Below are 115,343 nucleotides of genomic sequence, written 5' to 3'. Positions count from 1 at the left end.
TATTATCAAAAAAGTGTTAAAATAGCAATTAATTATATTAGTTTTTGCATAACTATATCAGCTTGGTTGCTTCATTGTTTGTTTCTTTTCTTTCAAACTCGAATAGATATTTTATAACGTCTTAATGCTAACTCCACCGACATATAAATTTGCGTGGCTTTTTCCAGTATTAAGCAATACAAGTCCAATATTGTCAACACTAGAGCGTAGTTCTCCTACTTCTTCATTATGTTCATTGATTACTTTAGTGCCAATATTTGGAAGTGCATTTTTTCCCTCAACAAGGTAAAGTTTCCTTCTGAATTTTTCTTGTCTGCTCATTCGATTTACAACTTCCTGACCTATATAGCACCCTTTATTAAAACTTATACCATTTATCTTATCGATTAAATATTGCAGCGGAAATGATGAATTTTGCACCATATCTTTTGCTCCATCTGGGACAAGGTTTGTAATTCTAACTTTTTCATACTGAATAAAATCTCCAACCGGTTCTTTTATTTCATCTTTATGTATGATCCTCATTCCTAGCAACTTGTGCCTTGGATCTTGAAAAATAACTTGTGACTTACTACTACACTCCGCCAACTTAGCATCAAACAAAACTCCAACCTTATATAGTGCACTAATGTCTTTAATTTTCACTCTCAAATAAGTTTTAAGTAAATATAGTTTCTCGATAATTTGCTGTAAGTGCACATTTTCGCACTCTAAGAAAATATATCCACCATATTCAATGAGAAAAAAATCGTACAGATATTTTCCCTGAGGGTTGAGTAATAAAGAGTAAATTGCCTGCTGGCTACTTAGTTTATTAATATCATTTGTTATAACACCCTGAAGAAAATCTCTCGTATCTGGTCCGTATAAAGATATTAGACTACGGTTTGCTAGCGGTATGTAACCCATAAAACTTCTGTTCAAATCTTAATTATACACTTTTACTAACTCCAGCCCTTGAAATGTAACCTTTAGATGACTACATAGAATTGTAGGTTAATCTATTAATGAGGAAACATAAATGTCAAGTGTAAATTTGAATGTATTAGATGATAATGTGCTAATAAAGCCTATTACTGAAGAAAAACAAGGTGGAATTGTACTACCATCAAGTGCTGAAAAGAAGCCTACTAAAGGTGAAGTTATAGCAATTGGTGGTGGTTCACGCAACTCAAGCGGAGAGCGCATAGCTTTAACTGTAAAAACTGGTGATAAGGTTTTCTACAGGCAGTGGGCTGGAACAGAAGTAGAACATGATAATGAAAAGTATGTCGTGATGAAGGAGTCAGACCTACTTGCTGTTATCAAGTAGGTAATTCCTATTTTACTAAACTAATGCGCTATATAGTGCATTATGTATTTTAAATTTTTTATTAATTTAAGGAGTGATAAAAATGGCTAACATAGTAGTATCAGGCGAACAGTTGCAAGAAGCCTTTCGTGAAGTTGCAGCAATGGTTGACTCAACGGTGGGAGCAACTGCAGGGCCTAGGGGAAATACAATAGGAATTAGCAAGCCATATGGTGGACCAGAGGTCACAAAGGATGGCTATAAGGTAATGAAAGGTATAAAGCCTGAAAAACCATTACACTCTGCGATAGTAAGCACCATTGCTCAAAGTGCTTCTCAGTGTAATGACAAAGTTGGTGATGGTACCACAACATGCTCAATACTGACTAGCAATATGATAATGGAAGCTTCAAAGTCAATTGCAGCTGGAAATGATCGTATTTGTATCAAAAATGGAATACAGAAGGCAAAAGATGTGATATTAAAGGAAATTACATCAATGTCTCGCACAATTTCTTTAGAGAAAATGGATGAAGTTGCACAAGTTGCAATAATTTCTGCAAATGGTGATAAAGATATTGGTAATAGCATTGCTGATGCTGTTAAAAAGGTTGGAAAAGAAGGAGTCATCACTGTTGAAGAGAGTAAGGGTTCAAAAGAATTAGAAGTTGAACTTACAACTGGTATGCAGTTTGATCGTGGTTATCTCTCTCCATACTTTGTTACAAATAATGAAAAGATGAGCGTGGAGCTTGATGATCCATATCTGCTGATTACAGAAAAAAAACTTAATATTATTCAACCTTTACTTCCTATTCTTGAGGCTATTTTTAAGTCTGGTAAACCTTTGTTTATCATTGCAGAAGATGTTGAAGGTGAAGCATTAAGCACTTTAGTGATCAACAAATTACGTGGTCTAAAAGTTGCTGCAGTAAAAGCTCCAGGTTTTGGTGATAGGAGAAAGGAGATGCTCGAAGATATAGCAGCTTTAACAGGTGCTAAGTATGTCATAAAAGATGAGCTTGGAATCAAGATGGAAGATTTGACTCTTGAAGATCTTGGTACTGCTAAAAATGTTAAAATCACTAAAGACAATACCACAATTGTTAGTGAAGACAGCGACTGTGACAAACAAAACAGAGTAAATGCTAGAATTAACCAGATTAAATCTCAGATTGAAACTTCAACCTCTGATTATGACAAAGAAAAGCTAAGAGAGCGTTTAGCAAAATTATCAGGCGGTGTTGCTGTACTCAAAGTTGGTGGAGCAACTGAAGTAGAGGTAAAAGAACGTAGAGATAGAGTAGAAGATGCACTTCATGCAACAAGAGCTGCAATTGAAGAAGGGATAGTTCCAGGTGGAGGAGTTGCACTTCTTTACGCTGCATCTGCTCTTGATAAGCTAAAAGCTTCAAGCGATGAAGAGCAAATAGGTATCAACATTGTCAAAAAAGTTCTCAGTGCTCCAATCAAAAGATTGGTTAAAAATGCTGGTCTTGAATCTGCTGTTATAATTGACTATTTGATTAAGCAGAATGATAAAGAGCTTATATACAACGTTGAGGCTATGAACTACGCTAATGCATCAACAGCTGGTGTAATTGATCCGGCAAAAGTAGTTCGTATTGCTTTTGAAACAGCAGTGTCTGTAGCAAGCGCACTTATTACTACTGAATCTATGATAGTTGATCTACCAAACAAAGAAGAAAATGCTTCATCACCTATGGGTGCAGGAGCAATGGGCGGAATGGGCGGATTCTAAGTAAACAAGAGCCTTGGAGCAAGTTGCTCCAAGGTATCTTTCTAGTTCTAAAAAGTCTTACATTTATAAAGGAAATAAATTTGTGGTTTTCTATGCAAAGCCACTACTATTTATATTTGTTACGTCTCTTTAATATTATAACTGCTTAAAAATAAAAAAATAATATATGAAAGTTATAATTGCTACTATATTTGTATTAGCATAATATTATATTAACAAATGATTTATATAATATTTTTATTATAATAGATAGAACTTAAATTATTTTCTTCATAAATAGAGTATTTATGAAAATACGTATATACTCAATCCTACTTTTACTTTTTTCTTGCACTCAATTGTGCGCTGAAGAAGAAGTTGCAAAATTTGATCTGCTCATTGGTAAGGTAAATAAAGCAAACCTCACCATTGAAGGCGCAATAAAGGTTACAATAAAACCAGGTTGGCATATATATTACAAAGACCCTGGAGATTTCGGCCTTCCTACTTCCTTTGACTGTCAGGGTAACATATCAAATATAGATATTCATTGGCCTACTCCCAAGGAACATGAAGATAAAGTTGGGGAAGTTACATTTGTTAGTAACATATATGAAGATATGGTGTTATTTCCCTTTAAAACTAATATCATTCCAAATCAGGAATACGCTGATATTAACTTTCATATAAAGTACGCAATATGTAAAGATAGGTGTATCCATAAAAATGCCGAGATAAAAACCAGTCAACCACTAAAGGATTTTATGGATTCTGATATCAATAAACTCATAAATGAGTGGTACAAGAAGTAAGGTTAAAAAGCAAGAGCTTAACAACTATAGTTGAGAAAGAGCTTTAAAAGCCTTATGTGTAATTAAAATCATTAATTATTTACTATATTATGTTAATATAGTAATATTAATTTTTTGATATACAATCATGACTCATCAATGTAAACACATAATAAATGAAACTGCTAATCAAAAAAAAGAAGAAGGAATAGAAGGTGTGATTATTACTACAGCACACGCTTCAGATGATATGCACAACTGCGTAAAACGTGCAAATTATTCTACTCTTACTAAGCACATTTGTCAACCTGGTTGGTTTATAAAGGACCTATTGGAGGAATTTTTTCCTGAATTAATACACAATGAAAACATCATGCATTATACTAACCCAAACCCTGTTAAGGAATACTATGCAGCAAATTTTGCTATAACATTTGAATGTAAGGAAGATGCAAAGTGTGGAAATGCAATAGATTATACAAACTTTTTACCTAGCGGTATATGGTGTAGTGGAAAAGGTAAAACGAATACTAGCGGTAAGGGTTATCCTTACAATGAGCTCTCTGCTGATAATAACAATAAAAGTGCATGTTATCACAGTAAAGATTTTAATAAAAATGCACTTCATAACAAAAATTTCTTCTGGAATACAACGTGTCCTAATCTAGTATTAGATCGTAGCGTAGAAGAGCTAAAAGAATGTGCAGGTAAAACTATAGTTGCAAAATTGGTATCACCTTTAATAATTGTTGATAAGAGTAATATGATAATAGATAAAGATGGCAACAATACTAAAATACCCTATCTTCACTTAGAGCACTTCTTAACTTTTGACGGTAAGCTTAAAGATGATCCTAAAAACAACTGTGCAATTTATAAGAACCTCACTAAGAAACCCACTGAATTAATTGAATTAAAAGATAAAGTTTTATGGACTTCCGACAAAGAAGTAAAGTTGATAATTCCTGACACTGGTAATATGAGATGTTTAGGTTCTCCTAGTAAAAGTGAGAGCGTAATTCAAAAGAGTGATGAGATAACTACTGATAACGAAGAGCTCCCTAGCTATAACTACAGTAATGATTATGTGCTATAATTTTCTTGAATGTACGCTCAAGAAAAGGTTTATTGCTACAATTTTCATGATACAAAAATAAGCTTAGGTATTTTAATTTTTTTATAAGGTTTGATACCTACTCTCTTTCCTTTCAGCTATAAACATACAATATAGATATTCATTGGTCTACTCCCAAGGAACATGAAGATAAAGTTGGGGAAGTTACATTTGTTAGTAACATATATGAAGATATGGTATTATTTCCCTTTAAAACTAATATCATTCCAAATCAGGAATACGCTGATATTAACTTTCATATAAAGTACGCAATATGTAAAGATAGGTGTATCCCTAAAAATGCCGAGATAAAAACCAGTCAACCACTAAAGGATTTTATGGATTCCGATATCAATAAACTCATAAATGAGTGGTATGAAAAATAGAGCTCCCAGCGAGCAAGTGATAGTTATACGATAGCTTAAAAATGTTATTCCTGTCCCTGAATTTTCCAATAAAGATCTTTCCAAAAATTTCGATCATGAAGCCTTTTGGGGACCAAAAGGCTTCATTTCAATCAATAACGAAAATTATAACTTTGAAAGAGCTGCTTGCTTATTAACTCCTGTAGTGATTTGTATACTTTCCACACTTGTTGAAGGATAAAATCCTTTTATTACTTCAGAGCCTTCTCGCTTTAAATATGACAATGCTTCATATAAAGGCTTCGCTTCATATTGTCTTCCTACTTTTACTTCTTTATGTGCAGCTAATTGCTCCCAAGTAACACCATTGCTTTCAATAAACTCTACAGAACCATTATCGCTAATGCTAATTTTCATTTTACACTCTTTCCCCTCAACATACCAATTTAAAGTCATATAATACGAGCCGTTAGCTACTTCATAAATTCTTGTTCCATTCTCATCAACTCTGCAGCGTATTCCCCTTGTTTCACACTTGCTTTTACTAGGCAGCAATAATGTAATTCCATCTACACCATATTTTCTGCATATATCAATATTTAAAACATCAACCACATTTATTGATTTTGTAGAATCGCCAAGCATAATTCTGAGTGCAGGCTTAATCTTACCTTTCTTTCTACTCTCTTTTATTCCTACATATTCTAAAGTATTGTCTTTTATACTCTCATTTAAATTTTGTGCAATTTTGTTAGCAATTTTGCCTACAATATTTTTGCTATCATACTTATTGGCATGTTTGTATTCATATCTGCCATTGACCTCATATCTATACTTTTCCTGCCCTTCTTCATTAGGAAGCACGGTAGAAAAGTGTTTAAACCACTTTTCATCATCATCAATACTAACTTCTTCGTTCTTCTCTTCAGAATCGATAGTTATTTTACTATCTGGATTCACATTTTGAAAAAAATTATCTTTTAAGCGCAAATAAAAACGATTACTTTTATCAAAATAATCCTGATTATTAACTGCTTTTGGATTATCTGGCATATATACCTCCACACACTAACACCATATAGAGGTATACTAGTATTGACTAGAATGTCAACACTCAGGTCTAAAATTTTTATAGAATAGGAGCTATAACTTACTCTTGCTAAAGACTGTGCTTGTGCTCCATCTACACTTGTTGAAGGTTGCTTCCAATATGTGTGATTTAGATATTCTCGTGCTTCATCACTATATTTAATGCTCTTGTAGCTTAAACTTCTTATCAACACCTTGCCTAAATGAAAAATATTCCTCTTTCTTGGAAAAATTTGTTATATTTACCTTGGTTACTGACTCTCATTTTTTATGATATATTTATCCTTAAGCGGTTAAATGGCTATTTTATAATGAATTTTGTCAGTAACTGCCAGTTCTTTTCTCTTGAGTGATGCAACAAAGCCATCCCAGTGTCAAGCACTGGAATGACACCCATTTCTTTCTAGTGTCCCCTTTCTTGTCATTCAAGTATCCTTTTCTTATCATCCGAGTAGCTAAAACTAGGATCCATTGTTCATTTTCTGGATTCCAGTCTGGAATGACATTGTTTTAACATTGTACCATATTACAATGTTCATACAGTTGTGATTGGTATGACAAGATAAGAGGTGCTAGAATAATGGAACCGAAGTCATACATAGAAAATAGGTTAGGTATTTTTCAACTTTTGCTATATACTCAAGTAAAAATCTCTCTTTTACAGATGGATACAGTAAAGTTTGTTTTATTACTGCCAACAATACTACTCATACTAGTTGCTGGTGTTTACCTATCGGTCAAACTAAAATGGTTACAGGTGTTTAGACTACCGTATGCCGTTTCACTTATTGGAGCTAAAAGAGGAGAAAATAAATTTTCTTCTATAGCTGCTCTGTTTACAATCTTAGGGGGAAATTTAGGAGTAGGAAATATTTCAGGAACTGCTGTTGCTCTAAAAACCGGAGGACCGGGATCCATTTTATGGATGGCAATCATTATTGTTGTTACTTCTGTGATAAAATATGTTACTTGTTACCTAAGTATAAAAACCAGAAAAGAAAAAAATGGACGGTTTATAGGTGGACCTGTAGCCTACATGACTGATTCATTTAATTCTAGAAAAGCTACAGTTGTGTTTCTAGTTATTATGATGATGGTTTCAATAACAGTTGGTAACCTTGTTCAGGTAAATTCTCTATCAATACCACTCAGCATGGTAGATATACCTGTAGTCATTGGCGGCATTGTAATGGCCATAATATTTTTTGTTGTTGCAGCTCTCAGCTTAAAAAAAATTAAAATTTTTATATCGGCTATGATACCGATAATGACGGTAAGTTACCTCACACTTTGCGGTATCATATTATTTAAGTTTAGTGAAAATATTCTTCCTTCTCTAAAACTAATAACAAGCAATTTTTTTACAACTAGTAGCTTTAACTCTGGCTTATCTTTAGGTTTAATTTTAGAAATGTTGACTATTATTCAAGTAGGGACTCTGCGAGGTATTTTTGCAACAGATATAGGACTTGGCCTCGAAGGAATTGTACACTCCTCGATTACTCCTAAAAAAAATAACAATAAATTTATCATTGAACAGAGTCTAATCACAATAATATCTCCTTTTATAGTTGCACTCATAGTGTTCATTACAGCAATGGTACTGCTTGTCACAGATTCTTGTATTACTGATTTAGAGAGCACTAACATGTGCATTTTTGCTTTTAGAAAAGCTATGAATTGGCCCTATACTGACTATTTAATTATGGCTATAATGTTTTGTTTTGCCTTTACTACTATCTTTACTTGGTTTTTTTGTTCAAAACAAACAATACGCTATGTATCTATGGATAATAAATACACTAAAATCTGGACTGTAGTTTTTACCTTAATCATTCCATTTGGTGCAATCGGTGGAGTTAAGTTACTCTGGGATATCGCTGATATTTCAATTGCTGCTTTGCTGCTCATAAACATACTTGCTATACTCAAGCTCACTTCTCAAGATCCAGAAGTATTTACTATGAGTAACAAATATTTGAAGTTGTAAAAACAGAGCTAAAGCAATATTTTAAGTTATCATCCCAGTCTGGAATCCAGCCTTTCATGAACTTCATCAAAAATGTTATGTTTTAACATAATAATTTTATGCTCACTAACTGAGTGCGACTGGATCCCAGTGTCAGCTACTCAAATGACATACTTTTTGGTGAAAATTACTCTTATATTATAACGTTTGTAGTTATGAATTTGACTATAGGATCAAGTCTAGAAAAATCTAGATTCCAGACTGGAATGACAACTTAAATTGCTTGATGTGAACATAAAATAGCTCATGTCATCACGTTAGCAATACAACTTCTTTAATAAAAACTAAATCAATTCCCGTAATAATTGTACTAGCTAAGGCTAAAAGGCAGAGGGTTATTAGTGAGGGAAAATATGAATACTCAAAGCACACAACAATATCATGAATTCATTCGAGGATTTTTTACTTTATTCGATGAAATAAAAAAGGAAGACGACCCAATTTATAATTCCAGAGTTGGTTTTAATGCAGTAAAGTTTCTAATAGAGCACTCCGTCTGGAATTTGGAGACAGATGAAGACAAAAATAAAGCTTATGAAGTTATTCTTCCAGAGCAGAACAAGATAAAGAAAGCCGAACAAAAGCTTGAAAGTGAAGTTAAAGCAAGGTTAAAAGAGTATGTTGATGATATCGCAGGAGTTTCAATATATGGCGATCACGCAAGTATTACACTGGGAGATGACAAAAAAGAGTTTAAAATCAGCGAATTTTTAAATAGTGACTTTTGTCAGAAGAAAGGAATTTCGGGATTTTCAACGCTGCATAGTGATGGAAAGAGCGGAATGCACGGTTTTGTTGCCGAAGAAGGAGAGAAAAGAATAAGGCATTATGTTGTAACAGATGGTTCATATGAAATGACTTTGAATTGGCATGACAAAAATGGAAAAAAATGTACTATCAAAATCAAGATTGATAAAGATGGTGTAGATCTAACTGAACGTAATGGTGTTACTGAGGAACAATTAAAAGCAAACACAGATGTAAAAATAGGTGGCTTATTTCTATATCAAATACAATTCAAGGAGAAAGGACAAGAACAAGAGAAACAACAATCATCTGAAACTTTCATAGAAAGTGATATTAGTAAAGGTATTGGCGTTCAAGCTAATCAAGATCAAGAAGTTGAGTTTAAGCATGTAACGACTAGCACTACAAATTCTAATAACGCATCTGCTAAAAAGATTCCACCATCACTGCCACCTAGAACTAGTTCATTACCTAATAATCAGAAAAAAGATGAGTATCAGCCAATACGGATTAATAGTAGAAATAACTACAATTCTCCATATTCGGATGCTTCTTCAAGCAGTACTATTTTCACCAAGTCTGTAATGTACAATCAAGATAATACACAAGAGGATGAACGGTATGACAATCCTACATTTGCTACATTTGGACATGCTGTACCTGGAAGCCGAAAATCAGATGAAAGTGAGAAAATATCTAATAATCGGCAAAAAGGTGCAATTTTTGATCCTACAACTACTGAAAGCGCTGCACCAGTACAAGACGTTGCATTCAAAAAAGTTAAAGATGCATTTAAGTATGAAAACGCTAAAGAATCACGCAATACTGGAAATAAGCAACCACTAAATGATGTAGCTTCGATTCTTGCATGGAAAGCAAAAAATGAGTTATTACGTAGTGAAAGTGAGTATGATGAAGAATTTTCTGACTTCGAAGATGGTTGGAGCGATAACGAAGATGAGTATATAACGCTTTCAAAGCGTCAATCAGATTATAAACAAGAAAAAGATTATCTTAGCACTAAGGAAAACGAAGAAAGAGGAAACGATAAACAAAAAGAAACCGAAGATAAATTACAAGAAAATGAATCTCTAGAATACAGCTCAACAGACATAAAAACAAACGATTCGGGCTATTCATCCCCAACTCACTCTAATCATGAAAAATCTCGAGTAAATTCTGGACAGTTAAAAGCGAGCCTAATGAATGTTGAACAAAGAGATGATAACCTACTTACGGAATTTACCAGTAAGTTGGATAAAGAAACTCAGAAATTCCTGCTAAAACCAGTAAATCAAAAGAAAATGAGTGGGCAAACAAAAGAACATTTATTAGCAGCTGGATTGCTAAAAGACAATGCAGTGGAGAAAGAAATAAACGACTCAGGTTACTCATCTCCAACTTACACTAGCCACTATAATTTTCAGGTCAATTCTGAGCAATTAGAGAAGAGATTAGAAACCATTGAACCAAAAGATACATTGGAAAAATTGAATAAAGGATTGAGAGACCAGGCTACTAAAGATTTATTCTCAGAAAGTATGTTGAAAGAAGTAAAAGAAGGTAAAAAATATGACCCTGTACGTAAGTTATTAGAAAGAAAAGTGGCAGAACAAGAAAATGATAATACTGATCTGACTATAGACAAAAATAGCGAACTATATAAATTGCTAGAAAAAGATGCAGCACAACTGAAAGCTGGAATAGTAGAAGAGGAAAGAAAAGATACTTTAACAGAATGCAATGATAGTCCTGATCGCAATAGAATTGCATTAGCAAATAGAAATAGAATCTGGGCTAAACTTATTGCTGAAGAAAAACAAAAAAAGGACAATGTTATTAGTATAGGTTAAAGTAATTACTTAGCAAGCAATGGGTTTCATGTAATGGTAACCCTATTACAGAAGAGTATGAGCCACGTAAAAATAATACAAACATTCCTGCAAGACCTTGTATGTTGCACCCCCCTGCCCTGTTTTTCCACTCTTCTGATGCTAAATAATATTTAATTTCTTGTTCGCTGAGACGCTTAAATTTCACTATTGTAACTACAGTCCTAATATGCTGTTTAGATTGATCAGGAGTTAATAAACACACACTGGTGTATACTCTATGCCTTCTTCCTGATAACAAGCGAACGCATTTTTCTGCTTGCTCAACGTTTTCAGCTTTGAGCAGTATCCTTCTACCACAAGCAACAACTGTATCAACACCAAGCACAAAGTAATTTGGATTTGCACTTTGTATTTTCTCGGCTTTACTTTTTGCCATACGGATTGAGTAATCTTTTGGCAGCTCTTTCTTCAAAGGCGATTCATCTGTATCTGCTGGCAAAACCAAACCTGGCTTAATATTTATTTGTTTTAGTAAGGCTACTCGCCTTTCTGATGATGAAGCAAGAATAAGATTATCTAGAGATTGTTCTATCACTTGAGCCTTTTTATTATCCTACCCTTTCTTGCATTCCTATCATAAATACTCATCTCAACTAACACTCTATCGCCTATAATAATACGTATTTTACTTCTTCTCACTCTTCCTGATACATGACAGATAATCTCATGTTCATTGTCCAGCTTCACTCTAAATTCTGCTGCAGGTAATAAAGCAGTTACTGCCCCTTCCACTTCAAAAATTGTTTTTGACTTATCTTCTCTTATCATCCTCGTATTATAATTTAATAATCTTTTTCAGTCTACTATAGATTTTAAATTATTATCAATACAAGAGATTTTTATACTCTACGTGAGTATTCCTCTTGCAACTTATCTCCATATAATACAAGAGGAAAGCAAGTTACCTACGTTTCTACTCTCTGCCACCTTCTCAACAGAACTTATAGAACTTATGTTAGAAGATAAATCATTATCACAATTTTCCTCATCGCTATCAAGTCCACTATCAAGGCTTGGAGATTTGTGCAATGTTGTCTTTTCTTTCAGTGGAACATCAGACTCATTATCAGGTTCACTAAAAACTTCTCCCATTAGACTATAATATTGTTTTGCATAACCACTTATGGTCTTGCTAATTTTTTGTTTATCAGTAACTTGATCTTGTTGATCCTCTAAGTATTTAACTTGATTATTTAAGTTTTCTATTTTTTCTTTCATTTCTTCAATTGTCTGAATTTGATCTGCAATGATGTCGCTGTAGTTCTCTTGCAATTCATCAATACTATCTTCGTCTTCAATGAGTTCAAGTATATCTTCTGGAAATTCCTCGTACTCGATTTCTGGATCTTCGATGTCGAACTTTACTTCTTCTTCAAGTTCATCTTTTAAATCGCTATCATGCCTCTCTAACTTTACAATTGTTTCTGCTTCTATTTCTTGCTTCAATTCAGTAGCTCCTTTTTTCAAGCTTGACATTTCTTGCTTTAATTCGACATTTTCTTTAGACGATATTTGATTATCTGGAATCAATTCATCCATTCGTTGTGAGTTAGTTTCCTCTTGAGTTCGGATTTGTTGTGAAACAACTTCTGGCTGAGTTTTAGTGTGCTGTAAATTGACTTCCAATGCATTACTATTAATAGAAGGAGAAGAAGGAAGGCTATTACCAGCATCAACTTTATGATCTAATTTCTCCTCTAGTTCCTTATCTTGATAGGCCACTATAGATTCATTGTAAAAATTAATAGGAGTAGCCCTATTCTCTTCTAGTGATTCCATTACAGCATCGTATAAGGAGAGATCTTGAATATATAATTCATCATTTTGCTTTATTAATTCTAGAATTTCCTCTGATAGCACAAAATCTTCACCATTGAATTTTAGTATTTCAGTTATTCCATCACTACTCACATTCATAATCATGGTACACATTTCGGATCCATCTTTTGCAGGCCAAGTGCTTGTCATTTCATAATATGCACCTTCTTTAAATTCATAATATCTTTTCTTATCTTTTTGATGAGCATGTATTTCATGTTTTTTATTGCAATAGATATTCAGTTCTTTAATATTTTTCTCTTGCTGTAAAACGTCACTAATCTTTGTTGGCTCATTTTTATCGTAATGAGTAAGGTTAACATTCAAAACTCTATGAGCGTTACCGGTTTCTGTGTAATAAGCTTGAAGCTCTACGTCTTTCCTCTCAAAATATTTACTTGCAGCTTTTTTTCCCTGTTCTGCCAATTCTATGCATTTATTTATATCTTCCTTAAAGCTCTCATTAGCAGACTCTGTTACTGCTTTGTCTATGTACGTTTGTTTAAAATCTCTATCGTTTATTAGGTCATAAAAACTCCACTCATTCCCAAAAGCCCTCTGCACGCAAGTGAAATTATTTTTCTCCTTTAGTTTTCTTAAGAACCACACCTTCTCCTTCAGATTTTTCAGTTGAAAGCTTATCCTTGCCTTTACACTAGAGTTTTCTACGGGGATACTAACTTCTTCTAATTCTTTAAATAATTTATTATCTTTTATAATTGAGTAGCAAAACTTCACAATAGCAGAATTTGCAAACGAAGGATCTTTTTTTATACCTTCATCAAGAATTTCTTTAAAATGTGCAAATTGAGGTAGAACATAAAAATTTATTATTTCTTTTTCTGATCTCGTTTTATTAGCATGAGAGATATTATCTAATTGTGAATATAACTCTTTGAATGTATGGTAGATAAGCGTAGAGTAATAAACTTCCCTATTCAGTGAAGTTGGTCCTATACAAAAATGCTTTTCAAATTGATCACCTATTTTTCCTGCATCTACTGCTTTATCTCCCTTAGTCAAACCTGCAATCATAATACGCCTCCTTTAACTATGTTTATATTATAATAATCAACATATATTTAAGAAAAATCACACTGCTCACTATACGTTTACACTTCTACTTTGCATAATAGATTGCTTGAAGCCACACAAGTATCGTTTTTTATTAGATAAAAGTTAACAAGACGTTTTCATAGATTTTTAAGCTTAATAACATCCTCTCTATTGGGACTAGTTGAAATTAGATGAATTGGTACACCTATTAATTCTTCTATTTTTCTCACATATTTCATCAAATTTGCAGGTAATTCCTTAACTGACCTTTTGCCTTGAGTTTTCTCTTTCCAACCAGGAAATTCTTCATATATTGGCTCTAATTCTTTTTGTATTGAATGTGATGCGGGTAAATAATCATACATTTTTCCGCCATACTTATAACCAGTGCCTATTTTAATAGTATCAAAAGAATCAAGAATATCTAATTTGGTTAATACAATGCTTGAAACTCCAGAGAGTTGTACGGCCTGGCGCACTAAAACTGCGTCAAACCATCCGCAGCGCCTTCTTCTATTGCTTACTGTTCCAAGTTCCTTACCTATAGAAAATAAGCTGTCTCCAATCTCGTTATTTTGTTCAGTAGGAAATGGACCATTACCCACTCTTGTTGTATACGCTTTTGCTACACCAATAATGTGAGCATTGTAGGATAATCCTGAGCCTGTTATCGCTTGCGATGCTACGGTATTACTTGAAGTAACAAAAGGGTAAGTTCCGTGGTCGATATCTAAAAATGCGCCTTGAGCGCCTTCAAATATTATTTTCTTACCTTCTTTCATAAAATCATTTAATATCTTCCACACAGGTTTTTTATATAAAAGAATTTTTTCTGAAATCTCTTGAATTTCCTTTAATATTTCTTCTTTTTTAACTACCTGGTAGTTAAGTCCTTTTCTGATAGCATTATGGTAACTCAGGAGAGCATACACTCTTTGATTGAGCTCATCTGTGTTTTCTAAGTCACAAAGGCGTATAGCTCTCCTGCCAACTTTATCTTCATAACATGGCCCTATCCCTTTGTTTGTTGTACCAATTTTGTGATTTTCGTTTAAATCTTCAAATAGCTTTTCCTTGTCCTTATGTACGCTAAGTATTAATGGACAGCTCTCGGATACCATCAAGTTGTTATAGTTTACGTCCACTCCTTTAACTTTCAATGACTCTATTTCTGAGACTAGAGCATGTGAATCAAGAGCAACACCGTTTCCTATAATAGATATTTTGTCCGCTCTCAAAACAGCAGAGGGCAGTAAATTTAATTTATAAACCTCATCATCTATTACTATAGTGTGCCCTGCATTATTTCCTCCCTGAAATCTCACAACTACATCTGCATTCTCAGAAAGATAATCTACTATTTTACCCTTGCCTTCGTCACCCCATTGCAGACCAACAATTACAATATTATTCATCACTATTTTCTAGATTAATACGTAAATATTAATACAGCATGCTACAAATGAAAAGAGAAATCTACGCCTTTCCTATATCTCTAAAATAAAGAAATATACTATCGATTTTCTTAATATATTATCAAATTATTCATCATTATATGTTACAACTTACAGCATACTTATAGTAAGGTGTTGATTATGAAAGAGGCAAAGAAGAGTCCAGTAGTTATATTAAAGGCCACAGCTAAAGAATTCAATTTTAGTAAATTAAGAGCAAATCAAGATAATAAATTAGCGAATTCCGGTGAAACAATGTTCTTAGATTTTCAAAGAATGAATTTTATTATTAACGAAAAAGAAATAGATAAAAATTTTATCATTGCATTTAAGGAAGGAGCTAAAGATTATAAAAATGAGATTTTTAACCGTGATAATTTTGATAATCTCTCTGAAGAAGGTAAAGCTTTTATGGAACTAGTGCTTAAGGAGCTTGATCAAGATAGACTATCTGAAGTTTGGGAAAATCATTGTAATAGCCCTACAATTGCTGATGAGAAAAAAATTGATGAATATAGAAAGGAATTTGAGAGATTTTATAACGCAGGGAGAAGCTCTTATCATCTATTCTCCAAAAAAGATTACCGTGCATTAGCAAAGGAAATTTTCAAGGAAATGTTCAGGTACGCTGGGACAGAAGTTCCAAGTAATGCTATTTTAGAAGAGTTAGTCACCAATTGTAATCAAGCAGGGTATGGGGCTGGTATATTTAATGAATCTCATGCCGCACTCAGTAGTTGTAATTTAACTCCACACAGTCCTAAAAAAGCGCTAAACATTTACTGCGCCGACCACAACCGCATAAAAGTGACGTCTGATATGGCAATGCCTATAACCACGATTGACAATCCGGAAGAGAAAATGTGTGACCTATCCAGCTCATTAGAATTCACAATTGAATCTCAAGATGGTAAAAATAGTATAACATATAAAGAAGGTAAATTATCACTTACTATTCCTGAAGAATTGAAAGACTATAAAGACAATGACAAGACCTTGTTTGACATGATTAAAGAATGTTTTCAGAAATTCTGTGCAAAATTAGGATTTAAACCTGAGACAAAAATACAAATAGAGCATAGCTTAGGTACTCAAATCAAAATAAACAACTATTTAGATGGTACAATATCTACTACAGGATCGGATGCAAATGAAGAGTTTATCAATCTTTTAAGCGAAAATCTCAGAGATAGGTTGTCGAGATCAGGCTCTGCTCTAGAAGATATTAATGATTTTGTTGCAATCAAGGTGTCTACCGCTATGGATCTATTGAGTGATTATGCTAAATTGGAAGATAATAAAGAAAACAGAGAGTTATTAATAAGTGAAGTAGCAGATAATTTAGGGCTTTCCTTTCAAGGTAAAATAGCGTCAGAAGTATTGGTGGAATTAAACTCTTTACCTTCTTTGATAAAAGGTCAGGTTAATCATAATCAAGTGCAGTCTGTTGTAAATATTTTTAGCAATTTAATTATCGAAGGAAAAAGCGAAATATACGAAAAAAAAGGTGCGATTAATTCAATTGATGCAGTTCATCAGAAGATAGATAAGGCAATTGTTGAGCAAGAAGAAAAAGCAACTAACAAACAAGATATAGAAAATGATAAATGGACAGATAGAATAAAAAAACAGAGATTATCTGTGGAATCACATGAACACTTACATTAAAGACACTGGTATGCTCTTTAAATATCTTAGAGTTTAATCTATTTTTTTTATTCAATCTACTTAATCAAAAATATTAACTTTGGAGCCAGAAACTACAACCTATTATAAGCTATGATTTCAATTAAAAAGGGATAAGACATCAAATGGTTGAATTACATTCCTGATTCCTGGGTTATTCACTAAACAGTTAGAAATTAAGGAAGCTAGAACCTGCATAAAACCGAGACTTTTTGACCTACATTCCTAAAAGCATCCCTAGTAACTACATACTTAAAGTTAGCTAATATGGCTGATTTTACCATTCCTAAAACTCTTATATATTATATATATAATAACAATAGTAATAAATAAAATAAATATATAAACTACAAATAAATAAAACTTATCAAAAAGAAGGAAGATCAAAAAGACCACCGAAAAACATTATTTAGATTTAATGAAAAAAATACAATTTAGAGACAATTGCGGTTAGTACGATTTTAAAGGGATTTTACGACTTCAGGGTACCCCAATTTATCACTTAGACCTAAGTTGCTCGTGTAGGATAGCTTAAAACTCAATTACGAGGCATTTCTTTTGCTTTAAACTTTAATCTTTGTAAAAGATAACCCTTGCCTAGCTTATCACGTTTTTTATTCGTTGTAAAATATCTTTTCAAAATAATAAACCAGATGAACGGCAAAGAACAGAAGCGACTGTGAAATGGAAAGCTTTGTTTTCCTTTTCTACCTTACTATAAACTACTGATTGAAGGTACAAAAATAAAAAGAAACAAATACAGTATTTTAAAGCATTTTATGAGTTTAGGTTTTTGTTTCTATCTTAATACTAAAGAGCCTCTATAATAGCGCTAAAAATGCGAATAGAAGGCATACAAATTCTATATGAATGTAACCCTTAATACAGATGAAGATAAGAGTTTAAGCTAGAGTTTTAACCTCATGCTGCATAACTGTACACTGATTCAGGGAAAGCTGAGCATAAACTTTTGCAAGTAATTTAGCATCAATGAGTGCTCCGTGTGAGGTTCTATCATTCAGCGATATATCGAAGCGCTCGCATAATTTATCTAAAGATGCGGATGAACCTGGAAACTTTTTTCTCGCAAGTGGTAATGTGTCTAACACTCTGTCTGAAGAGATTAATTCGGCATTCAATTTACCAAGTTCCATATTAAGGAATTCTACATCGAACTTAGCATTGTGAATTACCAAAATATCATTAGATATGAATTTAAGGAATTCAGGTGCAATCTCTGAAAATAATGGTTTATCTTTTAAGAATTCTTCACTGATGCCGTGAACCTTAAATGCCCCTTTGTCTATATGCCGTTCTGGATTGATGTACCAGTGGGATACTTTGCCTGTTGGAATACGGTTCCACACACCCTATTTCAATAATACGGTGACCAGACTTGACACTAAGACCAGTAGTTTCAGTATCAAGCACTATTTCACGTAGCCCATCTTGTTTGACACTTAACTTGCTGCCGGTAGCTTGTATCGTTTTTTTTCTTCTGGCTACTTGTGTAGCACCTTCACCGCTCTCTACTCCAGAGCATTTAGGTACTTCGGTATTTTGTCTTGTCGCGTTCTTAAGGATAACTCCTTTATCATCTAAAAATTTTTTACCATTGCCTTCTACATAAAGTGAAGTAAGATTTGTGAAACGTTTGCTGCCAATTAAAAATGCAAAACCTCTGTCGCCAATATTATTATTACTTATTTCAAGCGAAGTGAGATTTGTTAAATTGCCTAAACCTATATATCCTGCACCTTCAAAACCAAGTTTATTATTCCTTAGAGTAAGCAAAGTAAGATGTGTAAGTTTAGCTAACTCTTTTATATCTTTACTATCAATCTCTACATTTATTAAACTAACCTCGTTAATGCTTTTTTTATTCTGTAGAAAGTTTGCTAGCTCTCTTACATCAATTTTAGCACTTATATCTGATATTGTTAAAACTTTATCATGTACATATTCGCTAAAGCTCACCTTACCCCCCATTAACATACTATGTGAATATTGTAGCTGATATTTTAGTAAATGTCAATTCTAGACTGGCTTTTTTACTACAGATGTTTGAATTTATAGATTATTGACATTTGTGCTCTTTTTTACTTTCAATCGATAATTAGCGTTAGCAGCACTCAAAGAAAGTATAAAAGGATTGAGACGATAACCATGTTCCTTGCAAGAATATCCTGGCCAGCCAATGTTTTCAATAACGTCGTTACAATCTGTACTAAGCTCTTTGGATAAAATTTCTTTTATTGCTTTAATCATTCTATTTAGTGGCCTTCTAATCTTATACTCTAAATTGTGAATTTCTGAATTAAAACAAAACTCTCTCCCTAGTTGGGTTAATATTAATGAGGAAAAAGTTCTCAAACATTGAAGCAGTGTATTTTGAAGAAGTGAGAAGACATCTAGGAACTGATGCAGCACATTGCTACGGCGGTTTTCTGGCTGTTCTCTCTGCTTGGTGTGAAGAACATCATGTGCCATACAAAGGTGTTAATGTTAAAACTATAAAACGCTTTATAGCAGGCAAAGGGAATGCAAGTAAGAGTGAAGTTATTGAAGCGATACGTGAAAAAAGTTTTTCACCTAGAGATGATAATGAGGGGGATGCTTTGGCTTTGATGTTCTACGTTAGTAAAGATTCTAACACACTAAAAATACCATAAAAGTGGGTCCTTTCGGCCATAATGGCGGGTTTGGTGGGTCAGACCTCAGGCCTTTTCTAGTGTTAGACATATTTTGAATATTAACTTTTAATTATTAAGAATTTAAATTATATGAATTTAACAATCCACTACTATCCTACTCGAAATCTAGTCGAATATGAGCGTAATCCACGTAAAAATGATGACGTAGTAAATAGAATGTGTGCTTCAATCAGGGAATTCGGCTTTCGTATACCAATAGTTGCAAAAAGCGATGGAACTGTAGTTGATGGTCATTTAAGACTTAAAGCAGCAAGAAAACTTGGTATGGAAAGTATTCCAGTGGTCTTAAGTGATAATTTAAATGAACCACAAACTAAAGCTTTTCGATTACTCGCAAATCAATCAGCTAATTGGGCAAAGTGGGATGATGAGCTTTTGAAGGTGGAAATTCAAGAGTTAGAAGATCTGCAGTTTGATCTTAAAATGACTGGATTTGAGCTAGAAAAAGTTCAACATTTCCTTGATGACTTAGATGGTGAAAAAGAAGATTTTTCTGACTTGGTTGGTGATGAAAAAAGGGTAGAAATAACAAAATCAGGTGATTTATGGATTTTAGGTGATCATCGAATCTATTGTGGTGATAGCTCTGTAGTTGAATGTGACCTTACCCAGAAAAAGTAGACAGAAAGTTAAAACGTTTTTTCAAAGAGGTGTGGTATGACAAAAAGAAAAGAATATACAGCAGAATTCAAAATTGAAGCTATAAGACTAGTAAAAGAAACAGGTCAATCATCAGCAAAAATAGCAAGAGATTTGGGTATTAGCGGTAAGCAGATGGGTAAAAACATACAATGATAGAATGTCTGGAGTAGATGCGTTTCCAGAAAAGGGGAAAGTAGCTCATTGTGACAAAGAAAAGTTTGATTTAAAGAAAGAGCTGGCAAGAGTAACGAGGGAAAGAGACATTTTAAAAAAAGCCCTGGGATATTTTGCAAACCAAAAAGAGTAAAATATTCTTTTATAAAAGAACATGAAAACTGCTATAAAATACGGGAATTATGCAGATTTTTGAACGTATCTGCTTGTGGTTATTATAAATGGATTACTAAGGAAAAAAACAACAAAAAATCAATAAGAGAAGAGCTCATACAAGATATTCAGAAGGTATATCGATCATCACAATGCAGATACGGAGCTCCTAAAATTCACGCTGAATTAAAGGCTTTAGGTAAAAATTATAACATCAAAACAGTGCAAAATGTTATGCAGAAAAATGGCATTCAAGCTAAGCTTAGACGAAAGTTTAAAAGTAAAAAACCACAAATAGACAATAGAGTTATAACTCCTAACATATTAAATCAGAATTTCATTGCTGATCAACCTAACAAGATATGGGTAACTGATATTACGTACATAAAAACTAATGAAGGATGGTTATATTTGGCAGCAATAATAGATTTATATTCACGCATGGTGATTGGCTGGTAAATGAGTAATGCAGTAAATAGGCAATTAGTTATAGATGCGTTATTCATGGCTATTGGTAGGCGCAAATCTGCTAAAAATCTACTATTTCATAGCGATCAAGGATCGCAATACACCTCTAAAAATTATCAATTTTTACTAAGTACAAAAAATATTACTTCTAGTATGAGTCACAAAGGTTGTTGTTATGATAATGCTGTTTCAGAGAGCTTTTTTTAGTTCACTTAAGAGAGAGTTACTCATTGATACTTCACAACACTCTGCACAACAAGCTAAAACCGCAATATTTGAATATATAGAAATTTTTTATAATAAACAGCGTAGACATTCTACTATTAACTATTGCATTCCTGAGCTTTTTGATTCATCATTCTCATAGCAAAAACGTCTTAACTTTCTGTCTACTTTTTCTGGGTAAGGTCAGAGTTTTACAGCAGCGTTACCATCAAGAGCTCTGAATTGCAAATTAAACTTAGGGATTGGGAAGAGTATTATAATAAACACCGCCCTCATAGCGCTCTTCAAGGAAAAACTCCTTGGGAAAAATATAAGGAACTGGAAAATACGATTCCTTGCTTAAGTGAAAAACTATATCTTATCAAAAGAGTCGTTTGTCATGCAAAATTATAAACACAATCAGAAACTACAATCACTTCAAAAATCCAAATCTCTTAACAAGCCAACTAGTTCAGACTCAATCTGACAAGTCAATTGTAATAACCTCTATGAATCACACACATAAAGTTTGCATTTTTTGGCAATTTAAACTTAAGCTAAGCAACACTAACCTTGCTAGCGAATTTTCTCTATCTTCTGTTGTACAATAGGAAATAAAGATATATTTTCTAATGAAGAACTTACACGGTATATGGAATCTACTTCCTTAAGCCTTTTAAAATATCCCTGCTTAATAGCGTCGTAGACAGAAGAACCACCAAGCAAGCAGTTATCACCTAACTCTTCTTTTTTATAATTTTTAAACTTTTCCAATATTTCCTCCTTGTTACTCACTTCTACTATAATTTTTTCTTCATCTTGCACATCAGAATACAATCTAGCATCTACTTCTCCCAAATAAGTATCAAAAGTCAGTACTATATTACCTATAAGGTCAGTATAATTTCTTACCCCACCTTCCGTTAAAATTTCTATCTCGCTTTCACCGATTGCTATCACGTCTCTTCGAAATTCTGTGCTTTCATCTGTTCCATTTGTGATTTTTGCAACCTCGATTTTGCTACTCTTTGAGTATTTCCAGTAAAAAGTTAGGTTATCCATTTTTGCTTCTTTTACCTTACCAGTAGTTGCGTTTTTTGCAGCTTCCAAGAGCCTTAGAGAATAATGTATATAGCTTTTACGTGCTTCTTTCAGATTAGCTTTGTGGTCTTTAAACTTCTCTAGTTTATCAATTACAATTATACTACTTAGAGTTTCAAGTACTGCACCTCTTTTTACCAAATTACATACTATGCGACTAGCAACTTCTATGTCCCTTTTAACTTGAAAAATCTTTAATTCACTAATTCTTTTTATTACATAATCTGTAAAATTATACTTATTCTCATAAGTATTTTCATATATATTTCCCTCACAAGTAAGATTGAACCTTACCCCAGATTCTATAGCTTCATTCACAACCTGTTCTAGCTGATTTATGTCTTGAACTTCATCTAATTCACGCAAATATTTATCTGGATTTTGCCCATCTAGCAGAAAATCCTCCCCCCATAGATTTGCACTTTTGCACAAATACTTTTTTCCATTATAGTCAGTTTGTGTTTTTTTACGAAAAGTTCCATAAATAATGTCATCAGTTAAAAAGTACTCTTTAATATTAAGGTTGGGATTATTAACTGCAAATTCTATTGGGGTTTTACCTTTTTTATCCTTTATATCAAGATTAGCTCCTTTCCTTAGAAGCAATTTGATAATTGTATCACAATGACCAAAACGAGTAGCATAATGCAAAGGCGTTCTTCCTATTTCATCCTGTGCATTAGGATCAGCACCTGAATTCAATAGTAAATCCAGGAATTCTTCTGAACTACTACATTCTATACTTGATAGAATATGCAGTATTGTCAGTTTAAATTCCCCTCTTTTAAGGTTGAGGATGGTTTTTAGATCTTGATTACTTTTATGATCTAGTAAAAATTTTTTAATTTTTTCAACATCGTTCTTATAATCCTTATAGATAACATGTGGAAAATCTTTAAAAATGCTTAAAAATTTTTTATTCAACTCTTTCTGGCTTTCTGTTAAGTTGGACATATCAGCAAGCCAAGTAGATATCACCTTACTAAATGCGCTTCTTTCAACAACATCAGTTAAAGAGCAGTCATTGCGAAGTAGCAATGAGTATTTAATCAATTCATATTCATCCTCCTCTTGTTGCTGTGTTTTTTCTGCTTTCTTAGAGTGCTTAAAATCATTTTTTATTAATTCAACCAAGAGCTTTAATGTGTAAAAACTCTTATGTCCCAATAAAGGATCTGCTTTGTTTTCAAGTAGAATTCTTGCTACTTCTGAATAGCCATTTCTAATAGCCCAGCATAACGGAGTACGCCCGTATTCATCCGCTATGTTAACATTAGCTTCCTTCTTTTCTATGAGTTTTTTTACTATTTCCGTTTTGCAGTTTTCAGCAGAAACAGCATGATGTAATACAGTACCCCCAGCGCAACCTACTGAATCAACATTAGCCCCCTTGTTTAACAGGAGTTCTACTATTTCTTCATGTCCATTGCGAGTAGCATAATGCAAAGGAGTCAAAGGAGTATGTCCATCTTGACCTGCTGCATCAACATTAGCCCCCTTGTCTAACAGGAGTTCTACTATCTCTTTATGTTCACTGTGAGTAGCACAATGCAAAGGAGTATGCCCATCTTGATCTTTTGCATCAACATTAATCCCTTTTTTTATTAAAAGCTCTGCTATATTTACAAGATCATTTCTAGCAGCTATATGTAACAATGTACTTTGATCATCGAATGTATAATTTATGTTAAATAAACTATCTTCCCACTCTTCATATGTGTCTAAGTCTTTTTTTTCTAACTTCTCTTTTATTTTTTCAATTATATTGTTTTCATTTAAATCACTATTAGCATTTACTGTCCTTAATATTTTTAACAACTGTTCATTTTCCATAGTTCTACCTCAAACTATTTGTTTTTGTACTATAGCTAAAAAAAATTATTGATCCATAATAAAATAACTAATGCCAGAGTAAGTGGTTTGCTGCTAACATATTTAAAAATATTATGAACTTAATAAGAGAAAAAAATACCCCTGTAATGGAGCAATATTTGAACCTGAAAGCTCAATACAAGGATCATCTATTGTTTTATAGACTGGGCGATTTTTATGAATTGTTTTTCGATGATGCTATTAAAGCTGCGAAATTGCTGAATATAGTTCTAACCAAGAGGGGCAATTCAAATGGACAAGAAATACCAATGTGTGGAGTGCCAGCACACAGTAGCGAATCTTACCTACACAAGCTAATAGATTTAGGATTCAAAGTAGCAATCTGTGACCAATTAGAAACTGCTGATGAAGCAAAAAAGAGGGGCTATAAATCCATAGTAAAACGTGATGTAGTGCGAATTGTCACTCCAGGCACAATTATCGAAGATTCACTACTGGAGGATAAAAGCAATAATTATCTCGCATCCATAGTTGAACAAAATGACGAATATGCTATTAGTTGGCTTGAATTATCGACGGGAAAATTTTTTCACACTTTAACGAGTTTGAAGGCTCTAGATAGTGATTTATTGCGTATATCACCAAGAGAATTATTAATTTCTGAAAAATTCATTGAGGACGAAAAAATTAGATCGATTTTAAAAAATTATAAAATATCAATTACACAACACGCACAGAGTTTTTTTGAGTATAGTAAATCTCACAGAACGTTATGCGAGTTTTATAAAATCAGGGAACTTGGGAGTATAGGAAATTTCAGCAAAGTAGAAATCATGGCGTGTGGTGCACTGCTTGAATATGTCAGAGTAACACAAAGGGGCTCCATTCCAAGGCTTGAATTCCCAAAAACCTATAAGCAACAAAATTTCATGCTTATTGATGCTTCAGCAAGGAGAAACCTTGAGTTGTTTTCAACTCAATTTGGTGAAAAGAAAGGTTCACTAATTTCAGTTATTGATCACACAGTAACAGCCTCTGGTGGACGCCTGCTCAAACAAATGCTCGCTTCACCCCTTGCTTGCTCTAAGGCAATTAATTTGAGGCTCAGCACCGCTCAATTTTTTGTAAATAATCATGAGCCACGCAGAAAAATACGAGAGATATTATCTAACATTCCAGATATTGAGAGGTCTTTATCGCGCTTAATACTAGAGCGTGGTTCACCAAAGGATATGAACCTATTAAAAATAGGCCTAGGAAAAACTTTAGAGTTATCTGAGTTTCTGTCTACCTTGCATAATTATTGTTTAAGTGAAAAACCAGCAATTAACTCTCAGATATCATTCCAGTGCTTAACCAGAGAAAAGGAACCAGTGTTTACTACTCAGGTGATAAGTAGTGAAGAGAGTGAACTAAGCACAATACATAAAAGTCTTGGTAATCATAAAGATCTATTCGAGCTTCTAAACAGCGCTATACTTGATAACAACCTCAGTTCCGTAAAAGAAGGAGGATTTATCAATCCAAAATACAACTCAGAATTATCTGAGTTATCTTATATATTGAACAACAGTAACAAGTTGGTAACTAAGCTCCGTGAGTCTTATCGTGACCTAACTGGCATTGCTGCACTCAAAATATTACACAACAATATACTTGGTTATTACATTGAAGTGTCAGCAAATCACAAAATAACTTCGGACATATTTATTCATAGGCAAAGCTTAGCAAATAGCATGCGCTACACTACTAATGAATTGAAAGAACTAGAAAATAAAATTCTTATGGCACGTGATGCTGTAATCGGCTTAGAAGTGAAAATTTTTAATGAACTGTGTAGTGAGGTCGCTAAAGAATCTGAAAAAATTGCTCTTGCTGCAAATGCTTTGGCAAAACTTGATATTAGAACCGCATTTGCAGATCTTGCAGTGCAAAATAATTACGTAAAACCCATTATTGATGACAGCAAAGAGTTCAATATCTGTAGCGGAAGACATCCAGTGGTTGAAGTTAAAGATAAATTCATTGCAAATAGCATCAATTTAGCTGGTATACATCTAATTACTGGTCCTAATATGGCTGGAAAAAGCACTTTCTTGAGGCAAAACGCTCTCATTGCAATTTTAGCTCACATGGGGTCATTTGTGCCAGCAGAAAGTGCGCATATAGGAGTGATTGACAAGATATTTAGCAGAGTTGGTGCAACAGATAATATAACAGCTGGTTATTCTACCTTCATGGTAGAGATGATCGAAACAGCAACGATAGTAAATCAGGCAACTGATCATTCTTTGGTGATACTTGATGAAATTGGTAGGGGCACAGGGGTATATGATGGATTATCTATTGCACAGGCGGTAATTGAACACATTCACAACATAAATAAGTGCCGCGCCATTTTTGCAACTCATTATCATGAATTGACTAAAGTAAGCAAATACTTGAAAAACGTGAAATGTTTTTGTGTAAAAATAAGAGAGTGGAACGGAGAGGTTATCTTTCTGCATGAAGTAATTGAAGGCATTGCAGATGAGTCATATGGAATACATGTAGCAAAACTTGCTGGTTTTCCTGATTCTGTTTTAAATAGAGCAAGAGAAGTATTTGAGGAGCTAAAGGCTTGAGGAGAGTAACATTATATTACTCCACAATTATGGAGTTGGGAGTGTTAAATAAACCATACGCGTCAAGTTAAGGAACTGTGGTAATAAACTTAGTGTAAGGAAGAGAAAAAAAAGATATAAGTTCTCTTAAATCTAACAAAGAAAACGGAGAACTTATACAATGAAAAGAATAGTTTGCATTTCAAAAAAGCTCAAAGAATTTTTTAATGAAAAAGCAGATAAAATCTCAGCTACAACAGGGTTCATAAAAGCCATCGTTTTGGGTAATATAGGGGTTGATAATTGTAGTATAGAGACAGTGTGTCAATTATTGAATGAAGACTCGATAAATATAACAAAACAAGGTCTGGACTTTAGATTTACCAAGGAAGCAGTGGAATTTATGAAAAGAATGTATAATGAATCTTTAACGTTACTTAAAAATACCTTACAAGTTGATTGCAGAATCTTGAAGCACTTTGGAGGTGTTAAATTATTAGACAGCAGCTACATTAGCTTACCTAACAGTATGAAAGACATGTATAAAGGATATGGCACAAGCTACAGTGGTTATGAAAGCAATACTAAGTCTGGAATAAAGTTACAATTAGTTTTTTACTACCTAAACCAGACATTAGACCAGCTTAATATAACTGAAGGAATAAGGTCAGATCAGGGTTATAGAAGCCATTTAAGCAATATATCGAACAACGATTTACTAATATCTGATTTGGGTTATTTTGTGCCAAGTTCTTTTAAACAAATCAATGAAATAGGAGCTTATTTCATAAGTCGTTATAAATCCGATACTAACATATATGATATAGAGACAGGTCAAAAAATAGATTTACTAGAACATTTGGGAGATCGATCTTTTCTAGAACAGGAGGTATTGTTAGGAAAAGAGACAAGGGTTAAAGTAAGAATTATATTTAAAAAACTAACTGAAGAACAAGCTATGGCTAGAAGAAGAAAGGCTAATAGGTTAGCAAGATCACATGGATACACATCTTCTCAAAGGAACCAAAAGTTACTAAATTGGTCGATATTTATAACTAATGTTCCAAAAAGTAAGATTAATGCTGAGCAAATACTAGTAGTTTACCGAATAAGATGGCAAATTGAATTATTGTTCAAATTATATAAGAGTAATATAAGGCTTGATAAGCTGAGAGGAAAGCCATACAGAGTATTATGTGAGCTATATGCCAAATTGTGTGCAATTCTTATATTTCATGGAATAGTTGGTTGCACAGAACTGAAAAAAAATACGGAGCTTAGCTTAACAAAGGCATTTATTGAGCTAAAAAGACGGATTAGAGAGTTATTTTTAGCACTAAATAATAAAATTAAAGGCTTAAATATTTTTCTCAAAAAGCTTACCATAACTTGGTCGCAGTTTTCATTAAAAGACAAGTACAGAAAAACTAGGGTATCCACCTTAACTTCTCTAAATTTGATCACAATCTCTTAACTTGACGCGTATGGTTTATTTAATACTCCCTATTTGCTTGACTTATTTCTTTACATAGCTTCTAATTTAAATTCTGCTGTCTATTCTCTTTCATTCATAACCTTTTGCAAAACGTTTTTGCTTTCTTCTCTGCTGGTCACTATTGCTTATATAAAGCAAGTACAGTACTGAATGATGTTGCAAGCACTCAGTTCGGCAATATTATCGATTTAAGACGAAGTTAAGATTTCGATTTTTTATTCAAACTCTTCTGAAAGTTTTTATACATATTGAAGACATCTTGATAATTTAGGTGAGTGTAAACTTGAGTAGTTTCAAGGCTTGAGTGGCCAAGCAGCTGTTGTATTGATCTTATGTCAATATCTTCCTGAAGCAAATGAGTAGCAAAACTATGGCGAAATGCATGTGGAGATAAAATTTCTGGTAAGTTTAAAAATCTTCTTATTTTTTGCAAACGATTAGCAACATAAGTTCTTCCCAATTTTTTTCCTCTTACCCCCACAAAAAGATGTCCCGCTTCGTCAAAGTGGGGACAAGCTTTTATATATTTTTGTATACACTTTTTTACTACTGGAAGAATGAATACCTGTCTTTGTTTATCTCCCTTACCTGTTACTATTAAACTTTCATTGCTAATATCACTAACCTTAAGATTCAATGCTTCAGTGATTCTTAAGCCCGTACCATATAGCAGAACGACAATTGCAATTTCTCTTTTTACCACCCAAGGCTCACCTAGATCAGGCAATTTCATTTTTTTCAATAGAGTTTCTATGTTAGATATTGAAAGTGCTTTAGGTAGAGTTCTTCTCTGAATTGGCCTTGATAAAGAAAATACCGCTTCATTATTTATTTCATAATTGTTTTTTATATATTTGAAAAAATTTCTGATTACTGATAATGCGCGAGTGTTAGATCTCGCATTTACACCTCTTGCATAACGAGAGGTAAACCAACTTCTCAGTTCAGGTATGCTTAATTTTTCCAAAGAGCCAACATTTACTTCTTCACCAATGTGAGTATTTAGGAAACTTATAAGATCCTTGAGGTCCCTCATGTATGACTCCAAAGTGTTTGGTGAGTAAGACCTGTTGTACTTTAGCCAATCATACCATTTTTCAATGATTGAACCGAGGTCCACAGTTACTTTTTAAAGAAAGCATCGATGCACGCATCCCTAAAGGCTTCATTTATATCAGGATGAGAGTGACGAATTCTGTATATATCCTCTGCTGCTGCACCATATGCCATTGCAACTGCTGCTTCGTTGATTAATGTATCAGCATATGTTCCTATGATATGCACACCGAGTATTGTATCTGCTTTACTACAAGTCAGAACTTTCACGAATCCCTCAGCATCGTCAGTGACTTTTGCTCTACCGTTTGCAGCAAATTGACATTTACCAACTTTATACTTTCGACCAGCACTTTTTAGTTCTTCTTCAGTTTTACCGATTGAAGAAACTGCAGGGTGGGTATAAATGACTGACGGTATGATTTCATAATCAACGTGAGGCAATTGCCTTGCTAGTATCTCTGCAACTGCCACCCCTTCTTCCTCAGCTTTGTGAGCAAGCATTGCTCCGCCAATGACGTCACCAATAGCAAATATTCCTTTTACATTGGTTTCATACCTACTATTGACTTGAATAAAGCCACGACTGTCCTTTTCTATTTTTTCAAGACCCTCAGAGCATGGTTTACGTCCTACTGCAACCAATACCTTATCCACTTCTATAGTATTTGTTTGGTTATCTTTTACAGAACAAACTTTCACATTCAAAGAGTTACTATTTTGTTTTATCTCTTCAACTTTAGTGCTGAGTAAAAATTTTATTCCCTGCTTTTGTAGACTAGAAAGCAGAGACTTGCTTAATTCTCCGTCCATTGCTGCAGCGATTCTATCGAGAAATTCTACTACGGTAACTTCAGACCCTAACCTGCTCCATACAGAAGACATTTCAAGCCCTATTGCTCCAGCTCCAATTACGACAAGTTTTTTTGGCACTTCAGTAAGAAATAATGCACCAGTTGACGAAATGATATTTTTCTCATCGATATCAATTCCTGGTAGAGAACTAACGTCAGAACCAGTTGCAATTACTATATTTTTTGCCTTCAGTACCTTACCTTCAACCGAGACTTCAAGATTACCTTCGTCAAAAGAAGTAATTTTTCCAAGGCCATTGATTTTAGTGATTTTATAAAGGTTAAACAGATATTCTATGCCTTTTCCAAGTTCCTGAACTCTAGCGTCTTTATAGCCTAGCATTTCTTTTAGATCGAAACTTACATCCTTAATTTTTATGCCAAGCTTTGACAGATCGTTTTTCGTGTGAGCATACTGATAAGAGGAGTGGAGTAACGCTTTGGAGGGTATACATCCAACTCGCAAACAGGTACCACCAAAAATGCTATTTTTGTCTATACAAGCAACTTTAAGTCCAAGTTTTGCAGCAGCAATAGCGCATTTGTAACCACCTGGGCCACCACCTATAACAATCAGATCATAATCAATCATAAAGAACAAACCTATTTTCTAAAGAATAAACACCATTTCCCTCAGTTGTTACATATATTTTATCGTGAGTAAACACTGGAGTGTGAAACACATTACCAGGTAGTTTGACTATCCTTCCTGTACTTTCAGATCCAGGAAAAGCAAATATTGAACCTTTATTATTTGTTACCCAAAGCGTATGGGCATACATAATTGGAGCAAACAATTGCACATTCTCTATAAAATCAGATGTCCAAACTGTTTTTCCACTTTGTATGTCGATGCCAATTACCTTATTATCTTTAGTCACCATGAAAATTCTTCCGCCCTCTTTTTGTTTCTCTGCAGGAATAAGAGGGCTATAATATGACTCAATGTTTGATATACTTTTTACTTGTAGTGGCCTTGACCATAAAATATTTCCTGAGTTTACGTCAATGCTATAAATATAAGAGTTGCTCGTAGCTATTAAGATATTATCGTGTACTCTAGGTGTAGTAGTTACATCTGTAAGCTGTGTGTCTAAAAGATTTGTAGCTAATTTTTGGCTCCATAGTTTTTTACCTTCTTCATTAAAAGCTATTAACTCGCCATTTGAAAATGGTGCCATTATTTTATCATTAGAGACTGCTGGTGAGATGGAATATAAACCTCGAACCTCATTTATACCATTTTGATAAGCCCAAATGGGGCTGCCATCTTTTATATCAAATACATGTAGATAGTTATCAATAGTCAATACTACCAACTTATTGTTTATTACTATTGCTTTCCCTCTTGCCGGAGCTCTTAATTCTTTTTTCCATTGAATCTCCCCTGTTTTAGCATCTATTGTGTGTAGAATGTTATCCACTACAAAGAAAACATTTTCTTTGTAGCTCGATAAACTCATATTACCAATTTTTTTCCTACTTGAGAGGTATAATTTCCAATTTATAACTCTTGGGTTATCGATATCAAAGGAATATAAGGTACCGTGCTTGTCTGGTAAAATAACGCTATTTTCTGTAAGTATTGGAGCTACATATCCTTGAGATAATTTTTTATCTACTAAACTTATTCGTTCGCTTGCCATTGTATAGTTACTATACAATAACATTATCATGACAATTATTATTTTCATTATTTAGTGAAAACAAGATTCATTAATATACATACTAGAAACGTAAATCACAACGAAAATGTTCTTAATTGTGGATCAAAAGCATTAACGTAATGTCATGCCATTATGTAAAGATTCTCTTACTGTAATAATTTTTATCAAGTATTGATTAAAACACATTTCGATAGCCCAGACTAACGCTGTCAGTAATATTACCATAATATGAAATGGAAATGGACTCAGCATTTTCACGATGAAAGATATTGTTGTAATGTCATTCATTTAAACTATGCATATCAATTTGAAAAATGTACATTGTCTTATGCTATAGTACCTAAAAGTAAATGCTCAACATACAAAATAACGCTTCACTTTGCAGGCAATGGATATTCTTGGCAGTACTTGCTCTTGCTTGTTCTGGACTGCTGTCAATAATTGTTATTTTTCTACGATTGCCTTTTATTTCTTCTCTCATTCCTTCTGCACAATATATCTTTGATAATGCATTGGTGATACACGTAAATTTGTCAATTTTGGTATGGATGTGCTCTATAATATCTCTGCTCTTCATCATAAACTTAAAAAACACCAATCATTGGTTTAACTTCTCATGGACTCTCTCAATCCTTTCCATGCTGCTAATGTTTATATCTGCATTTGTTCAAAATACTGAAGTTATCAAAAGTAACTATATACCTGTATTACAAAACAAATTATTTTTACTTGGACTCAGTCTTTTCATTACCAGCATATTAATAAATACAGCTCTAGCCTACATCTCAAATAAACAAGACTCATATCTTTCAATCGGACAAATCGGCCTGGTCACTATACTTGTTTCATCATTTCTTTGTGTTGTTTTAGCACATAAAAATATGCCTCCAGGTCTATATCACTCAGACAAGAATTTATTTTATGAATATCTCTTTTGGGGAGGCGGACATTTACTGCAGTTTGCCTTTGCTCAAGCAATGTTTTTAGTTTATTTGATCATACTGAATGCTCGCTATATTAGTCTAAATAAAATTACCATTTTACCACTATTTATCAACACAGTTTTAGCGGTAGGAGCACCATTTTCATATTTTGTTTATTCAGTGGATAGTGCTGAATTGATACAGTTTTTTACCTGGCATATGAGGATTGCTGGAGCAGTTTTGCCATGTTTTTTGATAATATTAGTGTGCTGCAACATCAGAACTTTTATTAATGATAAAAGTAACTATTTATTACATTCATTTTTGTTGTTCACTTATGGAGGTATGCTTGGAGTGCTAACTATTGAAGGAAATGTTACCATTCCTGCGCATTATCACGGCTCTGTAGTTGGTATCACTATAGCTTTTATGAATTTTGTCTACTGGCTGTTACCAAAATTGGGCTGTAAAGAAATAAAAAGCTCTATAGTAAAATTACAGATTTACTCCTACAGTTTAGGGCATTTTCTCCATATTAATGGCCTTGTTTGGCTCGGTGGATATGGCGCTTTAAGGAAAGTTGCAAACTTGCCAAGCATTTCATCAATGTTAGCTCGTACTTGTTTCATTGTAGGTGGCGCTATATCAGTTATTGGTGGAATGTTGTTCGTAATAATTGTGCTTTCACATCTGTTAAAAGGCAAAGCGCGTACCAACTGAACCACAGAAACAAAACTAAAAATTTTAGTGTAAAATTACCATACTTACTTTGTACTATGGTTTAAATAACTTGCTTCAAATATGAGAAGATAGATGTCAAGTTATTGAACTCTCATTTGCTACTCCTTGTGGTTCTTGTGTTCCATTTACTTGAGAGCTAGGTTTCATTATTAAACTACCAGCTAAGAATGCAGATACTGTTGCTATAACAACGATTAACCACATGTCCAATTTAGTTGTATGTTCAAGTGTAATATACACTACTAACCCAACAGCAAGACCAGTACTAGCAGTAGCGATGTATGTTGCTTTTTTTCTTAGTTGTTCAATTGCTTCATTTTTGGCTTCTAATATTTTCTTTTCTTGCTGTAATTGAGTATTTAGTTTATTTGTCTCAGCTTTTAATTTTGTATTTTCCTTCTTAGCTATATTACTCTTATATTCTAAGGTTTTATTTAACCATTCAGCGTGACCCTTTTTAGTTTGTAAGTCTTTATTTTTCTCATCTAGCTGCTCAAGTTTATTTATTTTTTGTTTCATTTCACTTCTCATTCCATTTTTTAGTTCATCTCTTATTTTATTTTTCAATATAGCTATTCCCTCCTCTAGGCTTTTTTTACCTTCTAGTTCCAACACGTCCTCAAGCAATTCTGCTAGTTTTATTTTTTCGTTGGAGGGCAGATAGTATGGATCATATAGAGCATTAACAAGATCTTGTAAATCAGAAAATTTAAAATCAGGCATAATAAACCTCAATACTAAAAATTTATCGTGTAATACATAAAAAACTAAAATCAAGAAATTTTGTATTATAAACTAAAATGTCAGACATTAAAATTGCTGTATTTGCTCAATTGTGCTAATTTAAAGCTTAAAACTGAAAAATATTTATGTTGGAAGAAAAATACAGCTTTAGAGAAGTTGAAGACAAATACAATGTATTATTGGAAGGAAGTAAAGTTTATAAATGGAGTAGTGAAAAGGGTAACACTTTCACTATAGATACGCCCCCACCAACGATATCAGGAAAGTTGCATATTGGCCATATATTCAGCTATTGCCACACAGACTTTATTGCAAGGTTTCAGCGTATGCTGGGAAAAGATGTATTTTATCCAATTGGGTTTGATGGTAATGGCCTTCCGACTGAAAGGTTAGTTGAGCAAACCTATAAAACCCGCGCAAAAGAAGTTGGCAGAGAAAAATTTATAGAGATGTGCAATGAGGTTATTGAAAAATCAAAGCAAGAATTCAAGGAATTGTTTAAATCAGTTGGCATTAGCTATGACTGGGATTTGGAATACCACACGATCAGCAAGGAAACTGTGGCACTTTCTCAAATGTCATTTGTTGATTTATATAATAAGGGATATGCATACAGAAAAATGCAACCTATTCTTTGGGACCCAATTGATAAAACCGCAATTGCGCAAGCGGAAATAGAAGATAAAGTCTTTGAGTCATCTTTGAACACGATAGTTTTTTCCACTGAAGAAAATGAGCAGATTCATATTGCAACTACACGACCTGAATTGCTACCAGCATGCGTTGCAGTTTTTTATCATCCAGAGGATGCACGATATGCCCATCTGATTGGAAAAATAGCCATAGTGGCAATTACAGGGGAAAAAGTTCCAATAATAGCTGATGATAAGGTAAAAATAGATAAAGGTACTGGGCTTGTTATGTGCTGTACATTTGGTGATGAGCTTGACATATATTGGCAGAAAAAACATAACTTGCCGATGAAAATTATTATTGATCAGGATGGGAGGATGAACCTCTGTGACGGTGTCATCCGAGTAGCTGACACTGGGATCCATGGACTAAAAGTTAAAGAAGCAAGAAAGAGGATGATTGAAATCTTGAGTGGAAAGGGCCTTTTGATAGAAAGCACTAACATTTCTCATTCTGTTAAGTGTGCGGAAAGATCTGGTGCGCCACTCGAGATATTACCTACTTATCAGTGGTTTATCAAGACTTTAAAACAAAAAGCTCAAGTGTTAGATAAAGTGAGAGAATGTAGATGGCATCCAGAATCTATGCGTAAACGTATGGAGATATGGATAGAAGGGCTAAATTGGGACTGGTGCATTTCAAGACAGCGTTATTTTGGTGTGCCATTTCCAGTGTGGTATTCAAAGCGTGAAGGAGAAGAAGGCAAAATTATTTTAGCTGAAGTAAAAGATTTACCTATAGATCCACTTAAAGATTTGCCAAAAGGATATAGTAAAGAAGAGGTTGTTCCAGATCAAGATGTGATGGATACTTGGGCCACAAGTGCGATCACTCCTCAACTAAGTGCACTAGCAGTAAACAGTGAGATCGGTTTACCAAACCATCGGTATGAGAAGATATTTCCTGCAGATCTACGCAGTCAAAGCCATGAGATAATAAGAACTTGGGCTTTTTATACGATTTTGAAGGCGCATTATCATGCAGATTCACTGCCGTGGAAAAATATCATGATCAGCGGTTGGTGTTTGTCTGATGATAAAAAAAAGATGAGTAAATCAAAAGGTAACATCATCACTCCTCATGTAATACTTGAAACTTATGGAGCTGATGTAGTACGCTATTGGGCAGCGAATTCAAGGCTGGGAGTTGATACAGTCTACTCTGAAAATATATTCAAAATTGGCAAGCGCCTAGTTACGAAACTTTGGAATGCTAGCAAATTTGTTTCCATGTTTATGGAAAAACATCAAGCATTGAGCATAAATTCTGCTCACGAGACAATGGATAAGTGGATATTGTCTAAGTTATACAAAGTTATAGAAAGAGCAACAAATAACCTATTACAGTTTGAATACTGCGAAGCTTTGGAGGCAGTAGAGGAGTTTTTCTGGAAGGATTTTTGTGATAATTATTTGGAACTAGTAAAGAAACGTGCGTATGGAAATGATTCAAGTGCGAAACAAAGTTTAGCATATGTATTGAACATTGTTTTGCGGTTATTTGCACCATTTTTGCCATACATTACAGAGGAAATATATCATCAGTTGTATAGTTATAATTCCGTTCACAATAAAAGTAATTGGCCTAACAAGGAAGAACTTATCTATGATAAGTATTCTGAGGAAATGGGAGATAATTTCGTGCAGATATTAAACCTTGTGAGAAAAATAAAAGCAGATAATAACGTATCAGTTAAGCATCTTATACAAAAGTTGATGATAAAAGCGAGTGTAAAAGAGGATGAGTTAAATTATTCTGCTCATCATGATTTGCAGTCAGTTTGCAATGCTGAAGTGATAGAATGGGTTGAGAGTACAGAAGCAGAGCTTATAACTGAGAATGGAAAATTTACTGTAAAGTTTATTGATTGATGTAACTTAGCATTCGTATTACTATACTAATTATTTAGTTGTGAGGTAATAATGATTGATAATACATATGATAATAAAATTGAAGAACAAAAAGATGATTATCATGACTTCATTCAAAGGTTTTTGTTTTTGCTCGGTAAGATAAAAGAAAAGAATAAATCAATTCACACTGCTGTAGCTAGTTTTCACATACTATCTTTTTTAATAAAATACAATGCCAATTTTAATGAAGATGAAGTGTATAAAGCCGTTATCCAAGATTTCAATAATGTAAAGGAGGCGAGACTAGAGCTTCAAGATAAGGCTAAAAAAGTATTGAATGGGTATATTGAAAGTGGTGTTGAAACAGTGTCAATATATGGTAGTTGTGCAGAAGTTAAATTGGGAGCTAATAAAAACAAATTCAAAGTCAGTGAGTTTTTGAATAGTAATTTCTGTCAAGATAATGGAATTATAGGGTTTTCAACTCTGCATAGCAATGGAGAAAATGGAATGCACGGTTTTGTTTCTGAAGAAGGAATAAGGCACTATGTTGTAACTGATGGTGCATACGAAATGACTCTGAATTGGTGTGATGAGGGCGGAAAAAAGTGCACTATTATAATTAATATTGATGCTAATGGTATAGAACTTATCGAGCGTAATCGTGTTACTGATGATCAATTGAAAGCAAATAAAGATGTAAAAATAGGTAACTTATTCTTGTATCAAATAAAATTTAGAAATAAGGAGAAAGGCAATCATAAATCATCTGAGATTGTGATAGAAAATGGTAATAGAAATATTAACATTAAAACAACTCAAGAAATTGAGCGTGGCAGCAAAGAAGCTCAAATAGGCAGTACTAAAATGCAAGACAAAAGTGCACAAGTTGTAGATGAAAGCTTAAACGAAAGAATTAATAAATTGGAAAAAGAAAATACAAGATTGACTGAAGATAAAGAAACTATGTCAGAACAATTGCAGCAGAAAGTGAGAGAGATAGAGGAGTTAAATGGAAAGGTAAGGCAATTAAATGAGGTTTTAGCTGAAATAACACAAAAATTCGGGCAGCTAAGTGATTCGGTAGAGAGTGAATTTGAGGAGAAAAGAATAGAGAAGGAAAAGTTAGATAAGAAGTTAAGGGAAATGCAAGAAAAGATACAACAGTTAAGTAAAGAAAAGCAAAATTTGGAAGAATATGCTGAAGGTCGAGATGTCAGAGTAAAAAGACTAAATGATCAAATAAGGAAATCAGAGTACGGACTGGCTGAATCAATAAATGAAGATAAAAGGTTAGAACAAGAATTGAATGATACTAAAAAAGATTTAGGTGATAAATATAGTGAAATCCAGAGATTAGCAAATCAATCACATGAATTAGAATCTAAAAAAGTAACAGAATTGATGACATGTTTAGCAGCGAAAGAGAAAAAAATAGCAGAGTTAGAAGCGCAGTTGGAAAAAGAAAGGTCTAAAGCTTCTGATCTAGGACTTAAATCATGGGATTTAGAAGAAGAAAAAAGACGATTAGAAGAAAAGTTAAATGAAAAAACTCAAGAAGCGATTAAACTAACTGTAGATTTAGAAGAACTAAGTACGCAATCGGCAGAGAAAGAAACTAAATATTTCAGTAAGATTAAAGAGTTAGAAAAGATTCTTAATAAAGAAAGAAAAAACAGTGAAGAGTTAGAAAATTATAACATCAATCTGAAGGAAGAAAGTCAAATTCAACATGAAAAGTACCAAGAGTTACTATTTGAGAAGCATTCTATAAAAGAAGAAATTTCAGATTTGAATGATCAATTTTCATTAGTTCATCAGAATCGTGTGAGCTTAGCACAAGATTTGGCAAAAAACATGATATATTTGTTCAAAGAGAATGTAAGAGAAGGAGATAAAGTGATTATATCGCAGGAAACTGTATTAGAGATTTTGAATAGATTGGAGGAATTAATCAAGAATGTTGGAGTCAGTGATCAAGAAATAAAAGGAGTAATTGAAGAAATATCTGTACAAACTAATGATAGCCTTGCTCCTTCAGATATAAGTAATGGAGACTTATCAGCACTACCAAATAAAGAGCTGGATGAAGCTTCATATTCAGAAGATTTTGGATATTCTAGTAGATGTTCTACTCTCGTCTGATGCCACCTTGTATTTTGAGTTTAGTTAGCATATCAACTAAAGTTTATCACTGGTACAATTGTGATAAGTGTTCTCCTCTACGGGTAAGATAATTTTAATCAATATATACAAGACTGCTGAAGTTTTGTATATGGGTGATGAGCAATTTACTTAATAAATATAATACATTTTATTTTATAGCTAGTTCTCTGGCTACTCTTACATTACTTACATCTTTAGCGCTTATTAATGTACCTAGTTCTTTAATTCTCGCTTTAGCTGTATTATCTGCTTTGGCTCTTATGATTTTGTATAAAATAATTATTGACACTAGTAAAGTGGGAAAGAAATTTGCTCACAAAGAGCTTGAGTTGACTCAAGAAAAGCACAATTTATACGAGGAAGGAAGAAAATTTGGTCAAAAAATAGAAGCTGAGAGGAAATCTTTTCTTAAAGAAAAAAAATCTTTGGAGGAGAAATTAGAAGCAAAAATGATCCATATAATTGGAATAACAGACGAATTAGAAAAAGTAACGAAGGAGAAAGATGAGCTTGCTGCACAAGAAAAAGAACTACTCCATAAAATCTCATATTTGTGTAAACAGTTACAGGAAAAAGAAGCTACTCTAACTGAGAGGGAAAAACACATAATGGAATTGAAAAGAAAAATAGACAATAATAAACATGAAGAATTGAATAAGGAAATAGAAAAATTATTCAAAGAAAACGAGGAGTTATCTAAGGAAATAGATAAATTACGTAAAGAGAAACATATGCTATATACACAAAAAGAAGAATTATATAAAAGGCAAGAAGAACTTTGTGTGGCATTAGATGAATTACATTGTAAATTTAAAGAAATTGATCAGAAAAATAAAAACTTATCTCAAGAGTTAAAAAGGAAATTTGAAGAGCTAGATAAAGCAGATGGTTTAATTAAAAATCAATCTTTTGAGTTAGACAAAATAAGACAAGATTGTAATAACGAAGTGAAAAATTTAAGAAATTTACTTTTAGAGCGAGACAGTCAAATAAAACAACTTCAATATGTGATAGAAAAGGTAGAAGAATCAATAAGAGAAAATAGAGCAATTAAAGATTATAGCACAAAAATAATATTAGGGGAGACTCAGAAAATAAAATTTATATTAGGGGAACTTGCACAATTCACTCCAGTTAACGGTTCCAAAACATCGGAGGAAACGTCTGATTCTTTACAGGAAGATCTTGGATATGCCAGTCGTTCACCCACTCCGACCAGATTATCGGGTTCAGTGTCTGTACAAAGCATTGCAAGTGTACCAATCCCTGAATATGGATTGTAAAATGCAACAATTACTCTTATTATAAAAAAAATTATACAAGATAATGAACCCAATAATATGCGCACTGGATACACAAGATTTGAATAAAGCTATATCTTTAGCTAATGCTCTGCGTGATAAGGTTGGCATGGTAAAGCTTGGGTTAGAATTTTTTGCTGCACATGGCCCTTCTGAAGTGAGAGAAGTTGCAAAATGCAATATACCAATTTTTTTAGATCTGAAATTGCATGATATTCCAAACACTGTCGCTAGAACGATTGAAGCAATCAAGATTCTAGATGTTGAAATGCTAACATTGCATATCAGTGGTGGAACAAAAATGCTTCAAGAAGCGCTAAGTATAGTGCAAGGCACTAAAATAAAGCTAATTGGAGTAACAGTATTAACTAGCATGAGTAATAAAGATCTAAGTGAGCTTGGAGTAGCAAGAGAAACAAAATCACAGGTAATTTTGCTGGCAAAGCTTGCAAAAAAGATTGGTCTACATGGAATAGTTTGCTCTGCACTAGAAGCTCAAGAAGTGCGCCAAGAATGTGGTAAAGACTTTAAAATTATTACTCCAGGAATCCGTATGAATCGAGGTCATGATGATCAAAAAAGGACAGTAACACCAAAAGAAGCAATAAATTCAGGAGCTGATTATATCGTAATTGGCAGACCAATTACAGAGAGTAGCAATCCCGCAAGTAGTGCAGAGTTAATATTGAAATCCCTTACTGATTGAAGCAGGGCAGATAAGGTACCATAGAATAAAAGCAACAAACGGTATGTATCCGTTCAGCAGGGTGGCAAAACAAGGTAGACGAGAAAAGATAACTAAATGGGTCAGTGCTTGACCATTTTTCTTTTTTTTCTGGATTCCAGCGTCACGCGCTGGAATGACAGGGCTGTGAGTGTCATCGAAGTAGCCGATACAGGCCTTTTTCTTCTGTCATCCCAGTGCCCTGACACTGGGATCCAGTTAAATTTACAGGTATAAAAGTAATCAACGTTTCTGGTGATGATAGAAAAATGGATCCCAGCTTTATACGGCTACGTACTTTATTTGCACATTCTCCTATTCAGTGAAAAAAAAGTGCTTGACACAAAAAAATGGATGCTGTATAGTGCTGACAAATTAAGTATAATACTTAGCGTGGTGTAACACTACACTACTTTTTTTTACTTCAATAAGTAATCAGTATCATCTTTCTCTTGTTACCAAGTAGCTTGCGTTCATTTGTATCTACCATGAAGCCAATGCTAGAATCCAGAAAAAAGACCGGTGAATGGCAGGCACGAGCATTATATGTATACAGTTGTATGAACGTTGTTTACCATGAGGGCGCCTCCCAGCACTGGTTGTAAACAAGCGTTTGAGTTATACTAAGCTGCCATTCACCGGTCTTTTTTCTGAATGCAGTTTGCATGACAACAAAAAGGTACTGAGATTACTGATAAAGATTACCTTCAAACTACAATACTATTCTAATTTTATTTTTAAAGGAGGCTATTATGTCACTTACTGATATCGCTCACCGTGTTAATGAACTCGCTTCATCATGGGAGCAATTGAAATTAATAAATGATCGCAAACTAAAAGAAATCGAAAGCAAAGGACCTGAGCAGCTATGCAAGATAAATAGTAATATTGATAATTGCAAAGAGCGCTTAGATTTTATTGAAACTTCAGCTCAACGCCCAGAGATGAGCACAGATTTTAATACAGGTGATAAATATTTTTCTGATTATATTCGCAAAGGAATGGAAAGTAGGTTATCACACAAAACCCTAAGTGGAGATGACAATGATATTGGAGGGTATTTAGTTACTCCTCACATTGGAAAACGGATAAACAAGCGTATAGCTGATTCATCTCCAATGCGGCAAATATGTTCCAATCAAAGAATCTCTACTGAAACGCTGGATTATATTATAGAAGATTGTGACCGTGCTGGTGCAGGTTGGAGTGGTGAAACAGTAGAAGATGAAGATGGTGGCTATAAATCCAAGTATGATTTTGCAAAAGACACAAGTACACCTAAAATTCAAAAGATTTCCATCACAACTTACGAGCTCTATGCTCAGCCGCAAATATCACAAAAATTGCTCGATGATGCATTTGTCAATGTTGAAAATTGGCTTGTAGAAAAGGTTGCCGAAACTTTCAGTAAGAAGGAGAATGAAGCCTTTATTAAAGGTGATGGCACTTTTCAACCTAAAGGAATTTTAACTTACGAAAATGGAAATGGTCATAATAAGATAGAGCAAATTAAAGCTGATAAGCTAGACAGCGACGCCATAATGATATTGTACTACTCTCTAAATGAACATTACTCTAAAAATGCATCATTTTTGATGAACAGGAGTACGTTAAAGGACGTGAGGCTACTAAAATCTGAAACAGGTCAGTATCTTTGGCAGCCGAGTTTATCGCTTGAAACTCCAGATACTTTGATGGGAATACCGGTATATCAATCTGCTGATATGCTACCTACAATGATTGCAGTAGCGGATTTCAAACAAGCTTATAAGATCGTAGATAACAGAGGAATGAGAATATTGAGAGACCCTTATACAAACAAACCTTATGTTAGATTTTTTGTCACTAAGCGTGTCGGTGGGGAAGTTGTAAACACCAGTGCTATTAAATTGTTGAAAATTGCGAGCAAGTACTAAAATTTTTATGAAATAGTTGAAATATTATACTTTTTATATAATAATTAAATTATTATTAATTTAAGGAGTAAAATATGTTAGAAAAAATAAAAAACTTTTTTCAGTCGACTGCAGGAAAAATTTTATCAGGCTGGGACAGCATTAAGAACTTGTGGTCTGGTCAATCGGATAAAAAGATTCTAACGAGAAAAGATGTGGTAATGAAACTAATAAATGGTGAAGCCAATTTTTCTTGTGCTATTGAAGAAGATAAGAGTGAGCGGTTAGTAATCCATATAAGGACCAAGGATATAGGAGAATCTATGGATTGTAGAAATATTGGATTCACTGGACCAAAAATCACTTATGAAAATTGCATTGCTTCTCAACGTAATTTTTCTACCTTTTTAGTAACCTCAGTACAGGAAAAAAAAGCTTCGTCTAACGAGTTAGACGGCATGAAAAGGATATTGGGTTTAAATGGTAGGAATATTGTAACTCTAACTAAGAAACCTGAATTTGCAAGTTCTACATCTAAAGTGCCTGCAAGTGATAGCAAGGTACTAAGCTCAGAAGAACCTAGTAAGTTCATAAATAATCCATCTAAAGAACAACTTATGAAGTCAAAACTTATTATGCCACCTCTCTAAAGAGTATCTTTTCTTCACAAAAGAGCACCTCCTTTGGTACTCTTTTTTTCTTTATAAGTTTTCTCCACAGGGAAAATTGACAAATTAAATTTTATATAAAATAATTAAATTATTAACTTAAGGAGTAAAATATGTTAAAAAAAATAAAAAACTTTTTTCAGTCGATTGCTGATCGTACAGGAATTTCATGGATTGCAAGAAAAATTGCATCAGGTTGGAATTGGTTATTTAGCAGTAAAGCAAATACTGCTCAAGAAAATATATCACCAAAGAGACCTTCAGATGAGAATGTAAATAAAAATAATACGTTGCCAAAAACTCTAGATGGTAATCAACTAATACTGCCAAAGCAGATAGATAGACCCAAAGTTTGTCTTGAAGTTATCGATGGTGAACTACTATTAACTATGATAAATAAAAATTATAAAATCCTTGAAGAGAAACATAAGAATCCATATCAATATGATGAATTTCATGCATTTGTAAGATGTGACAGTGGAGATTTTCATATTACTGGTCCTTATCGCTCACAGAAAAATATAGGTGGTGAGAGGAAGTCTGTGTCAATAACTACAGTAAAGAAACAAAGTGATGAAGGTTCTGTATTAAGTAATCCATTAGAAATGATAGGTGTATTGGGCTTAGGTCAAAACAAAGAGTTCGTTAAAGTGGATAAGATAAATTACAAGCCATTAAAAACAAAAAAAACATCAGTATTAGGTGAGCTTGAATTTGAAGGGAATAACTTTTGGTTAAATTTGGAAGAGTGTATAAACATTAAGGATTATAAAGGTAGTTTAACCAAGGACGCATATCATCCTAAGTTTCTTGTATATCTAAAGTATAATAAAAGAGAATATTGCATTACTGGTAGGAGTGTTAATTCTTCTGAGTTTGCTAAACATTTAATTGTAGAATCGATAATAGAGAAGAACAAAGATGGGAAGTATATCGATAGCGATAAAATATTAGTTCAAGACAATATTGAGAATGTGAAAAAAATGTTAGGATTGGAGAATGGTGTAACAAATGTTAAAGTAGATAGTATATCTAATCAGCCGTTTGGAGTTGAAACACCCACTACTACGGCACAACAACCGATTAACAATACACCTGTTGATCGACTAACATCATTGGCAGTAACAAGAGAATCTTCTACTATCAACATTTTTAACGGAAACTTAGAACTACGTCTTGCAGATGATATTCAACAAAATCTAGAGGATTATAAGCATCCAAGAAACAACGGTAAATATCGTATGAAAATACACTGCAATGAACATGATTTTAACATTAATTTTAGTAAGAGAGATAACGATGATGGTTCCGTATCTCTAATTATTAATATGCTACAAAAAGATAAACGCGAACTTTGTCAGGTAACGCAAATGAAACAGTCCTTATACTTCAAGAAAGGTTCAACATTTGTTGTAATAGATTCTATTGAAAGTTTTAAAGCGCGTGGCGTACCAAGCTCAGAAACTACTAGTCTGGCTAACTATAATAAATCTCTATTAGTTAATGCACATAAAGAAAAAGATGAGCATAATACTGATGCTAGTAACAAGATAATACAGCAAGAGGTTGATAATGAGGATAATGAACAAGAGGAGTTCCATGATGCAGAAGAGGAATTAGATAGTGATTATCATGATGCACCAGAGGACTTTTGTAATCAACCTCGCTCAGTAACTGGAGAACCAGAAGCACAAATAGATTATATCTCTAATCGAGCAAAGTAGGAAACGGTTATTATTAAAACAAACCCTTCACAAAAGAGCACCTCCTTTGGTGCTCTTTTTTTCTTTATAAGTTTTCTCCATAATTGACTAATTACAATTTGTATCTTCCTCGTATCAATTTTCAATAGATTCATCGATGTATAGCTATAGTTTTATCAGTGTAAGGCTAAATATGCTAAGCTTATAAAGATGACAAAGCTTCAAAAAAAGCCTAACATAGTGGAAAAAGCTTTATGAAAATCAAAGTTGGAGTAATAGGCTGCTTAGGCAGAATGGGTAAGAAAATACTCAATGAATTAATTACGAACACCAAAGTGGAAATAGCAGGTGCTGTTGCTCGCTTGAGCAGTGAGTATATAGGATTAGATATTGGGCTTATTGTAGGCCATAATTGCAATTTAGGAATCAAAGTTGCAAGTTCTATTAGTGAGGTATTTGAATCGTCCGATGTTGTAATAGATTTTACAACTAAAGAATGTATGCTAGACTGCCTTAAGGCGGCCGTGAAATTTAAAAAACCGCTAGTTAGTGGCACAACTGGAATAGAAGATCTAAATTTAAAAGAATATGCTGCTAAAGTTCCAATATTATGGTCAGCAAATATGAGTATAGGAGTTAATGTGTTGCTGAAATTGGTAAAAGAAGCTGCCAAGCTTTTAGGTAATGAGTATGACGTTGAAATTTGGGAAATGCATCACAATTTAAAAAAGGATTCACCATCTGGAACAGCTATAGAGTTTGGTAAAGCAGTTGCTAACGCTGCAAAAGTGGATTTTGAGCTCAATCAATATTCACATAATAATTCAAATATAAGAGGGAAAGGAGGAATAGGCTTTGCAGTATCTCGTGGAGGTGGAGTAATAGGAGATCACAGTGTCATGTTTGTCAATTCCGATGAACGAGTAGAATTAAATCACAAAGCAATTGATCGCACAACGTTTGCTAGAGGGGCGGTTCAAGCAGCAATATGGTTGTGCGAGAATAAACAGGAAATACCAGGACTTTATTCAATGCAGGATTTAGTATGAACGATAAATACGCTTTCGTTAAAAATTTAAATCTTTGGTATGGCTCTAAACAAGTTTTATTCGATATAAATTTGAATATTTGCAAAAAGAAAGTCACAACTTTTATCGGACCTTCTGGGTGCGGTAAATCAACATTTTTGCGTTGTTTTAATCGTATGAATGATTACGTACCTGGATGTAGAGCGACTGGTGAACTGGTAATCGATGGGCTGGGTAATATATATTCACGTGATATGGATGTTGTATTGCTCAGAGCAAAAGTTGGTATGGTATTTCAAAAACCCAATCCTTTTCCAAAATCAATATATGATAATGTTGCTTATGGGCCTAAATTGCATGGCATGGTGAAAAATAAGCAAAAATTAGATGAAATAGTAGAGAGTAGTTTAACTAAGGTTGGTTTATGGGAAGAGTTGAAAGATAGATTGCAAGATAGTGCACTAAATTTATCTGGTGGCCAGCAACAAAGATTATGCATTGCTCGTGCAATTTCAGTAAAGCCAACTATTTTATTAATGGATGAACCATGTTCTGCTCTTGATCCAATGGCAACCAATGCAATCGAAAATCTTATACAAGAATTGAAATTGAGGTTCACCATAATTATGGTAACTCATTCGATGAAGCAAGCTAAAAAATTATCTGACAGCATAGTTTTCTTTTGCAATGGCAAGATTGTTGAATTCGGAAGTACTCAAGAAATCTTTGAAAATGCTCAGTTTCCTTTAACGAAGGAGTATATTCTGGATCATTAGCTTAATAGTTGATATTTTAATTTTTTCTATGTATAATTTTATCAAGTTTGTTGTGATAGGTGTTTAAAATGTTTAGTACAAGTGAAGCAACAAAAAAGTTGTTTAAAGCTATTGAATTTCAAAATGCTAGTGGTGAAAGAATAACACCTGAGGAAGCTTGGAATCATTTTCAACAAGCATTGAAAGAAGGAGCAAATGTTAATGCTTTTGAAGATGGAATGACACCTTTGATGTGCATTGCTTCAGCTTTTGTTGCTATTACTAACGAAGGACAGCAATCTTTAGAGCTTATGGCTAAGTTGCTTGTAGAGCATAAAAAAATTGATGTAAATATTAAAAGCAAGCAAGCTGTTATTGAGAGAAGACCAAAGGAACATGATGGTTATCCAGTTTACGAATTTGAGGGGAGAGAAGTATTAGATAGGAGTCCATATCTTCGCTGCATATACCTTGACAATTCACAACCTGTTAATGAAGGATTTATACCTCAAAATTATGCTCGTGCAGAGGAGACAATTAAGACCGGCAAGAAGGAAAAAAATACAGCTCTACACATTGCTTGCATGTTGGGAAATGTAGACATGGTAAAAATATTACTTACACATCCAAAGATCAAAACTAATATTAAAAACTATGAAAACAAAAATCCAAAAGATTGTATTGCAGAACATGTTAAGGAAATAATAGAACCAGAGTTCATAAAGATAGAAGCAGTCGCTCAAAAAAGGAAACAAACTAATTATGCTTGTGCTTTTTTGTTATCTGGAGTACTTGCTGCTGGTCTATGTTTCGCAATTTATAACCCAGTTCCACTTGCTGTAACTTCGTTGCTTTTTTTTTGCAATAGGGTGTGGTTGTCTGTATAGAGCAAATACAGTTCTTAACGATGTAAATTTCTCTCAGGTTGATTTCGAACATGCTAAGTGATTTATCTGTTCAGGTAAGGTGTCATTCCAGCACTTGATGCTGATTTTCATTTAATCTCATTGAATTTAGCATAAGCTTTGTAAATTTTTCTAGATCCCAGTGTCAAGCACTGGGATGACACCCATTTCTTTCTAGTCTTGTCATTCGAGTAGCTGAAACTAGCTGCTTTTCTTAATCCCAGTGCCAGCTACTAGGATGACATTATGAAAATCTGGATCACGTTGTCAGCTACTAGGATGACAAAAAGGCAAGGTACTGAGATGACAGTGCGCTGTAGAGACACGGGAAGTGTTGAAGCTATGCAATAGATGAGGGAGGGTCCCTCGGAGTCGGTTTGCAAGAGCAGGCTTCAAACAGCCATAAGCTGCTGTGGTAAAGAGCTATGGTAGTGAGCGTTATGGAAAAGGTGCAATTATGCATCATGTGTAAAATAGAGAGGCGAATGAAAATGAACCACTGATGAAGTGTCGAAATTCCAAAGACGACGTCAAAACCATGGGCTCCTGAATCTCTTGGGATAAACCTATCAGGAACTTGTTTACTGGATAGGTGGCGTCCGGCATAGAGGTGGCGTGAACCTATTTTAGGCTATTGTGTGGAACTGCGGGAACCTGTCGTTTCGATGATAAGGAAGAAGTCCAAAGAGCCGATCTCTGAGGATGAGAGTACCGATGCGAAAAACAGGGGCGGATTAGCTCATAGTAGTGAAGAAGTTTCTGTAATGGAAATGGAGCGAAGGAGCTGAGTTATTTAGTTTTAATTATTTTGTCAACCGTAATGGGAGGAATTAATGAATAAAACAAAGTCTTTTGATATACCGAAACAACTTATTTGGAGAGCTTATAAACAAGTATCGAAAAATAAAGGTGCTGCAGGTGTAGATGAGGTTTCGATAACAAAGTTTGAGGAAAATCTAAAAGATAATCTATACAAACTATGGAATCGGATGTCATCCGGAAGTTATTTTCCAGAGCCAGTAAAAGCTGTAGCAATACCGAAGGATACGGGAGAAGGACAAAGAATTTTAGGTGTTCCTTCAGTATTCGACAGGATAGGGCAAACGGCAGCTTCTATGTATCTTGAGCCGCTAGTAGAGCCAAAATTCCACGAGGATTCATATGGTTATAGACCGAATAAATCTGCACTGGATGCGGTAAATACAGCACGCAAGAGATGCTGGAGGTACGATTGGACGATAGATCTTGATATATCTGGATTTTTCGACAATCTGGATCACGAATTAGTTTTGCAAGCTATCAAGAAATATACAAACTGCAAATGGGTCATACTGTATGTTGAGAGGTGGATGAAAGCCCCTATTCAACAAGCAGATGGCACTAGGGAAGTGAGGAATAAGGGAGTTCCGCAAGGAGGTTCAGTTAGCCCAATCATCTCTAATATATTCATGCATCATGTGTTTGATATATGGATGAAAAAGAACTACCCGACAGTACCATTTGAGAGGTATGTGGATGATGCGATAGTGCACTGCAGAACTAAGAGACAGGCAGAATTTATGAAAGTAATGATCGAAGAAAGATTGGCTAAGTGTAAATTGAGGTTACATCCCGAAAAGACACAGATAGTGTACTGTAAGGATGGTAATAGGAGAGATGAGTTTCCTACACAAAACTTTGATTTCTTGGGCTATACCTTTAGAGCTAGAGGAGCAAAGAGCAAAATAGGAGAATATTTTGTTGGATTTCTACCTGCAATTAGCAATAAGGCCAAGAAAAAGATCACTCAAACCATAAGGTCATGGAAAATACATAGATTTACAGGAAAGAAGTTGGAGGAAATATCAAAGGAAGTAAATCCAATAGTCAGAGGCTGGTGTCAGTATTATGGCAGGTTTTACCAAACGGAGATGTATACATCTCTCAGAAATATAGAGAGATACCTCATAAGATGGGTCAGAACCAAATATAAGAAACTTCGAGATCATGGAAGACTAGCAAAGCAATTTCTAGGAAAAGTGAGAAAGAGGTCTCCAAATATTTTCTATCATTGGACACTTGGGTTAGGATCAAAGGGCTAAATAATGGGAGCTGTATAAACCGAGAGGTTTCCGTACAGTTCTGCGAGAGACTGGTGGGGAAGTTCCGCTGGTCTACTCTCCGGAGTATGAAATGGGGCTACTTGACCATTTAGTTGTCTTTTCTCGTCTACCTTATTTTATCACTCTGCTGAACAGATACCTTTACTTTTTATGATTTCATTGGCAAGAATACGGCTTTCAAAATCGATACTTGTTATGTCGGATAGTGAGTTAATATCAGAGTACTTGTCAAAATTTTCTATTGTTGATTTTACTACCTCTACTACTTCTAAAAAGCCGATTCGTGATTTCAAGAATTCATTAACAGCTATCTCATTTGCAGCGTTCAAAACAATACTATTTGTATGTGGAGAAGAAGAATTTAACACTTCTATGCTTAGCTTTAGTGAAGAAAAACATTTGTGGTCTGGTTCTTGAAAAGTCAATTTTTTTTGTTTTGTTAAGTCTAACTTGTAGTTCAAAGTTGATCTTTCTGGCCAAGACAAAGCATATGCAATGGGAATTTCCATATCAGTTTCTGCAAGCACAGCAAAGCTGAATCCATCGTGATAAACGACAATTCCATGTACTATCGATTCAGGGTGCACTACTGCTTCAATTCTATTTGGACTAATATTAAACAAATGATGTGCTTCTATTATTTCTAGTGCTTTATTCATCATTGTTGCACTATCAACTGAGATTTTCTTTCCCATTTTCCAAGTAGGGTGACTTAGTGCCTGATCTACTGTAATATCTTTTAATTGTTCAAGGCTATAATTTAAAAATGGTCCACCAGAGGCAGTGAGTATAATCTTTTCTACACATTTATCATCATTTTGCAAAACTTGAAAAATTGCGTTGTGTTCAGAGTCGATGGGAATTATTTGTACGCTCCTTTCTTTAGCTTTTTCAAGCAGTAACTTGCCACCACAAACAATGCTTTCTTTATTTGCTAAGGCAATAACTTTAGTACCGCTTTCTATAACCTTTATAACTGGCTCAAGGCCTGCGATGCCAACTATTGCAATAACTGAGAGATCAACAGGTAGAGAAGCAACATTTGCTAGACCTGGAGCACCAACTTCTACTTTGACGTTTGTACCAAGTAGATCTTCTTTTAAATCTTTGTAGAACCTTTCATCAGAAATGGCAGCATATTTTGCATTAAGTAGATTTGCCTGTTGTGCTAACAGAGCAAAGTTAGAATTGGCACTTAGTGCTTCCACCTGATATTCTTCCTTTCTCTTTGAGAGCAAATCTACAGCCTTTTTTCCAATGCTTCCTGTTGATCCTAAAACTGAAACTTTTTTCACTAATTAAAATAAAATCTTCTTAGTTATTTAGTAACCAAGCTCATGATCATCACCAACAGATGGTGAAGGACCAGGTGAAAAAGATTGGCCATGATGATCACCTGCATCATGCATATCATGCAAACCATCAGCACTTTGAGCCATTTCATTGCTAGCATGGGGATAATCATCTGGATGAGGCCCTCCATCACCATGATCCATATCCATTCCTTCTGATGGCATATCTTCTCCACCACCACCTGAAAAATATTCTGCAAGACTTTCAAGAAATTTTATGCCAAACATATTACCTGATTTTCCAAATAACGTTACTAGACTGCTACCACTGACCAAACCTTCGAACACATTATTATAAGCAGCAATTGCTCCTTCATGAAAGTTGAACATCCACTTCATTCCATCCACAATTGTTGCAACAGAGTCGCTATGACCAAGACCGAAACCACTTTTCTCACTAGCGGCTTCCTGATGTTGCTGCTGTGCCTGCCATTCTGCAATATTTGGACCTTTTGCTTCACTCATAAACTTTTATTCTAAGCCTTAAGCTATTATTTTACCAAAAACACTGTAAAATATCAATTATTTTAAAAGAGGGTCATCAAAAAGCTGAGTGTCAGCTATTTTGATGACTCTAAAAATTAGGCAGCAAGTATAGTATCCCATACTTGAACATTTGGTTGTTAAATGGCAACGTTTTGCATATTTGTGGAAGCACGAATAGTATCCGATCCTAGAATATTTAGTTGTTGAATGACAACATTTTGCACATTTGTGGAAGTATGAATAGTACACGATCCTAGAATATTTAGTTGTTGAATGACAACATTTTGCACATTTGTGGAAGCATGAATAGTATTCGGTCCTAGAATATTTGGTTGTTCAGTGGCAACATTTTCCACATTTGTAGAAACATGAGAAGATGCTCTTCTTGCATAAGCCATTGATAACGCACCAACTCCAGCTCCAATTATGAAACTAGGTACAGATGATTCTCCAAATTCCTTACTTATTTCGTTAAACAACACTGTTGCAGCTACTGATAATCCAACTCCAAGTATTGGTTTACACACATCTTGTTTTAACTTTTGTTTTAATTCTAACGATCTGTTATCTAACCCTTCTCGTCGTAAGTGTTTTAAATCCATTATAATTACCCATTAATTGTTTATAGCTAAATAATACACTATTATAATTATTTAATCAAGATATTTATTAATATATTAGTAAATAGATTCCAAAAAAATAATATCCTTTCCTTAGCTATAAAATACAAAAACAATTAACGGCTCTTTTAATTAGAAATATTAAGAGATTTACTAAATGAAAAAAGACATTATCTATTTACTCTATACCAAAACATTGATAATGTGCTGTAGTAACAAAGTGATGACTTGAGGTTTAAGACAGCTTCTATTTCTTCTTAGAACCTGTTTAAAATCTCTAGAAGAAGAGGTAAAGTAGGTATAGATTAAGAGTGTGGTATATATATGCAAAAAAGTTATCCAAGTGATATAAGTAGAAAGCAATTTGAAAAAATCAGACCAATACTGGAAAGAAGCAGAAAGAAAACAAGGCCAAGAAAACTTGACTTATACGATGTGTTTTGTGGAGTGCTATACGTCCTTAAAAGTGGCTGCCAATGGAGAATGTTGCCAAAGGATTTTCCAAAGTGGGAAAACATATACTACTATTTTCAAACCTGGAATAAAAAAATGGAGAAGAATCAAGTTTGCTGCAACTAGTCTTAAAAAAAAATTAGTTGCGACAAGGCAATGGTCGGAAACAGTTTCTGTATAATCGATGCTCAAAGTGTTAAAAACACAGATACTGCTGAAGAAAAGGGTTATGATTCTGGTAAAAGAATTTCAGGAGTCATATTGCAGTAGATACACAAGGTTTGCCACATGCAATCCATGTAACAACGGCAGAAGTAACTGACCGTAGCAGTGCTGTAAAAATGGTTGCAAATGCTAAAGGAAATCTCTCTGAAGTTAAGAATATACTAGTTGATGCTGGCTACACTGGAGAAAATTTTGCAACTCAAATAAAAGATACTATTGGTGCAACTGTTGAGGTCATAAAGTGTGTAATTCATAGAGGTTATTACAATTGACTTGTCAGATTGAGTCTGAACTAGTTGGCTTGTTAAGAGATTTGGATTTTTGAAGTGATTGTAGTTTCTGATTGTGTTTATAATTTTGCATGACAAACGACTCTTTTGATAAGATATAGTTTTTCACTTAAGCAAGGAATCGTATTTTCCAGTTCCTTATATTTTTCCCAAGGAGTTTTTCCTTGAAGAGCGCTATGAGGGCGGTGTTTATTATAATACTCTTCCCAATCCCTAAGTTTAATTTGCAATTCAGAGCTCTTGATGGTAACACTGCTGTAAAACTCATCTAAGTCTGTACGCTGTGCTCTTTCCACTTTACCATTTAAGTGTGGGGAAAACGGCTTAATAGGACGAAATTTAATTTTCCATTCCTTCAAACATTCTTGCACCTCATAAGCAAAAAATTCTTGCCCTCTATCAGTTTGAATCCTTTGGCAATGGAAAGGTATTCTTTCTCTTAGTTGTTTTAGGAAATCTAAAGTGTTTTTTGAAGTACGTCTTGAATATAATGCAACAATTTTATAACGTATCTATAGCAGTATATTGATAAAGCCCTGACGATATTTTGCACACATCCATCTGCACACGCTCTCCAGGTACTTTACAGTTATAACGCTTGACCTGTTTGCGATAATGACGTTTAACATGCAGAAGACTTACACTATGTTTTTTGAAAATTTTGTGTATAGTAGCCAATGACAATGATAAATCATATAGACGTCTTAACTCGGTTTCTTGCCCCTAGCTTTCTAGTTTGTCTTAGATGAAGAATAAGCTTGATTCATTGATCTTTTGCAAAGGTGAAGTTTTAGGCTTACTACTGAGATCTACTAATCCTTTTTCACCTAACTCTTCATAACGTTTGTACCATTTACGTAAGGTAAAACGTGAAATACCATAATGCTCTTTCCTGCATGACCCAACTTTTTGTATAGTTTTATCCAACTCAGACGTAGTTTAACCCTAGATTAACTAATTTATCCTTTGCAATTGTAATAAGGTCTATACACTACTGCAAATCCAAATTTCTATTTGACCTTACATTCTTATTGTAATAACCTCTATGAATCACACACTTTATGATACTGAAGGAACTACTTTTTTGGTAGAAGGCAAAGCAGCAAGGAGCGAGCCAAAAGCGATAAGAAAGGATCCTAGCCAGATTATAGACATTCCAGGTTTATAGTGCACTTTAGCTGCGATTTTACTCTTACTCTTATCAATCTCTCCAATTACAACATAAATATCAGAAAATAAATTGTGGTAGATACTGCTTTCAACATTTTTCTGACCTTCCGCAAGGTAAAATCTATATTCAGGAGTTACTTCACCTAATATCTTATTATTCAGCAAATTCCTGATATCCATTGTACCCCTCACTGCATGGAAATTTTTTTCTTTTATTAGCTCAATATTTCGTAAAGTAACTTTAAATTTATTGACTGTTATGCTGTCTCCTATTCCCAAGTAGTTTTCTTTTTTCTCCTGCCAACCAACGGAATAAGATATACCAAGCACTAGAATTGCCACTCCAGCATGAGCAAGCATCATTCCATAGTAGGACTTAGAAACTCTTCTTGCTAATAAAATTGATTCACCAAATGCTACCTTAAATAAACAAATTCTTTTACTATATGCTTCTAAAACAAAGATTAATAATGCTATGGAGATGGTAATTGATAGCACAATCATTAGCTCCATGTGAAAGATAAACGGCAAAATAGCTGCAGCACTACAAAATGAAAATCTATATTCACGGAATATTGGCAATAGACTATTTCCCTGCCAACTGCAGTATTGCCCTATCATGGTGAGTACTAGAATAGCTAGTGCAATAGAGTTAAATAAAGAATTGTAATATGGTGCTCCAACTGAAATTAATTCACCGGTTAAATACTCAAGCACTGTAGGGTATAAAGTGCCAACGAACACGATGAAAAAGGCAGTGATGAATAATAAATTGTTCATCAGCATCATCGTAAGGCGTGAAAAGAATCTTCTACCTTCTGTCACTTGAGTAGCAGATTTCTTTTCAGATTCCAATATCGAATACTGGAAAGATGTGTGATTCTTTCTCGTAAACACTACAAATATTACTAAGCTACTGACTGTAATTACACCAAGTAGAGCTAATATATACAGTCCATATCTTGGGTCATCTGCAAACGTGTGCACTGAGGTAAGTATTCCTGAGCGGACTAGAAATGTTCCAGTCACACTCAATATAAAAGTTGTAAGCGTAAGTAAAATAGCGAAATTCCTTAAAGTATTGAAATTTCGTACAACGAGCAACAAATGTGTCAGCGCCACTGCAATTAGCCAAGGCATCAAAGAAACGTTTTCCACTGGATCCCAGAACCAAAATCCACCCCAACCGAGTTCACGATATGCCCACCAGCTACCCAAGCTGATGCCCAAAGTGAGCAGCGACCAAGAAATAAGTACCCAAGGCCTGACAATTTTAGCCCAAACATTTCCTTCAGTATTTGAAATTAATCCAGCTATAGAGAGCGAAAAAGGAACGCTAAATCCAAGGTACCCCAAATATAATATCGGTGGATGAATAGCAAGGCCTATATCCTGCAATATCGGATTAAAACCAAGACCATCTGTTTCGATGCCTGGCATTTTAGTGAAGGGATTTGATTCAAGTAAAGTGAAGAGTAAAAAACAAAAGCAAATCAGTCCATGAATGATAAGAGATATTTTTTTTAATTTACTACCATTAGTTCGTTCTGGTGTCATTCCAGCACTTGACACTGGACTCCCGATACAATGTTGAACACTTTTTTTTTGCCTTTCGAGAGCGAGTTCTTTCAGCTGAAACACTACATGCACGTTATCATCATCAACTTCAATGCGTTGAACTAATTTTCTTATTATATCAAGTTTAGTTTCCCAATCCGCCTGATTAAGTTCCAACTCAACCTCAGAGGAAAAACTTTCTACACTACTTGTGATAAAATCTAATTCCCTCTGTAGCCTCTTTTCATCGACCATTTCTTCCCTTTGATCTCTAATTCCTTTTAACTCCTTTGCCATGCTCTCAACTTCTAAGTCATATTTTTCCTTCGTTATATGACCTCTTGCATATACATAAGCTAATCTTTCTATACCTTGTTCTATTTTATTTGCACGCTTTTCAAGTTCATCCTTTGCCTCTGTACTTTCATGTTTCACGAGTCTGAGCTGATATTCCTTAGTCATTGCTTCTGGTTCTTTGAGTACCATCTTTACTTCTTCCCATACTGCTTCTTCTAGTATATCAACTTGTATTGATTTGCTGTTACACACTCTATTCCCACCAAAACGATTTCCAGGGCATCGATAGTAACTTCTTCCTCCTTTAACATTACTCATTCCATAATAAATGTATTTACAACACTGACACACCATTAGCCCTTGTAATAGGTACCTTCTCCCACTTCGTTGCATTCTTGCTCTTTTTCTATTTTCAGATAGTTGCTCTTGTACTATATCAAATTTCAACTATATTTGGTATCTCGATATGAATCCAATTCTTTTTCTCAGTTTGATAAATGGAATAACTTTTTTTCCTCACTTTCCATATTGCTCTCACTTCTTTTTTTATTGATTCGTTTTACCAAATGCTGCTTGTCCTTTGTATGCTGGATTCCTCAACATTCTACACACTGTACCTGAATGCCAATTTCTTCTGCCCTTTGGAGCAGTAATATGCCTTCTTGTAGTTTCTTTTAAGCTCTGACCTATCCACTCAAACAGTTTACGCACTACTTTTGCTTCCTCTTCTTCAACTTCAAACTTTGCTTCTTCTCTGACTACATGCTTTATATAGCGGTATCCATAAGCCCATTACACTTATACACCCTTTCCTTGCTGCATGGAGTTTTCCCCTTCGACTTCTTGCCATTATCTTTGCACATTCGTATTCTGAGATTAATCCTTGTACTCCTAGCAATAATTTTGACTCTGGATTATTTTCAGTCTTATAATTTAGTTGTGTGATTCATAGAGGTTATTACAATAAGAATGTGACCTTACCCAGAAAAAGTAGACAGAAAGTTAAAACGTTTTTTCAAAGAGGTGTGGTATGACAAAAAGAAAAGAATATACAGCAGAATTCAAAATTGAAGCTATAAGACTAGTAAAAGAAACAGGTCAATCATCAGCAAAAATAGCAAGAGATTTGGGTATTAGCGGTAAGCAGATGGGTAAAAACATACAATGATAGAATGTCTGGAGTAGATGCGTTTCCAGAAAAGGGGAAAGTAGCTCATTGTGACAAAGAAAAGTTTGATTTAAAGAAAGAGCTGGCAAGAGTAACGAGGGAAAGAGACATTTTAAAAAAAGCCCTGGGATATTTTGCAAACCAAAAAGAGTAAAATATTCTTTTATAAAAGAACATGAAAACTGCTATAAAATACGGGAATTATGCAGATTTTTGAACGTATCTGCTTGTGGTTATTATAAATGGATTACTAAGGAAAAAAACAACAAAAAATCAATAAGAGAAGAGCTCATACAAGATATTCAGAAGGTATATCGATCATCACAATGCAGATACGGAGCTCCTAAAATTCACGCTGAATTAAAGGCTTTAGGTAAAAATTATAACATCAAAACAGTGCAAAATGTTATGCAGAAAAATGGCATTCAAGCTAAGCTTAGACGAAAGTTTAAAAGTAAAAAACCACAAATAGACAATAGAGTTATAACTCCTAACATATTAAATCAGAATTTCATTGCTGATCAACCTAACAAGATATGGGTAACTGATATTACGTACATAAAAACTAATGAAGGATGGTTATATTTGGCAGCAATAATAGATTTATATTCACGCATGGTGATTGGCTGGTAAATGAGTAATGCAGTAAATAGGCAATTAGTTATAGATGCGTTATTCATGGCTATTGGTAGGCGCAAATCTGCTAAAAATCTACTATTTCATAGCGATCAAGGATCGCAATACACCTCTAAAAATTATCAATTTTTACTAAGTACAAAAAATATTACTTCTAGTATGAGTCACAAAGGTTGTTGTTATGATAATGCTGTTTCAGAGAGCTTTTTTTAGTTCACTTAAGAGAGAGTTACTCATTGATACTTCACAACACTCTGCACAACAAGCTAAAACCGCAATATTTGAATATATAGAAATTTTTTATAATAAACAGCGTAGACATTCTACTATTAACTATTGCATTCCTGAGCTTTTTGATTCATCATTCTCATAGCAAAACGTCTTAACTTTCTGTCTACTTTTCTGGGTAAGTCAGTATTAAGCAGTTCTAAAATCTAAATTTTTTTTCCTTTTTAATTGTATTGACTTCGATGTCATGTAAATCTATTAGTAATTGTTAATTTAAGTTCATAATTTTACCCCTCTAGATATTAAATTATTGTACCAATAAAAGTATCAATAAATCATTAATTAAGCATAACCACACTCTTGTAATTTGTTCAGTATAAATTGAAAAATTTTTATAGGACGCCCCATGTAGAAATATATGAGGCCATGAAAATTTAATGTGCAAGTATTTGCTGTTGTTGATGAAATGCTTTCTCTACATGTGCTTCTTCCACACTGCACCTTCTTGATAAGACTGGCTCCTCAAGGCATTTTATACGTTGCTGTACATCATTAATGCACTGCCCTATAACATCACCAATTTTTCCATCAGCATTTTTTGCCAATAACTCATCAAACCTCTTCTCAACCTCTGCTCTCTCAGAGATATCCTTTGAAAGGTTACAATACTCCAAAATTTCATCTATCTGAAGTTCTCTTGCGAATAGAAAGTCTTCGTGCTTCTGCTGCTGTTTTATTAACTCTTGAGTTACAATTTTAGCTTTAGAGTAATGGTTTCCTTCAAGATATATTGTTTCTCGCTCTTTACTACCCCATAACTCGTCATTTATTTTATAACCATCACGACCCAAGAACTTATTCATTTCATCATCATTTATCATTTCAGGCTTTGGTTCAAACTTTTGTTGCTTCTCTCTACCGCTAACTTCACAATGGACATTAATTTCAATGTTAGCTAAAGAAGCTAATATACTAGCTTCTTCAATGAAAATAAAATAACTTTGACCTTTTATTGCTTCTAGATATGCTTGGTAGAGTTCAGAGTTATTAAGGAATGAATGTGTAATAAATTCACTGTTATATTGGTCATCGTACTCATCTTCACTATGATTATTAAGAGCCTCTGCATATTCTCTTAAATTAAGCATAGCTTGATCACGCGGTATATTAAGTTTGCTAACAGCTTTATTCACTAACCTCTTCACATTATCTTCAACATTTTTAATTTTCCTGTTTGTTTGCTCAACCAACTTCTCTATTTTATCAGACTTACCAGTTAGATCCCCTGGCTTGTTTAGAAACATATTAAAAACCTTTTCTAGCTGAGCTCTTAAAGGAGCTGGCATACTTACATCATCTAAAGATGTAAATTGACTTAAAAATTTGTGCCATTCCATTCTCATATCTTGTGCTCTTTCAGCTTTATATATACCAGAGCTGTTGTCACCAAACACTGCATGGAAAAAGCAATTGCCATCACCTTCAGTATTATACTTAACTATTTCTGAAGTTTTGAACTTTCTTGCATTAGCCTCAAAATAAGTTGTTAATTTCTGTTCCTTAGGTATAGTCATATCTTTACCTTAATTTAAGCTATTAAGTAACTAATTAAGTATAGCAGAAATTCTTGAACTATGCAATAATTATAATTTTGTATAGTGAATATGAGCTTTAATTGTGGCATAGTTGGACTGCCAAACATAGGAAAATCAACTTTATTTAATGCACTTACAGAGTCAAGTGCAGCCGAAGCTGCAAACTATCCTTTCTGTACAATCGAGCCAAATGTTGGCAAAGTGCCAATACGAGATCAGCGTTTGAAACAAATTGCCGCAATTGCCAGTTCAGAGAAGGTAATCTACAACCAATTAGAAATTGTAGATATTGCAGGCCTGGTTAAGGGTGCAAGCAAGGGTGAAGGACTAGGAAATAAATTTTTGAGTCATATCAGAGAAGTTGATGCCATTGTTCATCTGCTCAGATGCTTTACGGATGACGATATCAGTCACGTACACAGCACTGTAGATCCAATATCAGATGCTGAAGTAGTGGAAATGGAATTAATTCTAGCTGATATTGATAGCATAGAAAAAAGGCTTCCACAACTTGAAAAAAAAGCAAAGCAAGGTGATAAAGAGCTAAAGAGACAACTTGAATTAATGCAAGAGGTATTAGCTACTTTAAAACTTGGCAAGCCTGCAAGAAGTTTAGAGCATATTGATGAAGATGAAATGAAGTTGCTTCAATTGCTAACAACAAAGCCTGTTATGTACGTCTGCAATGTTGAGGATACAAATGTTATAACTGGTAATGAATTATCTAAAAAGGTAGAGAAAATGGCAGAGGAAAATAAAAGCAAATTTTATTGTATTTCAGCAAAACTCGAAGCAGATATTGCAAATCTTGATAGCGAAGAAGAAAAACAGAGTTTTTTATCAGAATTTGGCTTGCAAGAATCAGGACTTGATGGAGTAGCACGTATTATGTATGAAGTGCTAAGTATGATAACTTTTTTTACTGTAGGGCCAAAAGAAGCACGGGCATGGCCAATAAAGATAGGATCAACAGCTGACAAAGCAGCAGGTGTAATTCACACTGATTTTGAGAAAGGCTTTATAAAAGCAGAAACTATAAGCTTTACAGATTATGTAAAATACAGAAGCGAATCAGCATGTAAAGATGCAGGCAAAATTCGCTTCGAAGGCAGAGACTATATAGTGCAAGATGGTGATATAATGCACTTTAGGTTTAATGTGTAGTATACATCTAACTACCAAAAAACCAGGGAATACGGCCTCTGTTTATTATATCTTTCTCTTCGCTGACCTCATCTAGTTCCACATCATGGAGAATGGAGCTAGGTGTTGTAACAACTTCTTTTTCTGTGGTTGTACATTCTTCTTCTCCTCACATAGTACGTGCTCCAGACCTCTTTCTAAAAATTCGTACAAAGCTTCACCTTCTATAAGCATATCCTTATTTTGCTTAGCTAATTTCAAAATTTCGTCTAGCTCAACATCTTCATCATTAATAGTTGCCTTCTCAATCTCAAATTCACCAGAATTTACATTTAAACTAATAAAGCAGTTAACAGAATTACCTTTCTCATCTTCTGCACTCCACCTAACTTTGATGTTGCATATTGCATTTTCTTCAAAACAGTAATTTCTTTGTTGCTTATCATTCTTTTCAATCGTTACAATTAGTTTACCATCGCTGTATATTTTTGCTCTTTTTACCTCATTTTTATTTCTTTCCATCTCTTCAATTTTGTCAGTGAAAAGACGGCTGATTTCCAAGCTATACCCAGGCTTAAAAATATTAATATTAAGATGATCATAATGATTAAGAGAACGTTTTGCATATGCGCATGGCACATAACATCCATCAAAAAAGGCAACTGCACTATCAGTTTTGAGAAATTCCTGTCCGTTACTCATCCCTTCTTCGATTCGAAGAAGATATCTACCCAACCTCTTTTTAAAATTCTTTCGCTTGTCTTCAGGAATAGACTTTTCATTCAATATACTTATTATTTCTTTTTGCTTACTTAATACTACATAATTAAAAAGGAAAATGTTCTTATTCCATCGATAATAATTCGCTATTTTGTCAAATGGATCTGCAGGCCAGCCTTTATTATAATTTACGTTATCCTTATCATCTTTACACAAATTATCCTTAAGGCCAAAATTCAATTTTCTAAAATCTGATAATACTTCTTCTACCCTATCTTCAAAAAATTGAAGTTTATTTTGAAATTCTTTCCCATAATTCATTTTCTCATTTATTTTAAGAAGATATTCACTAAATTTCTTCCTAAAATTTTCTTGATCTTTATGGGCAAGCCTCTGATCTAATATATCTGTTATGTATTTTCGCTTATTCAATATTACGTAGTTAAAAAGGTCACTTTTTTTCCTCCTTTCATAATCTTCTGCTATTTCGTTAAAACACTCATTACTGTTCTTAAAATCCAATTTTTCGAAGTCTTGGAGCACGTTTTTTACATCATCCTCACTAAATTGAAGATTTGTTTGAGGAGACGCGTCAGTTCTACTTTGATCATCAAGTTGAGGATTTTTTTTAGTAGATTGGACTAATAAACTTTCTGTGCTGTTAGAGAAAGAATGATTATTTTCTTCAGATTGAGAACTTTTCTTTTTAGACGTATTAGTAAAAAAATTAGTTAGTGAACTAAACATTAAGCACCTCTTAGTATTACTATTTAACTATAACTTAATGCCAAATGTTGTAAAGCTAAAATTAATATGTAAATTCATTTTTTTAAGATAATTATTAAGTATCTTCCTTCTATAAAAATTTCATAATCAGCATATGACAAATGTTTAAGATATTGATTTTGTTTGTATTTTTATTACTTTACCAGGCAATATTATTAATGAATTAGTCAGACAAATATCTTGGCCACACTTTACTCCATCCACAAACTCTCCATTTGTTACTCCAGTTGCAATGAACACTGATTCACTTTTTGCCATGTCTTTCACGGTGTAGATTTTTTCTGGGTCAGTGATATTCAAATTTTTTGCTCTTTCTTTTAATTGATCCGTGTCAAATATTAATCTTCCTTCTATCTGCCCACCGATTGAGCTTAGCGCTGCTGCTGCAAGCACTCCTTCTGGAGCTCCTCCTGTGCCGATATACATATCGTGATTGCCATTTATTAGCGAAACTATGGCTGCAACATCACCATCATCTATTAATTTCACTTTTGCTCCTAGCTTCCTAATTTTTGCTATTAATTCATCATGTCTTTCACGTTTAAGTACAGTTACTATAAGATCACTTGCTTTACATCCTTTTGCCTTGGCTAAATTGTCCAGATTCTTCTCAATCCTATTTTTTAGTGAGACTACACCCTCTGGGAGATTTTTTCCCACTGCTATCTTTTCCATATAAACATCAGGTGCATGTAAAAAATTACCTTTTTTTGTTGCAGCAAGAACAGACATTGCCCCTTGTTTATAATGAGCGCAAATCGTAGTGCCTTCAAGTGGATCAACAGCGATGTCAATCTCAGGGCCACTTTCTGTGCCAACTTTTTCTCCGATATATAGCATCGGTGCTTCGTCCCTCTCCCCTTCCCCAATCACAATTGTACCATTTATTTCCATTGAGTTTAGCACCGTACGCATTGCATCAACTGCAACCTGATCGGCCTTTTTTTCATTACCAAGGCCTGCCAATTTATATGCAGCAAGTGCTGCAGCTTCGGTTACTTTCACTAACTTATAGGCTAAATCTTCCATCATTTACTCGAGAATCATAAATCAATATATATCATGCCATTTGAGACTGCAAGATTACTTGACTAATTTTGATGGAATTGATATAATAAAACATCGTAATAGTAGGTTTAATTATGCTGTACAGTAAGGAGGACATCAGAGAGTTATGTCTAGATGCAGATAGCTTTTTAATTAATGGTAATAGGTACAACAATAAAATCACCCTTGAAAGCTTGCAAAATAGGTTAAGAAGAAAGACTAAATTTAAAGACATTGATTTGCAAAGTAAATGCGAAGGGAACAATTCATTAGGAGATTTACTTTTAAAACTTGCATATGAAGATGACTACCTACGTGTTAGGGAATTTTTCCTTAAAAATGGATTCAAGCTTCCTGAGCAAGAACAAGTAACTGCTGATGAAAAGAAGGAAAAGGAAAAGCAAAATACACCTAATGTAGAAGAAGATAGAGCAGAACTTAGCAACAAAAATGAAGATGATCAATTTTCTACTTCATACAACAAGATAAAGAAAATTGTAGCTAGCAACCCTAATATAACTGCTGAGGAGTTTTGTAATGAGCTTAAAAAAGAGAAAATAGATATAAAAATAACAAACCAAGATGGTTGGACTTTGCTTTATTATGCTGTCCGTTCAGAAGGACCTGGTATTATCGACGATCGCATTATATTCCTCAAGATTGTTGAGTTACTCACAAATTTAAACATCGGAATCGATTTTAAAGATACTGCTTCCAAAACTGTGTTGGGTACAGCTGCAATAAATAAACAAGCTGATGTCATAAGGATACTCTTGGATAGTGGTAAATTTAATGAAGAAGAAAAATTTAACGCTCTGTGTCTTGCTATTATCCAAGGTAATGTTCAAGAAGTTAAAGCATTTTTAGGTTATGTAAATGCTAGAAGCAGACAAGCAGCTTTAGAGTGGGCTATGAATAATACACAAGAAGAAATTATTCAGGTACTTTTAAACTTTATTACACCAGAAACACCCAATGTAAAAGAAAATAGAGCAAAACCTTGCAGCAGTAATGGAAATATTGGTAATAGATCTGTAGCAACAGCGCCTCCAGTTAGTACTAACGGTAATAATAACAAAAATGAAACGCCTGTATCAACAAGGGCTGAACCAACTGTCACACCAAATAATGATAAGAAAGCTAACGGCTTTATAGATGCTCAATTTTCTCCACCACATGAAAAAGAAACTAAATACAAAAAAAGTAAGGAGAGTTTTTATACCTCATTAAGGAGTGATGTTGTTGGAGTTGTTATTACAGGATTGTTTGTTGCTGCTGCTGTGATGGTTCCATCTTTAGCTGGTGCATTAGTTTGCAGTGTCCTAGCTATTTTAGTTGTAATGGTAACTGAATTACATGTAAAAAATTTTACACTTCCAAGTTACAGGGAAATGAAAGAAAATAAGGTTGAACCTGTAAATTCAAGTTTGAGAAACCATGCAATCTAGCTCCTAGAATCACTTTTCAAACCAATTATAATTTCTTGATTGTTAAACCACTTTATTAAAATTAAGTGGGACTAGTGCGATTCGAACGCACGGCCTTCGGATTAGGAATCCAATGCTCTATCCTACTGAGCTATAGTCCCATGTCTTCTGCTATTTATGCAAAATTATAGCAAAAAGTCTCGCATTTTTCTAGGCACCCTGTACAATTAATTCACAATATTCAACCACTATGGATTGAAATCCAAAGATTGAGGGAGAGCATAGAATGCTAACATTCGACTTGAAAGTCACCAAATTTATCTTCTTTTTTAGAGTGATTTTCAATATAATTTTTTATCATTTCGTCAGTTACGTTTCCGCTAGTCCTGACAAAGTAGCCTACTGCCCATAACCCAGTATCTTTTTCTCAGCTCTGGAAAGTTTTGCTGGATTTTTCTGGAACTTTTTCCTTTTATTAACTGCACTAACTTACTAATACTTAAGTATGGGGGCATAGAAACGTATACATGTTGACGCAACTCTACCTCTCTACTTGATTATCTCTACATACTTCTTGTACAACTTCTTTAGTTTTCTGCCCAATATCTCCAACTAATACTAGATATCGATATTTTGTTATCCACACTATGTGATATGTACATTCATATACAGAGTGACTACTTTTTCTATAATATTCCACATTCTTTCAAATTTTTCACCTTAAAATTATATTCTTGAAAGGATGGTCCAGGGTTTTTCTCCCAAATTTGGGACAATAAAAAATATTTCTGTATTTCTTGAATGTAATACTGTTATATTTAATAATACGATTCCAATTGAAAGATTAATGCTAGTTAACAATATTAGTTACTTTTATAGTAATCAAGATGGCTTTGCTTTAAGCAACATCAACATTCAAGTGAAGAAAGGAAGTGTTGCCTGTTTACTAGGTCATTCTGGCTGTGGCAAGTCAACAATTCTAAAATTAATCGCAGGAATAGAAAATCCAAAATCTGGAACCATTGTTATAAATGATAAATTAGTTGCAAGTAACAAAGTGTCAATTGCTATAGAGCGTAGAAATATCGGATTGATTTTTCAGCATTCTGCATTATTTCCTCATAAAACAGTAATAGAAAATATAACTTTTGCTATTTGCAGTACTTCTAAAAAAGAAAAATACCTTACTGCATTGGAAATCTTAAAGCTATTTAATATAGAAAAATATGAAAACATGTACCCTCATGCTTTATCAGGAGGACAGCAACAATTAGTTGCAATAGCAAGAGTAATGGCGCAAAATCCTGATGTTGTTTTGCTCGATGAACCATTTTCTAATTTAGATATACTGCTCAAATATCGAATAAGGCACCATATATTGTCACTTTTTAGAAGCAAAAATATTCCTGTACTCATGGTAACTCATGACCCGCAAGAAGCGTTGAAAGTTGCAGATTTTATTTACGTGATGAAAAATGGTAAAATTATTCAATCAGGAGTTCCTAGCTACATATACCACAGACCTAAAGATGATACGTTAGCAAAATTTTTTAGTGAGCTTCCTTTTACTCTACAGCTAAACTAAACTTAATGTTAGGATAAAACTATTATAAGATAATTAAAAACTCTTGATTTATAATTCAATAAAAGTGATATAATTTATGTATCACTTGGCTTCAGTCAAGTTTTAATACCTAAAAGTTAATATTTTCAACGGAGGTACAAATGAGTTTAGGTCCATGGCAGCTGTTTCTAGTCTTAATAATAATCTTAGTTCTGTTTGGTGCAGGTAGGTTACCACAAGTTATGGGTGATTTAGGCAAAGGCATTAAAAACCTTAAACAAGAACTTAAGGATTCAGAGAAACTATCATCTAATGAACCAGATCGTTAGCTTCCTTATGTTTCGTGACACGCACTAAAGTGCGTGTCATTTGTTTAAACAAGGCTAAAGAATTGAAGAGGTATGATTGAAATAATTATGTTAGTTAGAATGTTATTAAAGGTTAATCGTGGAAGAAAGTGAGAAATTGACTGAAGATAAAAAATTGGCCTCTGATATTCTAAAAGAGGTTGCAGATACCAATAACAACGATAGTGATAAAGTAACATTGTTCGACATCAAAACAGCTTTACATGAGCGCGGTTTTGGTATTTTAATAATCATCTTCTCTTTACCGCTATCAGTACCTATACCTGTTCCTCCTGGCTATACAACGATTCTTTCTATACCTTTAATCTTATTTTCACTGCAGCTTCTATTTGGGTTTGACTCTCCTTGGATGCCTAATTGGCTAGAAAGGAAATCTTTTCAACGTTCAACACTAGCTCTTGTGGTAGAGAAAACTTCACCTATATTAAAAAAAATAGAAAAGTTCATGAAACCAAGAATGTCTTTTATTTTTCTTGGTCCGGGTGAAAAGATTCTAGCTTTTATGATGTTGCTTTGTGCAATAATAATAGCTCTTCCATTACCTTTTACTCACTTCCTTCCTGCAATTGGTATAACTCTTATTTCACTCGGCATTATGGGTAAAGATGGATTTTTATCTACGTTAGGAGTGTTAGTTTCATTCTGTGCGTTATTGGTTACCCTTATTGTAATAGTTAAAGGACCAAAACTTATAGCCGGAATACTTTCTCTTCTTAAAAGCCTTATAACTTAAAAGCTTTACAACACTTTAATAAAAGAATGAAGTACAGCATGAAATGAATAATCGATATTGAAATATAGCAATAACTATGTTAGTTAGAATGTTATTAAAGGTTAATCGTGGAAAAAAGTGTGAAATTGACTGAAGATAAAAAATTGGCCTCTGATATTCTAAAAGAGGTTGCAGATACTAATAATAACGATAATGATAAAGTAACATTATTTGATATTAAAACAGCTTTACATGAGCGCGGTTTTGGTATTTTAATAATCATCTTCTCTTTACCGCTATCAGTACCTATACCTGTTCCACCTGGCTATACAACGATTCTTTCTATACCTTTAATCTTATTTTCACTGCAGCTTCTATTTGGGTTTGATTCTCCTTGGATGCCTAATTGGCTAGAAAGGAAATCTTTTCAACGTTCAACACTAGCTCTCGTGGTAGAGAAAACTTCACCTACATTAAAAAAAATAGAAAAGTTCATGAAACCAAGAATGTCTTTCATTTTTCGTGGTCCTGGTGAAAATATTTTAGCATTTATAATGCTGCTTTGTGCATTATCGATAGCAATCCCACTTCCTTTAACTAACTTCATTCCTGCAATTGGTACAACTCTCATTTCACTGGGTATCATGAGCAAAGATGGATTTCTCTCTATAATGGGAGTATTAGTATCATTGTGTGGGTTATTACTTACTCTTGTCGTAATAGTTAAAGGACCACAGCTTATATTTGGAGCATTTTCTTTTCTAAAAAGCTTTGTATATGGTTAAGCTTTACAACACTTTAACAAAAAAAAAAGAGCCCTTTACACCGATCGATAAAGATCATATAAAAATGTACGTTTGTGGGCCAACAGTATATGATACAGCACATATAGGTAATGCACGTTCTATTGTTGTTTACGATGTATTATTTCGACTGCTTAAATTTTGTTATGGAAAAGTTACTTATGTGCGTAATATAACCGACATCGATGACAAGATAATCAATGCAGCAAATGAGAAAAATAGTAATATAGAAAGCATTAGCAAATATTACACTAAAACTTTTCATGAAGACATGGAAAGCATAAATTGTGCAGAACCAACATATGAACCAAAAGCAACGGAAAACATAGATAACATTATCAAGTTAATTGAGTCTTTGCTGCAAGCTGGTCATGCTTATGAATCCAATAAACATGTATATTTTAGTGTAGAATCTTATCCTGAATACGGCGTTTTATCAGGAAAAAAAATTGATGAATTAAACTACGGTAGTAGAGTTGAAGTTGGTGAAAATAAAAAACACCCAGGAGACTTCGTACTTTGGAAACCTGCAAACGAAACTGACTATAAACTTTCAAGTCACTGGAATAGTCCATGGGGAGAGGGAAGACCAGGGTGGCATATAGAATGTTCAGCAATGTCATATGCTTACCTTGGCAAAGATTTTGACATTCACGGTGGGGGTATAGACTTGCAATTTCCTCATCATGAGAATGAAATTGCACAGAGTAAGTCTGCATTTGCTGAGTCAACGTTTGCAAAATATTGGGTACACAACGGGTTTCTTACAGTAAATGAAGAGAAAATGAGCAAATCCTTATTTAATATAGTCAAAGTAAGGGATTTGTTAGATAGTGGAATAAAGGGTGAAGTAATACGTTATGCGCTGCTTAAAACTCACTACAGAAAACCACTTGATTGGACAGAAAATGTTATCTCTGAGTCGCAAGAAACTTTAAACAAGTTTTATCGGTTATTACGTAGTACATGTATTGAGGAAAGTGATGCAGAAGTCTCTAAAGATTTTATAGAGGCTTTAAAAAACGATTTAAACATTCCTGAAGCTGTAGCCATATTGCATGAAATGGCTACAGAAATCAATAAGACAAGTAATGAATGTGAGAGGCTCAAATTAACTAAGAAGTTTGTTAAAAGCGCAAGGTTCATTGGTATTCTTGAGTCAAGTTATCAAGAGTGGTTTGCAAGTGGTGTGAATCATCAAGAAATAGAAAGGTTGATAGACTTAAGAAAAGTAGCAAAACAAAATAAAGATTATGATACTGCAGACAAAATAAGAGAGCAATTGAAACAAATGGGGGTTACAATTTCTGACAACGAAGATGGCACAACAACTTGGTATGGAAAATTATCTCCTATTGTTTATAGATAGCCTAGTATCATCGCTTATCTTACCCATACATCAAGGTTTTGTACTTTACACTATGTTATGCTTTAGGTCAAATTACGATCAACTACTTATATTACTTTTTGGAGTATTAGGATCCAGTCTTGGTGGAATAGCTAACTGGTATTTAGGTAGAATAACAATTTTTATCAGAAGATCACATCACAAATTAGAGAATGAAGACAAAACACCAAAAATCGTAAGGCACTTACTGATTTGTGCAGTTGCATTGCTTTCGTGGGTACCAGCACTTGGAAGTGTGACTCAGATTTTATCCGGTTACTTCAAGTTAAACCTTTATATTCTTGTTCCCTTAATTATTTTATCTAACTTCCTCTGTTTGTTGTATCTAACGTTTACCATCTAACTAAACATCAATAAACAACTTTTCTTCTGGTCATATTGAGCTAAATTTCTTCTTCAAACTACCTTTTAAAATGCTTTTATTAGTTTTTGTCATAATACGATCAAATACTCCTAATAACCTCTTAAGTAAGCTTGGGGTTAGCGAAGAGATAGGATTAACAGATACGTTGTTGTTTTTATCATCACCATTTGCTTTGTAGTCTATTGAAATAATCCCCCTACTCTTCCCACCAGTTAGAAGTTTTCCGATTATAGGGATTTTCAACAAAGATTTGTTAATTGAATATGCTGGTATTACTTGTCCTTCAACCTGGAATTTATAACCCTTAATATCGAGTGTACCACTAGTGCTAATGCCTAGTTCCGCTCCTTCAAGCCAAGATTCTTCAATTTCAACAGTGCCATCTTTATATGAAAAAGGTGCATTACACTTATAAAAATGTACACCTTCGTTCTTTATAGCATTTACAATACCAGGCAGTGAAGACATTGATAATAAAGTGGTAAGCAGTGGAGCATCTTTGATATAGAAATTGCTGATAGATAACATACCATAATGTCCTCCATTTTCTCTCTTAGAAGATAGATAAAGAGAGAATTTGCCGTTTTTAACTGATTTACTAATCCCTAAAGAACGCAAAAGCATACCTGAATTATCCGCGTATATTTCAAGCCCTATTTCACTGTATTCTGCTAATATACTACTATTATCCTCTGAAAACTTTCCTGTAAATTGACTTCCACTGCAATCACCTTTAGCGCAAGTTACGTTCAGCTTGGCATCTTCTATGGTAATGCCTTCTTTCATAATTATATTGTCAACATTCATAGTAACTTCTATTTTGTTACTTAATCGATTACTATCTTTGCCAAGTAAACCTAACACATCACTTAAGTTGATTTTCTCACCGTGAATAGTTATGGCATCTTTCTCCTTACCTGATTCAATTTCTATACTAAAATTATTATCAGGTAATTTAAAATTGCTAGAATTTAAATATAGATTTCCATTTTCTACTCTTCCGCTAAATTTTATGTCTAGATCACTTCCTACAACGTCTAGTTTATCTATTAGTAACTTACCTGCTCCTTTTAGCCTTGTAGAAAATAAAACTTCATTGTGATCTTCAAAATGATTTTTCCATCCTAAGTAGCTTGAACGCAACTCAAGCTCTGATAAATCTATATTACCATTAACATATCCAGTCTTATCTTGATTTATCGCTGATTCTATATTTGCATTGATATAACCATCACCGAAATTAAGTATTTGAGCAGGTAAATCTCCAGTCAAACTCCAGGCAAAATTTTCATTTTTATTGCTACTTTTGAGGTCAAATAGTAGCTGTGTATTATTTACCATACCACTGCCATTTAAATCAATAAAATCTCTGCCGAAATCAAGCTTAATATCATACTTACCAAAACTTCCATTATACACCACCAAACTATCAATTTCAGAATGAAATTTGGCCGAAAAATCTACTTTTTTATCACTAGAATTTAGATTAAAAATGCGAAAATTGAATACAGACTTTGCTATTCCACCTACTTTATCTCTTTCAAGTTTTACCACATCATCCAGCTTAAATCTTATAGGCTCATATAACCCATAAGCATCACTTACAGCCTGACCGTTAATGGTAAGAACTGAATCTTCCTTATTTAGAGAGTTCATTTCAATATCACTACTATCGATAGTGAAATTCTGAAACTTGGCACTATTTACAATAATTTTGAGATTGTTATCCTTGAGAGTTAACTCACCGTTCAAGTTCTCTACTCGTTCAAAATCCTCATCAAATTGAACGCTGCCATTTTCTATATCAGCAACAATTACAATACCTGACAGATCATCATTTATTAAACTATCGATTTTACCGTTAAAACTTATAATTGTATTTATAATATTCCCATCAATATTATTACAATACCACTTTCTAAATTCATTGTTCACTAGACCATCTGGTACATAAGTACATAAATCTTTTGCAACAAGTTTACTAATATTAACTCTAAGCAAAGCATGATTTGTGCCAAAGTTCATTTTGCCAATCAAAGAAAGGTAAGTATCATTTAACTTAAAATGAAAGTTTTTTACGCTAATGATTTCATCACTATATGTCAAATTTACATTTACATTAGTCAAGGCTAAGTTTTTACCTGAGTGACTCTCTGTATTTAACACGTATATGTTTCCATCCATAACTTCATCTTTTCCATTAATCCTCATTGAGAAGTTCCCTTTGAACCCTATTTCTTTGTCCAAATTGTAACTTTTAACTAGTGTGGAAAACTCGTTAAATAGCCCCAACTTTAGGTTATAAAATGTTCCATACAAATTTAACAAATTATTGCGATTTTTTATCATAATAGATAAATCATCTAGAATCCCCTTTTTATCTTTTGTATGAACACGAATATCCAAAACATTAAAATTTTCCTCCTTTCCTACATATACTTTATCAATGAAGAATTCACCTTCCGTGCTTTTATTGACAGCAATGTTAGTAATTTCAATCCTTGAGTCTGCATTTAAGTAGAAAAAAATTTTTCTTATTGTCTTCAGCAGATTTTTTGTACTACTCATCTTATCTGTCATTACAGATGTTGTTATTCCTCTGGTCTCTTCCTTCTTGATATATATGTGTACATTACCAGCTAAAACCTGAGAGAACTTTTTGGAACTTAACTTAAAGTGTACGAAAAGCTCAGGAACTTCTATGGTAAAGTTAGGATTTGTTATTTTTAAATCTGTAATGACTAGCTTGCCATCTTTCTGCCAAATAACCGAGGTACTCTCCATGCTGACATCCGAATTGGTAAATATCTTTAATATTTTTTTCTTTATATAAAAATTAATATAACTAATATTGATTTCTAAAGGACCTTCCCCTTTAAAAGGGATAAAGAAGCAGAATATAAATAATAAAATTATAGAAAATGATAGAGCTATTTTTTTAAGCATCGATTATTGCTTTTCTTGCTAAGCTGTCGGCTTCTTCATTGTATTTATCACCATTATGCGCTTTCACCCACTTCCAGTTAATCTCATGTTGCAAAGCAACATCGTCTAATTCTTTCCATAATTCTATATTTTTTACTGACTTCTTATTACTTGTCTTCCAGCCGTTCATTTTCCACTTATTTATCCATTCTGTTATACCGTATTTACTATAGAGGCTATCCGTATACAAACTGATATTACAAGGAAATTTTAATACCTTCAGTCCATTGATCACTGCTGTTAACTCCATTTTATTATTTGTAGTATTTTCTTCTCTACCACAGATGTTCTTTCTATGATTTTGAAATAATATGATTGCTGCCCACCCTCCTGTCCCTGGGTTACCAGAGCATGCTCCATCTGTGTATATTGTCACTTCCTTTTTCTTCATCTTTAACTGTAGTGAATTAATAAAGTATATCGTTGCTTCTATAAAATCACAATTTTTATAGATATAGAGGCAATTTAAGCCGCACCTTTAAATTTTATTATGGAAATAAAAAAAAGTACTACAACGAGCATTATTAGAAGAGAAAGTAAAAGATAGTTTTTATGTTCTTTCATGGTTAAAACAAATCAATAGAGCAGTAAATAACGCTGGCAAACAGAGAAAATAGATAAGAAATCGAATAAGAAAACATTTTTTTCTGCGAGCTATGACTCTTAAGCCTTATAACGGATGCAGCAAACCAAATAAAAACACACCCTTCAATAATTGCCATACTGAGGTAAAATAGAGCCTTTTTCAAAAATAGTGCTGGAAGTAAGCTAGTTAATACGAGTAACACGCTATAGATTAATATATATTTCCTCGTTTTTTCTGGACCATAAACGATATTGAACATTGGAATCGATGCTTTTGTATAATCTTCAGATCTATTTAAGGATAGAGCCCAAAAATGTGGTGGAGTCCACATAAAAATTATTAAAAATAGAATACAACTTTCCCAGCTTACAGAGTCAGTTACAACCGCCCAGCCAATCATTGGAGGAAAAGCACCTGCTGCACCACCAATAACAATATTCTGCGGAGTACGCCTTTTGAGCCAAATTGTATACACAAAAACATAAAATAATATGCTAATTGCAAGCAAAGCAGCAGAAACATAGTTCACTGCTATTGCCATGATAAATACTGACAATATTCCAAGAGTTATGCCAAATTCAAGAGCGCTTTCTGCAGAAACTCTACCTGAAGGTATAGGGCGGTTTTTTGTTCTCTCCATAAGCAAGTCTATATCTCTGTCATACCACATATTTATTGCACCTGCAGATCCTGAACCAAGAGCAATGCACATAAGAGATATTAGTGCAAGGAAAGGATGAATACTACCTGGTGCAGCAACCATTCCAGCAATTGCAGTAAACACTACAAGGTACATTATCCTTGGCTTCAGCAAATGCCAAAAATCCAGTATTGTTGATTCAACATTTAGCAAAACACTTGTGTACATTCTATTTTATCACTGGTGGTTTTTCAAAAGTATGAAAAGGCGGTGGTGAAGATACCGTCCATTCTAAAGTGTCACCTTCCCAAGGATTATCTCCAGTTTTTTTGCCCCACTTAAAGAGATGTATAACTATAAATACAAAAAACATAACTGAAAGAAAGGACATATATGAACCAATTGAGGATATATAATTCCAAGGGATAAACGCGTCAGGATAATCAGGTATACGCCTTGGCATACCTGCTAATCCCAGGAAATGCTGGGGTAAGAAAGTGACATTGGTGCTAATAAAAGTGAGCCAAAAGTGTATCTTTCCTAAACACTCGTTATATTGCTTACCTGACATTTTGCCTATCCAATAATAAAAACCGGCGAAAGCTCCAAATAATGCAGCAAGCGACATGACATAGTGAAAGTGAGCAACGACATAATAGGTATCATGCAAAAGCCTATCTATTCCACCGTGAGAAAGAATTATTCCTGTTATACCTCCACCAACAAACATGAAAATAAAACCTAGTGCAAATAGCATGGGAGTTTTAAATTCAATCGCCCCACCCCACATAGTTGCAATCCAACTAAAGACTTTTACACCAGTTATAACGCCAATAAAAATTGTTGTAGTGCTAAAAAATATAGCAGCATCTTCGCTAAGCCCAACAGTAAACATATGGTGAGCCCAAACCATAAAGCCAAATGCTGCTATGCCTATCATTGCATAAACCATTCCTTTATAGCCAAATACTGGCCTATGGGAAAAAGTTGATACGACTTGGCTTATGATGCCAAATGCAGGAAAAATAATTATGTAAACTTCTGGATGACCAAAAAACCAAAACAGGTGTTGAAATAACACAGGATCACCGCCACCAGCAGGATCAAAAAAGGAAGTACCTATATTACGATCAGTTAGCAGCATAGTTATAGCACCAGCAAGTACCGGTAAGGCAACAATTAACATAAACGACGTTAATAAAACAGACCAAACAAATAGTGGCATCTTGGTCAATGACATGCCTTTTGCACGCATATTAAATATAGTGACTATAAAGTTGATTGCCCCAACAATTGATGACATACCAGCAACATGAAGTGCAAGTATAGCAAGATCAACTCCTGCACTTGGGTGGGACATGATTTGTGACAGAGGTGGATATAAAGTCCATCCTGTTCCAGGACCTTCGCCAGCAAACACCGAGAGAACGAGCAAAATAAAAGATGACACTAACAACCAAAAACTTAAATTATTCATACGAGGAAATGCCATGTCTGGTGCACCAATCATGAGAGGCACAAACCAATTACCAAATCCTCCCATTAAGGCTGGCATTATCATAAAAAACACCATTATTACTGCATGCCCTGTAATCATTACGTTATATAGCTGGTAATTATTGTTAAGTATATTAATGTGCATTAGCTGAGTACGAATAATTACCGATAACAATCCACCAATAATTCCAGCTAATATGGAAAAAATAATGTATAGTGTCCCTATGTCTTTGTGATTAGTAGAAAATAGCCAACGTCTTATACCTTTTGGTACATCACTCATATCTATACTCCAAACTTAACTTACTAATTTTTTATCTTCAATCCACTTATTAAAATCTTCTTTACTCACTGCTTCAACAACAATTGGCATAAATCCATGACCTTGACCACATAGTTCATAACATTGCCCATAATAAATACCGGGCTTTGTAACGTTAAACCATGCTTCATTCAGCCTACCTGGTATTGCATCAATTTTTATACCAAAAGCCGGTATTCCCCAGCTATGTATTACATCTCCTGCTGTCACTTGTAAACGAATATTAGTATTGATAGGTAAAATAACGTTATTATCAACAGAGAATAGTTTTAAATCTCTTTCGGTAAAGTCTTCTTTTCCTTTTATATAGCTGTCAAATGAAATACCTTGATATTCTGGGTACTGGTAACTCCAATACCATTGATGACCAATAACTTTTAGTGTTATGTCAGCTTTTCGCACTTTCTCCTGTAGTTTAATTAATTCAGCATTTTTAAAAGCCAATACCCCAACAATAATCGTTGGTATAACAAACCAGATAATTTCTACAAAGATATTATGAGTTATTTTACTGACATTTTTCACTTTGCCCTTACGAAAGCGAAATACTATATAAGCAAGCAGGGCCCATACAAAAAGCATAATTGCAATCATTACACTCATCACAAACGAATGTGACTTAACTACAGCCTCCATTATCTCAGTTGCAGGCTCAGGAAATCCAAATTGCCAAGAAGTAGGAGCAGAAGCAATTGATATGTTTGAGTAAAACATTATCAATAATGCAAATAACTTCACCATATTTTTTGCTGTAAAACTAACTATATAATAGTATATATAAACTTGCTATGCAAACAGAGATTATAGAATGTACACAAGTGTTTTGCTAAATATTGAATCAAAAATAAATGATGATTAATGTTTTTTTAGCATTTAATAAATATAATAATACAATACTAACTTGAGGAAAAAGCATTTGCATGAATCTATTTTAACTTAAAATATTATAATATTTTAAGTTAAGTATTTACTTTAAGGAAATTCTATAATAAGTTTAATAGTGTCTGTTATTGCTAATAACCCTCTAGCCTCACACCTAAAAGCAGTAACAGACACTATTAAACTTTATACCTAATTTATAATTCATTGAGATAAAAATCTTACTAATTTCTTTAATTCTATTATGTACTTGAATTTACTAATTAACCTTTAATGGTTACGTTAACACTTACATCTTAAATCAGAGATTTACATATTATAGAATTATAAAAGAATACACTACTTGTGTGTAAATTTTTTTTGCATATTAAACTCTGTGAACAAATTTTTTAGAAAAGCCAAATAAATTATCTTTCTATGAAAGACCTGTCGAATGTTGCAAGTATAGGCGTAAACAAGAACGATAAAAGAGTACGGGATTGAGTAACTATATATACTTCTGCTGGCATACCAGGATATAGGTATACATTTTTAAATTGAGCAAGTTCTGATTTTGGTATTACTACTCGCACTGAATAATAACGCCCCATTCTCGGATCATCAAGAGCATCAGGAGAAATATGATTTACTATACCGTTAATTAAACTTAAGCGACGTGCACTATAAGCGCTCAGCCTTACTTTAACTTTCAGCCCTTCTAGTCCGTCGATAGAGACTATATTGCTATCTTTCTTTTTTGCTGACAGTATCTCTTCTATGTTTCTGGTTAGAACTTTAGCATCTATTATTAGATCATCATTTGATGGTACTATACTCATGATTGGAACCCCAGATTGTATAACACCACCTTCAGTGTGGTATCTTATATCTGTAACTATACCATCTTGAGGTGATTTAATTATTGTACGTGCTAACGAATCTTCAGCAACCATCAGCCTCTCTTTTAAGTCTGCAATAGATGTATTAACTTCCTTAAGCTCAGCATTTGCTCTTTCTTGAGCATCATTCTTCACATTTATAATCTCTAACTCATTTTCTCCAATCTTTTGCTGTACTTGAGATATTGCAGAACGGTAATGTCCAACTCTACCCTCAATTTCAGCAAACTGTTTTTCTAAAGCTAAAATGTGTGGTTTGCTTATATGGCCACTATCAAGTAATTGTCTTTTTGTTTCTAACTCCTCAGTTATCAAGTCATATTGCTTATGGGCTGCATTTAGTTGAAAATTTAGCCCTGCTAATTCATCATTTAACTGCTTTATACGTTGTTGCAGTATGTCAGTTTTTCCTAATATACTCTTTCTCTGAGAGTTGAACAACTTTACCTGATTCTTTATCGCTTTATTTACAAGTTCATCGTTAGATAATCTTTTAACCTCATCAGAAAATTCTAGCGTATCTAAGTCTCCCCTAATTGCAATAAGTCTTGCTTCAGTTGCCAAAAGTGATAAGAGTTTTTCTTTAATTATACTCAAATTTGCCTTTTCGTTAACATCACTTAATAAAACTAAAGGCTCATCTTTTTTAACTGTTTGACCTTCTTTTACTAAAATTTTGCTTATTATTCCCCCACCCAAGTGTTGCACTATTTTTCTATTTGAAGAGACAATAACTTCTCCACTTGCATGCACTGCTCCGTCAATTGGAGCTATAGCCGACCAAATACCACCTATTCCAAAAAAGATGAATATCACCACTAAACCAAAAAATAGTGGTCCCCATGTGACTTTTAGGACTTCATTTGCGTTATTACTCTCACGTTTAAAAATAAAATTTATCATCGCATCAATCCATGCGAACGTCTTATCCAAAAATTGATATTTCTTCTTTCTATTTCCTGCCCTTTGCATATCTATATCATCACTACCAATCAGGCCTGTCAAAGAAAGTCCAGCACTAAGCTTTTTTAACTTACTCATTATAATACTACTGCGAATTCTTGTAGGATAACACACAAAAACAAAGAATCTATATCTTAAGTACTCTACTTAGAATATGGAACATCAGAATAAACTATTTAGTAACAATTCTTATACTCTATTGAATGGTTCAGCATTAGGCTAGAAAATCAAAAAGGCTTTACAATAACCATAATAACTATAATTATTATTAACACTGTTACTGCTTCGTTTAAAACACGAAAATAAACGTGAGTTTTCTTATTCAAGCCCACTACAAAATTTTTCCTATGCTTTGCAAGTAGGACATGAATAGCAAACATTAAGAATAATGCTAGCGCTTTTACATGAAACCACCCTTCGTGATATGGTTCCCTAATAATCATTAGCATAATTCCAAAACTAAGGGAGAAAAGCATTGCAGGATTTACGATACATCTAAGGAGTCTCTTCTCCATTATTTGAAGTAAGCTGTCATTTTCTGACCCTGGTTTTACAGATGCATGGTAAACATAAAGCCTTGGTAAATAGAGCATACCTGCCACCCACATAATTACAGAGATAACGTGAAAAGCTTCAAGCCAGTGATAGTAGTCCATATAGATAGTATTATAAAATGTTAAAAATTTCTGGTATGATCTCAATTTAATAAAAGAAAGTCAATATGAAAGCAGAAAATTTCACTAAAGAACAGGTGATTGGATTCTACAGAAAAATGCTTCTCATACGCAGATTTGAGGAAAAAGCAGGACAATTATACGGAATGGGATTAATAGGCGGATTCTGTCACTTATCAATAGGGCAAGAAGCAGTTGCAGTTGGGACTCAAGCTGCATCAAAATCTGGTGATGCTCTTATCACAAGCTATAGAGACCATGGCTTAATGCTTGCATGTAATTCTGATCCGAATGTTGTGATGGCAGAACTAACCGGCAAAGAAACAGGGTGTTCAAAAGGCAAAGGTGGCTCCATGCACATATTTGATGTTGAAAAAAATTTCTTTGGTGGACATGGAATAGTAGGTGCACAAGTCCCAATTGGCACAGGAATAGCATTTGCTAATAAATACAAGAAAAAAGATAACGTTGTATTCACATATTTTGGTGACGGTGCTGCAAATCAAGGACAAGTATATGAATCATTTAATATGGCATCTTTGTGGAAGTTACCTGTGGTTTATATCATAGAAAATAACGAATACGCAATGGGAACTTCTGTACAAAGATCAACTTTAGTAACTGAACTATATAAAAGAGGAGAGAGTTTTGGTATTCCTGGGAAACAAGTTGATGGAATGGATTTTTTCTCTGTCTATGAGTTAACAAGTGAAATAGCTGAGCGCGTACGTGGGGGAAAAGGACCTCTCTTGCTTGAAATGAAGACATATCGATATCGTGGCCATTCAATGTCAGATCCTGCTACTTATCGCTCAAAAGAAGAAGTTGAAGATATGAAGCAAAATCATGATCCTATAAGCACCCTAAAGCAGTATATAACAGACAATAAAATCGCTTCTGATGAAGAATGCAAAGCTATTGATAAGGAAATACGAGATTTAGTAAAAAAGTCAGAAGATTTTGCTAAAAATAGTAAAGAGCCAGGCATTGATGAACTATATACTGATGTTTATAAATTTGTTAGCTAATCAGTTGCCATCAAAATTATGTTTTGGCCTACTATAGATATTTTTTGGCAGCACTTAACTTTATTATATAACAGCCTAGTCAATAGAAACTGTAGTAACTCTTATATTATTGATATACACCGCTCTTGGATCATAGGTTAAATGAGTTTTATTTGACTTTTTGTGCTAGTTTGCAGAATATAAAGTTATTAATTGAATAAAATACATGACAAAAGAAAACTGGGAGACAGTAATTGGACTTGAGGTACACGCTCAGGTTTCTTCTAAGACAAAGCTATTTTCTAGTTCACTAACGGAATTTGGCACTGAGCACAATACTCAAGTTTCTCTAGTTGATGCAGCAATGCCAGGTACATTGCCAATATTAAATTATTTCTGCATAGAGCAAGCAATATGTACCGGTTTTGCACTTTCTGCAGAAATTAATAAATGCTCTTACTTTGATCGTAAAAATTATTTTTATCCCGATTTACCACAAGGTTACCAAATAACCCAGTTCTTTGAGCCAATAGTTAAAAATGGTAAAGTGTTTATCAATAATAATGAAAAAGAAATAAGAATCGCAAGAATTCACTTAGAGCAAGATGCAGGAAAGAGTATTCATGAAGAAAGCAAAACTTACGTAGATTTAAATCGTGCAGGTGTTGCTTTAATGGAAATTGTTTCAGAGCCAGATCTTCGTTCATCTGCAGAAGCTGCAGAATTCATGAAAAAATTGAGGCAGATTTTGCGTTACATCGGTTCATGTGATGGTGATATGGAAAAGGGGTCACTTCGCTGTGATGCAAATGTTTCTGTTCGCCCAAAGGGTAGTAGCACATTTGGCACTCGTTGTGAAATAAAAAACTTAAATTCAATACGTTATATTGTACAAGCTATAGATTATGAAGCACAAAGGCAGATCAAAATTTTGGAAAGCGGAGGAGAAATAAGTCAAGATACCTTATTGTTTGATGTCACTTTAGGAAAAACAAAAGTGATGAGAAGCAAAGAAGATTTAAGTGACTATAGATATTTCCCTGAACCTGATTTGCTACCTGTTGAAATAAGCCAAGACAAAATTGATTCTATTAAATCATCTTTACCCGAGTTGCCAGATCAAAAAAAACTTCGATACATAGAGGAATTAGGTATCAATGAATATGATGCAGACGTTATCACTTCTGATAAAGAAATTGCCGATTATTTTGAAAAATTAGCAAAAAAGCATGATTCAAAGATTGCAGTTACCTGGTTAACCGTCGAGCTTTTCGGTCGTTTAAATAAAACAAATATTGATATTGTTAGCTCTCCAATTAAAGCAGATGCTTTATCCGAACTCCTCGACTTTATCGTCGATGGAACGATCTCTGCTAAACTTGGTAAACAAGTTTTTGATATTATGTTTGAAACTGGAAAGCCTGCATCCCTTATTATAGAAGAGCAGAATCTCAAGCAAATAACTGACACATGTCAAATCTCAGAGGTAATAGATAAAATCATCAATGACAACCAAGATAAAGTTCAAGAATATAAGGATGGTAAAACAAGATTGTATGGGTTCTTTGTTGGTGAAGTCATGAAATCCACCAAAGGAAAAGCCAGCCCTGATGTCGTAAACTTGGTTTTGAGTGAAAAATTAAATTGAGTGCCTAGGTGTACGGTCCCAGATCTTTTGCTATTTGCTGGGAGTATTAAATAAACCATACGCGTCAAGTTAAGAGATTGTGATCAAATTTAGAGAAGTTAAGGTGGATACCCTAGTTTTTCTGTACTTGTCTTTTAATGAAAACTGCGACCAAGTTATGGTAAGCTTTTTGAGAAAAATATTTAAGCCTTTAATTTTATTATTTAGTGCTAAAAATAACTCTCTAATCCGTCTTTTTAGCTCAATAAATGCCTTTGTTAAGCTAAGCTCCGTATTTTTTTTCAGTTCTGTGCAACCAACTATTCCATGAAATATAAGAATTGCACACAATTTGGCATATAGCTCACATAATACTCTGTATGGCTTTCCTCTCAGCTTATCAAGCCTTATATTACTCTTATATAATTTGAACAATAATTCAATTTGCCATCTTATTCGGTAAACTACTAGTATTTGCTCAGCATTAATCTTACTTTTTGGAACATTAGTTATAAATATCGACCAATTTAGTAACTTTTGGTTCCTTTGAGAAGATGTGTATCCATGTGATCTTGCTAACCTATTAGCCTTTCTTCTTCTAGCCATAGCTTGTTCTTCAGTTAGTTTTTTAAATATAATTCTTACTTTAACCCTTGTCTCTTTTCCTAACAATACCTCCTGTTCTAGAAAAGATCGATCTCCCAAATGTTCTAGTAAATCTATTTTTTGACCTGTCTCTATATCATATATGTTAGTATCGGATTTATAACGACTTATGAAATAAGCTCCTATTTCATTGATTTGTTTAAAAGAACTTGGCACAAAATAACCCAAATCAGATATTAGTAAATCGTTGTTCGATATATTGCTTAAATGGCTTCTATAACCCTGATCTGACCTTATTCCTTCAGTTATATTAAGCTGGTCTAATGTCTGGTTTAGGTAGTAAAAAACTAATTGTAACTTTATTCCAGACTTAGTATTGCTTTCATAACCACTGTAGCTTGTGCCATATCCTTTATACATGTCTTTCATACTGTTAGGTAAGCTAATGTAGCTGCTGTCTAATAATTTAACACCTCCAAAGTGCTTCAAGATTCTGCAATCAACTTGTAAGGTATTTTTAAGTAACGTTAAAGATTCATTATACATTCTTTTCATAAATTCCACTGCTTCCTTGGTAAATCTAAAGTCCAGACCTTGTTTTGTTATATTTATCGAGTCTTCATTCAATAATTGACACACTGTCTCTATACTACAATTATCAACCCCTATATTACCCAAAACGATGGCTTTTATGAACCCTGTTGTAGCTGAGATTTTATCTGCTTTTTCATTAAAAAATTCTTTGAGCTTTTTTGAAATGCAAACTATTCTTTTCATTGTATAAGTTCTCCGTTTTCTTTGTTAGATTTAAGAGAACTTATATCTTTTTTTTCTCTTCCTTACACTAAGTTTATTACCACAGTTCCTTAACTTGACGCGTATGGTTTATTTAACACTCCCAAAAATTTTCTGATGCATTAGAACTAGGAGTAGGTATTAATGATGCTTTTACTAGATTTTTCTACTGTTGTGATCTAAAAAGCCACTCACTATCCTCATTACAGGACGGGTAGAGCGGTCACCAGTCAAGTCAATTCTATCTCCCACTGTATCATGAAGCTCTTTAACTTGAGCTTTATATTCATCCCAATAGTTTGATAACTCTTGTTGGTCATTGAGAAGATCTGGTTTATTTGAAGTTGTTAACCAGTGTGAGTCATGTTCCAAAATATATCGAATTGCAGCTTTCCCTATATCTATATGCCCTACAGTAACGGCATAATTTAAAACATCTTCTGCTTTTTTCTTTCCAGCATTAAGATCAGCACCAGCTTTTATTAATAATTCTACTATCTCTGGAGTGTCAAAAAATATAGCAGTATCTAGAGGAGTTTTTTCATTACAATCTTTGATATTTGAGTTTGCTTTTTTTTCTATTAAATAACTTATAAATTCTAAAGCTCCATTAGCTTTTTCAGGATTGAGGTTTTTATTATTTCTGTATACTCTAATTGCAAATTGCAACGCAGTTTGACCCTTCAGTGCATTAGCATCTATGCCTGGTCTCCAATAGCCATCCTGTTCTTGATTTACTATGTTTACATCTGCACCGTTTTCTATTAAAGCCTTAGCTCCTTTTAAATTGCCTTGTGCAATTTGCAGATGAAGTAAGCAACGAACACACTTATCGGTTGCATTAGGATTTGCACCCTGTTCAATCAAATACTTTGTAATTTCATCATTATACGTGTAATCTCTAGTTGCAACTTCTAGTGGCTCAGGATTTTGCGATAACTCATTTTTAGCTATTGGTTTATTCATCTGGTAGATTGATTTGACTAACTCTAAATCTTTTTTCATAACTGCTTTTTCGACTGCAGTAATGAATTTTACACCTTGCTCTATTAGATATTTAGCCATTTTACTATCAACAGCATAACCTAATAAATTTTGTACCATTTTGGGAATTAATCTCAGCAACAACATCTTTAATAATAGAGCTGTTTTTCTCAAAAATTGATTTTACTTTTTCTAAGTCATTCTCCTTAACAGCTCTAAGAAGCTTTTTTAATACAGAATCTTTCTTCTTATTTTCAGCTAGAATTTTCTGTAGTTCTTCAGAAATCATAAGCATACCTCAACACACATAATAAAGAGAGTATACCCAAATCAGAATCGCTTGTGAAGGATTTTTGGATATTAGCTTGCCCAAAGGTTAATTTATTTTATAATCTTTCTGTATTCTAGAAATTTCAATTAAATGAACTGTTATAAAACTCACGAGTGTAATGAATTAAGGAAGAATGATTTAGAAAAGGAAGTTATTCTCTCTGGTTGGCTGTATCGCAAACGTGACCATGGTAATCTGATCTTTGTTGATTTAAGGGATTTTCATGGGATTACTCAGTTGGTATTCAATAACGATAAAGATTTTTTTAATGAAATTTCTAATTTAAAATCCGAAAGTGTGATTACTGTCACAGGAGTAGTCAAAGCTAGAACTGAAGATACGGTGAACAGCTCTATTTCCACAGGAGAAATTGAAGTTATAGTTAGTAATTTACAAGTTGAATCGGAAGTTGAGTTTCACTGTGATGAAGAAATAGCAAAAGAAGAAAGAAGTATATTAGCAAGCATTGCCGGTGAGCAAGAATACCCAGAAAACATGAGATTTAAATACCGTTTTCTTGATTTAAGACGTGAAAAGGTTCGTAATAACATTATTCTGCGTTCACAGATCATTTCAGAGCTCAGGAGGCTCATGATAGAGCAGGGTTTTTTAGAGATTCAAACTCCAATACTTACTGCCTCTTCTCCTGAGGGTGCACGTGACTACTTAGTGCCAAGCAGACTAAATCCTGGTAAATTCTATGCATTACCACAAGCTCCGCAGATTTTTAAACAGCTGCTCATGGTTTCAGGGTTTGATAAATATTTCCAAATTGCACCATGCTTTCGTGACGAAGATGCAAGAGCTGACCGTTCTCCAGGAGAGTTCTATCAGCTAGATCTTGAAATGTCTTTTGTGACTCAAGAAGACATCTTTCAGATTATTGAGTCTACCTTATATAAAGTGTTTGCTAAATTTTCTCGTAAGTCTGTCGATAAAGATTTTCCACGTATTACATACAAAGACGCAATGCTTAAATACGGTTCTGATAAACCAGATCTGCGCAATCCACTGTTAATCAGTGATGTAACAGAAATTTTCCGTAATTCAGAGTTCAATATTTTTAAAAGCAATATTGAGCGAGGTATGGTAGTCAGAACCATCCCTGCTCCTAAAACAGCAGAGGAACCACGTAGCTTCTTTGATAAAAAAATAGAACATGCGCAAAAAGAATTTGGCGCTAAAGGTCTTGGATATATAACGTTTGATAAAGATGGAACTGCAAAAGGACCGATTGCTAAATTCCTCGATGACAATAGGCTAAATCACATAAGAGAAGTAACAAACATAAAGCCTGGAGATAGTGTATTCTTTGTTTCTGATAAAGAAGAGACAGCAGCAACAATTGCAGGAAAAGTGCGCTCTCTCTTAGGATCAGAACTGGGTCTTATAGATGACAATATCTTCAAATTCTGCTGGGTCATCGATTTTCCATATTTTCTATATGATGATAAAACCAAAAAAATAGATTTCTTTCATAACCCATTTTCCATGCCACATGGTGGCTTGAAAGATTTAGAAGAAGCAGATCCGCTGGACATCCTTGCTTACCAATATGATCTTGTTTGCAATGGAATAGAACTTTCAAGTGGGGCAATTCGTAATAACAAACTGGATATAATGTATAAGGCTTTTGCCATTGCAGGTTATAGCAAAGAAGAAATTGATATAAAATTTGGCGCATTTGTGCGTGCATTCAGGTTTGGGGTGCCACCTCATGGTGGAATAGCGCCAGGGGTTGATAGAATGGTTATGCTGCTTGCCAATGAGCCGAACATTCGTGAAGTAATCTGTTTTCCTATGAATCAGCAAGGAGAAGATGTTTTAATGGGCGCTCCTTCTAAAGTGGATAATAAACATTTACGTGAGTTGTCTCTAAAGGTTGTTGAATAAAAATTTATAGCGGAGTGTGGTAACCCAGAAGTCATGAACGATATTCAAAAAGCAATATTATCAAGCATAATCTGCAACATGATTATATGGTATGAAGTAACTCTGTTTGGAGTTTTAACGCATATAATAAGCAACGTTTTTTTTCCTTCAGAAAATAATTATTTAAGCACAATCAAATTTCTTGGCAGTTTTGCAATTGGGTTTGGATTTAGACCACTTGGTGCGTTTATTTTTGGTTACATTGGAGATAAGTACGGTAGAAGGAAAATTTTGCTGACTTCCGTAATATTAGCTTCGATATCGTCTACTGCAATTGCGGTTATACCAGGCTTTAAAGAAATAGGAATATTTTCTCCTATATTACTTCTGCTTTGTAGAATAATACAAGGAATGGCAACAGGAGGGGAAACGAGTATCAACTCAGCCTTTTTAATAGAGCATTCAGGCGATAAAAAAAATCTAGGCTTTTTAGGTAGTATGAAAGCTTTCAGTGGTGCTCTTGGTTCTATTACATGCTTTGTAATGATAGCTGTTTGCAAAAAGTTTACAGGTGAAAATTATGAGATTTGGGGCTGGAGGTTGCTCTTCTATTTCTGCTTTATTATGGGCATAATAGGCTTCTTAATAAGATACATAATGGAAGAGAGCCTAGCATATAAAACTCATGATCAAAATAAAAGTTTATCTAGTTCTCCATTTCTAGAATTAATCAGAGACTATAAAAAAGCATTTGTGATAGCAATTGGACTTGGCATTGCTCAAAATGCAATTGTTTATTCAACAATCATGTTTTACAACATATCTGTAAAAGAGTTCATTCTCTCAGGTGTTGATATTAAAAATTTAGTAAGGATTGCGGTTGAAATTACATTTGGAACATCTGCAGTGCTGTTTGCAATACTATCTGATAAAATTGGAAGAAAAAATGTGATAATTCCTACATTAGTAGCTTTAGCTTGCATCAGTTTACCGGCACTTTCGCTACTATCACATGATAATCACTATATTGTAACACTCACTTTTCTGTTGATAAGTGTGCCGATAGGTGCATCTTTTGGAATATATAATTCTCTTGCCTGCGAATTATTTCCAACAAAAGTGAGATGTACTGGCTTCAGTTTAGCTCATAACATATCTGCAGGTATTTTTGGCGGCCTTTCTCCATCGATATGCATGTGGCTTATAGAAAAAACCGAAACAAAACTTGCTGCAGGGATTTACCTTACTGTTTGTGCATTGATTAGCCTAATATCTGTACTTCAAATTAAAGCCAAAGACAAAAAAATTGATTGGTGAAATCGCTTTAGTCAAAAGATAGCGCTTCAATAGATTTTTCGATATGTTTAGGGACAGGAGCAGTAATAGTGACTTCTTTATTATTTGGCAATTTTAAAGACAAAAAATATGAATGTAGGTGAATCTGATTTGCTACTCCATCAATAAAAGCTTTTTTACCGCCATATTTACCGTCACCAAGAATAGGACAATTTATATGAGCTAAATGTGCACGTAATTGATGAGTTCTGCCAGTAATTGGTTGTAATTTTAAATAAGCAACATTATGTTTTAACCTTGCTATAATTGAAAAATGCGTAGTGGCATTTTGAGGTGAATCTTCATCAACGACTACTTTTTCTTGCCCTGAAATATATTTTTTCACCAACGGATAGTCTATTGTTCCATTATCTTTGCTCGGTATACCAAAAGTTAATGCTAGGTAAGTTTTTTTTATCCTCCGTCCTTTAAATTCTTCCATAAGGTATTTGGCAACGCTGGCATTGCGTGCGAATATTATTACTCCGCTTGTATCCCTATCCAGCCTGTGAACAATTTTAAATATTTCTCTCTCTCTTATTTGGTCAAGTAAATCACTAATGCTAATCTTTACCTTTACACCGCCTTGAACGATTACCCCCGCGGATTTATTTATAGCTAATATGTACTCATCTTCATATAGTATGTTCTCTCTCAGCAAATTTACTAGCTTTTCATTATATTTACGTTCAGAGTTAGTATTTTCAATATAATCTAAGTATCTTATTGTTATAGTTTGTCCAGAATTCACTTTATCGCTAGATTTTGCCTTGCAATTATCGACTTTGATTAATCCTTTCCTTAAAGACTTTTCGATTGTAGATTGTTTCAAATTGGGAAAAATTCTTCTAATGTACCTATCGAGCCTAACGTTATTGTCTTCTACTAATATTGTTTTGGTATCGTATGACATCTTACCTACAGAAATCTTATAATGAAAGTAGCGTACACTGAAATCTAATAGCACACAATCAGACCTAATGTACTTTCAGTGTCTGTTACCTCTACATCTATCATTCGAGCGTAATTGGTTAAAATCGATCTAAAGAAAATCCTATAATATCCGAATACTTTGCTATAATCGAGGAAGATTTTAATGATATTTCTTTCATCTTAGAAAGGTGAGTACTAGGGCCTAACTTCATACACTCAATGCCGTTAGCTAAAGATGTTACTCTTCCTACATTAACATTTGTAGTGTTACATTTCCGCCTGTAAGGACTATATCTTTGTTCTTTTATTCCATTCATTGTAGTACTAGGGCCTGGACACGCTTTAGTGTTAGGCCCTAACTTCATACACTCAATGCCGTTAGCTAAAGATGTTACTCTTCCTACATTAACATTTGTAGTGCGATATGACCACCTGCAAGGACTATGTAATATTTGTTCTTCTACTCCATCCATTTTAGCTGGACACGCTTTATTGTTAGTCTCTAACTGCACACATTTAATGTGGTCAGTTATAAATGCTACTCTTTTTTCATTAAGTTTAGCGTTATACTGTAATTGTTCAATTTGATTAGCTTGCTCTCTTATCATATGTTCAAATTTGGTAGATAATTCTATTTGTCTCGACATATGTGATGCTGTGTGTTGCATCATACGTGATTCTGCTTTAAGCTGTGTAAGTATAGCTTTTGCTCCTTGTTCTACTTCTGCTAGAAGATTACTTATACCTTGACGTTGAGCTAAATCTCTTACAGTTTCATAACAATTATCAGGCAATGAAGGATTTGCGCCATAGCATAGTAAGGTTATTGCTACTATCCAGTTTCTACGTTCGACAGCATAAGTTAAAGGAGATTCCCCTGAGTCATTCTGCGCATTAACATCTGCTCCATATAAAATTAAGGTCCTTACTACTTCCGGATGGTTATACTTGGCAGCTTTATGTAAAGCAGTTGATCCTAAATCATCACCTGCATTAGCATTTACTCCAGATTCTAATAGAGCATGTACCACTCGTGTATCACCATGTCTGGCAGCACAACGTAAAAACTCAGCTTCCATCAATTTCATCACATCCTTCCATATTTTAAATTTTATCAGAGTATTTGCTGCTTCTAGACAATTATATGGACGAATAGAAAGTAATATTTTCTGTGGATCATTCGTCTCAATACTTGCTCCATGGGCTATTAGATAATTCATTACTTCTCTATTGCCTTTTGTAGCAGCACAATTAAAAGGAGTCCATCCCCATGCATCCTTATAGTTAACATTTGCTCCATAGTTTATTAAGAGCTTTACTGCTTCCACATTACCATTCGTAGCAGCAATATGTAAGGGAGATCGCCCAATTAACTTATCCTCTATATTAATACTTGCTCTACATCGTAATGTGGCTTGTAATAGGATCTCTAATATTAATGTATCATTCTTTGCAGTAGCCCAATATACAGGACTCCATCCAAATACATCTACTATCTCAATATTTTCGTAAATATTCTTGTCGTTTTTTATTATACAATCCACCATTTCTTTATTGACATTTGCAACAGCAAGATGTAAAGGAGTAAGTTTAAGCGCCCCATTCCTCTTAACATCTGCTCCATTCTTCATTAAGTACTTTACTACTTCTTTACGGCCATGACCGGCAGCCTCATATCATGACCGGCAGCCTCATATAAAGCAGTCAATCTCGCTAGATCCTCTGCATTAACATCTGCCTTATTTTTTACTAAGATTTTTGTTATTTCTATATCGCCATTTGCAGCTGGCTGATATAAAGTAGTCCGTTGAGATGAATCCAACTGATTAACATTTGCCCCTTTTTCTATTAGCTTGAGTACTACTTTTGTATTTCCGTTTTCAGCAGCCCAATGCATAGCACTCCATTTACACAATGGGCTTAATGCATTAACATCGATTCCTTTTATTGCAATCATAGCATTTGTTAAATTGTCCAGATCAAAATCCATAGCTAAATACAATAACGTGTATGAACAGTATCCAGACAAACAATCTACTTCAAACCAATGATTTACATCAAACTTATTTTCTTCCCACTCTCTATACACATTTCCACTTGCTTCCTTTGATTTATTTAATACCTCTAGTATTTTTTTTGTATCTAGCATAATTGGTACCTCTTCTGATATCTTTTGTGCATCTAGTATATCCTCTAATGCTACTGCTTTTGACTCTCCTGATGTCTCTTTTACATCTAATCTTTTTAGTATTCTTTTTATCATCTTTTGTGAATTTGATATCCCTGTCTCCTTTAGTATCTTTTTTGCTTCTTCTTTTGTCTGCGGTACATTTACCACCTTGAGTCTCTTTTTTAATGACTCTTGTGTTTCTTGCACTCTTGGAAGCTTGCTTGATGTTTCTAATTTATGTGATACCTCTTCCAACATTCTTAACATTTCTGACAACTCTAGTATCTCCGGTCTCTTTAGTGCTTCCTTTATTTTTTCAACTACATTATCTTTACTTAAATTTATCTTTTCATCAATTATGGTTAATATTAGTTGCCACCGCTCATATGACATTACCATAGCTTTACCTCATACTATAGAATATTATTCTTAACGCTATACATTATGATGTAATGGTCAATATATTTTTTCTATAAGTGCAACATTAGGGACTAAAGACCTGTGAAAACCAAGCTTGCTTAAAACCACTTAATTGGGTACAATTATAAGTTTTAAGGCAGCAAAATGACAGCTTTTATTCCTTTGGTTATTTTTTTAATCTTGTACCTTGGAAGTGGTGTCTACTTTTCCTTTATCGGAATTGATAATCCGCTTCGCCAAGTTTCACCAGTAATTTGCCTACTACCTGCATTATTTTTTGCTGTTGCGCGCAATATAAGTAAAATTCAGCATAACATCGATACTGTTATTGAGGGTATGGGTGATAAAAATACCCTTACTATGTGTTTAATTTTTCTATTTTCTGGAGCATTTTCTGTGGTGACTCAATCAATTGGTAGTGCAGATACTGTTGCTGATTTAATTCTCAAATTCCTTCCAGCAAGATTACTACTGCCTGGAGTATTTTTGGCTTCCGCTTTTATATCAACTGCAATTGGTACATCTATGGGAGTTGTTGTACTAATGGTACCAATAGCTGTTAACTTAGCAAAAAGTGGTGCTTTTGGTCTTGAAATAGGAGTTGCAACTGCGGTAGGTGGTGCTGTATTTGGTGATAACCTCTCAATGATTTCTGATACTACTATTGCATCTGTTTCTTCACAGGGGGCCACGATAAAGGATAAACTTAAAGTGAATTCTAAAGTAGCATTTGTTGCCAGCATTATAACGCTTGTCTATCTGGCAATTATGGCAGATAGTACAAAAATTATTCCTACATCAAATTTAGATTATTTGTCAGTAATAAAGATTATTCCTTATATTTCTTTAATAATCATGGGGTTATTTGAAGTTACTACTTTAGTAACAATAACTATAAATATAATTGTTGCTAGTGTATTAGGGATGACTTTTTTTGACTATACTATCATTCAACTCTCTTATAACATATATGACGGTTTCAAAAAAGCAAACGAGATAGTGATATTTGCTCTATTTATTGGCGGATTGAGTCATATAATGTACAAGCAGGGTCAAAAGGCATTACACAAACTTATCGATGAAAGCAATATCACAAAAACTAGAGCTGAATTTGTAATAGCGGGTATAGCATCTATGTTTACTGTTTTGGTTGCTAATAATACCATTGCTATTTTATTAAGTGGAGATATTGCAAAAAGGCTTGCACAAAAGCACAATATTCCGCCATACCGTAGTGCATACTTATTAGATATTTTTGCTTGTGTTACAAAAGGCATTTTGCCTTATGGTTCCCAGCTGCTGCTAGCAGGTAGCATTGCTTCTGTCTCACCTATTTCTTTGTTAACACAAGTGTATTACTGCTTTATTTTAGCAGCAGTTACAGTAGGTGAAATAATCATCAATGGCAGACGTTGCGCGGCTACAACTTAATGTACGAAGATTTCTCTTCATATTACATTTTTATGCCCATAAGAAACGAGTTGCCATTTTCATCAGCTACTTGGATAATAGATATATTCACAAAATTGTTCCATTTTTCTCAATAGGTTTTGGTTTTCCCCTGTTAGCGGAACATAAAACTTAACTTTTCAGCAAATCTCATTTTAACTCCAATACACTAACTATGAAACAGTCTATATTACCATCAAAAACAGAATTTATATTACCCACTTCATACCCGGTTCTTAGATCCTTCACCATTTGATATGGATGCATAACGTACGATCTGATCTGACTGCCCCAACCTATATCGCATTTCTTGCCATATTCTTCGGCCATTTTCTGTTCTTTTTTTTCCAATTCAATTTGATATAAACGTCCTTTAAGTAGTTTAAGTGCTTCATCTTTATTTTTATGTTGAGAACGACCATTTTGGCATTGAGCTACAACGCCTGTTGGAATATGCGTAATACGTACCGCGCTTTCAGTCTTATTTACATGCTGACCACCTGCTCCAGAAGCACGGTAAGTGTCGATCTTTAAATCCTTTTCATCCACAACAATATCTATTGAATCTTCAATCACTGGAGTTACTCCTACACTTGCAAAACTGGTATGACGTTTACCATTTGCATCAAATGGTGATATTCTAACCAATCTATGAACTCCACTTTCGCTTTTTGCCCACCCGTAAGCTTTTTCTCCGATGATCTTTATTGTTGTAGATTTTATACCAACTGCATCACCATCTAATTTTTCTACAACTTCAACTTTAAAATTGTGATAAATTTCTGCCCATCTTGTATACATGCGCATGAGCATCTCAGCCCAATCATTGCTCTCTGTTCCACCAGCTCCTGAGTGGATTTCTAAAAAGCAGTTATTGTTATCTGCTTCACCAGTAAATAAAGATTCTGTCTCTTTAAGTTTGATTAATTTCTCTAGCTTTACTAACTCACCTTTAACTTCAGAAAAAAATTCTTCATCATTCTCATCAATAGCAGATTTCATCAAGCTGATAGCATCGTTGTAATCGCTTTCTAGCTTTGAAAACGATTCTATGTCATGCTTAATTTTAGAGCGTTCTTTTAAAATTTCTTGTGCTTTTTGATTGTCTTGCCACAGATTATCATTCGACGCTTGAGAATCCAGCTCTTCAAGACGCAACTTCAAGTTTTCTATGTCAAAGACACCTCCTGATAAGAGAAATACTTTTATTTAAGCCTTGAAAGTATTCAAGGATTTCTGGATGGGTTTTCATTATACTTTAGACTTTAATATATTTATTATCACTAACAATAACAGCAAACAAAATAGAAATTTAACCATATAATAGTTAATTCAAAATAATTTTATTATACTTGAATGTTCAATAAAATCAAGTGTGTATATTTATTAAAAAATAAGGTAAAGTAATGAATATTAAAACAAGTTCTCATTATGGTTTAGACAAAAAGGCTATTGATGATTTAATAGAGTCTCTCGATAATCAAGAATTAGAGAATGTTCGTAATATTGTAAAAACGATAGATAGCGTTCAGTTAGCTTATTTTTTATCTACTTCGATCAGTGATCACAGGGAGAAATTAGTTAATATCCTCGATCAACATTTGTTAAGTGATGCCTTAGTACATGTAGTACCAGATTTACAAGTAGAGATCATAGAAATATTGGGAATAGAAAATACAGCAAAGTTACTAATGCTTCTTGATATAGAAGACATAGTAGCTATAGTGAAAGATTTAGATAGAAAGTCTATAGAAAATATACTTAACTACTTACCCAATGCAACTCAAAAATTAGTAGAGGAATTGTTATCATACCCAGAAGAAAGTGCAGGAAGGTTGATACATAAAAATATGGTTATAGCTCCATATTATTGGACGATAAATCAGCTAATGGAATTCTTGCGCAATTATAAAAAAATACCAGAAACATTTTACCAAATCTTCATCATTAACTCGAAATTAGAACCTATAGGTAGTTTCAACTTAAATAAGGTAATATCTCACTCAGGAGAAACAATAATAAAAGAGATAATGAGTCAAGATATAAAAATAATTAAAACTGGAATGGACCAAGAAGAAGTAGCAAGAATATTTAAAGATTACTCTCTATTATCAGCTCCAGTAGTAAATAAGAGTGGTAAAATTATCGGTGTAATCCTTATTGAAGATGTAATCAAAATTGTTCAGCAAGAAGCAGAAGAGGATGTACTTAAAATAAGCGGTGTATCATCTAAATCTGATATAAATGCTCCTATACATAAAACTATAATTAAAAGGCTACCTTGGTTATTATTTAACCTCTTAGCTGCAACAATATGTTCTATAGTAGTTGGCTTTTTCGATAACGTAATAGAAAGTTTTATAGTACTACCAATAATTATGCCAATAATTGCATCAATGAGCGGAAATGCAGGATCCCAAACAGTAACACTAACTATCCGGGCAATCGCAACAAAATATCTAACTGAGCAAAATGCAAAAAGAATACTGATGAAAGAATTTTTAATAGGTCTTATAAATGGAGTGATTTTATCTACAATTTCGCTCGTAGTATTAGCAATAAGGTTCCATAGTTTAAAAGTAGAGATCATTTTCGTAGTTTCCATGATTGCAATGTCGATTATTGCAACATTTATCGGCACTTTCATTCCTATAATGCTTCATCGTTTAAGATCCGATCCTGCTGTTTCATCTTCAATCTTAACATCAGCAACAACTGATATTCTCTCAGCTCTTATATTTTTTGGTCTAGCCACGATCTTTTTATTAAATAGCTGAATCTTGCTATATAAAAAAATTGCTTTACCAGCAACGTTATCATTACTCACAGATACATTGAAGAAGAAAAATAACAGTTGATAAAGAAATAAAAGTACATGAAACTGAGCTGCTTTAGTTTTAAAAACATAAATTATGCATTTTAAATAAAATACTAAAACACGTAAAAGTTCTTGCTCTGCTAGATCTTTTTAGCTACAATACAGTTTAACATAATGAATACATGGAGTATTACATTAGATGCATTGTATTATGTACATCATTCAGAAAGCAATCCTGACTTTCTTAAGAATATATCTAGTTTAGTCAGAAATCAAAAGAAAAGCACACTGTTACTCAGCGATCAAAGTTGCTTAGGATTACCGTAAGGTTTCTACAGCAAATTGATTTGGTATAGGTGCATAAAAATCAAATGAATTAGATGTCAAAACCAATCTTCAGAAAAGAGTTTTACGACAAAACAATTCAAATATGATCATTAAAATATAGGGGGCTTTATGTTAAGTAAAGAAAATACAGGGAAACAGATAGCAGGTAATCAATCTAACAGAGAGGGCACACTGCTAACTAATAATCAGCAAATATTACAGCTGCCAGAAGGTTTTACAATAGGAAAAGCAATTGGAGGAGGGGATTGTTTCTTTGATGCGGTTGCACAGACACTTAGACAGCTTAAACCTAATATGGAATTTACTATTAGGTCGTTACGTCAGCTTTGTAGGGAACTAGCTTCAAGTGATCAACAATTAAGAAAGCAAGTTATACAGGATGCTAAAAAGCTTGAGGGTTATGGAGTAATACTTCCGCAGCCTGGTATTAATGATGATGAATTATGGGGTGCTTACTTGGATAGCATAGAATATACTGTTGAAGATATAGAAAAAATGAAGAGCACAAGTCTACCCTTGCATCAAGCATTAACTGGCTTAAAGTATGGAAGTACGTTGCAGGTTCCTATATGGGGCAGGCCTGAGATTGAGGGAAGGATGATTTGTAAAAAGTATAATGTCAAGCTACATGTTATAGAGAGCAATCTATGGTATACTGATGATAAGCAACAAGAGCCTTTTTTGCATCAATTAATAGATGATTCAGGTTTAAGAAATATAGGTGGATATGATAAAGTTGATTATAACGATGGTAGTATCTTGCATATAATAAATCGAGGATATTCTCATTTTGAGCCAGTCTTGAGAAAGAAAGACCAGCAGATATTAACTCATTCTAATCTAACTCAAAGTAAGCCATCTTGTGTTGACATTTCTTGGACGCGGGAAAGCAAAAAAATGGCCAGCGATGTGCCATTGATAAGTGAAATACATAGAAAATTCATTAGCATTATAGAAGATTCTAATCTCACCGAATATAGAAAGCTTGAAAAGCTAAAAGATTTTTTTAGGGTATATAAAAGGTTAGATGTCAATTTTCAAGTTAACCAACATAATGATACACCGTTACATATTGCTGTTTATAGTGGAGAATTGCGAATTATCAAATTTCTACTGAAGGTGGGAGCATGTACTGATATTAAAAATAGAGCGGGAAAGACTTCTATGGATATTGCTGAAGATAATGACAGAGAAGATATTTTTCAGATATTGCAGCCATTTGTTTTTTATAAAGAAGTTTATGTACCAGGAGATGGTAATTGCTTATTTTGGTCTGTTGCTTTAGCTTACTTAACTCCCGTAAAATTTGATGATGATATCTTCTGTGAGAGGTTTAAAAAACTATTTACAAACGATCATGATGTGCATGTAATACAAAGGTTAATTCAACAAGGTAAAGCAGATGTTTATGGAGATAGTACGCTAATAAAGTTGGTAACGAGTGTATTTCGTAGTGAAATTATTGATGCAATGCATTTAAATCAAAAAGTGCTTAAAGCTCAGATTAATATGGAGGATTTTCTTGAGAGTCAAAGTGGAAGTTATTTTATAATTGGTACATTTAAAAAAAATTTTGAATGTAAATTTGGTAATAAAAAAATTAAGCAGTGTAATATTGATACTAATAAACTCCAACCCAACATCTTTGATAAGAGCGCAGTAAAAGAGATTTGCACCGAGCTTAATAAGATAAAAAAATGTGAAATTCAGGAGTTTTTATTTGAAACATACTTAGAATGCATGAAAATGCCTGGAACTTGGGGTGGAAAACATGAAATAAATGTAATATCTGAGCTACTAGAGGCTGCGATAATAGTGTCTCAAAAAGATTTGAAAGATTATGTATTATACAATCAAGAGAAAAAATATTGTAATAAAATATACTTGTCCTATGAGGGATGGCAACATTATCAATTTTATCAAGTAAAGCATTCAAATTTAATAAAGTTTGTTCTAAGTTTTGTACAGTCATTTGAAATGAAGCTTACTATATATGATGTACTTGCAAGTACGCTAAGACAGGAAAATAGAGTGTTTTTTGATGGAATAGACACTAATAATTTTGTACTAAGCATCTTTGGATTTTCAGCGCATGCAGGTAGTAGAATAATGCCTGATGAGAGAGCATCTTTACAAATAGGTCATGTAATAAAAGCGACAAAGAGTTTTATTAGTTTATCAGACTTAATAGAAACATTTAATCAATACAAACTAGGCTTTAGAAAAGTATTAGTAGATGCTGGATGCGATATTTTTCAAAGTTTGGAAATGCAGTTTGAGAAAATTGGTTTTAATTATGTTTCAAAGGTAGTAGACGATATCACAGATAAGATCATTGAATATTATGTTCAAAAAGAACATACGAGAGATTTGAACCATATATGGGTAGCTGAAGCTCTTGTTTTGAATAAATATTTGCAAGAAATGTCTGGTGAAATAGTGCAATATGGAGAGAAAAATTATAATCTTAGAGATTTATATGAAAATATTGGAGTTGTAGAAAGACATAAAAGTTCTTTTATCTATTATAGAAAAAATAATAAAGATAGCCAGTATGGTTATCGTCGTTCCCTTATAGGTGAAAAGTCAAAAGAAGTATATGACACAAAATATACTAGAGTACAAACTACAAACTTAGAACTTGAAAGCTACGTGTATTCTATAGATCCGCAAGACTTCAAGGATATTGTGGAAATGGTATTTTATATTGTTAATAAGGAAATTTACATTCCAAATACAAAAAGATTTGAGGGTTTTATAGTAAGAATTAAATCCCATATTGAACAGGAGGTAAGCTTTTTAAACAAGCATATCTTATCTTATTATCAAGAACGCAAACGAAACTTAGATATGCATATGAAATCCTTGGAGTTCAGTAAAGATATAAAGTGGCTAAAAAAGGCTAAAAAAAACAGTGATGTTATATCTTTGATGGAGAAACATTTAAAAACAATACCAAATTCGTTTTATTATCAGAAAGTAAAAGAAGCATTTGTCAGCCATGCTGAAGTAATCTGTCAAGACTATAACAATCTCTTCGAATTACAGTGTAATGATACAGTGGAATTTAGAAACCTCTGGTCTTGTGTAAAGGCATCAAGTGTAAAAACATTGGCGCTTATGTTAAAGAGAATGGATTTTAAGGGTGTGTGTGCTCCAGTAGAAGAATTCACTGGAAGACAGGAACAAATAAATGATATATATGGGAAATTGCAAGAAGGAGCTGTAGTAATAGTAGGTCCATCTGGTATTGGCAAAACTCAATTAGCTAGAAAATTTGTTGAAGAGAATAAGGGAGTTTATCTTAATGTCTATGAGGTAAATACTCAAGATATGTTATCCATAGAAAGTTCTTTTACCTCTTTTGTTCGAGATAAGTTAGCCATTTCTATGAAAGAAGATAAAGAAAGGAAGAAACATCTATTTCTTTTTCAAGGGGCTAAGAAAGAAGACGTGGAGAAGATTTTGGAGATAAGAGGTCAAAGAGGTGGTTTTGATTGCTTATTTACTTCTTCTGATCAGAATTACAGAAATATGGCGGAAGTAGATTTGAATAGTCTCAAAGAAGAACAAGCTAAACAACTTGTCAAAAGAGTTTTAGAGATAGCAGACAAATCGCAAGACGAACAAATAGAAGCACTTGTAAGAAAGTTAAAAAATTTTCCATTAGCTATAAAGCAAGCAGCAGCATGTATTAAAAACAGGAAATTAGGAGAAGAATTTGGAATTTTTGAATATTTAGTACAGTATGAAGATTATGATCTGGTACTTCCAAAAAGCACCTTGCAAAACGAATACGATAGAGTATTGCAAATAACATTGCTAGTTTCTATAAAAGCAATACAAAAAATCGATTCTAGGAAAGAAATTTTTCAAATCTTAGGTACTATGGCTTATCTTGGTCTTGGTCAGATCGATCCAGATTTATTTTATACCTTAGTTAAAGATGAGCATGAGCTATACTTCATACTTGAATTACTGGAACGATATTCCGTAGTTTACATAGAAAAGAAAGATGAATACAAAGTGTACGTTATGCATGAATTGGTAAAAAAAGCAATACGTTTACAGTTTAGTATAGATGAGGAAGAACAAGTGTTAAGCCATACAATAAAATTAGTATTTGGAACCGAGGAAGATCTTTATATAAGAAATGTAGGTCATTTTTTGTCTTTGTTTTATCATAGCCAGGGGTATGAAAGTTTAGTGAAAGAAAGCTGTGATCTTGCATGCACGATTGTGAGCGTCTTCAATATGTTGTGCGAGTATAAAAAAGCTTTCACATTTGGATCAGAAGCATTAAAAGTACTTATTACAGTAGATGAAGAGACAGTAATAGCTAGATATGAAATAGCTCGTACAATGATTGCCTTAGGGGAATATGATTTAGCATTAAAAATACTTTGGGATTTAAAAAAACGAGACGACTTAAGTGATGTTTTTTCTCTCCTAAGTTTGGATAAAGAAATAATTCTTATTTACTTCAAACAGAAACGTTATGAAGACGTATTCTCTTATATGAGAAGTGATCATTTTCTACTCACAAAATTGCCTGACGAGAAAAATCGATGCTACCTGGATAACTATTTAAGTATAGCAAATACTATAACTAAAATATTTGTAATGCAAGGAAGATATTGTGATGCATTTACAATATTATACTATGGAAGAGAATTAAGGGATGAAATTTTTCTTAAAAGAAATGATTTTGACCCCTATGGTAATCTTTATCTTTATCCTTCTAATATGCATGAATTTTATAATTTAGAAGCAAGATATATCTATGCCTTAGCATCTTTCTTTATAAGTCAAGATAAGAAAAAAGTAACTATAAATGAAGAATTGTTACCACATAAAGAAGATTTACCTCGCGCATTTAGTGTACAAGCTTTGTTTAAGCAATTGCAAGATATTCTCAAAAATCAAGAAAGTAGTAAGTACTTACAACCAGCTCCTTATTCTGTTAAAAGTAATATAGGGGAAGAACTTCAAAAACAAGCAAGAGAGAAAGCATTGCAAAGTTTTGAAAGAGTGCTGCAGCTACAGAAAGGCTATGGATTTTTAGAGAGCCACCCTAAAGTACTATCTGTTAAGTTTTACATAGCCCTTTTACATAGCTACTTAGGAGATAGAGAAAAAGCATTACAGGAGCTTCGACAAGTGCAAGAAGCACAGGAGGAAGTTATAGGGATGAATCATCCTGATACTTTAGAGACTGTAGATGCTATACAAAAGTTGTTTACTAGAGATGAAGATAGATTGACATACTTAAGAAATGGGATAGAAAAAAGAGAGTCACTCTTAGAATTTGAGAAATCTGATTTAAATGCTCAGGGTATTTCAATCTTAAAAAGGCTTTATGTAGAGAAAGATAACAAAGATTCTCCTCCAGTCCATGCTTCATCAAGTGAAGAGTTACTGCTAGGAAATAAAAGGTTCCTAGGCACAGAGAGTACACAAACTAAAAGGAGAAAAATAGATAATCAGCAGCAAGTAAGTAGTTATTTAGATAGTGTCAGCGTTGACTTTAGCCATCAGCAAGATGCTGTAGTCAATTTATAGTATACTGACCTTACAAAAAAAACTCCTTTCTCTCTACTTTTTTTGGGTAAGGTCACTAGTAGGATTATTATAAAAAAGTTTGAACGTATTGAGTATTGGTATTTATGAATTAGAAAGTGTAGTCACTTAAGTTGATAAATTGACTAGGTAGGCCATGTTGTATACAAGTGCTTTCAGGCGTTTTGCCTAGCCATTTAGTTTTTAGAGGTTGTATATGTATGATAATAACGCAGTTAATTACTATATTGAAGTATTCAAAGCAGCTGCTTCTGATGGTCAGGTTGATAAATTAAATAATCTGTGGGAAGAAGTAGAAATTAGAAATATGGAACATGAAGTATTGGAAGCAGATGGCTATAGAGCGTTTATATTGGCTGTTTCCAGTGGTCATACCAGTGTACTAGATAGCCTGTGGAAAAAAGCAAAGTCATTAAATTTGCAACGTGAAATGTTAGAAGTAGATAACTATGAAGCATTCAGAATTGTTGCTAAAAATAGTAAAATAGATGCATTAGACAATCTGTGGGAAAAAGCAAGTTCTTTAGGTTTGCAAGGTACAATGTTACAAAGTTTTTCCTATGAAGTGTTCGGAATTGCCGCTGAGAATGGTAGGATAGATGTCTTAGATAATCTGTGGGAAAAAGCAAAATCATTAGATTTGCAACGTGAAATGTTAGAAGCAAATGGTTATAGAGCATTTATATTGGCTGCTGAAAATGGTCATACTAATATACTAGATAACCTGTGGGAAGAAGCAAAGTCATTAAATTTGCAACGTGAAATGTTAGAAGCAAATGGTTATAGAGCATTTATATTGGCTGCTTCCAGTGGTCATATCAGTGTACTAGATAACTTGTGGGAGAAAGCAAGATTACCAGATGTACAACAAAAAATGTTAGAAGCAAATAGGTATAGAGCGTTTGTATTAGCCGCTTCTAATGGTTATATGGATGCCTTAGATAATCTATGGGAGAAAGCAAAATTACCAGATGTACAACGTGAAATGTTGGAAGTAGGTAACTATGAAGCATTTAGAGTTGCTGTTGAAAGTGCTAGAGATGGTATATTAGATAATCTATGGAAAAAAGCAAAGTCTTTAGGTATGAAACAACAATTAATGCTAGAGATTAGTAATTATGAAGGGTTTGTAAGAGCTATTAGAGATGGTAATGCTAGCATATTAGATAGTCTATGGAAGAAAGCAGAGTCTTTAGGTGTGGAACAACAATTAATATTAGAAAAAGATGACTATGCAGTGTTTATGTTAGCTGCTTCCAATGATCATACCAATATATTAGATAATCTGTGGGAAAAAGCATGGTCTTTAGGTTTGCTAAGGAAAATATTAGAAGCTGATGGTTATGGAGCATTTAGAGTTGCTGCTTCTAATGGTTATACCAGTACATTAGATAATTTATGGGAAAACGCAGGGCTTTTAGGTTTGCAAAGGGAAATGTTAGAAGCTGACAGTTATAGAGTGTTCACATTAGCTGCTTCTAATGGTTATACCAGTACATTAGATAATTTATGGGAAAACGCAGGGCTTTTAGGTTTGCAAAGGGAAATGTTAGAAGCTGACAGTTATAGAGTGTTCACATTAGCTGCTTCTAATGGTTATACGGATACATTAGATAATCTGTGGGAAAAAGCATGGTCTTTAGGTTTGCAAAGGGAAATGTTAGAAGCTGACAGTTATAGAGTGTTCACATTAGCTGCTTCTAATGGTTATACGGATACATTAGATAATCTGTGGGAAAAAGCAAAGTCGTTAAGTGGAAGAAGACAACGTGAAATGTTAGAAGCTGATGATTATGGAGCGTTTAGAGTTGCTGCTTCTAATGGTCATACCAGTACATTAGATAATCTATGGGAAAAGGCAAAATCGTTAAGCGGAAGAAGACAACGTAAAATGTTAGAAGCTGATAATTATGAAGCATTTAGAGTTGCTGCTGAAAATGGTCATACTAGTACATTAGATAGTCTGTGGGAAAAGGCAAAATCGTTAAGTGAGAGAAGACAACGTGAAATGTTAGAAGTAGGTAATTATGAAGCGTTCAGAGCTGCTGCTTCCAGTGGTCATACCAGTACATTAGATAGTCTATGGAAGAAAGCGGATTCCTTAGATTTAGGTAAAATGTTACAAGGTTTTTACTATGAGATATTTATAATTGCTGCTAAAAATGGAAAGACAAATGTATTAGATACCCTATGGGAAAAAGCGGATTCTTTAAGTTCACAAGGTACAATGTTACAAAGTTTTCTCTATGAAGCGTTTAGAGTTGCTGCTGAGAATGGTAGGATAAATGTCTTAGATAATCTATGGGAAAAAGCGAAATCGTTAAACTTGCAATACGCAATGTTAGAATCTGGTAGCTATGAAGTATTTGTACTGGCTGCTAGAAGCAACAATCCTGACACTTTAGATAATCTATGGGAAAAAGCAAAACCAAGTTCGCAACCCAAGCTTTTACAAGCTTATGGTTATGGGGCCTTCAGAGCTGCTGCTTCTAATGGTTATGGTAGTACACTAGATAATCTATGGGAAAAAGCAAAATCGCTAGGCTTACAATATAAAATGTTAGAAGTTGGTAGCTATGAAGCGTTCAGATCTGCTGCTTTTAGTGGTTATGATGATGTAATAAATAATTTGTGGGAAAAAGCAGAATCGTTAAATTTACAACACACAATGTTAGAATCTGGTAGCTATGAAGCGTTCAGAGCTGCTGCTTCTAATGGTCATGATAGTGTAATAGATAATTTGTGGGAAAAAGCAGAATCGTTAAATTTACAACACACAATGTTAAAATCTGGTAGCTATGAAGCATTCAGAGCTGCTGCTTTTAATGGTCATGATAGTACACTAGATAATCTGTGGGAAAAAGCATGGTCTTTAGGTTTGCAAAGGGAAATGTTAGAAGCTGACAGTTATAGAGTGTTCACATTAGCTGCTTCTAATGGTTATACGGATACATTAGATAATCTGTGGGAAAAAGCAAAGTCGTTAAGCGGAAGAAGACAACGTGAAATGTTAGAAGCTGATGATTATGGAGCGTTTAGAGTTGCTGCTTCTAATGGTCATACCAGTACATTAGATAATCTATGGGAAAAGGCAAAATCGTTAAGCGGAAGAAGACAACGTAAAATGTTAGAAGCTGATAATTATGAAGCATTTAGAGTTGCTGCTGAAAATGGTCATACTAGTACATTAGATAGTCTGTGGGAAAAGGCAAAATCGTTAAGTGAGAGAAGACAACGTGAAATGTTAGAAGCTGATGATTATGGAGCATTTAGAGTTGCTGCTGAAAATGGTCATACCAGTACATTAGATAATCTGTGGGAAAAAGCAGAGTCTTTAGGTATGAAACAACAGTTAATGTTGGAGATCAGTAATTATGAAGAGTTCATAACAGCTGCTAGAGATGGTGATACTAGTACATTAGATAACCTGTGGGAAAAAGCAGAGTTTTTAGGTGTGAAACAACAGTTAATATTAGAAAAAGATAACTATGCAGTATTCATGTTAGCTGCTTTTAATGGTCATACCAGTACATTAGATAATCTATGGAAAAAAGCAGAGTTACCAGAAATACAACAAGAAATGTTAAGAACTGATAGTTATAGAGCGTTTATATTAGCTGCTTCCAGTGGTCATACCGGTACATTAGATAATCTGTGGAAAAAAGCAGAGTCACCAGAAATACAACAAGAAATGTTAAAAGCTGATAGCTATAGAGCGTTTATATTAGCTGCTTCCAGTGGCCATACCAGTACATTAGATAATCTATGGGAAAAAGCAGAGTCACCCAAAATACAACAAGAAATGTTAAGAGCTGATAGTTATAGAGCATTTACATTAGCTGCTTTTGGTGATCATATTGATACATTAGATAATCTATGGAGAAAAGCAAAGTTACCAGATATACAAGGTGCAATGTTGGCAATTGGTAGCTATGAAGCGTTCAGAGCTGCTGCTTCTAATGGTCATGATAGTGCATTAGATAATCTATGGGAAAAAGCAAAACCGCTAGGCTTGCAGAGTAAAATGTTGGAAGCTGATAACTATAGAGCAGCTAAATCTGCTGCTGAAAATGGTTATACCGAAACCTTAAACAGTCTGCTAAAAAAGGCAGAGTCTTTAGGTGTGAAACAACAGTTAATGTTGAACGTCATTGATTATCAAGAGTTTATAAGGGCTGCTGAAGATGGTCATGCCAATGTATTAGATAATCTATGGAAAAAAGCTGGGTCTTTCGATTTGCAAAGAGAAATGTTAAAAGCTCAGAAATACGTTGTATTTAGAGGAGCTGCTTATAATGGTCATAGTAAAATACTAGATAACCTATGGGAAAAAGCTGGATTATTAGGTTTACAACGGGAAATGTTAGAGGTAGGCAATTATTATGTATTTGAAATTGCTGCTAGGTGGGGGAAGAATAATATATTAGACAACCTATGGGAAAAAGCACATTTTTTAGATTTACAGCATGTAATGTTAGAAGCTAATAACTATGGGGCAGCTAAATCTGCTGCTGAAAATGGTTATACCGAAACCTTAAACAATCTGCTAAAAAAAGCAGAGTCTTTAGGTATGAAACAACAGTTAACGTTGGAGATCAGTAATTATGAAGGATTTGTAAGAGCTGCTAGAGATGATGATACTAGTACATTAGATAATTTGTGGGAAAAAGCAGAGTCTTTAGGTGTGGAACAACAACTAATATTAGAAAAAGATGACTATGCAGTGTTCGTATTAGCTGCTTTTGGTGGTCATACCGATACATTAGATAGTCTGTGGGAAAAAGCAAAATCATTAAGTTTACAACGTAAAATGTTAGAAGTAGATAGCTATAAAGCGTTTGCATTAGCTGCTTCTAATGGTCATGTTTATGCATTAGATAATTTATGGAAAAAAGCTGGATCTTTAGGCTTGCAACGGGAAATGTTAAAAGCAAATAGCTATAGAGCATTTATATTGGCCGCTTCCAGTGGTCATACCAATACATTAGATAGTTTGTGGGAGAAAGCAAAGTTACCAGATATACAACAAGAAATGTTAAGAGCTGATAGTTATAGAGCACTTATATTAGCTGCTTTTGGTGGTCGTATTGATACATTAGATAATCTATGGAGAAAAGCAAAGTTACCAGATATACAAGGTGCAATGTTGGCAATTGGTAACTATGAAGCATTCAGGGCTGCTGCTTCTAATGGTCATAATAGTACATTAGATAATCTATGGGAAAAAGCAAAATCATTAGGTTTGCAACAAAAAATGTTAAAAGTAGGTGATTATTATGCGTTTAAAACTGCTGCTAAAAATGGTCATAATGATATATTAGATAACCTATGGGAAAAAGCAAGATCGTTACGTTTACAGTATGAAATGTTGAAAGCTAATAGTTATGAAGTCTTTAGAGAAGCTGCTAGAAATAATAAGATTGCTACATTAGCTAACTCACATTTTATGTTAGAAATCACTGATCAGGAATGGAAGGAATGTCTTAAAGCTATAGCAAGTTTTGGTGACAAGGGAGTATTTGATTCTGTATGGCAAAACCTTGTTTCCTCACTTAGATTTGACACAAGACAAGAGATTAACGAACTTCATAGAGAACTAAAACAAGGATTTTTAGAAATAAGAGAGCTAAAAACAGGACCATTTTCTAGATATGAGCTGCAGTTTACTAGATCAAAGCGAACAATTTCCAATGAAGAAAAAATGTCTTATAACTTACAACATAAAGAAATTACAAATAGTGCTACAAAATCAGGATCTTCTATGGAAGGTTTGCTTAATCTACTGAAAGCTTTTGTAAGTGTATCTTGTGGGCCTCAACGTGCTTTATCTGGTATTGTTTATCAATTTATCTCTCCTCTCTTGAGAGCTATGTCAACTGAAAGATTGGTGAATTTAACAGGGCAAGCTATTACATCAGTGCAAACTAATATATCACAACATAATAAGATAACAAGAAATAGTAGTTCTAGTAGTTTTCTAAGTGCTGAAAATATATCGGTTGTTGTTTGCGTTGCTGAAGCTTTAGGTAACACTTCAAGCAAACGTTATCAAGGTTTAAAGAGCCAAGGTGTAAATTTTGTTCCAAGTATTCAAACTGCAGTTAACTTTGCTCGTAAAGAGTTTGACTCATTTGTAGAAGATAAAATAAAGAACCTTGACTCAAAAGAGAAGGCTAGAATACGTACTGAAATTAAAAATGCATACCCAGAAATAATAGAAAGTTTTAGAAGAGGAGTTGAGTTTAGTGGTAATATTGGATTAGATGACGCTTTGAAAAAGTGTAAGAAATGTTTTTGTACAAATATACTTTCAAACAATGTGAATCCGTCAGAAAGTCAAATGCTAGAGAAAATAGACAATAAACCTGAAACTTGTTTAAATGATCCAATAATTTATAACCAGCTGCAGAGATTACCAGGGCGTTAGTTGAGTTGTTCAATTTCATCATCTGTAAGACCAGTTGTTTGAGAAATAATATCAATGGAAATGACAGCTTTAAGTAAACTTTTTGCAACTTCAATTTTACCTTTTTTTGATGGCCGATGAGGATGCCTTCTTGTCTACCTTCTTGTTTAGCATCATCGAGTTTTTGTTCCAAGATAGCAGCTTCTTTCTGTAAATCCATTACCCTTTCTTCATAAGCTACAAGATCTTTCTCATTCCAATGAAACTTGTCTAATTCATCATATGCTAGCTTTATTATTGGAGATTTTTCTGCTATTTTTCTCAAATCTTCATCAGTTGTTTCTTCTGCATACTTGAAGAAAAAGGACCATCTCTCAACAGTAGTTTCCAACTGCTCTACTTTACTTTTTGTAAATTTAGGTAGTTCAATGAAGACAAATTGAAAATCTTTTAAATAATGTCCGTTAGTCTTTATATCGCGTATATTATGAGTGGAAATATAAAAAACATCTGAAGGAAAAAGAGTACTATTGGAAATAGCAATAAAGAACACTGTCTTAAAATCAATGTAATTGCCAGACTGTCTTGAGTAGGCTTTAGCAGCATAAAGTTGGGCACGTTTCTCAAAGCCTTTATCACGAGCGAGCTGCATTTCCGCAATATACCTATTTCCGAGAGAATCCTTACAGAGGACATCAACGATACTTTGTTTATCAGAAGCAATCTCAGGGTTCATAATAGTGCTGAGAAACTCAAGTTGCCCATACTTTATTTGGCCGATCAGTAGTAAAGTTTTGGTCCAGTATATTAGGAGTTATAACTCTATTATCAGTCTGCTGTTTTCTGCTTTTGAATCTTCGCCTCAGTCTAGCTTGAATACCATTTTTTTCATGATATCCTGCACTGTTTTGATATTGTAATTTTTGCCTAAAGCATTTAGTTCAGCATGAATTTTAGGTGCCCCATATCTACAATTAGATGCTTGGTATATTTTTTGAACGTCTGCTAGAAGTTGCTCCCTCATTAATTCTTTGCTGCTTTTCTTCTTGCTAGTCCATTTGTAGTAACTGCTAGCAGACACTTTCAAAATCCTGCATAACTCCTGTACTTTATAGTAGTTTCTATGCTTTTTGATAAATAAATATTTTACTCTTTGTAACTGGCAAAATATCCCAGGGCTTTTTTTAAAATGTCTCTTTCTCTAGTAACTTTTGTTAGTTCTTTCTTTAATTCAAACTTTTCTTTATCACATGGTGCCAATTTTCCCTTGCCAGGAAATGCTTCTGCTAGTGATCCTTTTTCGTTATATTTTTTTATCCAGTCACTTAGCGTACTGTTATCTATTCCTAAATCTTTAGCTATTTTGCTTGCTGACTGCCCCGTTTCCTTTACCAATTTTATTGCCTCTAATTTAAATTCCACTGTGTACTTTTTTCTGTTGTTTACCATAATAAGCCCTCGTAATCATATTTTATTTTACTTCAAAAATGGCTTAACTTCTTCTCTACTTTTTCTGGGTAAGGTCACATTCTTATTGTAATAACCTCTATGAATCACACACTTTATGATACTGAAGGAACTACTTTTTTGGTAGAAGGCAAAGCAGCAAGGAGCGAGCCAAAAGCGATAAGAAAGGATCCTAGCCAGATTATAGACATTCCAGGTTTATAGTGCACTTTAGCTGCGATTTTACTCTTACTCTTATCAATCTCTCCAATTACAACATAAATATCAGAAAATAAATTGTGGTAGATACTGCTTTCAACATTTTTCTGACCTTCCGCAAGGTAAAATCTATATTCAGGAGTTACTTCACCTAATATCTTATTATTCAGCAAATTCCTGATATCCATTGTACCCCTCACTGCATGGAAATTTTTTTCTTTTATTAGCTCAATATTTCGTAAAGTAACTTTAAATTTATTGACTGTTATGCTGTCTCCTATTCCCAAGTAGTTTTCTTTTTTCTCCTGCCAACCAACGGAATAAGATATACCAAGCACTAGAATTGCCACTCCAGCATGAGCAAGCATCATTCCATAGTAGGACTTAGAAACTCTTCTTGCTAATAAAATTGATTCACCAAATGCTACCTTAAATAAACAAATTCTTTTACTATATGCTTCTAAAACAAAGATTAATAATGCTATGGAGATGGTAATTGATAGCACAATCATTAGCTCCATGTGAAAGATAAACGGCAAAATAGCTGCAGCACTACAAAATGAAAATCTATATTCACGGAATATTGGCAATAGACTATTTCCCTGCCAACTGCAGTATTGCCCTATCATGGTGAGTACTAGAATAGCTAGTGCAATAGAGTTAAATAAAGAATTGTAATATGGTGCTCCAACTGAAATTAATTCACCGGTTAAATACTCAAGCACTGTAGGGTATAAAGTGCCAACGAACACGATGAAAAAGGCAGTGATGAATAATAAATTGTTCATCAGCATCATCGTAAGGCGTGAAAAGAATCTTCTACCTTCTGTCACTTGAGTAGCAGATTTCTTTTCAGATTCCAATATCGAATACTGGAAAGATGTGTGATTCTTTCTCGTAAACACTACAAATATTACTAAGCTACTGACTGTAATTACACCAAGTAGAGCTAATATATACAGTCCATATCTTGGGTCATCTGCAAACGTGTGCACTGAGGTAAGTATTCCTGAGCGGACTAGAAATGTTCCAGTCACACTCAATATAAAAGTTGTAAGCGTAAGTAAAATAGCGAAATTCCTTAAAGTATTGAAATTTCGTACAACGAGCAACAAATGTGTCAGCGCCACTGCAATTAGCCAAGGCATCAAAGAAACGTTTTCCACTGGATCCCAGAACCAAAATCCACCCCAACCGAGTTCACGATATGCCCACCAGCTACCCAAGCTGATGCCCAAAGTGAGCAGCGACCAAGAAATAAGTACCCAAGGCCTGACAATTTTAGCCCAAACATTTCCTTCAGTATTTGAAATTAATCCAGCTATAGAGAGCGAAAAAGGAACGCTAAATCCAAGGTACCCCAAATATAATATCGGTGGATGAATAGCAAGGCCTATATCCTGCAATATCGGATTAAAACCAAGACCATCTGTTTCGATGCCTGGCATTTTAGTGAAGGGATTTGATTCAAGTAAAGTGAAGAGTAAAAAACAAAAGCAAATCAGTCCATGAATGATAAGAGATATTTTTTTTAATTTACTACCATTAGTTCGTTCTGGTGTCATTCCAGCACTTGACACTGGACTCCCGATACAATGTTGAACACTTTTTTTTTGCCTTTNGAATATTACTTCTGCTCCTTCTTTCTCAAACTCTTCAAATAATATCATCTGGTGCGAAGATTTTCTTGATAGGTGAATGAATGTAAATTTTATTAATTTCACCTTCTCCTACTTTATCTCGTAAACCTTCTCGTTTTAAATTCCACCCACTAAAGCCATTGTCCTTAAATTTATTCTCATTCAATAATTTATGTTCATCTGTAGCAATTCTAGAATAAGATCTGATTTGTTAATTAAGTAATATAGTTAGTAATTACATAAATTTGACATATCATTAAAATAGTATTAAACTAGATGCATAAAGCAATTAATTAGGGGGTTTTAATGTTCAGTAATATTATAGAATCTGGTGCTAAATCATTAGCTAAAATATCTAGTAATAAGAAATTTTGTAAACCATCCAATTTCTGTACAGAAAATAAAGACTATCTGTTAGATCTGTCAGTTCTAGAGCTGGTTCAAAAAGGTACAGTATTTCTGCCAAAAAAAATACTACCTAATGATGTTAGTTGGAGTGTTTTCAATTTTACTTATCAAAAAGATCCTTTAATGTTACCAATTTTATTGAGATACTTCACTCACAAAAATTTACTTCAAGAAGCAAAAGATGATTTGAATAGAATAAATCGCAAATTACAAAGTGAAATGAATAATGATCTAAAAAAGCTACGAGACAAGCAAAAGCAATTAGAAAACGAATTAGCTAAATTACTTGATAAAGAAATGAATGCTAAACATGCTAAAGTACTCGCTACAAATAGTAACACAATAGCAAAAATTGCATCTAGAATTGAGGAAATTGAATTATGTAAAGGGAAGATAAAAGAACTATTCAGTAATGAAAAAGCGACAGGTAGCACTTTTTCTGAGGAGGAGAAATATTATTTTATGCTAAGAGATGAGCTTACAAAAATGATGAAAAAAGAACTAAAAGCTTATATAAAGGGTAATAAGGATGATGTTGAAAAAACATATCAGAATCTTAACAGTAAAGCGAAAAAGATTATAATATTGCATCATCTAAAGAAGTGCTCGCGGGTGTGCTTATTAGGCTTTTTTTTATTCTCGATTCTTTTTGTAATGTTTATTATAGTATCATTTCTCACTCCTGTGCTTGTAGAATATACTGCTGTTATCAGCTTTATGCTTTTTAACTTTTGTCTCCCTATATTATTAATGTTACCAATTCTACTGCCAATTGTTATTACGCTACTTATAGTAGTAGGTGTAATTCACTTAGTAAATAGGCATTATGAACAAAGTTTTGTGAAGGAGATGGAAGACTTTATAAAAGGATCAAAATATGTAGATAAAACAACTAATACTGAAAATATAGAAGAACTAAAACAAGAAGAAAAAGAGCAGACGGTGAAAGACTTAATAGATCTTTCTTATAATAATGATGAATATGAAGATCAAATAACACCTTCAGCACCAACATTGGAGGAAATAGCGAAAAGATCGTTCTTGTATCCAAATCTTGAAAGATACTTGCCTTCTTCCCCTAATATAATGGAGTAAAGAAAGTAGATTACAGGGAGGCTTTGTTGCATGGCTACTATAACTAACCAAACAAAGCTTTCCTGAATTAAGTTTTAATGATAGTAAAAGTACATTAAAATAAATTAGAGAGGGAAAATGCAAAAACCATACAGTGAAGACCTGAGAGAAAAAGTATTAAAAGTGTTTGATGCGGGAGAAATGACAATAATAAAAAAAGTTTGTGAAACGTTTAACATTGACGAAAAAACGTTGTATTGGTGGAGGAAAAGGAAAGAAGAGACCGGAAGTGTTAAACCTGCATCTGGGTACCAAAAAGGACATGGTCATAAGACTAAAGACTTAGACAGCTTTAATCAATTATATTTTGCCATTTTATAGATTAAAAAAGGGAGTATTAAATAAAGCATACGCGTCAAGTTAAGGAAATAAAGGTATGAAAGAGATAGAATAATAAGGTATAAGTTCTCCCAGAAATACTTTTAGTGAGAGAACCAATGAATAAAATAACTAGCTTATCAAAAAAGCTCAAAGAATTTTTTAATGAAAAAGCAGACAAAATCTCAATTACAACAAGGTTTATAAAAAGAAAGAGAAAGCTAAAAGGTTCATCGTTCGTAAAAGCCATGGTCTTGGGTAATATAGGGGTTGATAATTGTAGCGTAGAAACAATGTGTCAATTACTAAACGAGGACTCGATAGATATAACAAAACAAGGTTTGGATTTTAGATTTACTGAAGAAGCAGTGGAATTTATGAAAAGGATGTATAATGAATCTGTGGTTCTCTTTAAAAATATCTTGCAAGTTAATTGCAAAATCTTACAGCTATTTAATAGTGTTAAATTATTGGACAGTAGCTATATTACTCTACCTAACAATATGGAAGAGATGTATAAAGGTTATGGTACTAGCTACAGTGGCTATGAAAGCAATACTAAGTCTGGAATAAAGTTACAATTAGTTTTCGACTACATGAATCAGATAATAGACCAACTTAATTTAACGGAGGGAGTAAGATCAGACCAGGGATATAGGAAACATTTAAGTAATATATTAAGTAATGATTTGCTAATATCTGATCTCGGTTCAAGTTCTTTTAAACAAATCAATGAAATAGGAGCTTATTTCATAAGTCGTTATAAATCCGATACCAACATATATGATGTAGAAACAAATCAAAAAATGGAGTTATTAGAATGTTTAGAGGATAAGTTATTTTTAGAAAACGAGGTATTGTTAGGAAAAGAAGCAAAAATTAGAGTAAGAATTATATGTCAGAAACTAACTGAATATAGCCAGAAGAAGGAAAGCTAATAGATTAGCAAGATCGCAGATCCTCTAAAAGAAATCAAAAATTGTTGAACTGGTCAAAACTAATATTCCAGAGGATAAAATTAGTGCTGAGCAAGTATTACAGAGTAAGGTGGCAAATTGAGTTATTATTTAAATTGTATAAAAGGCATATCAGACTTAAAAGGAAAGCCATGCAGAGTATTATGTGAACTATATGCTAAATTGTGCGCAATTCTTATATTTCACGGCATAGTTGGTTGCATAGAAGTGAAAAAGAATACAGAACTTAGCTTAACAAAGGCATTTATTGAGCTAAAAAGGCGGGTTAGAGAGTTATTTTTAGCACTAAAGAATAAAGTTAATAGTTTGAAAATTTTTCTTAAAAAGATTACCATAACTTGGTCTCGATTTTCATTAAAAGACAAGTACAGAAAAACTAGAGTATCTACCTTAACTTCCCTGAATTTACTTACAATCTCTTAACTTGACGCGTATG

At 33.7% G+C, this 115,343-nt stretch carries 76 protein-coding genes, 1 tRNA gene and 15 pseudogenes; 47 read left to right on the top strand and 45 right to left on the bottom strand.

Translation table 11 applies throughout. The features are described 5' to 3' along the window. Window positions 1-111 precede the first annotated feature (111 nt). The gene (gene ygfZ, locus BWZ41_RS04860; protein ID WP_143689720.1) at window positions 112-909 is read right to left on the bottom strand and encodes a CAF17-like 4Fe-4S cluster assembly/insertion protein YgfZ; all 798 of its coding nucleotides are present in this window, start codon (window positions 907-909) and stop codon (window positions 112-114) included. A 112-nt stretch (window positions 910-1,021) separates the two neighbouring features. Here ygfZ and BWZ41_RS04855 point away from each other — a divergent pair, with 112 nt between their 5' ends. From BWZ41_RS04855 to BWZ41_RS04835, 5 genes are all read left to right on the top strand, one after another. After that, complete coding sequence (locus tag BWZ41_RS04855) at window positions 1,022-1,312, top strand: co-chaperone GroES (RefSeq protein ID WP_006012576.1); 291 nt, start codon at window positions 1,022-1,024, stop codon at window positions 1,310-1,312. An 82-nt stretch (window positions 1,313-1,394) separates the two neighbouring features. After that, on the top strand, window positions 1,395-3,053 hold the full coding sequence (gene groL, locus BWZ41_RS04850) for a chaperonin GroEL (protein WP_007302814.1): 1,659 nt from the start codon (window positions 1,395-1,397) through the stop codon (window positions 3,051-3,053). A gap of 287 nt (window positions 3,054-3,340) precedes the next feature. Next, window positions 3,341-3,844 carry a protein-disulfide reductase DsbD domain-containing protein gene (locus tag BWZ41_RS04845; protein ID WP_143689582.1) on the top strand — a complete coding sequence of 168 codons (504 nt, stop codon included), beginning with the start codon at window positions 3,341-3,343 and terminating at the stop codon, window positions 3,842-3,844. A gap of 127 nt (window positions 3,845-3,971) precedes the next feature. Beyond that, complete coding sequence (locus BWZ41_RS04840; RefSeq protein WP_143689581.1) at window positions 3,972-4,919, top strand: hypothetical protein; 948 nt, start codon at window positions 3,972-3,974, stop codon at window positions 4,917-4,919. Between the two features lie 131 nt (window positions 4,920-5,050). Continuing rightward, window positions 5,051-5,323: a protein-disulfide reductase DsbD domain-containing protein gene (locus tag BWZ41_RS04835; protein WP_307847042.1), complete on the top strand. Its 273-nt coding sequence runs from the start codon at window positions 5,051-5,053 to the stop codon at window positions 5,321-5,323. A gap of 144 nt (window positions 5,324-5,467) precedes the next feature. On the opposite strand, the gene BWZ41_RS04830 is transcribed toward BWZ41_RS04835, so the two are convergent. Further along, window positions 5,468-6,355: a hypothetical protein gene (locus BWZ41_RS04830; protein WP_143689580.1), complete on the bottom strand. Its 888-nt coding sequence runs from the start codon at window positions 6,353-6,355 to the stop codon at window positions 5,468-5,470. 700 nt (window positions 6,356-7,055) lie between these two features. On the opposite strand from BWZ41_RS04830, the gene BWZ41_RS04825 reads away from it, so the two are divergent. Together BWZ41_RS04825 and BWZ41_RS04820 are read left to right on the top strand one after the other, a co-directional pair. After that, complete coding sequence (locus tag BWZ41_RS04825; RefSeq protein ID WP_143689579.1) at window positions 7,056-8,381, top strand: alanine:cation symporter family protein; 1,326 nt, start codon at window positions 7,056-7,058, stop codon at window positions 8,379-8,381. 392 nt (window positions 8,382-8,773) lie between these two features. Then, the gene (locus BWZ41_RS04820) at window positions 8,774-11,020 is read left to right on the top strand and encodes a hypothetical protein (RefSeq protein WP_143689578.1); all 2,247 of its coding nucleotides are present in this window, start codon (window positions 8,774-8,776) and stop codon (window positions 11,018-11,020) included. Here the strand turns inward: BWZ41_RS04820 and BWZ41_RS04815 are convergent. The 4 genes from BWZ41_RS04815 to BWZ41_RS04800 all read right to left on the bottom strand — a co-directional run bounded on the left by BWZ41_RS04815 (window position 11,007) and on the right by BWZ41_RS04800 (window position 15,351). Then, complete coding sequence (locus tag BWZ41_RS04815; protein ID WP_017531625.1) at window positions 11,007-11,597, bottom strand: Maf family nucleotide pyrophosphatase; 591 nt, start codon at window positions 11,595-11,597, stop codon at window positions 11,007-11,009. The two genes, BWZ41_RS04820 and BWZ41_RS04815, sit on opposite strands and share 14 nt — an antisense overlap. Beyond that, window positions 11,594-11,830, bottom strand: a complete 237-nt coding sequence (gene infA, locus BWZ41_RS04810; RefSeq protein ID WP_143689577.1) for a translation initiation factor IF-1 — start codon at window positions 11,828-11,830, stop codon at window positions 11,594-11,596. The genes BWZ41_RS04815 and infA overlap by 4 nt, the downstream gene beginning before the upstream one ends. A 102-nt stretch (window positions 11,831-11,932) precedes the next feature. Next, window positions 11,933-13,915, bottom strand: a complete 1,983-nt coding sequence (locus BWZ41_RS04805; protein WP_143689576.1) for a hypothetical protein — start codon at window positions 13,913-13,915, stop codon at window positions 11,933-11,935. A 158-nt stretch (window positions 13,916-14,073) separates the two neighbouring features. Further along, complete coding sequence (locus BWZ41_RS04800; protein ID WP_143689719.1) at window positions 14,074-15,351, bottom strand: adenylosuccinate synthase; 1,278 nt, start codon at window positions 15,349-15,351, stop codon at window positions 14,074-14,076. A gap of 180 nt (window positions 15,352-15,531) precedes the next feature. On the opposite strand from BWZ41_RS04800, the gene BWZ41_RS04795 reads away from it, so the two are divergent. Further along, window positions 15,532-17,058, top strand: coding sequence for a hypothetical protein (locus BWZ41_RS04795; RefSeq protein ID WP_143689575.1), 1,527 nt, complete (start codon window positions 15,532-15,534; stop codon window positions 17,056-17,058). Window positions 17,059-17,981: 923 nt separating this feature from the next. On the opposite strand, the pseudogene dnaQ reads toward BWZ41_RS04795, so the two are convergent. The 3 genes and pseudogenes from dnaQ to BWZ41_RS04785 all read right to left on the bottom strand — a co-directional run. Further along, window positions 17,982-18,561 (bottom strand): annotated as a pseudogene (dnaQ, locus tag BWZ41_RS08050) (DNA polymerase III subunit epsilon); the annotation flags it as partial. 216 nt (window positions 18,562-18,777) lie between these two features. After that, window positions 18,778-19,065, bottom strand: a pseudogene (locus BWZ41_RS08045) (DNA polymerase III subunit epsilon); the annotation flags it as partial. A gap of 81 nt (window positions 19,066-19,146) precedes the next feature. Then, window positions 19,147-19,344, bottom strand: coding sequence for a hypothetical protein (locus tag BWZ41_RS04785; protein WP_143689574.1), 198 nt, complete (start codon window positions 19,342-19,344; stop codon window positions 19,147-19,149). A 104-nt stretch (window positions 19,345-19,448) separates the two neighbouring features. Here BWZ41_RS04785 and BWZ41_RS04780 point away from each other — a divergent pair. From BWZ41_RS04780 to BWZ41_RS08030, 4 genes and pseudogenes are all read left to right on the top strand, one after another. Further along, a pseudogene (locus tag BWZ41_RS04780) lies at window positions 19,449-19,748 on the top strand (Holliday junction resolvase); the annotation flags it as partial. A 111-nt stretch (window positions 19,749-19,859) separates the two neighbouring features. Further along, window positions 19,860-20,387, top strand: a pseudogene (locus tag BWZ41_RS04775) (ParB N-terminal domain-containing protein); the annotation flags it as partial. Between the two features lie 60 nt (window positions 20,388-20,447). Next, window positions 20,448-21,594: pseudogene (locus tag BWZ41_RS08720) on the top strand (IS3 family transposase). Window positions 21,595-21,674: 80 nt separating this feature from the next. Then, window positions 21,675-21,845 carry a transposase gene (locus tag BWZ41_RS08030; protein WP_241653884.1) on the top strand — a complete coding sequence of 57 codons (171 nt, stop codon included), beginning with the start codon at window positions 21,675-21,677 and terminating at the stop codon, window positions 21,843-21,845. A gap of 162 nt (window positions 21,846-22,007) precedes the next feature. Here BWZ41_RS08030 and BWZ41_RS04745 read toward each other — a convergent pair whose 3' ends face one another. Next, a complete protein-coding gene (locus tag BWZ41_RS04745) occupies window positions 22,008-24,365 on the bottom strand; it encodes an ankyrin repeat domain-containing protein (RefSeq protein WP_143689572.1) in 2,358 nt (785 codons plus the stop codon). Between the two features lie 113 nt (window positions 24,366-24,478). Here BWZ41_RS04745 and mutS point away from each other — a divergent pair, with 113 nt between their 5' ends. Then, window positions 24,479-26,989, top strand: coding sequence for a DNA mismatch repair protein MutS (mutS, locus tag BWZ41_RS04740; protein WP_143689571.1), 2,511 nt, complete (start codon window positions 24,479-24,481; stop codon window positions 26,987-26,989). Window positions 26,990-27,149: 160 nt separating this feature from the next. Beyond that, on the top strand, window positions 27,150-28,442 hold the full coding sequence (locus BWZ41_RS04735) for an IS4 family transposase (RefSeq protein ID WP_143689401.1): 1,293 nt from the start codon (window positions 27,150-27,152) through the stop codon (window positions 28,440-28,442). A gap of 220 nt (window positions 28,443-28,662) precedes the next feature. On the opposite strand, the gene BWZ41_RS04730 is transcribed toward BWZ41_RS04735, so the two are convergent. The 4 genes from BWZ41_RS04730 to BWZ41_RS07685 all read right to left on the bottom strand — a co-directional run bounded on the left by BWZ41_RS04730 (window position 28,663) and on the right by BWZ41_RS07685 (window position 32,328). After that, a complete protein-coding gene (locus BWZ41_RS04730) occupies window positions 28,663-29,583 on the bottom strand; it encodes a tyrosine-type recombinase/integrase (RefSeq protein ID WP_143689570.1) in 921 nt (306 codons plus the stop codon). 2 nt (window positions 29,584-29,585) lie between these two features. After that, complete coding sequence (gene lpdA / locus BWZ41_RS04725; protein ID WP_143689569.1) at window positions 29,586-30,965, bottom strand: dihydrolipoyl dehydrogenase; 1,380 nt, start codon at window positions 30,963-30,965, stop codon at window positions 29,586-29,588. Beyond that, entirely contained in the window at window positions 30,958-32,067 is a 1,110-nt protein-coding gene (locus BWZ41_RS04720; protein ID WP_143689568.1) for an outer membrane protein assembly factor BamB family protein, read from the bottom strand. The genes lpdA and BWZ41_RS04720 overlap by 8 nt, the downstream gene beginning before the upstream one ends. Before the next feature lie 84 nt (window positions 32,068-32,151). After that, window positions 32,152-32,328 carry a hypothetical protein gene (locus tag BWZ41_RS07685; RefSeq protein WP_006013887.1) on the bottom strand — a complete coding sequence of 59 codons (177 nt, stop codon included), beginning with the start codon at window positions 32,326-32,328 and terminating at the stop codon, window positions 32,152-32,154. A gap of 62 nt (window positions 32,329-32,390) precedes the next feature. Here BWZ41_RS07685 and BWZ41_RS04715 point away from each other — a divergent pair, with 62 nt between their 5' ends. Continuing rightward, complete coding sequence (locus BWZ41_RS04715) at window positions 32,391-33,683, top strand: cbb3-type cytochrome c oxidase subunit I (protein WP_143689567.1); 1,293 nt, start codon at window positions 32,391-32,393, stop codon at window positions 33,681-33,683. A 96-nt stretch (window positions 33,684-33,779) separates the two neighbouring features. Here BWZ41_RS04715 and BWZ41_RS04710 read toward each other — a convergent pair whose 3' ends face one another. After that, entirely contained in the window at window positions 33,780-34,427 is a 648-nt protein-coding gene (locus tag BWZ41_RS04710; RefSeq protein ID WP_143689566.1) for a hypothetical protein, read from the bottom strand. A gap of 146 nt (window positions 34,428-34,573) precedes the next feature. Between BWZ41_RS04710 and BWZ41_RS04705 the strand changes: the two genes are divergently transcribed. The 11 genes from BWZ41_RS04705 to ltrA all read left to right on the top strand — a co-directional run bounded on the left by BWZ41_RS04705 (window position 34,574) and on the right by ltrA (window position 50,220). Beyond that, complete coding sequence (locus BWZ41_RS04705; RefSeq protein WP_143689565.1) at window positions 34,574-37,012, top strand: valine--tRNA ligase; 2,439 nt, start codon at window positions 34,574-34,576, stop codon at window positions 37,010-37,012. Between the two features lie 51 nt (window positions 37,013-37,063). After that, entirely contained in the window at window positions 37,064-39,139 is a 2,076-nt protein-coding gene (locus BWZ41_RS04700; protein ID WP_143689564.1) for a coiled-coil domain-containing protein, read from the top strand. A 137-nt stretch (window positions 39,140-39,276) separates the two neighbouring features. Next, the gene (locus BWZ41_RS04695; RefSeq protein ID WP_143689563.1) at window positions 39,277-40,443 is read left to right on the top strand and encodes a hypothetical protein; all 1,167 of its coding nucleotides are present in this window, start codon (window positions 39,277-39,279) and stop codon (window positions 40,441-40,443) included. A 43-nt stretch (window positions 40,444-40,486) separates the two neighbouring features. Then, window positions 40,487-41,167 carry an orotidine-5'-phosphate decarboxylase gene (gene pyrF, locus BWZ41_RS04690; protein WP_143689562.1) on the top strand — a complete coding sequence of 227 codons (681 nt, stop codon included), beginning with the start codon at window positions 40,487-40,489 and terminating at the stop codon, window positions 41,165-41,167. 770 nt (window positions 41,168-41,937) lie between these two features. After that, window positions 41,938-43,101: a phage major capsid protein gene (locus tag BWZ41_RS04685; protein WP_143689561.1), complete on the top strand. Its 1,164-nt coding sequence runs from the start codon at window positions 41,938-41,940 to the stop codon at window positions 43,099-43,101. 74 nt (window positions 43,102-43,175) lie between these two features. Next, on the top strand, window positions 43,176-43,730 hold the full coding sequence (locus BWZ41_RS04680; RefSeq protein WP_143689560.1) for a hypothetical protein: 555 nt from the start codon (window positions 43,176-43,178) through the stop codon (window positions 43,728-43,730). Window positions 43,731-43,861: 131 nt separating this feature from the next. Next, window positions 43,862-45,472 carry a hypothetical protein gene (locus BWZ41_RS04675; RefSeq protein WP_241653916.1) on the top strand — a complete coding sequence of 537 codons (1,611 nt, stop codon included), beginning with the start codon at window positions 43,862-43,864 and terminating at the stop codon, window positions 45,470-45,472. 233 nt (window positions 45,473-45,705) lie between these two features. Further along, the gene (dapB, locus tag BWZ41_RS04670) at window positions 45,706-46,500 is read left to right on the top strand and encodes a 4-hydroxy-tetrahydrodipicolinate reductase (RefSeq protein WP_241653915.1); all 795 of its coding nucleotides are present in this window, start codon (window positions 45,706-45,708) and stop codon (window positions 46,498-46,500) included. Then, window positions 46,497-47,255, top strand: coding sequence for a phosphate ABC transporter ATP-binding protein PstB (pstB, locus tag BWZ41_RS04665; RefSeq protein ID WP_143689559.1), 759 nt, complete (start codon window positions 46,497-46,499; stop codon window positions 47,253-47,255). The genes dapB and pstB overlap by 4 nt, the downstream gene beginning before the upstream one ends. A gap of 68 nt (window positions 47,256-47,323) precedes the next feature. Further along, window positions 47,324-48,121, top strand: coding sequence for an ankyrin repeat domain-containing protein (locus tag BWZ41_RS04660; RefSeq protein WP_241653914.1), 798 nt, complete (start codon window positions 47,324-47,326; stop codon window positions 48,119-48,121). Between the two features lie 851 nt (window positions 48,122-48,972). Beyond that, the gene (gene ltrA / locus BWZ41_RS04655) at window positions 48,973-50,220 is read left to right on the top strand and encodes a group II intron reverse transcriptase/maturase (protein ID WP_143689374.1); all 1,248 of its coding nucleotides are present in this window, start codon (window positions 48,973-48,975) and stop codon (window positions 50,218-50,220) included. A gap of 140 nt (window positions 50,221-50,360) precedes the next feature. On the opposite strand, the gene dxr is transcribed toward ltrA, so the two are convergent. The 3 genes from dxr to BWZ41_RS04640 all read right to left on the bottom strand — a co-directional run bounded on the left by dxr (window position 50,361) and on the right by BWZ41_RS04640 (window position 52,681). Then, window positions 50,361-51,536 (bottom strand): 1-deoxy-D-xylulose-5-phosphate reductoisomerase, encoded by a 1,176-nt coding sequence (gene dxr / locus BWZ41_RS04650; RefSeq protein WP_143689558.1) that lies wholly within the window; start codon window positions 51,534-51,536, stop codon window positions 50,361-50,363. Window positions 51,537-51,563: 27 nt separating this feature from the next. Then, on the bottom strand, window positions 51,564-52,058 hold the full coding sequence (locus BWZ41_RS04645) for a hypothetical protein (protein ID WP_143689557.1): 495 nt from the start codon (window positions 52,056-52,058) through the stop codon (window positions 51,564-51,566). Between the two features lie 158 nt (window positions 52,059-52,216). Continuing rightward, on the bottom strand, window positions 52,217-52,681 hold the full coding sequence (locus BWZ41_RS04640; RefSeq protein WP_143689556.1) for a hypothetical protein: 465 nt from the start codon (window positions 52,679-52,681) through the stop codon (window positions 52,217-52,219). A gap of 342 nt (window positions 52,682-53,023) precedes the next feature. Between BWZ41_RS04640 and BWZ41_RS08555 the strand changes: the two are divergent. Continuing rightward, a pseudogene (locus BWZ41_RS08555) lies at window positions 53,024-53,607 on the top strand (IS5 family transposase); the annotation flags it as partial. 46 nt (window positions 53,608-53,653) lie between these two features. On the opposite strand, the pseudogene BWZ41_RS08550 reads toward BWZ41_RS08555, so the two are convergent. From BWZ41_RS08550 to BWZ41_RS04615, 5 genes and pseudogenes are all read right to left on the bottom strand, one after another. Then, window positions 53,654-54,599: pseudogene (locus tag BWZ41_RS08550) on the bottom strand (integrase core domain-containing protein). A 127-nt stretch (window positions 54,600-54,726) separates the two neighbouring features. Beyond that, window positions 54,727-55,662, bottom strand: coding sequence for a cytochrome c-type biogenesis CcmF C-terminal domain-containing protein (locus BWZ41_RS08715; protein WP_458695272.1), 936 nt, complete (start codon window positions 55,660-55,662; stop codon window positions 54,727-54,729). A gap of 71 nt (window positions 55,663-55,733) precedes the next feature. Then, a pseudogene (gene ccsA, locus BWZ41_RS08710) lies at window positions 55,734-56,412 on the bottom strand (cytochrome c biogenesis protein CcsA); the annotation flags it as partial. A 480-nt stretch (window positions 56,413-56,892) separates the two neighbouring features. Further along, window positions 56,893-57,084 (bottom strand): annotated as a pseudogene (locus tag BWZ41_RS08705) (recombinase zinc ribbon domain-containing protein); the annotation flags it as partial. A gap of 153 nt (window positions 57,085-57,237) precedes the next feature. Then, a complete protein-coding gene (locus BWZ41_RS04615; protein WP_143689015.1) occupies window positions 57,238-57,462 on the bottom strand; it encodes a recombinase family protein in 225 nt (74 codons plus the stop codon). Between the two features lie 259 nt (window positions 57,463-57,721). Here BWZ41_RS04615 and BWZ41_RS08700 point away from each other — a divergent pair. Further along, a pseudogene (locus BWZ41_RS08700) lies at window positions 57,722-58,868 on the top strand (IS3 family transposase). A gap of 289 nt (window positions 58,869-59,157) precedes the next feature. Here the strand turns inward: BWZ41_RS08700 and BWZ41_RS04590 are convergent. Beyond that, window positions 59,158-60,297 (bottom strand): hypothetical protein, encoded by a 1,140-nt coding sequence (locus tag BWZ41_RS04590; protein WP_143689552.1) that lies wholly within the window; start codon window positions 60,295-60,297, stop codon window positions 59,158-59,160. Between the two features lie 90 nt (window positions 60,298-60,387). Between BWZ41_RS04590 and ychF the strand changes: the two genes are divergently transcribed. Next, entirely contained in the window at window positions 60,388-61,482 is a 1,095-nt protein-coding gene (gene ychF / locus BWZ41_RS04585; protein ID WP_143689551.1) for a redox-regulated ATPase YchF, read from the top strand. A gap of 72 nt (window positions 61,483-61,554) precedes the next feature. Here the strand turns inward: ychF and BWZ41_RS04580 are convergent, their stop codons facing one another. Together BWZ41_RS04580 and glpX are read right to left on the bottom strand one after the other, a co-directional pair. Beyond that, window positions 61,555-62,928, bottom strand: coding sequence for a hypothetical protein (locus tag BWZ41_RS04580; protein ID WP_143689550.1), 1,374 nt, complete (start codon window positions 62,926-62,928; stop codon window positions 61,555-61,557). 144 nt (window positions 62,929-63,072) lie between these two features. Beyond that, on the bottom strand, window positions 63,073-63,996 hold the full coding sequence (gene glpX, locus BWZ41_RS04575) for a class II fructose-bisphosphatase (RefSeq protein ID WP_143689549.1): 924 nt from the start codon (window positions 63,994-63,996) through the stop codon (window positions 63,073-63,075). Window positions 63,997-64,109: 113 nt separating this feature from the next. On the opposite strand from glpX, the gene BWZ41_RS04570 reads away from it, so the two are divergent. After that, window positions 64,110-65,462, top strand: a complete 1,353-nt coding sequence (locus BWZ41_RS04570) for an ankyrin repeat domain-containing protein (RefSeq protein ID WP_241653913.1) — start codon at window positions 64,110-64,112, stop codon at window positions 65,460-65,462. 66 nt (window positions 65,463-65,528) lie between these two features. Here the strand turns inward: BWZ41_RS04570 and BWZ41_RS04565 are convergent. After that, a tRNA-Arg gene (locus BWZ41_RS04565) sits at window positions 65,529-65,602 on the bottom strand. A gap of 128 nt (window positions 65,603-65,730) precedes the next feature. Further along, a pseudogene (tnpA, locus tag BWZ41_RS04560) lies at window positions 65,731-66,141 on the bottom strand (IS200/IS605 family transposase). Between the two features lie 147 nt (window positions 66,142-66,288). On the opposite strand from tnpA, the gene BWZ41_RS04555 reads away from it, so the two are divergent. The 6 genes from BWZ41_RS04555 to BWZ41_RS08350 all read left to right on the top strand — a co-directional run bounded on the left by BWZ41_RS04555 (window position 66,289) and on the right by BWZ41_RS08350 (window position 70,639). Beyond that, window positions 66,289-67,026 (top strand): ABC transporter ATP-binding protein, encoded by a 738-nt coding sequence (locus BWZ41_RS04555; RefSeq protein WP_007302769.1) that lies wholly within the window; start codon window positions 66,289-66,291, stop codon window positions 67,024-67,026. A 140-nt stretch (window positions 67,027-67,166) separates the two neighbouring features. Then, window positions 67,167-67,334, top strand: coding sequence for a twin-arginine translocase TatA (gene tatA, locus BWZ41_RS04550; protein ID WP_006013840.1), 168 nt, complete (start codon window positions 67,167-67,169; stop codon window positions 67,332-67,334). Between the two features lie 118 nt (window positions 67,335-67,452). Further along, the gene (locus tag BWZ41_RS04545; protein WP_143689548.1) at window positions 67,453-68,106 is read left to right on the top strand and encodes an exopolysaccharide biosynthesis protein; all 654 of its coding nucleotides are present in this window, start codon (window positions 67,453-67,455) and stop codon (window positions 68,104-68,106) included. A gap of 107 nt (window positions 68,107-68,213) precedes the next feature. Continuing rightward, a complete protein-coding gene (locus tag BWZ41_RS04540) occupies window positions 68,214-68,870 on the top strand; it encodes an exopolysaccharide biosynthesis protein (protein ID WP_007302767.1) in 657 nt (218 codons plus the stop codon). Next, the gene (gene cysS, locus BWZ41_RS04535) at window positions 68,863-70,257 is read left to right on the top strand and encodes a cysteine--tRNA ligase (protein WP_143689547.1); all 1,395 of its coding nucleotides are present in this window, start codon (window positions 68,863-68,865) and stop codon (window positions 70,255-70,257) included. Before BWZ41_RS04540 ends, cysS begins: the two co-directional genes overlap by 8 nt. Continuing rightward, window positions 70,226-70,639, top strand: coding sequence for a YqaA family protein (locus BWZ41_RS08350; RefSeq protein WP_012481730.1), 414 nt, complete (start codon window positions 70,226-70,228; stop codon window positions 70,637-70,639). The genes cysS and BWZ41_RS08350 overlap by 32 nt, the downstream gene beginning before the upstream one ends. 30 nt (window positions 70,640-70,669) lie before the next feature. Here BWZ41_RS08350 and BWZ41_RS04525 read toward each other — a convergent pair whose 3' ends face one another. The 7 genes from BWZ41_RS04525 to hemJ form a co-directional block, all read right to left on the bottom strand. After that, on the bottom strand, window positions 70,670-73,606 hold the full coding sequence (locus BWZ41_RS04525) for a YhdP family protein (protein ID WP_143689546.1): 2,937 nt from the start codon (window positions 73,604-73,606) through the stop codon (window positions 70,670-70,672). Beyond that, window positions 73,599-74,036, bottom strand: coding sequence for a ribonuclease HI (gene rnhA, locus BWZ41_RS04520; RefSeq protein WP_143689545.1), 438 nt, complete (start codon window positions 74,034-74,036; stop codon window positions 73,599-73,601). Before rnhA ends, BWZ41_RS04525 begins: the two co-directional genes overlap by 8 nt. 175 nt (window positions 74,037-74,211) lie before the next feature. Beyond that, window positions 74,212-75,099 carry a heme o synthase gene (locus BWZ41_RS04515; protein ID WP_010401351.1) on the bottom strand — a complete coding sequence of 296 codons (888 nt, stop codon included), beginning with the start codon at window positions 75,097-75,099 and terminating at the stop codon, window positions 74,212-74,214. Between the two features lies 1 nt (window position 75,100). Next, window positions 75,101-76,651 carry a cytochrome c oxidase subunit I gene (ctaD, locus tag BWZ41_RS04510; protein WP_143689544.1) on the bottom strand — a complete coding sequence of 517 codons (1,551 nt, stop codon included), beginning with the start codon at window positions 76,649-76,651 and terminating at the stop codon, window positions 75,101-75,103. A gap of 15 nt (window positions 76,652-76,666) precedes the next feature. Continuing rightward, window positions 76,667-77,431, bottom strand: coding sequence for a cytochrome c oxidase subunit II (coxB, locus tag BWZ41_RS04505; protein ID WP_143689543.1), 765 nt, complete (start codon window positions 77,429-77,431; stop codon window positions 76,667-76,669). 545 nt (window positions 77,432-77,976) lie between these two features. Next, the gene (locus BWZ41_RS04500) at window positions 77,977-79,488 is read right to left on the bottom strand and encodes an HlyD family type I secretion periplasmic adaptor subunit (protein WP_143689542.1); all 1,512 of its coding nucleotides are present in this window, start codon (window positions 79,486-79,488) and stop codon (window positions 77,977-77,979) included. Window positions 79,489-79,637: 149 nt separating this feature from the next. Continuing rightward, the gene (gene hemJ, locus BWZ41_RS04495; protein ID WP_143689541.1) at window positions 79,638-80,066 is read right to left on the bottom strand and encodes a protoporphyrinogen oxidase HemJ; all 429 of its coding nucleotides are present in this window, start codon (window positions 80,064-80,066) and stop codon (window positions 79,638-79,640) included. 65 nt (window positions 80,067-80,131) lie between these two features. On the opposite strand from hemJ, the gene pdhA reads away from it, so the two are divergent. Both pdhA and gatB read left to right on the top strand, forming a co-directional pair. Further along, window positions 80,132-81,112 carry a pyruvate dehydrogenase (acetyl-transferring) E1 component subunit alpha gene (pdhA, locus tag BWZ41_RS04490; protein WP_143689540.1) on the top strand — a complete coding sequence of 327 codons (981 nt, stop codon included), beginning with the start codon at window positions 80,132-80,134 and terminating at the stop codon, window positions 81,110-81,112. Window positions 81,113-81,317: 205 nt separating this feature from the next. After that, a complete protein-coding gene (gene gatB, locus BWZ41_RS04485) occupies window positions 81,318-82,739 on the top strand; it encodes an Asp-tRNA(Asn)/Glu-tRNA(Gln) amidotransferase subunit GatB (protein ID WP_143689539.1) in 1,422 nt (473 codons plus the stop codon). Window positions 82,740-82,808: 69 nt separating this feature from the next. Here gatB and BWZ41_RS04480 read toward each other — a convergent pair whose 3' ends face one another. The 3 genes from BWZ41_RS04480 to BWZ41_RS08000 form a co-directional block, all read right to left on the bottom strand. Beyond that, window positions 82,809-84,101, bottom strand: a complete 1,293-nt coding sequence (locus tag BWZ41_RS04480; RefSeq protein ID WP_143689401.1) for an IS4 family transposase — start codon at window positions 84,099-84,101, stop codon at window positions 82,809-82,811. 174 nt (window positions 84,102-84,275) lie between these two features. Then, window positions 84,276-85,223, bottom strand: a complete 948-nt coding sequence (locus tag BWZ41_RS04475) for an ankyrin repeat domain-containing protein (RefSeq protein ID WP_241653911.1) — start codon at window positions 85,221-85,223, stop codon at window positions 84,276-84,278. Then, window positions 85,192-85,392: a hypothetical protein gene (locus BWZ41_RS08000; RefSeq protein WP_241653910.1), complete on the bottom strand. Its 201-nt coding sequence runs from the start codon at window positions 85,390-85,392 to the stop codon at window positions 85,192-85,194. Before BWZ41_RS08000 ends, BWZ41_RS04475 begins: the two co-directional genes overlap by 32 nt. 132 nt (window positions 85,393-85,524) lie before the next feature. On the opposite strand from BWZ41_RS08000, the gene aspS reads away from it, so the two are divergent. Beyond that, window positions 85,525-87,327, top strand: coding sequence for an aspartate--tRNA ligase (gene aspS / locus BWZ41_RS04470; RefSeq protein ID WP_143689538.1), 1,803 nt, complete (start codon window positions 85,525-85,527; stop codon window positions 87,325-87,327). A 33-nt stretch (window positions 87,328-87,360) separates the two neighbouring features. Further along, window positions 87,361-88,623, top strand: coding sequence for an MFS transporter (locus BWZ41_RS04465; protein ID WP_143689537.1), 1,263 nt, complete (start codon window positions 87,361-87,363; stop codon window positions 88,621-88,623). Between the two features lie 7 nt (window positions 88,624-88,630). Here BWZ41_RS04465 and BWZ41_RS04460 read toward each other — a convergent pair whose 3' ends face one another. The 3 genes from BWZ41_RS04460 to BWZ41_RS07990 form a co-directional block, all read right to left on the bottom strand. Next, entirely contained in the window at window positions 88,631-89,554 is a 924-nt protein-coding gene (locus tag BWZ41_RS04460) for an RluA family pseudouridine synthase (RefSeq protein ID WP_143689536.1), read from the bottom strand. Between the two features lie 118 nt (window positions 89,555-89,672). Then, the gene (locus BWZ41_RS07995; RefSeq protein WP_241653909.1) at window positions 89,673-91,205 is read right to left on the bottom strand and encodes an ankyrin repeat domain-containing protein; all 1,533 of its coding nucleotides are present in this window, start codon (window positions 91,203-91,205) and stop codon (window positions 89,673-89,675) included. An 11-nt stretch (window positions 91,206-91,216) separates the two neighbouring features. Next, on the bottom strand, window positions 91,217-92,143 hold the full coding sequence (locus BWZ41_RS07990; protein ID WP_241653908.1) for an ankyrin repeat domain-containing protein: 927 nt from the start codon (window positions 92,141-92,143) through the stop codon (window positions 91,217-91,219). A gap of 165 nt (window positions 92,144-92,308) precedes the next feature. Here BWZ41_RS07990 and BWZ41_RS04450 point away from each other — a divergent pair, with 165 nt between their 5' ends. Beyond that, a complete protein-coding gene (locus BWZ41_RS04450; protein ID WP_143689535.1) occupies window positions 92,309-93,595 on the top strand; it encodes a Na+/H+ antiporter NhaC family protein in 1,287 nt (428 codons plus the stop codon). Window positions 93,596-93,763: 168 nt separating this feature from the next. Here BWZ41_RS04450 and prfB read toward each other — a convergent pair. Beyond that, a protein-coding gene (gene prfB / locus BWZ41_RS04445; protein WP_241653907.1) for a peptide chain release factor 2 occupies window positions 93,764-94,865 on the bottom strand; the annotation gives its coding sequence in 2 pieces (ribosomal slippage) (window positions 93,764-94,798 and window positions 94,800-94,865; 1,101 coding nt in all). A 154-nt stretch (window positions 94,866-95,019) separates the two neighbouring features. On the opposite strand from prfB, the gene mgtE reads away from it, so the two are divergent. From mgtE to BWZ41_RS04430, 3 genes are all read left to right on the top strand, one after another. Next, the gene (mgtE, locus tag BWZ41_RS04440; protein ID WP_143689533.1) at window positions 95,020-96,390 is read left to right on the top strand and encodes a magnesium transporter; all 1,371 of its coding nucleotides are present in this window, start codon (window positions 95,020-95,022) and stop codon (window positions 96,388-96,390) included. 497 nt (window positions 96,391-96,887) lie between these two features. Further along, window positions 96,888-102,341: an ankyrin repeat domain-containing protein gene (locus BWZ41_RS04435; protein WP_143689375.1), complete on the top strand. Its 5,454-nt coding sequence runs from the start codon at window positions 96,888-96,890 to the stop codon at window positions 102,339-102,341. A gap of 214 nt (window positions 102,342-102,555) precedes the next feature. After that, window positions 102,556-108,786 carry an ankyrin repeat domain-containing protein gene (locus BWZ41_RS04430; protein WP_143689532.1) on the top strand — a complete coding sequence of 2,077 codons (6,231 nt, stop codon included), beginning with the start codon at window positions 102,556-102,558 and terminating at the stop codon, window positions 108,784-108,786. Here BWZ41_RS04430 and BWZ41_RS04425 read toward each other — a convergent pair. The 3 pseudogenes from BWZ41_RS04425 to BWZ41_RS04410 all read right to left on the bottom strand — a co-directional run. Then, window positions 108,783-109,522: pseudogene (locus BWZ41_RS04425) on the bottom strand (Rpn family recombination-promoting nuclease/putative transposase); the annotation flags it as partial. The gene BWZ41_RS04430 and the pseudogene BWZ41_RS04425 overlap by 4 nt on opposite strands. Further along, window positions 109,521-110,214 (bottom strand): annotated as a pseudogene (locus BWZ41_RS08695) (IS3 family transposase); the annotation flags it as partial. The pseudogenes BWZ41_RS04425 and BWZ41_RS08695, both read right to left, overlap by 2 nt. 113 nt (window positions 110,215-110,327) lie before the next feature. Further along, window positions 110,328-112,051, bottom strand: a pseudogene (locus BWZ41_RS04410) (heme lyase CcmF/NrfE family subunit); the annotation flags it as partial. 325 nt (window positions 112,052-112,376) lie between these two features. On the opposite strand from BWZ41_RS04410, the gene BWZ41_RS04400 reads away from it, so the two are divergent. The 3 genes and pseudogenes from BWZ41_RS04400 to BWZ41_RS04390 all read left to right on the top strand — a co-directional run bounded on the left by BWZ41_RS04400 (window position 112,377) and on the right by BWZ41_RS04390 (window position 115,330). Then, on the top strand, window positions 112,377-113,573 hold the full coding sequence (locus tag BWZ41_RS04400) for a hypothetical protein (protein ID WP_143689531.1): 1,197 nt from the start codon (window positions 112,377-112,379) through the stop codon (window positions 113,571-113,573). 117 nt (window positions 113,574-113,690) lie between these two features. Further along, complete coding sequence (locus tag BWZ41_RS04395; RefSeq protein WP_143689530.1) at window positions 113,691-113,933, top strand: IS630 transposase-related protein; 243 nt, start codon at window positions 113,691-113,693, stop codon at window positions 113,931-113,933. Between the two features lie 104 nt (window positions 113,934-114,037). After that, a pseudogene (locus BWZ41_RS04390) lies at window positions 114,038-115,330 on the top strand (IS4 family transposase). The last annotated feature ends 13 nt before the right edge of the window (window positions 115,331-115,343 follow it).

Source organism: Wolbachia endosymbiont of Nilaparvata lugens (assembly GCF_007115045.1).
Taxonomy (GTDB): Bacteria; Pseudomonadota; Alphaproteobacteria; order Rickettsiales; family Anaplasmataceae; genus Wolbachia.
This window is presented reverse-complemented; position numbering and strand designations above follow the sequence as displayed.

Excerpts from the sequence above, each read along its gene's own strand:
- ygfZ (WP_143689720.1), bottom strand. The coding sequence starts at position 909 with ATGGGTTACATACCGCTAGCAAACCGTAGTCTAATATCTTTATACGGA.
- BWZ41_RS04855 (WP_006012576.1), top strand. The coding sequence starts at position 1,022 with ATGTCAAGTGTAAATTTGAATGTATTAGATGATAATGTGCTAATAAAG.
- groL (WP_007302814.1), top strand. The coding sequence starts at position 1,395 with ATGGCTAACATAGTAGTATCAGGCGAACAGTTGCAAGAAGCCTTTCGT.
- BWZ41_RS04845 (WP_143689582.1), top strand. The coding sequence starts at position 3,341 with ATGAAAATACGTATATACTCAATCCTACTTTTACTTTTTTCTTGCACT.
- BWZ41_RS04840 (WP_143689581.1), top strand. The coding sequence starts at position 3,972 with ATGACTCATCAATGTAAACACATAATAAATGAAACTGCTAATCAAAAA.
- BWZ41_RS04830 (WP_143689580.1), bottom strand. The coding sequence starts at position 6,355 with ATGCCAGATAATCCAAAAGCAGTTAATAATCAGGATTATTTTGATAAA.
- BWZ41_RS04825 (WP_143689579.1), top strand. The coding sequence starts at position 7,056 with ATGGATACAGTAAAGTTTGTTTTATTACTGCCAACAATACTACTCATA.
- BWZ41_RS04820 (WP_143689578.1), top strand. The coding sequence starts at position 8,774 with ATGAATACTCAAAGCACACAACAATATCATGAATTCATTCGAGGATTT.
- infA (WP_143689577.1), bottom strand. The coding sequence starts at position 11,830 with ATGATAAGAGAAGATAAGTCAAAAACAATTTTTGAAGTGGAAGGGGCA.
- BWZ41_RS04805 (WP_143689576.1), bottom strand. The coding sequence starts at position 13,915 with ATGATTGCAGGTTTGACTAAGGGAGATAAAGCAGTAGATGCAGGAAAA.
- BWZ41_RS04800 (WP_143689719.1), bottom strand. The coding sequence starts at position 15,351 with ATGAATAATATTGTAATTGTTGGTCTGCAATGGGGTGACGAAGGCAAG.
- BWZ41_RS04795 (WP_143689575.1), top strand. The coding sequence starts at position 15,532 with ATGAAAGAGGCAAAGAAGAGTCCAGTAGTTATATTAAAGGCCACAGCT.
- BWZ41_RS04785 (WP_143689574.1), bottom strand. The coding sequence starts at position 19,344 with ATGATTAAAGCAATAAAAGAAATTTTATCCAAAGAGCTTAGTACAGAT.
- BWZ41_RS04745 (WP_143689572.1), bottom strand. The coding sequence starts at position 24,365 with ATGGAAAATGAACAGTTGTTAAAAATATTAAGGACAGTAAATGCTAAT.
- mutS (WP_143689571.1), top strand. The coding sequence starts at position 24,479 with ATGAACTTAATAAGAGAAAAAAATACCCCTGTAATGGAGCAATATTTG.
- BWZ41_RS04735 (WP_143689401.1), top strand. The coding sequence starts at position 27,150 with ATGAAAAGAATAGTTTGCATTTCAAAAAAGCTCAAAGAATTTTTTAAT.
- lpdA (WP_143689569.1), bottom strand. The coding sequence starts at position 30,965 with ATGATTGATTATGATCTGATTGTTATAGGTGGTGGCCCAGGTGGTTAC.
- BWZ41_RS04720 (WP_143689568.1), bottom strand. The coding sequence starts at position 32,067 with ATGAAAATAATAATTGTCATGATAATGTTATTGTATAGTAACTATACA.
- BWZ41_RS07685 (WP_006013887.1), bottom strand. The coding sequence starts at position 32,328 with ATGAATGACATTACAACAATATCTTTCATCGTGAAAATGCTGAGTCCA.
- BWZ41_RS04715 (WP_143689567.1), top strand. The coding sequence starts at position 32,391 with ATGCTCAACATACAAAATAACGCTTCACTTTGCAGGCAATGGATATTC.
- BWZ41_RS04710 (WP_143689566.1), bottom strand. The coding sequence starts at position 34,427 with ATGCCTGATTTTAAATTTTCTGATTTACAAGATCTTGTTAATGCTCTA.
- BWZ41_RS04705 (WP_143689565.1), top strand. The coding sequence starts at position 34,574 with ATGTTGGAAGAAAAATACAGCTTTAGAGAAGTTGAAGACAAATACAAT.
- BWZ41_RS04700 (WP_143689564.1), top strand. The coding sequence starts at position 37,064 with ATGATTGATAATACATATGATAATAAAATTGAAGAACAAAAAGATGAT.
- BWZ41_RS04695 (WP_143689563.1), top strand. The coding sequence starts at position 39,277 with ATGAGCAATTTACTTAATAAATATAATACATTTTATTTTATAGCTAGT.
- pyrF (WP_143689562.1), top strand. The coding sequence starts at position 40,487 with ATGAACCCAATAATATGCGCACTGGATACACAAGATTTGAATAAAGCT.
- BWZ41_RS04685 (WP_143689561.1), top strand. The coding sequence starts at position 41,938 with ATGTCACTTACTGATATCGCTCACCGTGTTAATGAACTCGCTTCATCA.
- BWZ41_RS04680 (WP_143689560.1), top strand. The coding sequence starts at position 43,176 with ATGTTAGAAAAAATAAAAAACTTTTTTCAGTCGACTGCAGGAAAAATT.
- BWZ41_RS04675 (WP_241653916.1), top strand. The coding sequence starts at position 43,862 with ATGTTAAAAAAAATAAAAAACTTTTTTCAGTCGATTGCTGATCGTACA.
- dapB (WP_241653915.1), top strand. The coding sequence starts at position 45,706 with ATGAAAATCAAAGTTGGAGTAATAGGCTGCTTAGGCAGAATGGGTAAG.
- pstB (WP_143689559.1), top strand. The coding sequence starts at position 46,497 with ATGAACGATAAATACGCTTTCGTTAAAAATTTAAATCTTTGGTATGGC.
- BWZ41_RS04660 (WP_241653914.1), top strand. The coding sequence starts at position 47,324 with ATGTTTAGTACAAGTGAAGCAACAAAAAAGTTGTTTAAAGCTATTGAA.
- ltrA (WP_143689374.1), top strand. The coding sequence starts at position 48,973 with ATGAATAAAACAAAGTCTTTTGATATACCGAAACAACTTATTTGGAGA.
- BWZ41_RS04645 (WP_143689557.1), bottom strand. The coding sequence starts at position 52,058 with ATGAGTGAAGCAAAAGGTCCAAATATTGCAGAATGGCAGGCACAGCAG.
- BWZ41_RS04640 (WP_143689556.1), bottom strand. The coding sequence starts at position 52,681 with ATGGATTTAAAACACTTACGACGAGAAGGGTTAGATAACAGATCGTTA.
- BWZ41_RS04590 (WP_143689552.1), bottom strand. The coding sequence starts at position 60,297 with ATGACTATACCTAAGGAACAGAAATTAACAACTTATTTTGAGGCTAAT.
- ychF (WP_143689551.1), top strand. The coding sequence starts at position 60,388 with ATGAGCTTTAATTGTGGCATAGTTGGACTGCCAAACATAGGAAAATCA.
- BWZ41_RS04580 (WP_143689550.1), bottom strand. The coding sequence starts at position 62,928 with ATGTTTAGTTCACTAACTAATTTTTTTACTAATACGTCTAAAAAGAAA.
- glpX (WP_143689549.1), bottom strand. The coding sequence starts at position 63,996 with ATGGAAGATTTAGCCTATAAGTTAGTGAAAGTAACCGAAGCTGCAGCA.
- BWZ41_RS04570 (WP_241653913.1), top strand. The coding sequence starts at position 64,110 with ATGCTGTACAGTAAGGAGGACATCAGAGAGTTATGTCTAGATGCAGAT.
- BWZ41_RS04555 (WP_007302769.1), top strand. The coding sequence starts at position 66,289 with ATGCTAGTTAACAATATTAGTTACTTTTATAGTAATCAAGATGGCTTT.
- tatA (WP_006013840.1), top strand. The coding sequence starts at position 67,167 with ATGAGTTTAGGTCCATGGCAGCTGTTTCTAGTCTTAATAATAATCTTA.
- cysS (WP_143689547.1), top strand. The coding sequence starts at position 68,863 with ATGGTTAAGCTTTACAACACTTTAACAAAAAAAAAAGAGCCCTTTACA.
- BWZ41_RS08350 (WP_012481730.1), top strand. The coding sequence starts at position 70,226 with ATGGAAAATTATCTCCTATTGTTTATAGATAGCCTAGTATCATCGCTT.
- BWZ41_RS04525 (WP_143689546.1), bottom strand. The coding sequence starts at position 73,606 with ATGCTTAAAAAAATAGCTCTATCATTTTCTATAATTTTATTATTTATA.
- rnhA (WP_143689545.1), bottom strand. The coding sequence starts at position 74,036 with ATGAAGAAAAAGGAAGTGACAATATACACAGATGGAGCATGCTCTGGT.
- BWZ41_RS04515 (WP_010401351.1), bottom strand. The coding sequence starts at position 75,099 with ATGTACACAAGTGTTTTGCTAAATGTTGAATCAACAATACTGGATTTT.
- ctaD (WP_143689544.1), bottom strand. The coding sequence starts at position 76,651 with ATGAGTGATGTACCAAAAGGTATAAGACGTTGGCTATTTTCTACTAAT.
- coxB (WP_143689543.1), bottom strand. The coding sequence starts at position 77,431 with ATGGTGAAGTTATTTGCATTATTGATAATGTTTTACTCAAACATATCA.
- BWZ41_RS04500 (WP_143689542.1), bottom strand. The coding sequence starts at position 79,488 with ATGAGTAAGTTAAAAAAGCTTAGTGCTGGACTTTCTTTGACAGGCCTG.
- hemJ (WP_143689541.1), bottom strand. The coding sequence starts at position 80,066 with ATGGACTACTATCACTGGCTTGAAGCTTTTCACGTTATCTCTGTAATT.
- pdhA (WP_143689540.1), top strand. The coding sequence starts at position 80,132 with ATGAAAGCAGAAAATTTCACTAAAGAACAGGTGATTGGATTCTACAGA.
- gatB (WP_143689539.1), top strand. The coding sequence starts at position 81,318 with ATGACAAAAGAAAACTGGGAGACAGTAATTGGACTTGAGGTACACGCT.
- BWZ41_RS04480 (WP_143689401.1), bottom strand. The coding sequence starts at position 84,101 with ATGAAAAGAATAGTTTGCATTTCAAAAAAGCTCAAAGAATTTTTTAAT.
- BWZ41_RS04475 (WP_241653911.1), bottom strand. The coding sequence starts at position 85,223 with ATGGTACAAAATTTATTAGGTTATGCTGTTGATAGTAAAATGGCTAAA.
- BWZ41_RS08000 (WP_241653910.1), bottom strand. The coding sequence starts at position 85,392 with ATGATTTCTGAAGAACTACAGAAAATTCTAGCTGAAAATAAGAAGAAA.
- aspS (WP_143689538.1), top strand. The coding sequence starts at position 85,525 with ATGAACTGTTATAAAACTCACGAGTGTAATGAATTAAGGAAGAATGAT.
- BWZ41_RS04465 (WP_143689537.1), top strand. The coding sequence starts at position 87,361 with ATGAACGATATTCAAAAAGCAATATTATCAAGCATAATCTGCAACATG.
- BWZ41_RS04460 (WP_143689536.1), bottom strand. The coding sequence starts at position 89,554 with ATGTCATACGATACCAAAACAATATTAGTAGAAGACAATAACGTTAGG.
- BWZ41_RS07995 (WP_241653909.1), bottom strand. The coding sequence starts at position 91,205 with ATGAAGAATGGAGCAGATGTTAAGAGGAATGGGGCGCTTAAACTTACT.
- BWZ41_RS07990 (WP_241653908.1), bottom strand. The coding sequence starts at position 92,143 with ATGGTAATGTCATATGAGCGGTGGCAACTAATATTAACCATAATTGAT.
- BWZ41_RS04450 (WP_143689535.1), top strand. The coding sequence starts at position 92,309 with ATGACAGCTTTTATTCCTTTGGTTATTTTTTTAATCTTGTACCTTGGA.
- mgtE (WP_143689533.1), top strand. The coding sequence starts at position 95,020 with ATGAATATTAAAACAAGTTCTCATTATGGTTTAGACAAAAAGGCTATT.
- BWZ41_RS04435 (WP_143689375.1), top strand. The coding sequence starts at position 96,888 with ATGTTAAGTAAAGAAAATACAGGGAAACAGATAGCAGGTAATCAATCT.
- BWZ41_RS04430 (WP_143689532.1), top strand. The coding sequence starts at position 102,556 with ATGTATGATAATAACGCAGTTAATTACTATATTGAAGTATTCAAAGCA.
- BWZ41_RS04400 (WP_143689531.1), top strand. The coding sequence starts at position 112,377 with ATGTTCAGTAATATTATAGAATCTGGTGCTAAATCATTAGCTAAAATA.
- BWZ41_RS04395 (WP_143689530.1), top strand. The coding sequence starts at position 113,691 with ATGCAAAAACCATACAGTGAAGACCTGAGAGAAAAAGTATTAAAAGTG.